The 99,198-nt window shown below is 39.9% G+C and carries 96 protein-coding genes; 65 read left to right on the plus strand and 31 right to left on the minus strand.

From position 1 onward, the window contains the following. Window positions 1-130 precede the first annotated feature (130 nt). Genes JWG40_RS00750 through JWG40_RS19860 form a run of 3 tightly spaced genes read right to left on the minus strand, consistent with a single transcriptional unit; the run spans window position 131 to window position 1,865 of the window. On the minus strand, window positions 131-1,213 hold the full coding sequence (locus JWG40_RS00750; RefSeq protein WP_232369081.1) for a hypothetical protein: 1,083 nt from the start codon (window positions 1,211-1,213) through the stop codon (window positions 131-133). Then, window positions 1,195-1,536, minus strand: coding sequence for a hypothetical protein (locus JWG40_RS00755; RefSeq protein ID WP_205283986.1), 342 nt, complete (start codon window positions 1,534-1,536; stop codon window positions 1,195-1,197). The genes JWG40_RS00750 and JWG40_RS00755 overlap by 19 nt, the downstream gene beginning before the upstream one ends. Window positions 1,537-1,574: 38 nt before the next feature. Then, window positions 1,575-1,865, minus strand: coding sequence for a BrnA antitoxin family protein (locus tag JWG40_RS19860; RefSeq protein ID WP_232369082.1), 291 nt, complete (start codon window positions 1,863-1,865; stop codon window positions 1,575-1,577). A gap of 542 nt (window positions 1,866-2,407) precedes the next feature. Between JWG40_RS19860 and JWG40_RS00770 the strand changes: the two genes are divergently transcribed. From JWG40_RS00770 to JWG40_RS00840, 15 genes are all read left to right on the plus strand, one after another. Further along, window positions 2,408-2,641 (plus strand): hypothetical protein, encoded by a 234-nt coding sequence (locus JWG40_RS00770; protein WP_002978348.1) that lies wholly within the window; start codon window positions 2,408-2,410, stop codon window positions 2,639-2,641. A gap of 2 nt (window positions 2,642-2,643) precedes the next feature. Then, window positions 2,644-3,585 (plus strand): 30S ribosomal protein S2, encoded by a 942-nt coding sequence (gene rpsB, locus JWG40_RS00775; protein WP_205283987.1) that lies wholly within the window; start codon window positions 2,644-2,646, stop codon window positions 3,583-3,585. Then, on the plus strand, window positions 3,585-4,181 hold the full coding sequence (gene tsf / locus JWG40_RS00780; RefSeq protein WP_205283988.1) for a translation elongation factor Ts: 597 nt from the start codon (window positions 3,585-3,587) through the stop codon (window positions 4,179-4,181). The genes rpsB and tsf overlap by 1 nt, the downstream gene beginning before the upstream one ends. Next, window positions 4,171-4,917 (plus strand): UMP kinase, encoded by a 747-nt coding sequence (gene pyrH / locus JWG40_RS00785; RefSeq protein ID WP_205283989.1) that lies wholly within the window; start codon window positions 4,171-4,173, stop codon window positions 4,915-4,917. The genes tsf and pyrH overlap by 11 nt, the downstream gene beginning before the upstream one ends. Then, on the plus strand, window positions 4,907-5,458 hold the full coding sequence (frr, locus tag JWG40_RS00790) for a ribosome recycling factor (protein WP_205283990.1): 552 nt from the start codon (window positions 4,907-4,909) through the stop codon (window positions 5,456-5,458). Before pyrH ends, frr begins: the two co-directional genes overlap by 11 nt. A 6-nt stretch (window positions 5,459-5,464) precedes the next feature. Further along, a complete protein-coding gene (locus JWG40_RS00795; RefSeq protein ID WP_205283991.1) occupies window positions 5,465-6,178 on the plus strand; it encodes an isoprenyl transferase in 714 nt (237 codons plus the stop codon). Beyond that, window positions 6,175-7,086 carry a phosphatidate cytidylyltransferase gene (locus JWG40_RS00800; protein WP_205283992.1) on the plus strand — a complete coding sequence of 304 codons (912 nt, stop codon included), beginning with the start codon at window positions 6,175-6,177 and terminating at the stop codon, window positions 7,084-7,086. The genes JWG40_RS00795 and JWG40_RS00800 overlap by 4 nt, the downstream gene beginning before the upstream one ends. A 31-nt stretch (window positions 7,087-7,117) precedes the next feature. Beyond that, a complete protein-coding gene (dxr, locus tag JWG40_RS00805; RefSeq protein WP_205283993.1) occupies window positions 7,118-8,278 on the plus strand; it encodes a 1-deoxy-D-xylulose-5-phosphate reductoisomerase in 1,161 nt (386 codons plus the stop codon). After that, window positions 8,275-9,981, plus strand: coding sequence for a site-2 protease family protein (locus JWG40_RS00810; protein ID WP_205283994.1), 1,707 nt, complete (start codon window positions 8,275-8,277; stop codon window positions 9,979-9,981). Before dxr ends, JWG40_RS00810 begins: the two co-directional genes overlap by 4 nt. Before the next feature lie 43 nt (window positions 9,982-10,024). Then, window positions 10,025-11,785 carry a proline--tRNA ligase gene (locus JWG40_RS00815; RefSeq protein WP_205283995.1) on the plus strand — a complete coding sequence of 587 codons (1,761 nt, stop codon included), beginning with the start codon at window positions 10,025-10,027 and terminating at the stop codon, window positions 11,783-11,785. 193 nt (window positions 11,786-11,978) lie between these two features. Next, window positions 11,979-13,169 (plus strand): tryptophan synthase subunit beta, encoded by a 1,191-nt coding sequence (trpB, locus tag JWG40_RS00820; RefSeq protein WP_205283996.1) that lies wholly within the window; start codon window positions 11,979-11,981, stop codon window positions 13,167-13,169. Next, window positions 13,166-13,966, plus strand: a complete 801-nt coding sequence (trpA, locus tag JWG40_RS00825) for a tryptophan synthase subunit alpha (RefSeq protein WP_205283997.1) — start codon at window positions 13,166-13,168, stop codon at window positions 13,964-13,966. The genes trpB and trpA overlap by 4 nt, the downstream gene beginning before the upstream one ends. Window positions 13,967-14,056: 90 nt before the next feature. Next, entirely contained in the window at window positions 14,057-16,384 is a 2,328-nt protein-coding gene (locus tag JWG40_RS00830) for an adenylate/guanylate cyclase domain-containing protein (RefSeq protein ID WP_205283998.1), read from the plus strand. 7 nt (window positions 16,385-16,391) lie between these two features. Then, complete coding sequence (dxs, locus tag JWG40_RS00835) at window positions 16,392-18,281, plus strand: 1-deoxy-D-xylulose-5-phosphate synthase (protein WP_205283999.1); 1,890 nt, start codon at window positions 16,392-16,394, stop codon at window positions 18,279-18,281. Between the two features lie 62 nt (window positions 18,282-18,343). Continuing rightward, window positions 18,344-18,829 carry a tetratricopeptide repeat protein gene (locus JWG40_RS00840; RefSeq protein WP_205284000.1) on the plus strand — a complete coding sequence of 162 codons (486 nt, stop codon included), beginning with the start codon at window positions 18,344-18,346 and terminating at the stop codon, window positions 18,827-18,829. On the opposite strand, the gene JWG40_RS00845 is transcribed toward JWG40_RS00840, so the two are convergent. Both JWG40_RS00845 and JWG40_RS00850 read right to left on the minus strand, forming a co-directional pair. Next, on the minus strand, window positions 18,826-19,317 hold the full coding sequence (locus tag JWG40_RS00845) for a hypothetical protein (protein ID WP_232369083.1): 492 nt from the start codon (window positions 19,315-19,317) through the stop codon (window positions 18,826-18,828). The genes JWG40_RS00840 and JWG40_RS00845 overlap by 4 nt on opposite strands. A gap of 7 nt (window positions 19,318-19,324) precedes the next feature. Further along, a complete protein-coding gene (locus JWG40_RS00850; protein WP_205284002.1) occupies window positions 19,325-19,729 on the minus strand; it encodes a hypothetical protein in 405 nt (134 codons plus the stop codon). An 83-nt stretch (window positions 19,730-19,812) separates the two neighbouring features. Between JWG40_RS00850 and JWG40_RS00855 the strand changes: the two genes are divergently transcribed. Then, the gene (locus JWG40_RS00855; protein ID WP_002974889.1) at window positions 19,813-20,499 is read left to right on the plus strand and encodes a hypothetical protein; all 687 of its coding nucleotides are present in this window, start codon (window positions 19,813-19,815) and stop codon (window positions 20,497-20,499) included. Here the strand turns inward: JWG40_RS00855 and JWG40_RS00860 are convergent, their stop codons facing one another. Together JWG40_RS00860 and JWG40_RS00865 are read right to left on the minus strand one after the other, a co-directional pair. Next, on the minus strand, window positions 20,500-21,402 hold the full coding sequence (locus tag JWG40_RS00860; protein ID WP_205284003.1) for an NAD(P)/FAD-dependent oxidoreductase: 903 nt from the start codon (window positions 21,400-21,402) through the stop codon (window positions 20,500-20,502). 38 nt (window positions 21,403-21,440) lie between these two features. Next, window positions 21,441-23,978, minus strand: a complete 2,538-nt coding sequence (locus JWG40_RS00865; protein WP_205284004.1) for a cyclic nucleotide-binding domain-containing protein — start codon at window positions 23,976-23,978, stop codon at window positions 21,441-21,443. Between the two features lie 87 nt (window positions 23,979-24,065). Here JWG40_RS00865 and aroA point away from each other — a divergent pair, with 87 nt between their 5' ends. The 4 genes from aroA to JWG40_RS00885 all read left to right on the plus strand — a co-directional run bounded on the left by aroA (window position 24,066) and on the right by JWG40_RS00885 (window position 28,995). Next, entirely contained in the window at window positions 24,066-25,352 is a 1,287-nt protein-coding gene (gene aroA, locus JWG40_RS00870; RefSeq protein ID WP_205284005.1) for a 3-phosphoshikimate 1-carboxyvinyltransferase, read from the plus strand. 242 nt (window positions 25,353-25,594) lie between these two features. Beyond that, window positions 25,595-26,716 (plus strand): AraC family transcriptional regulator, encoded by a 1,122-nt coding sequence (locus JWG40_RS00875; protein ID WP_205284006.1) that lies wholly within the window; start codon window positions 25,595-25,597, stop codon window positions 26,714-26,716. Between the two features lie 138 nt (window positions 26,717-26,854). Further along, window positions 26,855-27,280 (plus strand): hypothetical protein, encoded by a 426-nt coding sequence (locus JWG40_RS00880; RefSeq protein WP_205284007.1) that lies wholly within the window; start codon window positions 26,855-26,857, stop codon window positions 27,278-27,280. Window positions 27,281-27,393: 113 nt separating this feature from the next. Beyond that, the gene (locus JWG40_RS00885; RefSeq protein WP_205284008.1) at window positions 27,394-28,995 is read left to right on the plus strand and encodes a hypothetical protein; all 1,602 of its coding nucleotides are present in this window, start codon (window positions 27,394-27,396) and stop codon (window positions 28,993-28,995) included. On the opposite strand, the gene JWG40_RS00890 is transcribed toward JWG40_RS00885, so the two are convergent. After that, the gene (locus JWG40_RS00890; RefSeq protein WP_205284009.1) at window positions 28,973-30,505 is read right to left on the minus strand and encodes a histidine kinase dimerization/phosphoacceptor domain -containing protein; all 1,533 of its coding nucleotides are present in this window, start codon (window positions 30,503-30,505) and stop codon (window positions 28,973-28,975) included. The genes JWG40_RS00885 and JWG40_RS00890 overlap by 23 nt on opposite strands. 144 nt (window positions 30,506-30,649) lie before the next feature. Between JWG40_RS00890 and cmk the strand changes: the two genes are divergently transcribed. The 7 genes from cmk (at window position 30,650) to fabG (ending at window position 36,628) form a co-directional block, all read left to right on the plus strand. After that, window positions 30,650-31,402 carry a (d)CMP kinase gene (gene cmk / locus JWG40_RS00895; protein ID WP_408611478.1) on the plus strand — a complete coding sequence of 251 codons (753 nt, stop codon included), beginning with the start codon at window positions 30,650-30,652 and terminating at the stop codon, window positions 31,400-31,402. Window positions 31,403-31,422: 20 nt separating this feature from the next. After that, window positions 31,423-33,126, plus strand: coding sequence for a 30S ribosomal protein S1 (locus JWG40_RS00900; protein WP_205284010.1), 1,704 nt, complete (start codon window positions 31,423-31,425; stop codon window positions 33,124-33,126). A 4-nt stretch (window positions 33,127-33,130) separates the two neighbouring features. Further along, complete coding sequence (locus JWG40_RS00905; protein WP_205284011.1) at window positions 33,131-33,877, plus strand: tetratricopeptide repeat protein; 747 nt, start codon at window positions 33,131-33,133, stop codon at window positions 33,875-33,877. Window positions 33,878-33,880: 3 nt separating this feature from the next. Continuing rightward, entirely contained in the window at window positions 33,881-34,495 is a 615-nt protein-coding gene (hisG, locus tag JWG40_RS00910; protein ID WP_205284012.1) for an ATP phosphoribosyltransferase, read from the plus strand. Between the two features lie 67 nt (window positions 34,496-34,562). Beyond that, the gene (rpmF, locus tag JWG40_RS00915; RefSeq protein WP_015679024.1) at window positions 34,563-34,763 is read left to right on the plus strand and encodes a 50S ribosomal protein L32; all 201 of its coding nucleotides are present in this window, start codon (window positions 34,563-34,565) and stop codon (window positions 34,761-34,763) included. A 5-nt stretch (window positions 34,764-34,768) separates the two neighbouring features. Then, window positions 34,769-35,791: a phosphate acyltransferase PlsX gene (gene plsX, locus JWG40_RS00920; protein WP_205284013.1), complete on the plus strand. Its 1,023-nt coding sequence runs from the start codon at window positions 34,769-34,771 to the stop codon at window positions 35,789-35,791. Window positions 35,792-35,866: 75 nt separating this feature from the next. Further along, window positions 35,867-36,628 carry a 3-oxoacyl-ACP reductase FabG gene (gene fabG, locus JWG40_RS00925; RefSeq protein ID WP_205284014.1) on the plus strand — a complete coding sequence of 254 codons (762 nt, stop codon included), beginning with the start codon at window positions 35,867-35,869 and terminating at the stop codon, window positions 36,626-36,628. Between the two features lie 119 nt (window positions 36,629-36,747). Here fabG and JWG40_RS00930 read toward each other — a convergent pair whose 3' ends face one another. From JWG40_RS00930 to JWG40_RS00940, 3 genes are all read right to left on the minus strand, one after another. Then, window positions 36,748-37,872 carry a hypothetical protein gene (locus JWG40_RS00930; protein WP_205284015.1) on the minus strand — a complete coding sequence of 375 codons (1,125 nt, stop codon included), beginning with the start codon at window positions 37,870-37,872 and terminating at the stop codon, window positions 36,748-36,750. Continuing rightward, entirely contained in the window at window positions 37,873-39,777 is a 1,905-nt protein-coding gene (locus JWG40_RS00935; protein ID WP_205284016.1) for a DUF1538 domain-containing protein, read from the minus strand. A gap of 99 nt (window positions 39,778-39,876) precedes the next feature. Continuing rightward, window positions 39,877-41,370, minus strand: a complete 1,494-nt coding sequence (locus tag JWG40_RS00940; RefSeq protein WP_205284017.1) for a sulfurtransferase — start codon at window positions 41,368-41,370, stop codon at window positions 39,877-39,879. A 377-nt stretch (window positions 41,371-41,747) separates the two neighbouring features. Between JWG40_RS00940 and acpP the strand changes: the two genes are divergently transcribed. From acpP to JWG40_RS00970, 6 genes are read left to right on the plus strand one after another with little or no spacing between them, the layout of a single operon-like run. Continuing rightward, window positions 41,748-41,981 carry an acyl carrier protein gene (acpP, locus tag JWG40_RS00945; RefSeq protein WP_002974954.1) on the plus strand — a complete coding sequence of 78 codons (234 nt, stop codon included), beginning with the start codon at window positions 41,748-41,750 and terminating at the stop codon, window positions 41,979-41,981. Window positions 41,982-42,033: 52 nt separating this feature from the next. Then, window positions 42,034-42,762 (plus strand): ribonuclease III, encoded by a 729-nt coding sequence (rnc, locus tag JWG40_RS00950; protein ID WP_205284018.1) that lies wholly within the window; start codon window positions 42,034-42,036, stop codon window positions 42,760-42,762. Then, window positions 42,759-43,223 carry an NUDIX domain-containing protein gene (locus tag JWG40_RS00955; RefSeq protein ID WP_205284019.1) on the plus strand — a complete coding sequence of 155 codons (465 nt, stop codon included), beginning with the start codon at window positions 42,759-42,761 and terminating at the stop codon, window positions 43,221-43,223. Before rnc ends, JWG40_RS00955 begins: the two co-directional genes overlap by 4 nt. After that, window positions 43,220-44,311, plus strand: coding sequence for a 3-dehydroquinate synthase (aroB, locus tag JWG40_RS00960; protein ID WP_205284020.1), 1,092 nt, complete (start codon window positions 43,220-43,222; stop codon window positions 44,309-44,311). Before JWG40_RS00955 ends, aroB begins: the two co-directional genes overlap by 4 nt. Before the next feature lies 1 nt (window position 44,312). After that, window positions 44,313-45,209 carry a mechanosensitive ion channel family protein gene (locus JWG40_RS00965; RefSeq protein WP_205284021.1) on the plus strand — a complete coding sequence of 299 codons (897 nt, stop codon included), beginning with the start codon at window positions 44,313-44,315 and terminating at the stop codon, window positions 45,207-45,209. Then, a complete protein-coding gene (locus tag JWG40_RS00970; protein ID WP_205284022.1) occupies window positions 45,184-45,924 on the plus strand; it encodes a toxin-antitoxin system YwqK family antitoxin in 741 nt (246 codons plus the stop codon). Before JWG40_RS00965 ends, JWG40_RS00970 begins: the two co-directional genes overlap by 26 nt. Window positions 45,925-45,947: 23 nt before the next feature. Here the strand turns inward: JWG40_RS00970 and JWG40_RS00975 are convergent, their stop codons facing one another. Together JWG40_RS00975 and JWG40_RS00980 are read right to left on the minus strand one after the other, a co-directional pair. Then, the gene (locus tag JWG40_RS00975; RefSeq protein WP_205284070.1) at window positions 45,948-46,967 is read right to left on the minus strand and encodes an LIC_10230 family protein; all 1,020 of its coding nucleotides are present in this window, start codon (window positions 46,965-46,967) and stop codon (window positions 45,948-45,950) included. Between the two features lie 5 nt (window positions 46,968-46,972). Beyond that, window positions 46,973-47,959 carry a hypothetical protein gene (locus tag JWG40_RS00980; protein ID WP_205284023.1) on the minus strand — a complete coding sequence of 329 codons (987 nt, stop codon included), beginning with the start codon at window positions 47,957-47,959 and terminating at the stop codon, window positions 46,973-46,975. 60 nt (window positions 47,960-48,019) lie between these two features. On the opposite strand from JWG40_RS00980, the gene JWG40_RS00985 reads away from it, so the two are divergent. From JWG40_RS00985 to JWG40_RS01035, 11 genes are all read left to right on the plus strand, one after another. After that, on the plus strand, window positions 48,020-49,372 hold the full coding sequence (locus JWG40_RS00985) for an ABC transporter permease (protein ID WP_205284024.1): 1,353 nt from the start codon (window positions 48,020-48,022) through the stop codon (window positions 49,370-49,372). After that, a complete protein-coding gene (locus JWG40_RS00990; RefSeq protein WP_205284025.1) occupies window positions 49,365-50,060 on the plus strand; it encodes an ABC transporter ATP-binding protein in 696 nt (231 codons plus the stop codon). Before JWG40_RS00985 ends, JWG40_RS00990 begins: the two co-directional genes overlap by 8 nt. 1 nt (window position 50,061) lies before the next feature. Continuing rightward, complete coding sequence (locus JWG40_RS00995; protein ID WP_205284026.1) at window positions 50,062-50,841, plus strand: ATP--guanido phosphotransferase; 780 nt, start codon at window positions 50,062-50,064, stop codon at window positions 50,839-50,841. A gap of 60 nt (window positions 50,842-50,901) precedes the next feature. Then, on the plus strand, window positions 50,902-53,454 hold the full coding sequence (locus JWG40_RS01000; protein ID WP_205284027.1) for an ATP-dependent Clp protease ATP-binding subunit: 2,553 nt from the start codon (window positions 50,902-50,904) through the stop codon (window positions 53,452-53,454). A 26-nt stretch (window positions 53,455-53,480) separates the two neighbouring features. Further along, window positions 53,481-53,915, plus strand: coding sequence for a hypothetical protein (locus JWG40_RS01005; RefSeq protein ID WP_205284028.1), 435 nt, complete (start codon window positions 53,481-53,483; stop codon window positions 53,913-53,915). After that, on the plus strand, window positions 53,912-54,691 hold the full coding sequence (locus JWG40_RS01010) for a tetratricopeptide repeat protein (protein WP_205284029.1): 780 nt from the start codon (window positions 53,912-53,914) through the stop codon (window positions 54,689-54,691). The genes JWG40_RS01005 and JWG40_RS01010 overlap by 4 nt, the downstream gene beginning before the upstream one ends. Then, entirely contained in the window at window positions 54,688-55,977 is a 1,290-nt protein-coding gene (gene mtaB / locus JWG40_RS01015) for a tRNA (N(6)-L-threonylcarbamoyladenosine(37)-C(2))-methylthiotransferase MtaB (RefSeq protein ID WP_205284030.1), read from the plus strand. Before JWG40_RS01010 ends, mtaB begins: the two co-directional genes overlap by 4 nt. 55 nt (window positions 55,978-56,032) lie before the next feature. After that, window positions 56,033-56,803, plus strand: coding sequence for an efflux RND transporter periplasmic adaptor subunit (locus JWG40_RS01020; protein ID WP_205284031.1), 771 nt, complete (start codon window positions 56,033-56,035; stop codon window positions 56,801-56,803). A 1-nt stretch (window position 56,804) separates the two neighbouring features. Next, a complete protein-coding gene (locus JWG40_RS01025; RefSeq protein ID WP_205284032.1) occupies window positions 56,805-58,058 on the plus strand; it encodes an ABC transporter permease in 1,254 nt (417 codons plus the stop codon). Then, complete coding sequence (locus JWG40_RS01030) at window positions 58,059-58,727, plus strand: ABC transporter ATP-binding protein (RefSeq protein ID WP_205284033.1); 669 nt, start codon at window positions 58,059-58,061, stop codon at window positions 58,725-58,727. A gap of 96 nt (window positions 58,728-58,823) precedes the next feature. Beyond that, on the plus strand, window positions 58,824-59,996 hold the full coding sequence (locus JWG40_RS01035) for a trans-sulfuration enzyme family protein (protein ID WP_205284034.1): 1,173 nt from the start codon (window positions 58,824-58,826) through the stop codon (window positions 59,994-59,996). Here the strand turns inward: JWG40_RS01035 and JWG40_RS01040 are convergent. The 8 genes from JWG40_RS01040 to JWG40_RS01075 form a co-directional block, all read right to left on the minus strand. Next, window positions 59,956-61,233, minus strand: a complete 1,278-nt coding sequence (locus JWG40_RS01040; RefSeq protein ID WP_332470255.1) for an ammonia-forming cytochrome c nitrite reductase subunit c552 — start codon at window positions 61,231-61,233, stop codon at window positions 59,956-59,958. The two genes, JWG40_RS01035 and JWG40_RS01040, sit on opposite strands and share 41 nt — an antisense overlap. After that, window positions 61,190-62,635, minus strand: a complete 1,446-nt coding sequence (locus tag JWG40_RS01045; protein ID WP_205284035.1) for a rhodanese-like domain-containing protein — start codon at window positions 62,633-62,635, stop codon at window positions 61,190-61,192. The genes JWG40_RS01040 and JWG40_RS01045 overlap by 44 nt, the downstream gene beginning before the upstream one ends. 9 nt (window positions 62,636-62,644) lie before the next feature. After that, window positions 62,645-63,601 carry a hypothetical protein gene (locus JWG40_RS01050; protein WP_205284036.1) on the minus strand — a complete coding sequence of 319 codons (957 nt, stop codon included), beginning with the start codon at window positions 63,599-63,601 and terminating at the stop codon, window positions 62,645-62,647. Window positions 63,602-63,604: 3 nt separating this feature from the next. After that, window positions 63,605-63,964, minus strand: coding sequence for a hypothetical protein (locus tag JWG40_RS01055; RefSeq protein ID WP_205284037.1), 360 nt, complete (start codon window positions 63,962-63,964; stop codon window positions 63,605-63,607). A gap of 79 nt (window positions 63,965-64,043) precedes the next feature. Beyond that, entirely contained in the window at window positions 64,044-65,399 is a 1,356-nt protein-coding gene (locus JWG40_RS01060) for a rhodanese (protein WP_205284038.1), read from the minus strand. A gap of 223 nt (window positions 65,400-65,622) precedes the next feature. Further along, a complete protein-coding gene (locus JWG40_RS01065; protein WP_205284039.1) occupies window positions 65,623-66,234 on the minus strand; it encodes a helix-turn-helix domain-containing protein in 612 nt (203 codons plus the stop codon). Continuing rightward, window positions 66,197-67,534, minus strand: a complete 1,338-nt coding sequence (locus JWG40_RS01070) for a hypothetical protein (protein WP_205284040.1) — start codon at window positions 67,532-67,534, stop codon at window positions 66,197-66,199. The genes JWG40_RS01065 and JWG40_RS01070 overlap by 38 nt, the downstream gene beginning before the upstream one ends. A 14-nt stretch (window positions 67,535-67,548) precedes the next feature. Continuing rightward, a complete protein-coding gene (locus tag JWG40_RS01075) occupies window positions 67,549-68,025 on the minus strand; it encodes a DUF4395 domain-containing protein (RefSeq protein ID WP_205284041.1) in 477 nt (158 codons plus the stop codon). Between the two features lie 139 nt (window positions 68,026-68,164). Here JWG40_RS01075 and JWG40_RS01080 point away from each other — a divergent pair, with 139 nt between their 5' ends. The 5 genes from JWG40_RS01080 to JWG40_RS01100 are packed head-to-tail and all read left to right on the plus strand — an operon-like array spanning window position 68,165 to window position 72,939. Continuing rightward, window positions 68,165-69,085, plus strand: coding sequence for a sulfurtransferase (locus JWG40_RS01080; protein ID WP_205284042.1), 921 nt, complete (start codon window positions 68,165-68,167; stop codon window positions 69,083-69,085). Then, entirely contained in the window at window positions 69,043-70,404 is a 1,362-nt protein-coding gene (locus tag JWG40_RS01085; protein ID WP_205284043.1) for a multiheme c-type cytochrome, read from the plus strand. Before JWG40_RS01080 ends, JWG40_RS01085 begins: the two co-directional genes overlap by 43 nt. Continuing rightward, a complete protein-coding gene (locus JWG40_RS01090; RefSeq protein ID WP_232369087.1) occupies window positions 70,382-71,113 on the plus strand; it encodes a glycosyltransferase family 2 protein in 732 nt (243 codons plus the stop codon). Before JWG40_RS01085 ends, JWG40_RS01090 begins: the two co-directional genes overlap by 23 nt. Next, entirely contained in the window at window positions 71,100-72,383 is a 1,284-nt protein-coding gene (locus tag JWG40_RS01095; RefSeq protein WP_205284044.1) for an MptA/MptB family glycosyltransferase, read from the plus strand. Before JWG40_RS01090 ends, JWG40_RS01095 begins: the two co-directional genes overlap by 14 nt. Beyond that, a complete protein-coding gene (locus JWG40_RS01100; protein ID WP_205284045.1) occupies window positions 72,343-72,939 on the plus strand; it encodes a TIGR04282 family arsenosugar biosynthesis glycosyltransferase in 597 nt (198 codons plus the stop codon). The genes JWG40_RS01095 and JWG40_RS01100 overlap by 41 nt, the downstream gene beginning before the upstream one ends. Here JWG40_RS01100 and JWG40_RS01105 read toward each other — a convergent pair. After that, on the minus strand, window positions 72,936-73,412 hold the full coding sequence (locus JWG40_RS01105) for an OmpA family protein (RefSeq protein ID WP_205284046.1): 477 nt from the start codon (window positions 73,410-73,412) through the stop codon (window positions 72,936-72,938). The genes JWG40_RS01100 and JWG40_RS01105 overlap by 4 nt on opposite strands. 102 nt (window positions 73,413-73,514) lie before the next feature. On the opposite strand from JWG40_RS01105, the gene lpxD reads away from it, so the two are divergent. After that, entirely contained in the window at window positions 73,515-74,534 is a 1,020-nt protein-coding gene (lpxD, locus tag JWG40_RS01110; protein ID WP_205284047.1) for a UDP-3-O-(3-hydroxymyristoyl)glucosamine N-acyltransferase, read from the plus strand. Window positions 74,535-74,538: 4 nt separating this feature from the next. Here the strand turns inward: lpxD and JWG40_RS01115 are convergent, their stop codons facing one another. The 4 genes from JWG40_RS01115 to JWG40_RS01130 are packed head-to-tail and all read right to left on the minus strand — an operon-like array spanning window position 74,539 to window position 76,406. After that, the gene (locus tag JWG40_RS01115) at window positions 74,539-74,958 is read right to left on the minus strand and encodes an SRPBCC family protein (RefSeq protein WP_205284048.1); all 420 of its coding nucleotides are present in this window, start codon (window positions 74,956-74,958) and stop codon (window positions 74,539-74,541) included. Continuing rightward, a complete protein-coding gene (locus JWG40_RS01120; protein ID WP_205284049.1) occupies window positions 74,959-75,306 on the minus strand; it encodes an arsenate reductase family protein in 348 nt (115 codons plus the stop codon). It abuts the gene before it with no gap. Beyond that, window positions 75,303-75,542: a hypothetical protein gene (locus tag JWG40_RS01125; protein ID WP_002974937.1), complete on the minus strand. Its 240-nt coding sequence runs from the start codon at window positions 75,540-75,542 to the stop codon at window positions 75,303-75,305. Before JWG40_RS01125 ends, JWG40_RS01120 begins: the two co-directional genes overlap by 4 nt. A gap of 39 nt (window positions 75,543-75,581) precedes the next feature. Then, a complete protein-coding gene (locus tag JWG40_RS01130) occupies window positions 75,582-76,406 on the minus strand; it encodes an LIC_11366 family protein (protein ID WP_205284050.1) in 825 nt (274 codons plus the stop codon). Between the two features lie 35 nt (window positions 76,407-76,441). Between JWG40_RS01130 and asd the strand changes: the two genes are divergently transcribed. The 14 genes from asd (at window position 76,442) to JWG40_RS01200 (ending at window position 92,384) form a co-directional block, all read left to right on the plus strand. Beyond that, the gene (asd, locus tag JWG40_RS01135; protein WP_205284051.1) at window positions 76,442-78,688 is read left to right on the plus strand and encodes an archaetidylserine decarboxylase; all 2,247 of its coding nucleotides are present in this window, start codon (window positions 76,442-76,444) and stop codon (window positions 78,686-78,688) included. Window position 78,689: 1 nt separating this feature from the next. Further along, window positions 78,690-79,013, plus strand: coding sequence for a DUF971 domain-containing protein (locus JWG40_RS01140; RefSeq protein WP_205284052.1), 324 nt, complete (start codon window positions 78,690-78,692; stop codon window positions 79,011-79,013). A gap of 94 nt (window positions 79,014-79,107) precedes the next feature. Next, entirely contained in the window at window positions 79,108-80,175 is a 1,068-nt protein-coding gene (fliN, locus tag JWG40_RS01145; RefSeq protein WP_205284053.1) for a flagellar motor switch protein FliN, read from the plus strand. A 41-nt stretch (window positions 80,176-80,216) separates the two neighbouring features. Then, window positions 80,217-80,960: a FliO/MopB family protein gene (locus tag JWG40_RS01150; protein ID WP_205284054.1), complete on the plus strand. Its 744-nt coding sequence runs from the start codon at window positions 80,217-80,219 to the stop codon at window positions 80,958-80,960. Then, complete coding sequence (fliP, locus tag JWG40_RS01155) at window positions 80,957-81,766, plus strand: flagellar type III secretion system pore protein FliP (RefSeq protein ID WP_205284055.1); 810 nt, start codon at window positions 80,957-80,959, stop codon at window positions 81,764-81,766. Before JWG40_RS01150 ends, fliP begins: the two co-directional genes overlap by 4 nt. Beyond that, entirely contained in the window at window positions 81,763-82,026 is a 264-nt protein-coding gene (gene fliQ / locus JWG40_RS01160; protein WP_002974890.1) for a flagellar biosynthesis protein FliQ, read from the plus strand. The genes fliP and fliQ overlap by 4 nt, the downstream gene beginning before the upstream one ends. Window position 82,027: 1 nt before the next feature. Continuing rightward, a complete protein-coding gene (gene fliR / locus JWG40_RS01165; protein WP_205284056.1) occupies window positions 82,028-82,810 on the plus strand; it encodes a flagellar biosynthetic protein FliR in 783 nt (260 codons plus the stop codon). A gap of 140 nt (window positions 82,811-82,950) precedes the next feature. Then, complete coding sequence (locus JWG40_RS01170; protein WP_232369094.1) at window positions 82,951-84,081, plus strand: EscU/YscU/HrcU family type III secretion system export apparatus switch protein; 1,131 nt, start codon at window positions 82,951-82,953, stop codon at window positions 84,079-84,081. A 4-nt stretch (window positions 84,082-84,085) separates the two neighbouring features. Next, window positions 84,086-86,200 (plus strand): flagellar biosynthesis protein FlhA, encoded by a 2,115-nt coding sequence (locus tag JWG40_RS01175; protein WP_205284058.1) that lies wholly within the window; start codon window positions 84,086-84,088, stop codon window positions 86,198-86,200. A gap of 10 nt (window positions 86,201-86,210) precedes the next feature. After that, complete coding sequence (gene dusA / locus JWG40_RS01180) at window positions 86,211-87,182, plus strand: tRNA dihydrouridine(20/20a) synthase DusA (RefSeq protein ID WP_205284059.1); 972 nt, start codon at window positions 86,211-86,213, stop codon at window positions 87,180-87,182. A 331-nt stretch (window positions 87,183-87,513) separates the two neighbouring features. Further along, a complete protein-coding gene (locus tag JWG40_RS01185; protein WP_205267936.1) occupies window positions 87,514-89,211 on the plus strand; it encodes a DNA repair helicase XPB in 1,698 nt (565 codons plus the stop codon). A gap of 8 nt (window positions 89,212-89,219) precedes the next feature. Further along, window positions 89,220-90,437 carry a pyridoxal phosphate-dependent aminotransferase gene (locus JWG40_RS01190; protein ID WP_205284060.1) on the plus strand — a complete coding sequence of 406 codons (1,218 nt, stop codon included), beginning with the start codon at window positions 89,220-89,222 and terminating at the stop codon, window positions 90,435-90,437. A 1-nt stretch (window position 90,438) separates the two neighbouring features. Next, entirely contained in the window at window positions 90,439-91,563 is a 1,125-nt protein-coding gene (locus tag JWG40_RS01195) for an SH3 domain-containing protein (RefSeq protein WP_205284061.1), read from the plus strand. A gap of 26 nt (window positions 91,564-91,589) precedes the next feature. Continuing rightward, on the plus strand, window positions 91,590-92,384 hold the full coding sequence (locus JWG40_RS01200) for an alpha/beta fold hydrolase (protein ID WP_205284062.1): 795 nt from the start codon (window positions 91,590-91,592) through the stop codon (window positions 92,382-92,384). Between the two features lie 110 nt (window positions 92,385-92,494). Here the strand turns inward: JWG40_RS01200 and JWG40_RS01205 are convergent, their stop codons facing one another. Both JWG40_RS01205 and JWG40_RS01210 read right to left on the minus strand, forming a co-directional pair. Further along, window positions 92,495-92,968: a Dps family protein gene (locus JWG40_RS01205; protein ID WP_269571000.1), complete on the minus strand. Its 474-nt coding sequence runs from the start codon at window positions 92,966-92,968 to the stop codon at window positions 92,495-92,497. 23 nt (window positions 92,969-92,991) lie between these two features. Then, window positions 92,992-93,609, minus strand: a complete 618-nt coding sequence (locus JWG40_RS01210) for a CsgG/HfaB family protein (protein ID WP_232369089.1) — start codon at window positions 93,607-93,609, stop codon at window positions 92,992-92,994. Between the two features lie 127 nt (window positions 93,610-93,736). Between JWG40_RS01210 and JWG40_RS01215 the strand changes: the two genes are divergently transcribed. Beyond that, window positions 93,737-94,651, plus strand: a complete 915-nt coding sequence (locus tag JWG40_RS01215) for an alpha/beta hydrolase (RefSeq protein ID WP_205284063.1) — start codon at window positions 93,737-93,739, stop codon at window positions 94,649-94,651. Here JWG40_RS01215 and JWG40_RS01220 read toward each other — a convergent pair whose 3' ends face one another. The 3 genes from JWG40_RS01220 to JWG40_RS01230 all read right to left on the minus strand — a co-directional run bounded on the left by JWG40_RS01220 (window position 94,652) and on the right by JWG40_RS01230 (window position 98,604). After that, window positions 94,652-96,367, minus strand: coding sequence for a hypothetical protein (locus tag JWG40_RS01220; RefSeq protein WP_205284064.1), 1,716 nt, complete (start codon window positions 96,365-96,367; stop codon window positions 94,652-94,654). An 11-nt stretch (window positions 96,368-96,378) separates the two neighbouring features. Beyond that, entirely contained in the window at window positions 96,379-97,407 is a 1,029-nt protein-coding gene (locus JWG40_RS01225) for an LA_0442/LA_0875 N-terminal domain-containing protein (RefSeq protein ID WP_205284065.1), read from the minus strand. 213 nt (window positions 97,408-97,620) lie between these two features. Beyond that, the gene (locus JWG40_RS01230) at window positions 97,621-98,604 is read right to left on the minus strand and encodes an ankyrin repeat domain-containing protein (RefSeq protein WP_205284066.1); all 984 of its coding nucleotides are present in this window, start codon (window positions 98,602-98,604) and stop codon (window positions 97,621-97,623) included. Between the last annotated feature and the right edge of the window lie 594 nt (window positions 98,605-99,198).

The raw sequence follows: 99,198 nt of genomic DNA on the forward strand, positions 1-99,198 counted from the left end.
AAATGTAGGTATGGGCCCAGGAGAATATAGAAATCGTTTTTATGGTTCTGAATAAGACTTTTCCATTATTTGCAAACTTTTTATAAATATAAATTTTCATGACGAATTAAGGCCTCGTTTTTTTCATTCGTTAGTCTAATTCCTTCAAATTTTCCAGCGCCCAAATTTTCTTAGCATAAAAAATCATTCTTTCAAAGTTCTCATTCCCCTCATGTATTTTATCTTTTGGTTCTTTGGTTTTTATTAGAACGGATAAATCGTTTTTAAATTTTTTTTGGCATTGGTTTTGACCAATGTTTTGTGTAGTTTCGAATCCACTTGTTCTTTGGAAACAATCGAACTTCTGTTTGCAAATGGAATCCAACCCATAGGAATCGATGGGGCAAGATTCATAGATGGAGAAGTCTGGATTCTTTCGGCAATAACATCCAAAATAGATTTTGTCATATGTGGTTTGGATTTTTTCTAGGAGCCGGTTGGAAAAAAGTATCGGGTTTGGATTCTTTTTTAGGTTTGGAGTGGTTCTCGATCTAATTTCTTTAATGTAAATTGGATCATTTACGCATTCATAAGGGAATTCTAAACAATAATCAATCAAATTGTCATTGGATAAATAGACAAGTTCGGATTTTGTTTTTGTATTCCAAACTTTGGGTTTATAATTATGATAAATGGTCTCGTTGTAACCTAGATTCTTTTTTTTCTCTCTGGATTCTTTAATTTTTTGGGATAGAATTGTATCATCGATTAAGTTGTATTCTCGAAATGCCATGATGGGAAGATCTGGCCCAGAAGTTTTTAACTGATCATTTGCCAGTTTGGAATATAATTTTTCTTTTGACTGGGGATCTAAATAGAGTAGATATCCAGTTAGGTGGTATTGGTCGCAAGTATAACCAGAAAATAATGGAATCAAAGATAAATACCATATATAATCATGGGATTGGTAAATCCGTAAATCTTCAATAAGATCAAATGGTTCATTTGATAAGGAAGCAATTCGAAACTCTCCATTCTCCCAAATACGGGCGATGAGATATCTTTCTAGTAAATTATTGGAAAGTACTGCCTTTCTGTCGCAAGTGTTTATGAGGAAGGGGAGACGTTTTGTGATTTGGTATTCTTTCTTGGGAATGACCACCTGTTGGAAGGTTTGGTGGCTAAGGCAACGAAAGAAGGTACAAAAAAGAAATACTAGTAATACTCGATACATAAATAACTGGAAGTTTCGTAAATAGAGACGATGGTTCTTTCATCTAAAAAATCAATTTTTTTGATTAATTCCGTTTCGTTTCTTTCGCAGATCCGTTTTTTCTTTCGATTTGAATCTATGGTTTTTGTCTCACCTAGCACTACATCTCCAAGTTTGATTACGTTCCCGCGAAAATTAGGTATGGTTACAAATTTTCCTGTTGTTTCATCATAGTAGACTCGATTGTGATCCCTTGCTGATTCCAAATTTTCCAATCCATGAAAACTGGGTCCAATCAGGCAATTTTGGAAGCAAAACAGAAATAAGGTGGCGGTCCATTTCATTCGGTGCTTACCGTATGTGAAATGCTTCCAAAATCATTTTACTTATGTGCAAATTTATCGGCATATAAATCTAAAACTTTCTTGATCATCGATTGATAGGGAACGCCCGACTTTTTTGATTGAGCTTTGAAAAAACTAATACTTTTTTTACTCAGCAATATGGTGACTTTTGAATTATCTTCTTTGGTGATTAATTGATCTGGTGGAGGTAAAAAATCATGAATCACTATAGAAGAATTGATAGCTTTCGCAACATCATTAGGAGTTTTAGTGTAAGTTGTTTTCTTTTTCATACTTCTTTTTTCCTTCTCTCCAGAATCCGGCTCCATAGATTCTGATATGTTTTCCTCTAATTGTAAATCTGACGGTAATGATTCCCTGAGAGACTAAGCCGAAACAAAAGAACCTTTCTTCTGAATCTGTAGAATGCAAAATGTCTTTCGAAATTATTCTATTCTGATCAAGGAAGGCAAGTTGTGCAGTTTAAAAATTTACGCCATGTTTCTCTAAGTTATCTTGATTTTTATTAGAATCCCATTCAAATTTCACACATAAATTTTATGTTTTTTGGTATGTATGTCAATACATATATTTGACTGTATTAGTAAGTTCTTTGCGATTTTTTTGGCATTTAAGAAAGTTTGATTTCCATCCCATCTCCCGCGCCAGGGCTCCGGAGGGCGTAAGGTCCGAAGGACGGGAGCGAACGCGCACCCCGAAGGAGCCCGGTCCTTTTTCGATTCGATTTAGGGTTTTAGTGGGATGGGAGGCGCCCCAACCCTGCCTTTTCAAATCTTAAGAATTCCTTTCCCCTTGACAATCTGCCTAAATTCCAAATTCTGACAGGGAAGCTTGACAAAGGTGCTTTTGGATGAACAAAACCCAAATCGGGAACCTACTTTTGGTGCTTTTTTTGGGACTGATGGCGGGAGCTGTGGCGGGAGTGGTCATTGACCGACTTCTTGGCACAAACTATCTCTCTCGGTATTTGTTTGAATCCCCAGTATCTCTTGAGCTTTACATAATTAAAGTCGAGTTCCAGCTAACCCCTGCAAGTATCGTTGGTCTTGTAGCGTCTGGATATCTCGCACTAAAAAAGGGGTAACTATGTCAGTAATTTCCATGAAAAGTCTGCTAGAAGCAGGCGTACATTTCGGTCACCAAACACGTCGTTGGAATCCAAAAATGAGTCCGTATGTTTATACAGCTCGTAACGGGATCCACATCATTGACCTTCAAAAAACAGTTCAAAAAACTAAAGAAGCTTACGATGCATTAAAAAAACTTACCGGTCAAGGTAAGAAAGTTCTTTTTGTAGGAACTAAAAAACAAGCTCGTGGTGCCATTGAAAGAGCAGCACAAGCGTGCAGTATGTACTATGTATCTAACCGTTGGTTAGGTGGACTTCTTACTAACTGGAATACAGTGAAGAAGTCGATTGCTCGTTTGAAAAGACTCGAACAAATGGAAGAGAACAACTCTTTCGAACAAGAAGCTCGTACTAAAAAAGAAGCACTATCACTCAAACGTGAATTAGAAAAACTCCGCCAAACATTGGGTGGAATTAAAGATATGGCTGTAGTGCCTGAAATTCTTTTTGTCATCGATCCTAAAAAAGAAGAAATTGCTGTGAGTGAAGCAAAAAAACTTGGTTTGAAAGTGTTTGCAGTGATTGATACTAACTGTGATCCAGAACCAATCGATTACCCAATTCCAGGTAACGATGATGCCATTCGTGCGATTTCTTTATTCCTTGATACTATGGCAAATGCTGTACTCGAAGGAACAGGTGGAGAAGTCATTCAAACTAATTTTGCTGAAGATATGGACGCAGAACAACTGGCACTTGAATACCAAGGTGAGTATGATGAGTCCGGAAAATTCATTATGGACGATGAACTTCCTCCAGTAGCAAAAGACATTCCATTGGATCCAGAAGCAGCTAAAAAAGCAGCAGAAGAGGCAGCGGCCGCAGGGATTATTACTCCAGTAGCAGATGCTCCCGCAGCTGCAGAAGAAGTAAAACCAGCAACAGAGGTGAAAGAGTAATGGCAGTTAGCTCCGAACAAATTAAAGATCTCCGCGAACGTACAGGCGCGGGGATGATGGATTGCAAAAAAGCCCTCGAAGAAAACGGTGGCGATATTGATAAATCAGTCACTTATTTGAGAGAGAAAGGTTTGGCAAAAGCGGCGAAACGTGCTGGTCGTGAGACTGGGGAAGGAAAAGTAATCGCTTACATCCACGGAACAGGAAAAACAGGAGTTCTTGTGGAACTGAACTGTGAAACTGACTTCGTTGCCAACAATGAAGCGTTCGAAGCTCTGGGAAAAGAGATTGCTCTTCAAATCACTGCGATGAACCCAATTTACGTAAATGAAGATTCGATCCCTAAGTCAGAAATTGACAGTGAGATGAGTGTTCAAAAAGCTCTTCTTGAACAAGAAGGCAAAAAACCAGAACAAATCGAAAAAATCCTTCCTGGTAAAATGAAAAAATACTTTGAAGAGATTTGTCTCATCCACCAAAAATCGATTCGTGACAACTCCAAAACCATCAATGACCTTCTCCAAGAAGCCATTGCGAAATTTGGAGAGAACATTACTGTTGGTAGGTTCTCGAGGTTCCAAGTAGGTGGGAACTAGTCCGCGTTTCAAAAGAATTTTAATCAAACTCTCCGGCGAGGCTCTTGCCGGTGAGGGTGAACTTGGTATTGATACCAACAAAACATTTTCCGTTGCCGGTCAAATTAAGGAAGTTCATGACTTAGGTCTTGAAGTTGCCGTAGTGGTTGGTGGTGGAAATATGATCCGTGGCGAAACTTTAGCCAAGTCCGGAATGGACCGAGCGACAGCAGACTACATGGGAATGCTCGGCACCATTATGAATGGTCTCGCCTTACAAGATGCATGCGAAAAACAGGGAATGTTTACCCGAGTTCTTTCTGCCATCGAAATGAAATCTGTTGCTGAACCTTATATTCGTAGACGTGCGGTTCGCCATTTAGAAAAAAATCGTGTTATTATATTTGCCGGCGGGACAGGAAACCCGTATTTTACAACGGATACAACTGCCTCGCTACGTGCTGTGGAAGTAGGGTGTGAAGTCATCCTCAAAGCCACAAAAGTGGACGGTGTGTACACTGCGGATCCAAAAAAAGATCCAAGTGCAAAACGTTACTTAGAAGTTTCTTTTATGGAGTCCATTAAACACCGTCTAAAGGTGATGGATTCCACTGCCTTAAGTCTCTGTATGGACAATAATATGCCCATCATCGTTTTTGATATTTTTAAGGCAGGAAATTTAAGGAAACTGATCGATGGGGAACCTATCGGTACATTAATCTCCAATTCAGAGGAAGTGATTCTAGATGGTAGATGAAATTATAAAATCCATGCAGTCCAAAATGGACAAAACCGTTGAAGCTTTAAAAAAAGACTTCGGTACGATTCGTACGGGAAAAGCAAATCCTATGATGGTGGAAGATGTAAGAGTGGACTATTACGGATCACTCACTCCCTTAAACCAACTTGGAAAAATTGCCTGCCCAGAACCTCGAGTCATTCTCATCACTCCTTTTGAAAAAGGAATGTTGAAAGATATTGAAAAAGCAATTTTTGCGGCAAGCCTTGGCCTCACACCCAATAACGACGGTTCTAGCATTCGTATTAATATCCCTGAACTAACAGGGGAAAGACGAAAAGAACTCGCAAAAGTTGTCAAACAAAAAGGCGAAGAAAAAAAAGTTGCCATTCGTAATATTCGCCGTGATGCCAACGATGAACTAAAAAAACACCAGGCAGAAATGTCCCAAGATGAAGTGAAAGGCCATCAAGATAAGATTCAAAAAATTACGGATTCTTATATTGCCAAATTGGGAGAATTGGAAAAGGAAAAAGAAAAAGAGATCACTACTCTTTAATTTCCTATGAAGTTCAAAACCATCCCCGCGCACATTGCTGTCATCATGGACGGAAATGGAAGGTGGGCCGAAAGCCAAGGGAAAAAAAGAACCGAAGGCCATAGAGAAGGGGCGAATGCAATCGATCGCCTTTTGGATGTGGCTTTGGAATATAAAATCCCAAACATTTCTCTTTATGCATTTTCCACAGAAAATTGGAAACGGCCCATCACAGAAATCCAAGCCATCTTTGGTTTGTTAGTTGAGTTTATTGATACAAGGCTAAGTACCATCCACGAGAAAGGGATTCGCATCCACCACAGTGGTGCGAGAAACAAACTTTCCAAAACAGTCTTAACTAAGATTGACCATGCGATGGCGGTCACAAAAAAGAACAAAAAACTCACTGCCAACTTTTGTTTGAACTACGGGGGGCACGAAGAAATCTTGAGTAACTTTTCTCGGATTATGGCTGCTCGAAAATTCAAAAAAGAATCTTTAGACAAAGCGATTAGCCTTAAAGAATTTGAAAAATATTTGTATACATTCCCTTTACCACCCGTAGATTTATTGATCAGAACTGCGGGAGAACAAAGGATTTCCAATTTCCTTTTATGGCAGAGTGCGTATGCTGAAATGTATTTTACAAATACACTTTGGCCGGACTTTGGAAGAACCTCTTTAGAGGAAGCCCTTCTATTTTTTGATTCCCGAAAACGTAAATTTGGTGGTTTGTTATGAGTGAGACAACACTCCGTATCCTTTCTGCAATTGTATTAACATTTGTATATGTGTTTATGATCTTCCATAGTTCTTGGTATTACCTTGAATTCTTTTTGTTCGGTTGTACTCTGATTTATTTGGGTTTGAAAGAACTCTACGGATTTTGTAAAAGAGAAGATTCCAAACCATTTTTTGGAACCGGCCTTCTTTTTTCCCTTTTGATTTTTACTGTATACTACATCCAGTTTTTAGGAATGCAGTTTGCAGTCACACCTCCTGCTTTTGTTTTGGAGTTGTCGAAAATTCTAAGAGAAGGATTCCATCCGGTTCCTTTTTTACTCATCGCATTGTCTTTGACTGTATGGATTTTCCAGATCCTCAGACGACCGTTAGACGGGGCTCTCTTCTCTGCTGGTGCAACGATGTTAGGCCCCATTTATTTGGCCATTCCCATTGGGCATTTTTTACTCCTCCTTGCCTTTCCTTTTGGAGCCTATTATATCTTTTTAGTTTCTGTTATTACTTTTATGAGTGATGCCGGAGCCTACTTTGGTGGTCGTTGGTTTGGAAAACACCCAGCCGGTTTAAAGATCTCTCCTAAAAAAACTTGGGAAGGGTATGTGACGGGAAATATCACGGCGGTTCTCGGAGTTCAAATCCTCAATGCCACTTGGGAACACTTTAGTGGTCTGAAATTACCGATTGGTGTTTGGGAATCTGTGATCCTTGCCTTTGTCATTTCTGTGATCTCGGTGATGGGTGACTTGGCGGAGTCTGCGATGAAACGAGATGCCAAAATCAAAGACTCTGGAAATTTAATTCCTGGCCATGGTGGGGTGCTTGATTTAGCGGATGCCCTTCTTTTTACGGTTCCTGTGATCTACTATTACTTTCTCTTTAAGGGAATCCTCGGATACTCGGTCTGATTCTCTTTCCCGAGATCGGTCTAACAGTTACATGGTAGGAGTCTCCGTATTAGGAATTTCTGGTTCTGTTGGCTCTTCCACAGTGAAGGTTCTACGCCAATTTAGAGATCCCTTTTCTTTACGGAGTTTTTCAGTCCATTCCAACCTGGAACTTGCCAAAACCCTGATTGAGGAATTTTCCCCAGAAGTAGTGTCAATCACCGATCCCCAGTTAGAGGGGAAGTTCGGATCCAAATATAAATCCACAACCATTCTTTATGGGGAAGAAACTCTCTCTGATTTAGTGAGGCTTGGCACTGTGGATGTGGTTGTCACAGCTGTTGTGGGGGCACGCGGGGTAAAACCTACGATTGCGGCCATCGAAGCGGGCAAAAAAATTGCCATTGCCAATAAAGAGACTCTTGTGACCTTTGGGCCACTGATCAACCGTTTGGTGGCAAAACATAAGACTCTTATGGTTCCTGTGGATTCCGAACACAATGCACTTTTTCAATTGATTGAAAGAGAAAAAAGATCCAATATCCGTGCCATCACGCTCACTGCTTCCGGTGGTAGTTTTCGCACACTTCCCATCGAAGAATTAGAACATGTATCCGTAAAACAGGCATTAAACCATCCAACATGGTCTATGGGTCCGAAGATCACAGTCGATTCGGCAGGTCTTATCAACAAAGGTCTCGAAGTCATCGAAGCTCATTTTTTATTTGGATTTTCTTATGATGAAATTGAAGTGGTGATCCACCCGCAGTCTCTGACTCATGGGATCATTGAAATAATGGACGGGGCTTGTTTGCAATACACAAGCCATCCTGATATGATTTATCCCATTGCTCATTCTTTATTTTATCCGACTCCCACACCCAAGATGCTTATCGAACGAAAACCATCCACTTGGAAAACCTTGGAATTTTTTCCACCAGATCTAAGTCGGTATCCAGGTCTCAAACTTGCTTACCAAGCAGGAAGAGCAGGTGGTGTGGCACCTTCCGTATTCAATGCGGCCAATGAAGAAGCTGTGGCATTATTTTTAGAGGAACGGATTTCGTTTACCGCCATACCTAAGTTCATCGAATCCGCATTAAACAAAATTTCCAATTCCTTCCCTGAGGATTTGGAAGGGTATTTAGAAAAAGATAGGGAAACTCGTAGTTATATTCAAAAAGATTTTGTGAAGGGGGGAGTGACTCTATGATCGTAATGATACTCGGCGCCGTATTTATGTTAGCGGTTTCTATTTTTATCCATGAATTGGGGCACCTCTTATGTGGGAAATTGGTCGGAGTGGAAGCTCGGATTTTTTCGTTAGGTTATGGAAAAGGGATTTGGAAAAAAAGGATTGGGAAAACCATCTACCAAATCACCGCTATCCCCATCGGGGGCTATGTTCTTTTCCGTGGAGATGACTATAGCAAAAACAAAAAACCAAGGCAAGGGGATTTACTTTCCACTCCACCACTTCGCAGAATGATTCCTGTCCTTGGAGGTCCGTTCGCCAATTTAGTGTTAGGTTTTGTTTTATTGTTTATTTTGGAACTATCGGGAGACAGTCCTTCTTCCAATCGTATTTTTATCGAAGATGCCAGTAAAGTATCCAGTCCAGCTTATTCTGCGGGCCTTCGGACAGGGGACCAAATAATCTCTGTTAATGGCAAAAATACAGAAAGTTTCGAGGATATATTCACCAACGTGAGTTTGACTTCTGGGGATCCTTTGGAAGTCACTTTCAAAAGAAAAGAAGAAACAAAAACCGTACAAATTGTACCCAATCTGTATTCTGCTGGCGGTCATCCCACAATTGGTGTGATGCCTTACGGCGAAAGGCGAGTGGTGGCAACCTTTACCTACGGGGAACAGATTAGCCATTTTATGGCGAACTTACTCGATCGTGATGATAAATCTTCTCTTTACTTCCAAGAAAAAATCGAAGAAAGAAAGGATGAAATTCCAGAAGAAATCTTAAAACATAGAGAGATCCAAGAAAGAGAAAAATCTCTTCGTAGGCGTGCCCTCTCTTTTTTGAAAGATGGGGATATGATTTTACAAGTGGCTGGTGTGGATGTTCATACCGTCCCTGAATTACAAACGGAACTAGGCAAACACCAAGGAAAAACAATTCCAGTCATTGTGGAAAGAAAAACCTATCCACTCCTCACACCTTGGGCCACAGAAACTGTGACCATCCAAATACCTGTGTTAGGTGCGAACGTATTTGAGTTTTGGGATATCAAACATCCAAAATTTTCAGAATTAGGAATTTCTTACTTTCGATTGGATAGTTACGATGCCGAAATTGAGAATCGACTTTCGAATCTAAAAATCCAAGACAAAATTTTTGATAAGGCGGACTCTTTTTCTGAATATTTGAAAAACAATTCAGGAAGAAAAGATATCTGGATTGGAAATATGAAGTATTCGGCAGATGTCAATCTGAAACCTATTGGACTTTTGGGTTTCAGAGCTTCGATGAAATTTGAAGCCGAGAAGTTACAGAAAGAATCAACCATATACTCTTCGTTTATTGGTGCTTCCAATAAAGTGTATGAAAATGTATCCACTACCTTAAAAGGAATAGGGATGTTGTTTTCTGGACTTCTTTCTCCCAAAGAAAATTTATCTGGCCCGATTGGGATTGTACAAATAGCGGGAATCAGTTTGGAATATGGTTGGGTGACCTACCTTGACTTTGTTGCCAAAATTTCCCTAGCGCTTATGGTAATGAATTTGTTACCCATCCCTATGGCTGACGGCGGACATATTGTACTTTATGCTTATGAAGCCATTACGGGAAGACCACTCCCGAGAAAGGCAATTGAAGCCATCTTCCGAGTGGGATTTTTCTTTCTCATTGGTCTTGGACTTTATGTTTCCTTCAATGATGTGATGCGTATTTTTTAATTTTTGTTTTTACAATTGATCTATAAATTTAAGAGAAATATCGATGAAAGCTAGTTCCTATTTAATTCCAACTGCAAAAGAAGATCCGCAAGATGCCGTGGTGGCATCGCATAAGTTGATGATGAGGGCGGGTCTCGTTCGTAAATCTGCTGCAGGTCTCTATTCCTATTTGCCATTAGGGCTTCGTATCTTAAAAAAAATTGAAGGGATCGTTCGTTCTGAAATGGACAAAGCAGGGGCCTTGGAATTCCAACTTCCGATTTTAACGCCGAGCGAAATTTGGAAAGAGTCGGGCCGATGGGATAAAATGGGAAAAGAGATGTTTCGTTTGAAAGATCGTCATGACAATGAAAGTTGCCTTGGTCCCACTCATGAAGAATCCTTTTGTGTTCTCGTGAAACCCATGGTTCGCTCTTATAAAGACCTTCCCATTAATGTCTATCAAATCCATACAAAGTTTCGAGATGAAATTCGTCCGCGTTTTGGAGTGATTCGTTCCCGTGAATTTACGATGAAGGATGCTTACTCCTTCCATTTGGATGATGAATCCTTGGATAAAACCTACCAGACTATGCGGAGAACTTATAGAAGAATTTTTGCTGGGATGGGACTTACTACAATTCCTGTGCAAGCGGATTCTGGAAATATGGGTGGATCTGCTTCTGAAGAATTTATGGTCGTCTCACCTATTGGAGAAGAGACACTCACCATTTGTCCTTCTTGTCAGTATTCTGGAAATATTGAAAAAACTCCTGTGATTTTAAGCCCAAAGACCAGCAAACAACCGTTTGCCGGTTCGGAAAAAATCCATACACCTTCCAAAAAAACTATCACAGAAGTGGCGGAGTTTCTAAAGACAAAAGAAGAAAATTTACTGAAAGCTGTTGCTCTATGGGCTGACGGAACTTATGTTCTTGTCTTTTTGGAAGGGGACCGGGAACTCAACGAAAACAAACTAAAGAATCATTTGGGTTGTAATGAACTAAGACCAATGGGTCCAAAAGAGATGGAGACTTTAGGTCTTGTTCCCGGATTCATTGGCCCAGGATTTCCTAAATCAGAAAAACTAAAAGTGGTCATTGATTCACTGATCGATTGGAATTTTGGTTATATATCGGGAGCCAATGAAATAGACCACCATACTTCTGGAACCCAAATTTCTAAGTTTTTTAAAGAAGAAGAAGTCACAAAAATCGATGTGTCGCAAGCCCAAGTGGGAGATCCTTGCCCGAGTTGCGGAACTGGCCTCACTGCGGAAAAAGGAATTGAAGTTGGTCATATCTTTAAGTTAGGTCAAAAGTACTCTAAAGCTTTTGATATTACTGTTTTGAATGATAAGGGTAAGGCCACCACAACGACTATGGGTTGTTATGGGATCGGTGTGAACCGTTGTATGGCCACTGTCATCGAACAATGTAATGACGAGAAAGGAATTTATTGGCCTGTCTCTATAGCTCCATTTACTGTCTGTTTGGTGAGTATTGCTAAAAACCCAGAGGACATTGCAAAAATTGAATCTATCTACAAAGCTTTAGTGGCTTCCGGGATCGAAGTCCTTTGGGATGATCGTGACCTGGGCCCAGGTTTTAAGTTCAAAGATTCGGAGCTTATTGGTTTTCCCATCCGTCTCACACTGGGAAAAGGATTTTTAGAGAAGGGTGAGATCACTATCCTTGATCGTAAATCCATGGCAGAAGAAACAGTAACCTTCACTACCAATGAAGATTTGGTGGGGAAACTCACGAAACAAATCCACGGACTTCGAGAAACATTACAAAAGGCAGTGGAACAAGCGGGAACATGAACTTCTTTGGATTTTTTCTTTAGAACCAGGAGAAAGGATGGTCGGAATGGTGGCTTTGTGATAGAAGGAAGCCATTGGGTGGCGGGTCTAGTTCCCCACCCTCTGATCAGGGCGGGGAGAGTATACCCAAAAACCCCCACCCCCCACCCAAGAAGCAGTTTTCATATTCGCCTATTCCCGTATCTTGGGATATATGGGCAAAAACCTACCTGGATATTTTGGTGAATTCGGCGGCCGTTACTCTCCTGAAATTTTAACGGAAGCACTAGAAGAACTTGAATCCACCTATCAAAAGTTAAAGAAAAGTAAGAAGTTCAAAAAAGAACTTGAATACTATTTGCGGAACTATGTCGGAAGACCTAGTCCACTTACCTATGCAGAACGTCTCACCAAACATTGGGGAGGTGCTCGTATCTGGCTCAAACGCGAAGATCTAAATCATACAGGTGCTCATAAAATTAATAATGCCATAGGACAGGCGCTCATTGCTCGTTTTATGGGTAAAAAAAGAATCATTGCCGAAACTGGCGCGGGCCAACATGGCCTTGCTACCGCCACTGTAGGTGCTATGTTTGGAATGGAAACAGTTGTCTATATGGGGGCAGTGGATGTCCAAAGACAAAACCTCAATGCCAAAAAAATTGAGATGTTAGGTGCCAAAATCCTTCCGGTCACAGCAGGTGAGGCTACACTCAAAGAAGCCACTAGCGAAGCGATGCGAGACTGGGCACTCAATGTTTCAACCACACATTATATCGTTGGTTCGGCCATTGGCCCACATCCATTCCCTACGATCGTTCGTGATTTACAAGCGGTCATTGGAAAGGAAGCAAAGGCGCAATTTAAAAAGGAAAATAAAAAACTTCCAAGTGCGATTGTTGCCTGTGTCGGGGGAGGATCAAATGCGATCGGAATGTTTCATGCTTTTCTAAAAGATAAACATGTTGCCATTTACGGAGCGGAAGCGGGCGGCCTTGGTCCAAAACCGGGAGAACACTCCGCTACTTTGACCTATGGCAAAATAGGATTTTTACACGGTACAAAAACCTTAATCATCCAAGATGAATTCGGTCAAATTGTACCAGCACATTCTGTTTCTGCTGGCCTTGATTATCCGGGAGTGGGACCAGAACATGCCTTTCTTTCCCAAACAGGAAGAGTCGACTACCGAATGGTGACAGACGAACAAGCATTAGACTGCTTTTTGGAAGTCACTCGGATCGAAGGAATTATCCCTGCGTTAGAAACAGCTCATGCCTTTCATGTGGCTCGGGATGTGGCAAAGGACCTGGGAAAGAAAAAGGATTTAATCATTTGTCTTTCTGGTCGAGGTGATAAGGACGTTACAGAAGTGTTGCGATTGTTAGGTGAAAGAAGTAAATGAGTAAAATTAAATCACTATTCGAGAGTGGGAAATTTAAATCCGCTTTTATTCCTTACTTTACTCTAGGGGATCCAAACTATAATGACTCTATCGAATTTGGAAAAACCATTTTAGATAACGGGGCCGATATTTTGGAACTCGGAATTCCTTTTTCTGATCCGGTTGCCGATGGCCCAGTCATCCAAAGGGCTGTGGCGCGCTCCTTAAAGAATTCCTTTTCCTTTGAGGAACTCTTTCGAGTGACAAAAGCCATTCATGACCACAAACCCGAAACTCCTCTTGTCTATCTAACTTATTTCAATCCTATCTATCATTGTGGGATTACCAGGTTTTTAGATCGTGCAAAAGAGTCTGGGATCATTGGACTTGTGATTCCCGATTTGCCATTTGACACTGCGGAAAGCGAAACTTTATTTCGAGAGCTAAAGGTTCGAGATATGGATTTGATCCATTTGGTGACTCCTGCTTCCGAAAAAAAGAGAATCCAGGCTCTAACCAAAACATCCTCAGGTTTCATTTATTATGTTACCTCTTTTGGTGTTACGGGGGAGAGGCGTGAGTTCTCCGTGGATTTGCAGGAAAGAATCCGGTTTTTGAAAGAAACCATCCAATTGCCCATTTGTGCTGGGTTTGGAATCTCTACCCCAGACCAAGCCAACCAAATTTCGCAGTATGCAGATGGGATTATCATAGGTTCTGCCATCCAAAGGATCATTGAAGAAAACGGATCGGATCGTTCGAAGGCTATTTCTGCATTGGCAGATTACATTTCGAAGATCAGAACATCGATTTCCTAAATTTTTTTCCTCTATCTATCAAAAACATTTGAGTCTCTTTAAAAAATTCGGGAAAATGGTCGGAAATTCCCAAACGAATAAAGAGGCTCTATGTCCGACAAAGAATCAAAATCGCTTTCGATTTTGGACTATCTCAGTGTTACCGTTGCCGCACTAGGAACACTTGGTGTGATCATTTCTGTCGTAATGACAGGGTGGGAATACGAATTTTCCTTCCTTATTGGCGGTTTACTCACCCTTCTTACTTCTTCTTACTTTGTATATAAAACCATTGAAAAGGTTTCTAAAGACAAACAGAAGTCAGGTGCTATTTGGTTATCTTATGTGATCGCCATTTTTATGTATACATTGGTCAATACCTTCCAACCTCTAAAAGATTTGGAAGAAAATTCTGTATCCACTAGGTTCCAGTTTTTACGTGGATCTAATACCAAAACCGAAAGTGAAGGGGACACGGGAAGAATTGAGTACATCCAATTCCAACCTCCAGCAAAAGCACGTAAGGATATCAATATCATTGGTATCACAACTGAATCTCTAGAAAAACTACAAGGAACTTGGCCCTTACCTTGGAGTTATTATGCCGACATCATTGATACTTTCAAAGAATCGAATAACATTCTGATGTTCGATATTTTCTTCGTAGATTACAAACCCGGTCAATCGGAAGAGATGGCCTCTGCTCTTCAAAAGAACCGGAATGTCCTCTTTGACTACCCTATGGAAGTCAGCGCGGAGTCCAAAGAAGCCGTTCTTAATTTAGAGAAACGAATCGACATCCTTCGAAAATTCCAACTCAAGAACGTGATCGATGAAAATGACGGAGGAATTTCCTGGGTTAAGTTCCCACAACCACCAATTGAGCCAATTGCTGAATTGTCAGCTGGTCTTGGTTTTGCGAACGTAAAAAAAGACGAGTCTGGTTTGAATCGTAAGATGCCTCTTGTTGTGAAGGTTTATAACTCGGGTAGAGACAGAGAAACAGAATATTTTCCATCCATCGACTTACTCATTGTTTGTAAATACTACGGGATTGATGTACAAAGGGATGTAGAAGTCAATATGGGACATTATATCAAATTGTCCAATATCCCCAAAAAAATCATTCGAGAGTTTAACATTAAAGAACGTAAGTTTGAAGAAAGAGATGTGATGCAAATTCCTAATGAGAAGAGGGAAGTTGTGATTCCTATTGACTGGGAAGGACAAATGGAAATCAATTTTGTAGGAGGAAGGTATTCTTTCAAACAAAATGAAATTTTCGAAGTCACCAATGATTGGGATGCAGAATTACTAGAAGCAAATCAAATTAACAATAAAATCTTCCTTGTTGCCATGTATTATGCAACAGGTCGCGGGGCATCAAAAGACTCCCATTTATCTCCGTTTGGTGATATGTCGGGAATTGAACACCACGCACATGCAGTAAACACAATCTTAAACCAAGACTTTTTGGCCACAGTACCAAATTGGGGAATTTTTCTCATTTATGTGGGACTTGGTGTGATGATTGGATTTTTGCAACCACGGATGAAAACACATATTGGATTTGCGATTATGTTGACCCAATTGTTTCTCTATGTTGTCGCTACACTTTATATTTTTCAAACCTTCAACCTTATCACCGTTCTTCCATCGGTTATGATAGAGCAAATCGTGGTCTTTGTTGCCATCATTGGGTTTAGAATTTTAACGGAAGAGGAAAACGTTAAGTACATTCGCCAAACTTTTTCTAAATTCGTATCTAAAGACGTTGTGGATGAACTTCTCAAACACCCTGACAATTTGGCTCTGGGTGGATCCAAACGAGAAATTACCATTTTCTTTTCCGACGTTCGAGGTTTTACGACGATCTCCGAACAGTTGGGTCCAGAAGATTTGGTGAAGTTACTAAACGAATACCTTTCTGCAATGACGGACATCATCATTGAATACAAAGGAACCATCGATAAGTATATGGGAGATGCGATCATGGCTTTTTGGGGAGCACCAGTTCCCTTGGAAGACCATGCCTACTATGCTTGCGTAGCGGCACTTGCACAACTAGACTATTTGAAAGTTCTCCAACAGAAATGGGCGGAACGAAATGTTCCCGTGATCGATATTGGGTGTGGACTCAACTCAGGTCCAGCCGTTGTTGGAAACATGGGATCCTCTCACAGGATGGAATATACCTGTATGGGTGACACAATCAACTTAGGATCCCGATTAGAAGGGTCCAATAAAATGTACACCACAAATGTGATTATCTCGGAGTATACTTACGAAAAAGTGAAAGACCGAGTAGTCACTCGGGAACTTGATTTAGTGCGAGTAAAAGGAAAAACCCAGCCTGTTCGGATTTACGAATTGCTTGGAATCACAAACCCAGAAGATATGGAGAAAATGAAGCGGCCTCTCCAAAAGGCGGCAACATGAAGTTTACATGCCATCGTATCCTTATCTCGACAAAATCCAATTTCCGGAAGACCTTAGAAAGATAACAGAAGCAGAGCTCCCCGAGGTCTGCCATGACCTTCGGGAATATATCATAGATACCCTCTCCGATGTGGGAGGGCATTTCGCCAGTAACCTTGGTGTTGTGGAACTGACGGTTGCCCTTCACTATGTGTTCCAAACACCTACTGACAAAATCATTTGGGATGTGGGCCACCAAACTTATCCTCATAAAATTCTCACAGGCCGTAAAAAAGAACTCCCGACTGTTCGTAAGTGGCAGGGCCTTTCCGGTTTTCCCAAACGCGAAGAATCCGAATACGATTTGTACAACACAGGCCATGCAGGGACTTCCATTTCCCAAGCTTTGGGTGAGGCTTGTGCCCGTGACCTCCTCGGCAAAGACTATAAAGTCGCAGCTGTGATTGGAGATGCTTCCATCGCCACAGGAATGGCACTCGAAGCCATGAACCATGGAGGCCATATCAAACCGAATATGTTAGTCATTTTGAATGATAATTATATGTCGATTTCCAAAAATGTTGGTTCCATTTCCAATTATCTCAATCGAATCATCTCCTCTCAAATCTATAACAAAGGTAAGACGGCATTTTATAGTTTTTTGAAATGGATTCCCCTGATTGGTCCCGCTTTACAGGCACTTGCTCATAATATGGAAACTTCCTTTAAACATTTTATGATGCGCCCAGGTGGGCTTTTTGAAGATTTAGGATTCACTTATTTTGGACCCATTGATGGCCACGATGTAAACCGTGTGGTTCAAATGCTTCAAAATCTTTCAAAAATCCAAGGTCCTATCTTATTACATGTTTTGACCCAAAAAGGGAAAGGATACAAACCAGCAGAAGCCGATCCTATCAAATACCATGGTGTGACACCGTTTAACAAAGAATCAGGGAAAATGGCTTCTTCCGATTCCAATAAAATCGGCCTTTCTAAAATTGTTGGAAAAACTCTGACTGATTTAACAGACAAAGACAAACGAATTGCTGTCATTACTCCTGCGATGATTGAAGGTTCGGGACTTCGCGAATACCAAGAGATCTATCCCTCACATACCTTTGATGTGGGGATTGCCGAACAACATTCCGTAGCCTTTGCCGGTGCGATGACCAGTGGCGGTGCCATTCCTTATATGTGTATTTATTCCACATTTCTAACAAGAGCTATGGACCAACTTGTGGAAGATGTTTCGCTTATGAATTTACCGGTTCGATTTGTGATTGATAGAGCCGGGATTGTGGGACCAGACGGCGAAACCCACCAAGGCCTTTCTGATCTAGGGTATTTGGCTGGCCTTCCGAATATGGACATTCTTGTTCCGAGTTCTGCCCAAGATATCATCGATAGCCTTCATTTTATGAAGGATTATACAGACCATCCCATCGCCATTCGGTTCCCAAAAGATAGTGGCGACTTACGCGAGTTAAAGTTTGAATCACCATTTTCTGTAACCAAAGGAAAGGGACGACTTGTGAGTGAAGGAGAAGACCTACTGATTCTTTCTCTTGGATTTATGTTACCAATTGCCAATTCGGTTGCGGAGATTCTAAAGACTAAAGGTGTTACAGTTTCTGTTGTGGATCTATTTTGGTTACGTCCTTATGATACAGACCTGGTTCATGGGCAAATTCAAAAGAACAAACGATTTGTGATTTTGGATGAAAGTTACATCCATGCAGGTGCTTCTGGCTTTCTTCTGAATGAAATTCCGTCGCCTCTTTTGGGTAAGTTCTTAAAAACCTTTGCCTTACCACCAGAACCCATCCACCATGGGGAAAGGAATCAAATTTTGGACCATTACAAACTGACCGCTTCGCAAATCGCAGAAGAATTGATTTTGTCTTTGAAAAAATAAAAATAGTTTTACGGAGATTTTTTAAGTCATCCGAAAATGAAAGAAAACAGGCGAGGATCTCATTGTCTTCTAGTTCTTTCCAACTTTCCTTAGATTTAGCAAAAGACCATTTTAAAATTGGTGATTTAGACCGAGCAGAATTCCATCTCCGTTCCAGTTTAGAATTGGAAGAATCCGAAGAAGCCTATTTTTATTTAGGTTTGGTGCAAAACGCACTTGGTCAATGGGGTGACGCCCTGACTTCATATTATAAAGCAGTCAGTTTAAATCATGAATATGGCAACCCATGTAATGAAATTGGTGTGTTATTGTTGCGTATGGGGAATGATAAGGAAGCCGTCTATTGGCTAAAAAAATCTATTCGTTGCGAAAGAAATGATGCCCCACATATTTCTTATTTTAACTTAGCAACACTTTACAAGTTGTGGAATCGTCCAGAAAGATCGTTACAATACCTTCATAAAGCCTTAACTCTAAAAAAAGATTTTTTAGAGGCCAATGACCTTTGGAGAGAATTGAAGTCGGATGAAGAGGCTCCTTCGAATTAATTATAGTCTTTGGGGAGAGGAACCAAAATCTCTCCCGTATACTTCGGAACTTCCATTTTCACTCCACTCCATTCCAAATAGGTGACACCACCTTCTTCCTCTAAATGATCTGAAAGTTCTCTTGCCGCATTCCACGTGAATCGGTATTTGATTTTTTCTTCTGTAGATCTAAGTCCAAGTAGACCACCATCTTCAGTTTCATAAATTTCAAATTCACCAAAAGGATAATTCCTTCCATCATCGGTAAAAAACACCATAGTGTTGTCTGTTAGTTCCACATGGAGGACATGGCATGGGAATCCATCAATACGAATGTATCCATGTTCACTTAAATCACCAAATTTATTTTCGATATAAACACCTTTATCGTTACCGTGCAGATTGTTACGAAAATACTGCAGGATTTCTTCTTTATCGATTTTGTTTTCTCGGAAGATCCACTCGTCCGTTGGGGAAATATAAATTTCAGAGTCAAAGATTCTTGGCATACAATTTTTATTTGTACCTATAAGCATAACCCTTCCAATAAGGAAGGTTTGATTTTTGTAAATAAGAGTTTGTGGAACGACCTTTTTGGTCCATTGTTTCCACTGTAACTGAATCGACTGTATTTTGGTTTTTTTCTGTCATCCAAACTCCGTCAATCTTTCGTCGAAACATATCCCTTTTGACACGAGGTTCATAGTCATCCCAAGTAAGATCTTCTGTATTGCGTACAATCACTTCACCTACGATTTTGAAGAGCCGTTTAGGACGTTCACGAAGGATTTCGACTTCTTCCCAGGTTTTCACCTTATAACGGGAATCATTTGGCCTGTAGTCAGGTTCTGGGATAAAATCTACCGTAGAACAACCAATTACGAGTAAGAGTAGGGGAAATAGGGAAAAATTAAACCTCATTCTATTCCTTAGACAAAAATATGCTATACATTGGTAGAATTGCCATAGGATAAGCAATACAAAGATTTAGGCACCAAGCTTTCATGGAAGAAACAGACATAGGGAAACGCAAACGGGAAAATGTACTTAAGATTGGTTACTCAACCTTGGATGAAATCGAGGAAAAAGTAAAGGCCTTTCGAGTCATGAACCAAAATGCCGTAAAAAAACGGTACCTCATCACGCGAGACCCCATCCTAGACCCTCAAGGGAAGGTTCTCCTCGCCAAAGCCCAAGAAATCGATGTATCGGCCGCAAAACTCCTCCGTCGTCACTTTAAGGGTGTCGATATGTTTAAGGTCTTTCAACCGGACGAGGGGCTTGTGATCATTTCTGATATGTCAACCATGGAAGGAGTTTCCTTTTCCATGGATATCGTCACCCAAATCATGAACTTGGGGGGTGGTGCTTACGAAGGGTTTATTGACCGTGTCGATAGTTTTGAAGACTTTATCGGACTCTTGAAAAAAAACCTATTTCCCCGAATGATCATTGTGGGTTATTTACCAAAAGAAAAGATCCAAAACGAAATCATCAATTTTGTAAAAGTAAAACGATTGGATAACTACCTTAGGGCTTTGGAGCTTACTCATACTGTTTTCAAACCCACTGCTTATTTCCCAAAAATCAAACAAGTAAACATCTCCCAAGAAGACCCCAAATCCTGGGGCCGTTTTGTGGTTGAAATTGTCAGAGAATACACAAGACCATACTTCGTAGAAGAAGTTTAGTTAAGACAGAATCATTGACCGGTTGAGCATCGCTCCGGCAATGTTTCCGGAGTGGACTGCATGCGCCACAGACCGAAACATTGATGCCATGTCCCCAACAGCACAAACTCCCGGTACACTCGTTTCATAAAAGTTAGTTACTTCGATATGTCCGCTGGGAAGAAGTTTACAACCCAGTTGTTCTGGTAGGTTTGAGCTTTGGACGATTGGCAATCTTGTATATAGTGCTTGGATCGGGATTTCTTTTCCAGAAACCAATTGGATAGCAGAGATTTGTCCTTCCTTGTGAATCAGCGCTTTTACAACTTCTGAAACAATTGTGATTCCTTCTTTTTCAAGTTTGGATTTTTCTTCTTTGGAAAATTGGATAGGTCCGTTTGTATAAACTGTTAATTCTTTCGACCAGTATTTTAGAAACTTAGAATGTTCGAATACGCCATCTTCATTCATCCAAAGTCCCGTTGTATTCCCTATGTTTTCATAACCATGGCAGTAGGGGCAATGAATGACAGACTTTCCCCATGAGGGAAGAAATCCTGGAATATCGGGTAAAATATCTTTAAGGCCAGTGGCAAAAATAATTTTATCAGATTGAACTTCTTTGAATCCATTTCCTCGGAGTAAAAATCCATTCTCTATTTTTTCTATAGATAAAACTTCGCCAATCTTTAGTTGAAAATTAGAATAATGATATAGATCATTGAGTGCCAAGGTCCGAATTTCGCCTGGCGCCTTTCCATCATGAGTGATGAAGTTATGCGAGGCGGGAGTGTTGGCATTGCAGGGTTTTTCGAAATCGATGACTAGGACGTTTCGTAAGGAACGAACGAGAGAAAGTGCTGCGGAGAGTCCGGAAAAACTTCCCCCAACGATGGCAATATCGACTTTTTGAATGGATTCCATAGATGCAATTATGTTGCATCTATGGAAGTTGGCAAGGATTAAACTTCGTAAAAAGTCAAATTCTCATAAAGTTCTTTGGGTAGGTTCCCACTTGCATCCATATACTTTTTGTATTTGTTTTCGAATTCCTTGTGTTGGCGTGTGCGAACATTTTTGAATCGGTTGTGAAGTTCTGCATAGGCTGGTTGTGAACTTACCTTTTCTCGGATGTTTTTATGGAATGGAATGTGGCGGTAGAAGATGGAACGAACCACACGGTTGACCCTTTGTACCCCTTCTGCTTCATATCGAATCCACATGGAATAATCATAGGCAAACTTGTCGCGGTCTGTACGGAACCGTTTGAATTCTGAGGAAATCTTCTCTTTGAGTTCAGGAGAAAGGTCTTTACTCTTTTTGAAGAACTGCACATAATCCGTGTAATCTGCTGTGATGGATGGGATTCCGACGTTATTCCAATCGGGACCAAGGATATTTTTACAAAGTTCCCAACGGAAAGCGGCAATCGCTTCCAACATAAAGGTTTTTAAATCACCCGTCACAAAGTGTGGAATACAAATCCTACCTCTAGATTCTTTGGATCCCGCACCACGGAAAATGGAAAGGTCTTGCCACATCATGATTTTTGGTCCGATGGATGGCACAAGAATGAAGTCTGGAATAATGGATCTTTGGACAAATTCGTTTTTGATCCCAATATCTTCATTACGGTAAATCACTTCTCGGTTGAAAGCAGTGTAGTCTACACTTAAGATATATTGCAGGGCTTTCTCCACATCATCTTTCGATACAAAACATTTTTCCAATGGGATGGTGATATGGTATTTTGTTAAAATAGGGAAATGGCTTGCAATGTTACCAGATGTCAAACGAACGTTTGGTTCATACATAGAAGAAATTTCTGATCCAAGTCTCGCATCGCCGGTATCATAATCTGGTGGGATGTCTTTTTCTGACTTAATGCCTGAATCTTTAAGATCCATTTTGAGTTTTTCAAAAAAGGTTTGCCCCAATTCGTCTACGGATGTGGGAACTTCGCGAGAGTAGATTTTTTCAAGCCAATCTGTTCCGTAATGGATGGGTGCAGTTGGGTTTCCTCCCCCTTGGTACAATCGGCTAACGAGTTCTACAATATGGCCTTCATCAAGAAGGCTTTCGTCGAAGTAACCATAACGTAACATAAGTTCAACGGCCTTGGGGGCCTGTTTACCTGACTGTAACCACTTTGAGAAAGATTTTTTATACACTTCCCAATACGTTTTTGAAATGGTTCGTCTGATTTTACGGTTATCTGGCTCTGGATCCAATGGGTTTTTAAAGGATTTGAGTTTAACCATAAGAGTAGAAAACTCTTTAACGGATTCTGGATCGGCTTGCGAATAGTTTAGAATTTGACTTGCCGAGTTTAATAGTTCCACTTTGAGAGCTTGGGTATCAATCCCTGCGCGGATGGCTTCACTTCCTTGTGAGGCCATATCATCTTTATTCTTTTGTGCCGAAAGTTCATGACCATATTTGGCAGTGAGTTCTGTTTGTTTTGTTTCTAGTTTGTCTAAACTATTGCCAACAGCTCCATAAGGAGAACCAAATATCTGTTTGTATTCATCTAACAAAGATTTAGATTTTTTTAATGCCCATTCCGTTACCGGTAACAAAACAGTAGATGGAATTGTTGAATAACCTGTATTGAATAAATCTAACGTTAGGTTAAATTTTTCAATCAGAGCGTTTTCACCAACAAACATCGTATTCATCATTTCTGAAAGGTCAGATGTTTCTTTACTTAATAATTCGAATAACTCGCGATAGGTTTTTACATAACTTTCTGCAGCACTTTGCAAAAGAGTGGGATCTGCTTCAAACAGGGCCTGTGAAATTTTTGGATTCACCGAAAGAATTTTTCTGATAAAATGAAATTCTGCATCGCTCCATTCTACTGCTTCGTTATAGTTACTTTCAAAAAACTCACCATGGTCTTCTTCTAGAAAATTCACAGTGGGTTTGTCGGGTAACATCCCTCCATGTTCTTGGAACCCGGCCAAATTGTTTCGGATGAGTTTCATCACTGGATCAATGATATTTTCATCACGAGTGATGAGTCCACCAGGAGTGACATCAGAAAATATGGAGGGGTTTAAGATATAATACACAGCACCCAGGTTGTCCATGGTCTGTTCGAATTTGGAAGCAAGACCTTTGATGGAAAGAACTCGTTTGTAGAGTTCTCCAATTTCTTTTAGGAGAGTTCGCACGGCCATGACACCCACAGAAACTTTGGATGTGAGTGTTTTTTTTGCATTGGCTTGGTTCATCACATAAGTAGAAACAACACAAGATGTTTTGGCACGGATGGTGTAAGGGTAAGGGGTTCCTTCCAGAAGAGCAAAGATACCTGGCGTTAGGTTTGCTCCTTCTAAACTATAGAGAACAATGCTTGTGTCTCCGAGAGTGGTTTCTACTCGAACCGATCCTTCGTGTAGGATGTTCATAGAAGTCGAGGCTTTGCCCCCGATGAAAAGGACTTCACCTGGATTGACTGGGATCTTTTGGTTATTTTTACTGGTATCTAGAGGCATTTGGTTGTTCGTTTGCGAAACCGTGGTTTCCGTCAAAACCTACTAAAGAAGCACCAAATTGCAAAATACTTTTTAGAAAAATACAACATGTTGAAGCCCCAAATCAAATTAAGTGCCAAAAAAGAAATTTATGTCCCTGGAGATAAGTCTATCTCGCACCGGTCGGTTCTCTTTAGCGCACTCTCCCAAGGAAAATCAGAAATTCATGGATTTTTGGAAGGAGAAGATCCTCTTCATACCTTACATTGTTTTGCAAGTTTAGGGCTTTCGGTCGAACCCATCGGAAAAGGAAGTTATTCCGTACAAAGCCCAGGAAAAAATAACTTAAAATCTCCAGCGGCTGTTTTGGATTTTGGAAACGCAGGGACTGGAATCCGTCTTTCTGCAGGGCTTATCGCAGGCCTTCCTCAAATTTCGGCCACTCTTACAGGAGATGCCTCCCTTTGCAAACGGCCGATGGCAAGGATCATGAACCCACTTCGGGAAATGGGTGCTGATATAATTTCTGTAGAAGGAAATGATAGAGCTCCCCTTCGAGTTACTGGAAAACAACTAAAGGATTATTTTTATTCCAGTCCTATCGCTTCGGCCCAAATCAAAAGTGCACTTGTCCTTGCGGCATTGGCTTCCGAGATTTCCATCGAATACAAAGAATCGGAAGTTTCTCGTGACCATACGGAAAATATGATTCGGTTTTTGGGTGGGAATATTGAGCATCAGTCCCCAGTCCATTTTTCTGTTAAACCGCCGTATCATTTTACAGGTGCTAAGTTTGTCATCCCTGGTGATATTTCTAGCGCTGCTTTTTATATTGTCTTTGGTCTTTGTGCGGGGGGAAGTGAACCTCTTCTCATTCATAATGTTGGTCTCAACCCTTCTCGTGTGGGAATTTTAACTGTATTAAAAAATATGGGTGGAAGAATTGAAGTTACCGCCAAACGCCAGGAATGTGGTGAAGAAATTGGGGACTTACTAGTTTATCCTTCGAAACTAAAGAGGTCTGTCATTACAGAAGATCTCATTCCCTCGATCATCGATGAAATTCCAATCCTTACGATTGCTGGTCTTTTTTCAGAAGGTGGGTTCGAGATTAAACACGCAGAAGAACTGCGAGCAAAAGAATCGGATCGAATCCAGTCCATGGTTTCCAACTTGGAAAGACTTGGTGTGGTTGTAAATGAATCGAAAGATGGATATGAGTTTGGAGAAGTAGGGGAAATCAAAACCTGTGCCATAGAAACTTTTATGGACCATCGGATCGCTATGAGTTTTGCCATTCTTTCTAAACTCTCAAACGTAGAACTAACGTTTGACGATACAAGCTGGGTGGATACAAGTTTCCCTGGATTTTTTGAAATCCTTAAATCGTTTTAAAAAAACGAATCGTAATTGGTAGCCATAATCATAAAAAACTTTTAATTTTTTGAAAAGATTCCTAGTTCGTTTCGATCGAATCGGACAAATTGTGTTTAAATGATTTCGACCTATGTTTATTTGTTTTGTTATTTTATTTCCTTTCCTAAGGAAAATGAATGTAGCCATCCTAGAATCGAAATCAACTTTGAGTCTAAAGGTAACAAATAAAGCCATCTTCTTTGATGGAAACTGGTGTAACGATGTCTTTCTTCTTGCAACATTACAATGAATCCTTAAACTTCTTCCTTTTGTTTTCATTTCTGCTCGGATTTTTATATGCGATCGGAGAATTTTTTAGTTACCATAAAAATAGAAAACAAATCTTACTTGGGATTATTTTTCTCGGAACTAGTTACTTATTGTTTAACTTTTACTTAATTTCTTCAGAGAACATCAGACATTTGTATTATTTGTATCTGACTGATTTACCAGTAGTTGCTTGTTTGGGAGTGTTACTAGATGAATACTTTCTTACTGTTTTAGAAGGAAAATTTCGTTCTTTTCGTAGGCTTTCTTACCGGCTTGTTCCTTTGGTTGTTTTACTTGTGTTGATTCTAATTTGGAATTTAGGAAACAAAAGTTATTATCTAGAAAATCAAAATACTGATTTGCATCCCTTTCACAATCGACCATTGTTTTTAGTTTTGCCTACCATTCTGATTTATATATGGTGTATGCTTCGCATTTTTAGAAGAATATCCAAACAAATTCGTTGGAGTACATTTCGTAAAAATTATACATTAAAAATAGGGCTTACTATTGTCATTTTTTGTTTGGCTTTATCACTAAACGGATTAAAAACCTTGGCCTTTGGTGGTCAAATCGCCCATCAGTTGTCCGGAATTGCCATTGGACTTTTTTTATGTTTTTTATATGTACTTAGGCAGACTTATCCCGATTTCTTTTTGGAAGTTCGTAAAATTGTAGAGGATGAAAAAAAAGAAAGGATCTCGCAAATTTCCAAACTTGATCATAGTTTGGTTCGGAAAAAATTGCAAGACCTGTTCGAAACAGAAAAAATATACCGAGAGGAAAAACTAAGTCTCCGCGAACTTTCCGAAAGAATGAGTTTGAGTTCCCACCAACTCTCTGAATTTCTAAATATGGAAATCAAACTCAGCTTCTATCAATATACAAATTTCTACCGAGTGAAAGAGGCGAAGGAAAAAATTGAAAAAGAGCCGGAACGGTCTCTACTTGCTATTGCTTATGATGTGGGTTTTGGTTCTAAATCTACCTTCAATGAAGCCTTTAAAAAGGAAACCGGAACCACACCTAGAGAATATAGAGAAAAAATCCTGAAAAAACATCCAACTCGATAAATCCGGACGTAGTTTTATTTCCAATCCGATCGAATCAGACGATTCGGATTCTTTTTCGTAGTAGGATGGATTCAAAGTTTCTAGCGCAATGTTTTGAAACATTTCACTTCAAACAAATTTGATTCAAAGGATAATCTTATGAAAAAGAAAATCAGTTTAGTATTGGCTATCGTGTTTGCAGCTCAGGCAACATTTGCAACTCCCACAAACCAAATGAGTGTTAGAGAAGCAGCAAACGTTTTAGTAAAAAACGGAATGACAACTAAGGATGCAAACGAATATCTCAAAGCACACATCAGTCCGCAAGAATTTGTTAGAATCAGTAGAGAAATTAAAAATGCAGAATTTGCAGGTACTCTTGAAGAAGATTTGGAAAAGATCGTTTCTTCGATTCAGTTAAAAAAATCTACAGGAAACTACCTTCATGGAACCAACTTCAAAGTTTTTGAGAACGTACTCGCTTCAGTGACTGTAGTTGCCGTTGTTGGCATCCTCATTCATACAGGTGGATTCGGAAACGTGGTCTCTGGTGGAATGTATGATTCTGTAGGACTTGGATTCTAGGTCTTATTGGATCTCCAACAAAAAAACTTAAAGAATCTTGTTTCTAGCCATTCCTAATGAAAACTAGAAACAGGATTTCTCTATCAAAAATAGATTCAATCGAGTGATAAATAATGAAGAATATACCATTTCGTAAAGATAGTTGGAAACCTAGGTCTTATCTCTTATTTTCTATTTGCGCATTCTTCTTTGGGTTTCATCTCAATGCTGAAGTAAAAAAAGAAAATCAAATTTTAGATTGGGATGGAGAACGTAAGCAGTTCGTACATAAAAACATAACTTTAGAAGAGCTAGGTCTTAAATCCCAAACACATTATATTTTAGAAAATTTTGTCATCCATTCCGGTGTAAACCAAACCCCAATCCCACTAGAACTAGTGGAAGGGAATTTGAAGTATTTGACTTTAGGTTACCAACTGCATAAAATCGAATCCAAATTTAAGGTCATTGCCCTTAGGTCTGGGTCCAAAGAAAAAATCACTGAATTTAACCCCAAGGTGAAAATTCGAGTAGATGCACCTTACGCCTATTCGCCGACAGAATATTTTGATTCCAAAGTGTCGCTGAAAAATACTGCCCTAACCATTCCCCCTTCGGAAATCAAAGGAAGTTGGAATAGTGAGTTGTGGTTTGCTCCTAAATGGGACTTCCCCATTTTTGGAAGATTTGCTTTTGACCGAATCATAGACACGGCCTCTTGTCCGGATGCCATCTATCATGAGTATACCCATTTGATTACCGGAAAATATTTGGGAAACAATTCCATCGGTCGTTCGCTTGCAGAAGGAATTTCGGATTATTATGCAGCTTCGTTGTTAGACCACCCAGAATTGTATACCCACAAAACATGTGAAGCGGTGAAACGCCAACTCTTAGTTTCTTCTTTTCGTTTGGATAAGGAAATCGGGTTTTATGACGTATCCATTGAATCGGATTTCAAAAAAGATTTTGCCTACATACCATCTTTGTTATGGCAATATAGAAAACTGGTGGGCACTGAGTTAGCGGATCTTACTATCTTTCAAGCCATAACAAAAACTAATGCGGGAGACCGTTTTTTCCCAGAGTTTATCGACACACTCTCTACCTCTCTTCACAAAGAGATGAAAAAAAGAAACGGAGAACAAGCGGCGACTGAGTTAGTTTTAAAATTAGAGAATACGATCTGGATTCCTCATGGAGTGTATTCCCACTACAGTCATATACAAACTGTATTTTCTATTTTTCCAAAAGCCATAATTCGCATTCCGAACTCCGATGAGAAGACAGCTGAGTTTTGTGGTGATAAGAATGAACTGGAATTTTTTTGGAAAGAAGTAAACTTAGAAGAACCTACGCTGAGATTTTATTGGAATTGTAATCAAGTAAAACTTCCCCTTGTGATCCAGATGGACCAAACAAATCCTGCTAATTTTTTGATACAGTCTAATTTACATTTTCTAAATGGAAAACTCAGGTTTGCAAGCCAAAGTGCAGAAAAACCAAATCAAAAACTATCGGAAGAAAACAAAGTTTTATATCTTAGTATGTACAATTACATCAAGGATAATTATTTCTATAGGAAAACTATGGAGAAAGAGGTGCGGTTGTATTTAGATAGTAGTAATGATTTTGGTCATATAGAAAACATTCGTATGGAATTTGCCTATTTTGGGAATTCCAAAAAAAGGTTTAGATATACTTTTCCTGTTTCTAAGGATGGGTGGTTCGAATAGGAAAAACAATATGAAATTCGGCTCCGGCATCTCCATTAAATGTGAATTTGCCGGCAAGTTGTTTTGCTAACATCATTACCAAAGTCAATCCAAACCCTAGTTTTTCTGGATGGGAATCGAGTGATTCAAAGCCCTTCCCATTGTCCTTAACCATTAGATGAATTTCGCCGTTTTCTTCCCAAGCTTTGATTTGTATTTCTAAATCTTTGGAAACACCTCCGGCATATTTTAAGCTGTTGGTGAGTAACTCGTTCGTGATAATTCCTATCGCTTGCAGTTGTTCGGCAGTTAGGTGAAAATTTCCAATATCTGTAGTTGCCTTGACTGTGTAGGGGAAGAGGGAAATAATCTCGTTCGTTAGAGGGATTAAATATGCATCTAACGGAAGTTCATGGAATGCCATTTGTAAGTAAAGTTTGTCATACAAAAGAGCCATAGTTTTGATCCGACTTGTGGCATCTTTTAATGAATTTCGTATCGCTTGGTTTTCCTGCAAGCCCGCTTGAAGATCCAAAAGATTATAAAGAATCGTCATGTTGTTTTTGATTCTGTGGTGAACTTCTTTTAGAATCATTTCCTTTTCGGAGAGAAGGGTTTTTACTTTTTCCTCCGCCGTTTTTCTTTCGGTTACATCGTGGACAATGGAAAATAGTAGGTGGCGGTTACTCGTTTCAATGGGTGTAGAATATACTTCTACTTGTTTGATGATTCCATTTGCCAGTTTGTGTGGAAAAGAAAAATAACTTCTTTCTTCAGAGAGTGCACGCATCCTTTCTTGCTTTACTTGTTCTGGTGGAAGTATATTGATTTCATCGATTTTCATTTTTGTAAGAATTTCATGAGGGTAACCATAAAACTGAACGGCTGTTTGGTTAGCGTTGATGATATCTCCAGTATTGGGTTCGATGATTAACATCACAGAAGAATTCTTTTCAAAAAAATCTCGGAATCTTCTTTCGCTTTCAGTGAGTTTTGTAGATACAATGGATTTTTCGATTGCGATGCTGACAAGATCTGCAGTCTCTGCAATGATAAAAATATCAAATTCATTGGGGCTTGCGATCTCATTGTGATAAATGGCAAAGGTGCCAATGGTTTCGTTTGTATGGGAACGTATTGGTTCCGACCAACAAGAAAGTAATCCTGCGTCTAGAGCTATCTTTTTGTAGTTTTTCCAGAGGGGGCTTGTGCTTATGTCTTCGACAATGACTCGTCTGCCAGTGTAAGCTGCGGTTCCGCAAGAACCAGCTTCGGGTCCAATGGTCACACCTTCAATGGCATCGTTATAAATTTTGGGGAGAGAAGGGGCAGCCCCCATTTTGATTTTGGAATTTTCGATGAGCACTACAGTGCAAATCATGGTTGGGTTTAGAGTTTCTATTCCTCGAACAATTTCGTTTAGTATGTCTGTCAGTAGTGCATTTTTGACAATGAGCTCTAGGATACCACTTCGGAAACATTCGAAGTCGGCAATTCGTTCTGGATCCAGATTGCGATTTCTTAGTTTCACTAACATCCTACCGAGTGGCACTGATCCTATGCGGAAAAAAAAACATGTCAAGGTAAAATCGTTTACCACGAGTTAGTCTTCCCTTAAACATAAGAATTCCTCTGGACGAAATTAAATCCCGTTCTAGTCTTAGGATATAATCTCATGAGTATCTTGAATATAGAAAATGTAATCGCCATTGATGGGCCCGCCGGTTCTGGAAAAAGTACGCTCGCACGAATGATTGCCCATAAAATCGGGTATCTTTATTTAGATTCAGGAGCCTTTTACCGAGCACTAACGCTTGCTATATGGGAGAAGTTTTTGGAAACCAAAGAGGATGAGTCTAAGTTTCCTTTTTATACAGAAAAATTGGCCGATGCCACTCTTTTGGATAGAGACGAAAAAGAATTTGGATTTTCCGTCGCCAAAATCCCTGTACATTGTGAACTTTCCTCTACGGGAGAAAATTTGATGTTCCTAGGGGAAAGAGACATAAGTCACGAAATCCGCGATCCTGAGATCACAAAAAAAATCCGTTACATTGCACCGAGGCGAGCCTTTCGAGAAATTCTAAATCACCATATCCGCGAATTCGCAAAAACCCATAAATTGGTCATGGACGGTCGCGATATCGGCACGGAAGTCTTTCCCAAATCAAAATTTAAATTTTTTCTGACCGCCTCTGTGGAAGTGCGGGCCAAACGCCGATACGATGAATTAGTTGCAAAAGGCTTTAAAGCCGACCTAAAACACATCCAGGACGAGATTGTGGCCCGGGATGAAAGTGACACCAGCCGTACTGTGGCTCCCCTGAAACAGGCTTCGGACGCAATCCTGATTGACACGAGCACCCTCGACACGGAAACTGTCCTAAATACTATCCTGTCCAAGGTTTCATCCTCTGGGCAAATCTAAGTTTTGTATCCCGGTAACCATTGAATTCAACCAACCCATCCTCCCCCAAAAATGAGACCACTTCTTCCTTCGGCGAATTATTAGAGAAGTGGGAATCGCAGTCACAAGCACAAGAACAAGAAAACTCCGCAGGAAAAGGTACCCTCATTGAAGGGACTGTAGTCGATGTCATTGGTGACACTGTTTTCCTCGATATCGGAGAGAAATTGGAAGCTCGTGTTTCTCGTGAAGACTTCTCAGAAACGCCAAAACGCGGTGAGAAAGTCAGTGCGATCATTAAAAAGCGGGTCGACGGATACTGTGTCCTCTCCAAAAAAGAAGCGGACCAAAGAGTTGGTTGGGAAACCATCAAAGACGCAAGTCAAAATGGATACCCACTTTCTGGTAAAATTGTCGGTGAAGTCAAAAACAAAGGATACCTCGTGGAAAGCGAAGGAATCCAACTTTTCCTTCCTGCCTCCCACGTAGGGGTAAGATTCAAAGAATCTACAGAAGGTGGAAAAGAATTTTCCTTCAAAATCATTGAATTAAATGAAAAAACGAGGACCGGTGTGGTCTCTCGCAAAACTCTCCTCGACGAAATCAACGGCGAGAAGTGGGAAGAACTCCTTGGGAAAGTCAAAGTCGGAGATAAAGTAAACGGAAAAGTGGTAAAGATTGCTAACTTTGGCGTTTTCCTCTCTGTTTACGATGTAGTCGGTCTTCTTCGTCAAAACGATATTTCTTATAAAAAATTCGCTCCGTTCAAACAATACTTCAACATCGGTGCCGAAGTCGAAGTGATTGTTTTGGAAGTAGATAAAGAGAATAACAAACTATCCCTCGGGATCAAACAACTCTATGAAGATCCATGGATTTGGGCGAAAAAAGAACTCGAAAAAGGTATGGTGGTGCGAGGAATCGTGACTTCCCTTACTAACTTCGGTGCTTTCGTAGAACTCAAAGAAGGATTGGAAGGACTCATCCATACGACAGAACTTTCTTGGGCCAAAAAACCACCACATCCAAAAGATGTTTTGAAAAAAGGCCAAGAAGTAGATTCTGAAATTTTGGATATTGATTTCGAAGCAAGACGTTTGTCTCTCGGACTCAAACAACTTCTTCCTAACCCATGGGAAGCTCTTTCTGCTAACGTTCGTGCCGGAAACGTACTCGAAGGTAAAATTACTGGAATCACTAAATACGGTGCTTTCGTAGAAGTAGAAAGTGGAATCGAAGGACTCATTCACATCTCCGACATCACTTGGGATGAAAAAGAAAAAAACCCTTTAAACCTTTTGAAAAAAGGCCAATCAGTTCAGTACAAAATCCTTGATGTGAACTTGGATGCACAACGCATTAGCTGTGGTTTAAAACAACTTTCAGAACATCCTTACGAAGCTCTTCGCAAAAAATACCCGCCGGGTACTCTTGTAGAAGGTCGCGTAAAATCCATTGTTAGCTTTGGAGTGTTTGTGGAAGTAGAACCAGGTTACGAAGGTCTTGTTCACATATCTGAAATTCCAGATGGTCGCAACATCAAGTTAGAAGATCTTTACAAAGTAGGCGAGTCTGTTCGCACAGTCGTTGTCAAAATCGAACCTAACAATAAGAAGATTTCTCTCTCTATCAAAGACTTTGATAAAGCAGTAGAACGTGAAGAGATGGCAAAATACATGAAAGAAGACAACCAACCTTCTCGTGAATCCATCGGTTCTTTTATGAATTTAAACCAAAACCGATAGGTCCATGGATAAGTTTCATAAAAAAAACCCACTCGAACAAAAAAAACAAGCAGAACTCATCCAAAAGGATGAGTTCGCTGATTTTGAAGGTTCTAAAGCAGAACTCGTTTTTTTAAAGTTTACACATTTTTTATCGCGGAATCGTAAGTCTGTATTTATCAGCCTTGCCTCCGCCATTGTTGTGTTAGCTGTCATCATCGGATTTTTCGAATACCGTGCTTACCTTTTTGAAAAAGAAACGGTAACGCTGGAGGATTTGAAACTCACCCATCAAAAATCAAAAGTGGGACTTGATGTTCAAATCCAAAGTTTAGAATCTTTTTTACAAAACCAAAGTACCGGTAAAATGGAGCTTCGTGTTTGGAAAGATCTTTCTAAACTTTATGCAGAAAAAGGGGAATTCGGAAAAGCTGCCGGATACCTGGAAGATGCGGCCAAAAAAATTGATACTCCCAAAGAAATCAAAGCACTATATTTTTACATTGCTGGCAATTACCGAGAACGTGAAAAAAATAACGCGAAGTCTTTAGAAAACTACAAGATTGCCGCAACCGTGATCGAACCTGCACGAGAACTGAATGGATTTAAGGCTTGGTCTTACTACCAGGCGGGACGATTGTCTTACCTTAACGGGGATAAGGCGGGTGCCAAGCAGTATCTAGAAAAAGCAGTCAAACTAGACGTTGCTGAATCTGGAGAAGATGTGAAACTTCTTTCTAGTTATTTGCTCCTCAAACTCGGGAAAAACTAACCTATGTTGACTTTGGCTCTTCCGAAAGGTAGGCTTGCCGAAGAAACTGCAGTTCTTTTGTTATCCAAAGGATGGTTAAGTTCTTTGCCATCCGAGGGTTCGAAAGAACTCACCTTTGTCTCCGAAGACAAACGCCTCCGTCTTTTATTTGTCCGTTCTCAAGATGTTTGCACCTATGTGGAAGAAGCTTCCGCTGACGCCGGAATTGTAGGTTGGGACATCCTCCGGGAAGGGGGATTTGATCTCATTGCTCCCGTAGATTTGAAACTGGGGGAGTGTCGCCTCTCCCTTGCCTCCTTTCCTGACTTTGATCTTTTTGCCAAACGTTCCAAAGTGCGTGTGGCCACTAAATACCCAAACCTCACCCGGGAATATTTTTTCCAGAAAGGGATTTCTTGCGAGATTATCAAACTCTATGGTTCGATTGAGCTTGCTCCCATCGTGGGTCTTTCGGACTGCATCGTGGACTTAGTTTCCACTGGTGGGACCTTAAAAGCCAATGGACTGAAGGAATTTGAGTCCATTTTGTTCAGTACAGCCCGTTTGGTATGCAATCGCTCCGCTTTTTATCACAAACACAGCGAATTACGGTCTCTTATCGAGAGCCTAGAAAATTAAAATATTGTTTTCACATTCGTTTTCCAAAACATAGTAAAAACCAGTTATAATTCCATAGAGGATAGCCATGGCAGTCCCAAAGAGACGTAAATCAAAATCGAAAGTTAGAACGAAAAGAGCCCATCACGCGATAGGCAAACCTAACTTAAACCCGTGTTCCAATTGTGGTTCATTTGTTCTGTCCCACCGTGTTTGCCCTTATTGCGGTTTTTATAAGGGAAAACTCGTAGTCGCTCAAAAAGTTAAAAAAACGACCGAAGATAACTAACCATTATGTGGGTCGCCGTGGACGCGATGAGCGGAGATTACGGCCCTGAAGGTATAGTCGAGGGCGCAGTGATGGCAGTACGAGAATTCGGACTGTCGGTTTCGCTCGTCGGCGACGAACAAGAGTTACTTGATATCCTGTTAAAATTTGATTATGACACTGAGAAAATCCGTGTCATTCATTCTACTGAGATCATCGGTATGAATGATTCTCCTTCGATAGCAGTCCGCGCTATGGAGGATTCTTCCATAGTCAAAGCAGTTCGTTTAGTGGCAGATAAAGAATGTATCGGTGTGTTTTCTCCGGGAAACACAGGTGCTACTATGGCCGCTGCATTACTACATCTAGGTCGCCTACCGGGCGTTCTGCGACCTCCTATTGCTGCTCATATTCCCAGGGAAGAAGGACCACCCGTGCTTCTGTTAGATGCAGGTGCCAATGTCGATTGTAAACCTGAATATCTTGCACAATTTGCGGTAATGGGTGAAATTTATGCCCGTGAACTTTTTGGAATCCAAAATCCAAAAGTAGGAATTCTCTCGAATGGGGAAGAAGACAAAAAGGGAAATACCGTTTCTGTCAAAACCTTTGATCTTTTAAAAAAAATACCTTTTAACTTTGTGGGAAATGTAGAAGGCCGTGATCTTTATGGTGGTGGCCGTGAAGTAGACGTTGTGGTCTGCGATGGTTTTATTGGGAACATTGTTCTTAAAGCAACAGAAGGACTTGCCAAATCCATTTTCAACGTATTGAAAAATTCCATTAGACAATCAAGCCTTGCCCAAACAGGCGCACTGCTTTTAAAATCAACTTTTACAGCTGTAAAAAAACGTTTAGACTATGCGGAATATGGTGGTGCTCTTCTTTTAGGTGTAGAAGGGATTTGTATGATAGGTCATGGTTCTTCTAACGCACTAGCCGTAAAAAATGCAGTCCGTGTCATCTCAGAGTGCGCCAAACACGGAATCAACGACAGGATTCGAGAAAGGCTTGGTGAATACAAAACTCTTTTAAACGATTCGGTTTAAACATTAAAAGGATTCATTTAGATTCATTTCATTTAGAAAATATTTTAGGAATTAGAAAGGAAGAGGAAAAACCAAATGATTAGTTTAACAGGAAAAACAGCCATCGTAACGGGTGGGGCAAGAGGAATTGGAAAAGCAACTTGTTTGAAACTTGCTTCTCTTGGAGCCAACATCGTTGTAGCGGATATGAACCCAGAAGCAACGAATGCCACTGCGGAAGAATTAAAATCCAAAGGATACAAAGCAATCGCTGTTGTTGCTAACGTATCAATAGAAGAAGATGCTCAAAAACTAATTGATGCGGCAAAAAAAGAATTTGGAACTGTAGACATCCTCGTAAACAATGCAGGGATCACTCGTGACACTCTCCTTATGAGAATGAAAAAAGAGCAGTGGGATTCTGTGATCGCAGTAAACCTGACTGGAACTTATCTCTGCACACAAGCAGCCATCAAAGTCATGATGAAACAAGAAAATGGTGGATCGATCATCAATCTTTCTTCTATCTCTGGTGAAAACGGAAACATTGGACAAACAAACTATTCTGCATCCAAAGCAGGTGTGATTGGTTTTACAAAGGCAGTGGCTCTCGAAATGGCTTCTAGAAAGGTTCGTTGTAACGCGATTGCCCCAGGTTTTATTGCAACAGAAATGACAGAAGCAATTCCTGAAAACATCAGACATGGTATGGTGCAAGCAATCCCACTCAAACGTGCGGGCCTTCCAGAAGACATCGCTAACGGCATTGCCTTCCTTGCTTCTGATGCATCTTCCTTTATCACAGGACATATTTTAGATATCAATGGTGGTGGATTTTTACCGGGTGGCGGTCACTAAGATTTAAGTAATCCTTACTTACTAAAAAAAGTAAAGATTCTCCTCTATTAATGTTGGTAACGCTTTCATCGTTATTGGCTTAGTCCCCTCTGATCGGATAGCCGCTCTTGAGGGGATTTTTATTTTTTCTTGGTCAGCTTCGACTGGTAAGAGAAGGCTTTGGGTATTTCCATCGTGTAAACAATTCCTTCTGATTCTTCACCAAAAAAACCAATTTCATCTAATACAGAGAGAACTTCGGGAAGATTTTTTTTAGGAATGAGAAGGTTTGCTACCTCTCTTGCGGGAGTGAATGCATTCTTATCCATTTGAGAATGGATGAGTTTGTTCAGGGAAATAGTGGAACTAGAAACCCCCACTTTTCGTAGACTAACCAGTGCCGATTCGATAGATTCCTCCTTACAATTGAGAACAACATTTACTCCTTCGAAATAATTTCTATGACGAGTGGATTGACGGAATTGGTTGGATTTTTTCCTCCAATCCATGTTTCCATATAACTGATCTAATGCGGAAATGATTTGGTCCATACTGGCAGCTTGTTTTGGGCCTTCCAAACTAACTTTAGTATTGAGTAAACCCCGCCCCACTGGGAATTCGAAAATAAATCCTCTCCCTGGAAGATCAAGTCTACCCACTTCAATGATAAAATCCATCGCATGTTCTGCGTCAGACGAGTGGACTATTAGTTTTAAAATTTCTTTTTCTTTTGGAATGGTGATTCTTAGTAGTCCCAATTTATCACGCAAACCAGTTCCCGTTCCATAACTAATGGTAGGAACAGCCACTCCATTTTGCAAAACCAAACGGGCTATGGGTTCTGCCGATCCGCGAGGAAGGATACAAAAAAGTCCAGTAAGCCCAGAAAAACCAAGAGCTTTGTTTTTTTCTTCCGTAGTGAATATATAATCAGCAGGAACAGGACTGTGTAAGTCAATCGTTTCCGAGTATACAGTTCCATGTCCTGGAATATTTAATTCCGCTGCATCCCGAAAGAGTGTCAGTAAAAAGTTTTCAGCGATTGGTTCGCATAGGACTTCAAAAATAGTCACTGGTGTATCGATGATGGAATGGTTTTGGTAAAAGTCGAATAACAACCAACCTCGTTTGGCAAGGACGGGATACCTTCCCGCCTCCATGTGGAAATAGTGGATTCTATTTCTTTTAAGAGCGGAGACAACGAGGTCGGTTAAGTCCCTATGAACAATAGCAGTGATTCTTATGGCTTTTAGTTTCGAATTCATTTATTTCTCTTTTCGTTCAGAATCACTTAACGAGAGTTTGCGGGATTTTTCGACAACCATTCCCATAAGTAAAACTGATAAAATGGGGAAGGCGGAGGCAGCTGCAAGGATTCCAAATCCATCTACAGTTCCCATTTGGTTTCCGATCCCTAGTCCCATGGCAATGATCAAAGGAACCGTAATCGGACCCGTCGTAACACCGGCACTATCCCAAGCAATATCGATAAACTCTGATTTGCTGAAGGTGTTCAACACAAGAAGGGATAGATAAACCGGAACAAGGATCCAAACAAGTGGTATTTCGAGTAGAATCTTTAGCATTCCAAGTAAGGTTCCTAGCCCAACACCTACTGCGACTGATTGGATAAGAAGAGATTTTCTAAATGTTCCTACAGTGGTTTCTTCGACTGTATTTCCTAGGGCAGATAATGCTGGTTCTGCGAGGGTGGCGCTATATCCTAAAAAGAAAGCAAATACTAAAACAACTAAGTATCCAAGTAAATTGTCTTCCTTTCCAAATATGGGGCCGTGGATGGGAACATATTCGTAAACTTTATTGATTCGGTTCCAGTTTTCTTCATGGTAAGGAATTCCTGTATAGGACTTTCTTTCTTTGAGATAAAAGAATTTTTCTTCTTTCCCTTCTTCATTGACTGCTTTTAATACCGACTTGGGGTTGAAGTTGGGGATGAATTTTGTGGAGTCTACAAGTTCAATAGAACGAAATGTGGAGGGAAGTTTTCCTCCTACTTGGTCTCCTAATTTGTTCAGTCCAAAGATGATCCCAAAATTAAAGATCGTAAGACCGATGATAGAAAAACCTATTCCTAAAAAAACTTCTTCGGGGTAGGGGATTTTTTCTCTCAGGATCAATGCTAAAAATAAAAACAGAAAAATCGATAAGGGAAGAATCGCTCGTATAGCCAATTGGAAGGCACCGAAGATATTTTCTTTGGCCTTTTGATATAATTCAGGTGGAGTAATCGAATTTGGTTTGGATAGTTTTTTCACAGGTGCTGTCCAGTGAGTGTCGCCAAGTAGGAGTTTTGCTTGCTCTAATGTAATCCCTTGTTTGAAAAAAGTTTCTTCTGGCATGGGTTTAGGTAATTTTTCCGAGAAATACATCCCAACAAGAAATACAGAAAGAACGGGAAAAAGAGAGGCAAGAGTCACAACTCCATAAGCACTACTCTGTTCATTTTTTTCTGCTACTTTGGAAATCCCAATTCCTAAAGCTACAACAAGGGGAACGGTTACAGGACCTGTTGTCACTGCTCCTGAATCCCAAGCAAGGCCGGAAATGAGTTGTAAGTTTTCATCGAAGTAGGCATACACACTTACACCTAACAGTATAAATATTGTTGGTACAAGAATCCGCATCAAAGAAAATCCAAATAAAAATCGTAACATTCCGAACACCACAGAGATCCCAACACCGATGGCTACGGATAAATAGAGATAGAGAGAACCCTCGTTGAGTAAAAAATAAAGTAGAGGTGCATCCCAAGGAGCCACTTTACTGCCACAGGCTCGTAAGATGGAGATGGCAGGTTCTGCGAGGGTTGCCCCAACTCCCATAAGAACAGAAAAGACCATGATGCTAAAGATGCCTAATTTTTGTGGCAATCGAAGTCCCAAGGCCTCGCCTAAGGGCATTAGGCCAAGAAACAATCCTTCTAAAAAAAAGGTGAGACCAAGGACAACGGCTGAGATTCCTAAGGCAATGAGACCTGCTTCTTTTATGGGAATTCGTAAAATAAATAACTGAAAGAGAGCAAGGTATAAGACAATCCAGATCACTGCTTTGATCTGGCCCCAAAGTTTTTTCTGAAAATAAGGTACTATTAGCGTAATGGTTTCTCTAAATCCAATTTGAATGGATTCTTCTTTTTCGTTCCTTGCCATAAAGACAAACTGATTGGGAAAAACATTCTTGCAAAGGGAATTTCAAAAAGAATGTCTCCTGGCAGATGCCAGGAGACTAAGTGTAAACTGGGAAAGAGATTAAAACTTGTAAGCCTTATCTTCTTGGATGAATTTTTTTGTGGTTGTTGCCGTGAGATTGACTGTGGGGCGAATTACGTGAGTTGGTTCATTGTACCAAAGGAATGTTGATACATCCCCAATATCGGTTCTCCATTTAAAGTCAGCTGGTACTTGATTGATAGCACCTGTTCCATGTCCTGCGACAAGAGCAGTCCATTCCACAAGGGATCCATCATAATAAACCGTTGGGTATCCCAGGATATTCAAAGAGGCAAATCCATTCACCTGCGCTTCAAAGTTAGTGCGGCATTGACTGACAATTGTGGTTCCTGGTGTGTAAACAGCACGAGTTGTATCGAAAAGAGTTTTGATTGCTGCTTTGTCTAAGAACTCATATCCATCAGCATTGTCTCTGAGTAAGTCGGCCCAAGGGAATGTTTTGGAGGATTTGATACTTCCTTCAAAAGGAACAAAGGTTTGGTTACCCGCTGAGGCGGACGGTGCACCAGAAGACTGAAAGGAAGTTGTGATATAAGCCTGCCCAGCAGGATTTGTAACAAGTGCGTTTCGTGCCACATTCAAACCTTGTGCTGTCCCATCATACTGCGCCGCTGGTCTTGCATCAATGATCTGTTGTTTGGCGGTAAGCCCTGCGATATTTGCTGCCCCACCTGTTTTTGCGATCTCATAAATATCTTCTAAACCTAAAGTAAGGACAGTGTTATCAACACGGAGCTGTTTTACTGAAAATCCCGCATTTCGTTCTAAGTTAATTCCTGATCGACTTGTCGATAAAGTGATTCCTGCACCCGTTGCTTTTTTGTTCAGGTTTCCATTGAGAATTGCCAGGTTTTTGATATCAGCTCCCCAATAACGTAACCAATACACTCCGCGTGTTACATCTTGTACGGCACCGGCACCCACTGCTTTAGCTGGATAAGCACCAGCAGTGATTCCGTTGCCTGTCCCCACGGCAAAGACCACTAAGTCTTTGGATAGGTTGATTCCAAAAGTTTTTAGCCAATCATCTACAAAAGCTCCATTGGCTTGGTAACGAACGGAGTTGGAGAATAGACCCGTATCTCTTGTTTGGTTGAAACGAAATCCACCACTTGGCAAATCTACTGGTCTGTAATCATCCAAAAGGTAAACATAAACTCCTTGGCTTGGATTTTCTGCTACATAAGGAGATGCGGCACCACCTGCCACGCGGTCTGCCGCATCGGTTTGTAGGATGATGAGATTTCCTGTAATGTGGCTTGGTTTGTTTGTTTGCCAGTTACTTTGAAATCGTGCCAAAGTTTGCGGAGTGATAAGCCCCCAGTTGTTTTGGTTGTAATCAGCTGCCGATTCGTTCACCAAATCAGTAGCGGTGCTCACCTTGATTTGGTTTGCGGCAAAAAGAAGAAGGCCAGCCAGTAAGGTATTGTTGTTTTCTTTCTTTTCCGCACAGGATACCGAGAAGGAAAGCAGGAGGAAAGTTGTGAATGTTCGGGTCCATTTTTGAATCATGGAGTTCTCCTTAAAAAATATTCTTGGAATGGTTTTCCATGGAGAGCGACCGACGGGAAGCCATTTCCGTTATAGCGGAAGTTAAATCTGTTAAAATAGAGCAAAGGATTGGAAATCAGACTAGGATTTTGGAAATTGCTCGGATGCAGGAGGCTTCTGTTCTCTTTTCTGAACAAATCGGACGATTTCAAACCAGATTAATTTATGTTAGGTGATGTTAGAATGATGTCAAAGGTTTCAAGAGGAAAATAATCTATTTAGACTTGCCAAAAATTCCGACAATTTCATTTTAAAAAAACGCTAGGCGTACATATATACCTAGCGGAAAACGATTTAACACTTGCCCCACTGATTAACAGTGGCCTGGAGGATATAAAATGGCAGATTTCGAAAAAATTAAGTCAATCATCGTAGAACAACTTGGTGTTGATGAATCAGAAGTTACACCTGAAGCTCACTTCATCAATGATCTTGGTGCTGACTCTCTTGATACAGTTGAACTAGTTATGGCTCTTGAAGAAGAGTTTGGTGTGGAGATTTCTGATGAAGACGCAGAAAAAATCCAAACCGTAGGCGATGTAATTAAATTCATCGATAAACTTAAGGGGTAATTCCCAATCCAAAAACCGGGTTCCTTTTATAGAGGAACCCGGATCTTTTACCTTGTCCGACTTCATTCGTATTAAACTTCCTCCCGAAAGAATTTCCTCTCTCAAAGAACTTCAATCCCTTACCAAAACTCAGTTTAAGGATATTTCCCTTCTTCACCTAGCGTTTGTTCATAGGTCATTCGCAAACGAAGACTCCGATCGTTATCTTTCTGATAATGAACGATTGGAATTTTTAGGAGACTCGGTTTTAGGAATCTTAGCTGCCGAATTTTTATACCAGTCACTCCCCAAAGGGAAAGAAGGAAAACTGGCTAAACTAAAAAGTAAAATGGTTTCCGCTCCTGCCATTGCGAAACTTGCCCGGGCCTACAGATTCCCTGAATTTTTGCTTCTAGGCAGAGGAGAGAGAGAAAAGGGGGAATCCAATACCAATCTCCAGGCAGACTGCTTTGAGGCCTTCCTAGGGGCCTTGTATCTCGACCAGGGCCTTGAGAGTTGTCGTAAATTTCTCAATCCCCACTTTCAAGTAATGGAAAAGGGTGCGGATGAAGCCGAAGAGACAAAAGATTATAAAACCATTTTGCAGGAATTTTGCCAAAAGAAATGGAAAAAATTACCAGAGTATTCCGTTATGAAAGAAGAGGGTCCTGACCACGAAAAAGAGTTTCTTGTTTCTGTTCTTTGCGAAAAACACTTCCAAACCACTGGGGAAGGAAAGAACAAACGTCGGGCAGAACAGATGGCAGCCAAGGCAGCACTCCGTTTTTTAAAAATACTATGATCGACTTTTTATTAAAATCCAAATCAATGCGGGTTCGCGTGGCCGCACTCATCCAAGATCCTAAGGGTAAAATTTTGCTTGTACAACAGCAAAAAAAACAATCGGGGTATTGGTTACTTCCTGGCGGTGGAATCGAATTTGGTGAGTCGGGAGAAGAAGCACTCAAACGAGAACTGAGCGAAGAGTTGTCTCTAGAAGTAAGCCAAATGGAATTTTTATTTTTAAATGAATCAATTGATCCCAATAAAAAACGCCATCTCATCCAAATTGTTTTTTTGACCAAGGTAAAGGATTTGTTACCTACCCTAAATCCAAAAGAAAAAGCGATTTCAGGATTTGGATACTTTACTACCAAAGAAATTTTAGCAATGGACATTCGTCCGGACATAAAACATTACTTCCGGGCCAAAAGCACAAATAAACCTAGATATATTTCCAGCCCATGGGTGAATGAACCATGAAGTTATCGGAACGTGAAATTGTCGGAGTTGGTTTTCGTTACCCGATCGAATTACATGAAGACTTCCTGGGTTTAGCTGAGAAACTAAATTCTCTTCCCAAAGTTTCGAAAGTTTATGTCCTGACGAGTCGCGAAATTGCAGGTATATACGAAAAATACATTACAAAAGAACTAAGATCGCTGAACGTTCCTTTTTCTTTTATTTACCTAAAACCTGGTGAAAAGAACAAACATATCGATCGGGTAAAGAAAGTTTATAACCAACTCATTGAAACCGATGCAGACCGAAGGGCTGTGGTCATTGCTTTTGGTGGGGGAGTTGTTGGCGACTTCGCTGGATTCATTGCTGCCACTTACCAAAGGGGGGTGCGGTTTGTCCAGGTTCCTACAACACTTCTTGCTTGTGTGGATTCTTCTGTGGGAGGAAAGGTCGCAGTCAATGTAGATTCGGGAAAAAACATGGTAGGTGCTTTTTACCAACCAGAGTTTGTATTTGCACCTCTGTTTACCCTTTCCACTTTACCAGAAAAAGAATGGAGTTGTGGTCTTGCTGAAATTGCAAAACATGCATTTCTTGATGGTGGAGATTTTTTAGATAAAATATCCAAATCAAAACGTTCCGATTATTCCGCAAATTCACCAACTCTTCGTTATGCGATCGAGGAATCTGTCCGAGTTAAATCAGGGATTGTTTCACAAGATGAAAAAGAATCTGGTCTTCGAGCAGTTTTGAATTTAGGGCATACTACGGGACATGCAATCGAATCTTTAACCCAATATAAAAAATACTCTCATGGAGAAGCAGTTGCCGTTGGTCTTGTGACTGCCTTACTTTTGTCTCGTGAACTTGTCGGTTTTTCAGAATCAAATTTTCAAAAAGCAATTTCACTTATGAAACAACTAGACTTACCAACACGATTAGAGGAAAAACCAGAAGAGATTCTAAAACATATGGAACATGATAAAAAAAAGGAAGGGACTTCCTTAAAATTTGTTCTGTTAGAAGATTTTGGAAAACCAAAATTTGGTGTTTCTGTCGAACGAAAGAACATCCTTGAAATTTTAAAACGCCAGAAAGGAAAGTTATAAAATGGGCGGAGGAAGCCTTAAAGAATTCTATTTGGATTTGAATCCATTAACTTTGTTACGAACCCCGGGACGTGACTTTGCAGAAACTATGATTCTATTTGGATATATGGTGGTTTTTGCCGTTTTTTCTTATAAAATCACCATGATTCTTGTGGAAAGAATCAAACCCGCTCCCGATGCCACCCATGAATATAACCGCCGCAAGGTGGCTCGTATGGGATTTCTTTTGGTATTTGGAATTGCCTACCTTCCTGTAATTTTTTCTAGTTTGTCACTCCTACCTACTGTCCTTGGTCTCGCCGGTGCGGGGATTGTCATTTCACTCAAAGAAGTGTGGCTGAATATGGTGGGATGGTTTATGATCATGGGTGGGAATGGATTTAAGGTCGGAGACCGCATTGAGATCGACAATGTCAAAGGGGATGTTGTCAATATTGGTTTTTTTAAATTCACTCTATTGGAAATTGCAGCCGATCCAAGATTTGAACAATCCACAAACAGACTCATTCATTTTCCTAATTATAACGTTGTATTACATCGATTTTTTATCGTTTCTGAAACTATGGATTTTGTTTGGGATGAGTTTCGTGTGTATTTGGAGTTGAATTCCAATTGGGAAAAAGCAGAAAAAATTTGTGCACAAATTCTCCAGGAAGAATTGGTCTTAGCACCCGAATTAGTAGAATCCAAGATTAGAGAGATGTCAAAAAACTATTTAGTAAGGCTTGGCAAAACTACGCCAATTGTATATACTTCTTTAGAACCAGAAGGAACTGTTTTAATGTGTTTGCGTTATTTAACTCCCATCAGGTCAAAACGTCTCAATCGAATCCTAATCTCGAAAGAAATTCTTACAAAGTTCAAAAATGAAAATGACATCCACATCCACACCCATTAAAGACAATTCGATTTGGATATTTTTATCCTTAATACTATTTATCGTTGTTTCTGGTTTTTTGTTTGGGCCTTGTAAAGGAACTGACACACGACCAGGCTCTGTTCCTAAAGAAGCAAACTTTGACAAAAAAACAAACAATTACCTATGGATTGGCGATGGTTTCTATCGGGAATGGTATGATAACGGAAACTTGATCGCAGAGATTCCTGTGAATGTTGTGGGTCAACCTAACGGGTATGGAAGAAAATTAAATTACCTAACAGGAATTACGATCATGGAAGGGAGCATGGTCAATGGGGAACGGGATGGACTTTGGAAGTTCTACTTCTCTGATGGAAAACTTTATATCGAGCAGAATTATAAAGCTGGGAATCGGAAAAAACAGTTATGGATTCAAACAGCAGAAATGGGAAATGAAACCGGCTACTATCATAGGTACTTTCGTAGCGGTCGATTGAATGAAAAGGGTTTCTTTGACGGTGGGCTTCGTACAGGAGATTGGGTTCGTTACTACCCGGATACAAAAGTAGAAGAAAAGGGAAGTTATGAAAATGATAAGAAGGTGGGTGAGTGGTTCTATTACTATCCAACGGGAACCAAAGAAGCTTCAGAACTTTATTCCAACGACGGCGAGATGATTGCCAGGTCTACTTACTATCCCAATGGAAACCTATGGTGTTTGGTGCGTAAAGGAAAGGAACCGGAGTGTCATTAGGCACTCCTTTTTTAATCTAGGGTTTAGAATTCAGTCGCTTTACCAAAAAGGCCCAGGTGGTTTTGGATTAAATCAATATTAAAGAGTAAAAGGCTAAACAGAAACGTTACAAACAAAACAATCAAAATGGTGCTAAACACCGCAAAGAAACCATTTCTTAAAAATCGGAATTGTAAATAAGCAAAACTAACGGCTAAATTCTTCCAATTACTATTGTTCTCTTCTCCACCTACTTTTTTGTAATTGAATATATAAAATAGAGATAAGAGTCCTAGTAAAAAGAATATAAAGTAACTAAATTCAGTTACATAGTGTTTTTGTAAGAGAAAAAGCGGAATGTATATAAAGTTCCCGATTAAAATTCCAATGAGAATAATAAATACTACATGGAATACCGGACCTAGGATAGATCCAGTTTTTGTATTACTGGGAGATCTGCCTTCTTCTTCAAGAGAAGAAGAAAACTGTAGAGACTGAAATCCTTCCGCTAATTCTTTGTTTTTTAAAATCAAACGATAAGCAATCACGCTCATTCCATAAGTGATCACCAAAAAAACAAAATAGAAGTAAGCTGAAATTTCTTTTTGCGAGATTAGATTGAGTTGGTAAAAAACTTTGGGTGCTAAAACGACAAAAGATACAGGGTAAAAAACATTCGCTAAAGACTTATGAAACCAGGCTCTAAAAGCATAAGAAACAGCAGTAGAAAAGGCTAAAAGTAAATAAAATAAGGAAAGGCCCAGAAGTAACTTTTGGCCTACTAATACTCGTTTGATATTGTCTTTTGTTTCTTCCTGCTCTGTATCAACGGGGAGTTCTCTTGATTCTAACTGTACCAAAAAAGATTCCAAATAGGAGATTCGGTTCAAAACCCCATTTTCTAAGATTATCTTTGGTTTCATGGATTCCGCTGTCTGTTCTGAAGATTCTGCGGTTATATAATCTGGGAACTGGACTGTGTAATCAACGAAGAGCGAGTGGAGGATTACAAAAGCAATGAATAGGGAAGCAATGATAGGGAGTTGTTTTTTCAATTTATACATAAAGATTATAAGATCACAAAAATAGTCATCATTCCAATGGCGAGAACAACTAACATAATAATGTAGGGCCATAAATGGAAACTTTCATCTGCAGATAGTGTCGGTTTTTGTTTGGCTTTTGAGACCGCAACAGTCGGTGAGGCAACTGAATTCATGATGTTGGCAGCACCTTGTTGGCTGTCGGTTGTTTTGATTTTTACAGAGTTTTCTTCTTCAATGATTTTGCCGTATACTTGTTCATTGATTTTGATGACAACTTCCGAAAAATTCTTGTTATTCGAGATGTTTACAATTTTAGCCGGGATTTGTTTGATTGCACCAGATTCTTCTTTCAACTCTAAGGTATTGATGATGGAATCTGTCACTCCATCTCCTGGAACCAAGCGGATGTACACATTGTCACCTGCTTTGAGTTCTACGAGAGGAACTCCATTCACAGGAGAGAGTTGGAATTTGAATTGAACAATTTGTTTGTCTGCTGGAATTAAAAATCCAGAGGCTTGGGGAACCGGAGTTACTGGAGGAGCTTCTTTTTTTGCAATTTCCTCCTCATCCACGGTGGTTTTGGAAATTTCATTTGGATCGATCAGTTCAAAATGGATTTCTACCTTAGGTTCGGAGTTTCCAGAGGTTCTTTTGTGAATTTCGCTAAAAACAAAATCCAAACGGTCCGTTAGGTTGTGGTCCATATAATGGAGGATTTCTTCTAAAAAACTTTCCGAACCAAATTTAGTTTTGATAAGCTCCTGGAGAGACTTGGTAATGTTTTTTTGTTGTTCCCCTTTGTAGATGACCCTTTGCATCCGGTTGTAAAAGTCCTGAAATGTGGACCGAACGGGCAAAAGGGAAAGTGGGCTTGTACACGAAACTCCCTCAAACTTCACCGATTTGGTTTCAACCGGGTCTATGACGGCGGCAATCATGGTATAGACCATGTTGGCTTCGTCTCGAAGGTTTACTTTGACAGAATAATAGTTTGGTGTCTCAGGCATAAGGTTCTTTTTTGACAGTATCCATCTTTAGAAGAAAGCTGTCAAAAAGATTAGGTCATCATGGGAATCGTCTCTTTAATCACAATCCGTTACATCCGAGGGTCCAGAGTACTGGGATTCCTCTCTATCAAATCCAGGCTGTCGTTCATTGTTATGGCGGTCGGAGTCGGACTCCTAGTAGTAGTCCTCTCCATTTTCAACGGATTCCAAAAACAAGTAAAAGAATCACTTTGGCAAGGGGGGCCTCATATCACGATAGAGAACTCCTATGGCTCTGGTGCCATATATGAATACGAAAAGGTCATTGAATACCTCAAGTCTGACCCGAAGTTAGCAGAGTCCTTTGTTTCCGTGGAAGGAAACATCACAAGCCACGGTCTCATCCAAAGCAATAATAACTTTAACCCGATAATGATACGCGCAGTCCCCGTTGACTCCGTAGAAAAATTGGTGGAAAATGGTCTACCCAACTTCCCTCGGATCTTACAATATGATCGAAATGAAATCCAAGCCATCAATACGAAGAAACTCGTAGTCGTGGGAAAAGAGATGAGTGCCATTTATGGATACGGTCTCGGCCGAGAAATTACCATGGCAGTTCCTGGAGGAAGGTTTACTGTCGAACGAGGGGTGCAGGTGAATGTACAAACCTTTCGTCTGACAGGACTTTTCAAAACGGGATATTATAACTATGATTCCAAGTTTGTGTTTTTGTCTCTCCCACAAGCCCAAGAGTTTTTTAAAATGAAAGGTGCTGTAAACCAAGTAGCAATTAAGGTTCGTTCCCTAGATGATTTAAAACTCACTAAACATAGAATCTTATCTCGGTTAAACGAAGACAATTGGAATCCAAAAATCCAAGAGGAAACTTCCTTTTCAGTGCGAACCATCGCGGAAGAACAAGAAAACTTTTTGGCCGCTCTTAGGCTTGAAAAAACAATCATCTCCATTATTGTTTTTCTTTTCATCGTTCTTGCTGCCCTCGGGATGGTGGCTACTGTCCACTCTCTCATCCGTGCAAAACGTCGCTCAATTGGAACTTTGAAAGCACTGGGTCTTGCTTCAAACGATATTCTACTCATCTTTACATTGAATGCAATGATTGTGGGAATTTTATCATCTCTCGTTGGTGGGATGACGGGAATCTTCATTGCGACAAAATTAGAAGTCATCATCAATGTAATCTCCGAGATTATTAATGGTGTTGGTGGTTTACTCAATCCTGGGGATTGGGATCCAGTAGAACTTGTTCCAAAAGATATTTATTATTTTGATCATATCCCTGTGGATATTGATATATCCTTTATCTTTATGGTGACAACAGCAGCAACCATTCTCTCTGGCCTTGCTGGATATTTCCCGGCACGTATGGCCGCTAATCTAAACCCTGTGGATACAATAAGAAATGACTGATATCAATGTAAAACCAACTGTCTCTGTTCGCAAATTAGAAAAATATTACCAGGTTGTAGACAAAAAGTATCATATCATTTCTGGTCTTGATTTTGAAGTGATGCCTGGAGAGATTGTTTCTGTGGAAGGGGCATCGGGAGTGGGAAAATCCACACTTCTCAATATCCTTGGTGCCATGGATTCGTTTGACGACGGTGAGGTGGAAGTTTGCGGAGTGAGTCTTAAAAACCTAAATGAAAAACAAAGAGAAAGTTTTCGTGCAGAAAAAATTTCTTTTATTTTCCAACAACATCTTTTGTTGCCAGACTTTACTGCTTTGGAAAATGTGATGATGCCACTTCTTATTGCTAGGATGAATCCTTCCTTAGCGAAACAGCAAGCCACAGAGATTTTAAAAAAAGTAGGACTTGGGGAAAGAACAGAAAGTTTTCCTTCCCAACTTTCGGGAGGAGAGAGTGCTCGCGTTGGAGTAGCGCGTGCCCTTGTGGGTAGACGGCAACTCATATTGGCAGATGAGCCGACTGGAAACTTGGACAGAGACAACTCAAGGCATTTGATGGATCTCATCAAGGAACTCCAAAACGAATTTAAGTTTTCTTTGATTCTCGTGACTCATGACTTGGAATTAGCTTCCATGGCTCATAAACGGAATCGAATTGTGTCAGGGCAACTAACTCCAGTTATCTGACATGCTGTTTTGTCGTTTTTGCGGAACCAAAGAAATTCAGTTTCGTAAAAGCGGCAAGTTCGGTTGTGTCCATTGTGCTCAAATTTTTAACTACCCCAAGCCAAATCCCAAAACAAAAATCCCTGAAAGCCTGATCCAAACTTTAGAATCATTTGTAAAAATCAACGCAAAGTCTTTAAGGCTTTTGTCATTACGAACCCGGATCACAAGAAATCTAAGATCGAATTTGTTCCCTTTTTATGATCCACTCATTGAAAAATCCAAACAATTGTTAGTTGAAAATGGGCTCGGCTCCTTATTGTATGGGGAGGAGAATTTTCTTCCCGTTGATTCTACCGAAAACCACCAACGCCGGACAGGTTTTTATTTAGGTTCGGAAGACCATATCCGTTGGGAAACCTGCTCTCCCAAGTGGGAGCGAGACCATCGGAAAACGCTGGGAATTCCAAAGGAGAAAGTTTCCCTTTTTCGGTTTTTGTTCCAAAAGGATCACTGGGCCGTCCTACCTGAGCTTGGTTTCGTTTCCTCCTGTCCTACCAATTTGGTTCGGGGAAGGCGAGATTCGATCCTAGTCGGACTTGATCCCGAGCTCGTTTCTGAGTTTTTTTCAATTTTACAAACATTACCTGAATTTGGTATAGAATTTGCTCCATCCACCGATCATAGAATGAGGAACTTCGGAAAAGACCGTGTTCTTGTCGTAAAAATCTCGTGGAAGAACGTTTTGGCAGTTCAAAAACGTCAGTTTTACAAAATTCTTGGTTTACTCGGCTCCTATTAAACCGGTACGGTCATGATGGGAACAAGGACGTTCGTCTAATTAATAAAGGCAGGGTGCGGCATGTTGGAATTCACAAAAAGAGCAAAAAGAGTCATCAACGAAATCGCCCAAGATGAGGCGAAACGTTTGGGTTCCGATTTTATCGGTCCTGAACACATTCTACTTGGGCTTCTCCGGGAGGAGGACTCTGTCGCGATTAAGATTCTTACGAATCTAAACATCAATTTGAACGAACTCCGTAAAGAAGTCGAAAAGAGAACTCGTGAGGGTTCGGGTGCCTTGTTACTTGATGTAAGTCAAGGACAAGACAAATACCAAAAAATGATCGAAGTTTCTAAAGAGGAAGCAAAACGCCTCAAACATAACTATGTGGGAACCGAACACATTCTTTTGGCACTACTTCGCGATAATAATAATATCGCCGGTGGATCGTTATCCTCTTTCAGCGTAAATTATAACGTCATTAAATCAGAGATTTTACGACTTTTAGGAGCACCACCATCAGGTGCAGTGGGTGGCGGAACTACGGGAACACAATCGGGTCCACAAGGCCAAACGCAAACGGCAGCTCCAAGACAAGAAAAGAGTAAAACTCCTATTTTGGATGAGTTTGCAAGGGATTTAACGCAACTGGCTCGTGAGAAAAAATTGGATCCAGTGATTGGTCGTTCGAAAGAAATCGAAAGAGTGATTCAAATCCTTTCTCGTAAAACAAAAAATAACCCAGTGCTCGTGGGAGAATCAGGTGTGGGTAAAACTGCCATTGTGGAAGGCCTTGCCCAAGCTGTGATTGAAAAGTTGGTTCCTGACCTTCTTTTCGATAAACGAGTGTTATCTCTTGATTTAGCAAGCCTAATTGCTGGTACTAAATATCGTGGTGAGTTTGAAGAACGATTGAAAAAAATCATGAAAGAAATCGTCACCTCCCAAAACATCATCATCTTTATTGATGAGTTGCACACTCTCATTGGAGCGGGTGCGGCAGAGGGAGCGGTGGATGCAGCAAACATTCTCAAACCAGCTCTCGCACGAGGTGAGTTGCAATGTATTGGTGCGACAACCAATAACGAATACCGCAAGTACATCGAAAAAGATTCTGCTTTGGAGAGAAGATTCCAAATGGTGAAGGTTCTTGAACCTTCTGTGGATGATGCAGTTCTGATCTTAGATGGTTTGAAAAAAGCGTATGAAGCTCACCATAAGGTGCGTTATACGGAAAAAGCGATCGAACAAGCGGTAAAATTATCTCACCGTTATATCAACGATCGTTTTTTACCGGACAAAGCCATTGATATCATTGATGAGGCCGGAGCGAAAGCACGTCTTGCCAATTGCCAACGTCCGAACGAAATCAAAGAGATCGAAGAAGAAATCAAAGGTCTTTCTGTTAAAAAAGAAGATTTGGTTCGTAGCCAAGAGTATGAAAAAGCGGCTGCCGTTCGTGATGAAGTGAATCGTAAAAAAGGCCTTTTGGATGAAAAAACCAAACAGTGGCAAGAACGAATGGAAGGGTATGCTGTTTCGATTGAAGAAGAAGACATCCTATCCGTTGTTAGCCTCTGGACTGGAATTCCTTTGAAAAAAATGGAAGAGTCCGAAAATACAAAACTTCTCAATTTGGAAGAAGACATCAAAACTCGCATTGTGGGTCAAACTGACGCTATCGAAAAAGTGGCTCGTGCTGTTCGCCGTTCACGCACTGGACTTAAAAGTGAAAAACGACCTACGGGATCGTTTATTTTTCTTGGCCCAACAGGTGTCGGAAAAACGGAACTTGCAAAAGCACTCGCAGAACAACTCTTTGGTTCTGAAGACAATATGTTACGTATTGATATGTCAGAATACATGGAACCTCATGCGGTTTCAAGGCTCATCGGAGCTCCTCCAGGTTACGTCGGATATGATGATGGTGGCCAACTCACAGAATTCGTAAGAAGAAAACCATACAGTTTGGTTCTTCTTGATGAAATCGAAAAGGCTCACCATGATCTTTTTAATATCCTACTCCAAATCATGGAAGAAGGGAATTTAACCGATACGAAAGGGCGTAAGGTAAACTTTCGCGATACCATCATCATCATGACATCGAACATTGCTGCGAAAGAAATTTCGAAAGGTGGTCGATTGGGTTTTGAAGATTTTGCAGACGAAAGAGAAACTTACAAAGCGGAACAGGCTAGGGAACAATTGAAAAAACATTTCAATCCTGAGTTCCTAAACCGTGTCGATGAAGTGGTTTACTTTGCTCCTCTCAAAAAAGAAGAGATCGTAAACATTGTGGATATTATGTTAAAAGACTTTAACAAACGCCTGACTGAAAAGAAAGTGCTTGTGGATCTTTCATTTGCCGCAAAGGAACATTTCGCTACCATTGGATACGACCAAAACTATGGAGCTCGTCCACTGCGACGTGTGTTCCAAAGAGAATTGGAAGACTATATGGCTGTGCAGTCTTTGAAAGGTGTCTATGACAATCCAACTAAGATCCTTGTGGATTTAGTAGAAGGAAAACTTGTGTATTCAGAAACACCTTGGACTGAATATACAGAGCCTCCTAAAAAAGATGACGGCCCTTCCCCAAGTGCCGAGGAAAAAGATTTGGCTCTCGTTTAGAGAGCCTTTCGGAAAGGCGAACGGAAATGGCTATCCTCATTCCCCTCGTCTTTCTGTTTTCCTATTTTTTCATTCGCAAAGTTTGGTTCCAACTCCGGAAAATCCGCACGGTGGGAACCATTGAACGAATTGAATTGGGTTACATTCGGCCCAATCTCATTCTCCCCGAAGTCAAAGTTTATTATAAATATTACTTCCAATCGGGACTCTATTTTGGTTCTGGTTATCTCAATTTATCAGATTTTCTCCTGAATCAGGAATTTCATGTCCATATGGGCCTAGGTGAAAATCCGATTCTTTATACGGCCGACACCGAAATCATCACCGAGGAACATATCGAACATTACTTGCTTTCCAAAGGGGGCAGCGTTTTCCTATACCTGGACCCTATCGAACCCTATCATTCTAGGATTGATTCGGTCAATTTGAACTCCATTACAGTTCCATCGGACCTTTTATGAAACATTTTATCCACATTGCCGCTGTTACTTGTCTTCTCGTAACATCTCTTTATGCTCAAGAAAAAGAACAGGTAGGTTCTGCTTACTTTCAAGCTGTTGATGAATATAAGGTGAAAAACTACAGCAAGTCGATTGAACTTGTAAAAAGCCTTATGACTGATGGTAAATCCTCTTATGAATTCTTTGCATTACTTGCATTTAACTATGATAAACTGAATGATTTCGAAAATTCTTATAAAAACATTTTAGAAGCAAGAAAACGTAAACCCGATGATGAGGATCTTTTGCAAACAAGCCTTGCCATTTTAACCCGCCATAAAAAATGGAAACCAGCCATTGAACTGGCCGAAAAAACCATTCCGCTATACCCACAAAATCCAGAAGTGAGGTATTTTTATGCTTTGGCACTTTCAGAAAAAGGGGCGTCCAAAACAGCTCTTTCTCAAATTGAAAAAGCAAAAGCAGGTAGCCCCAGTGACTTTCGGATGTTGGAGTTAGAAGGTAAAATTTATTATAACTTAAAAAATTATGACAAAGCAGATGTTAGTTTACGCTGGGCATCTTCCTTGAATCAAAACTCTGCAGAAATTTGGAACAACTTAGCTCTTGTCCAAGAGTCTTTGTACAAATCGAACAAAAAATTGGGTAAAAAATCCCAAGCAAATACTTATTTATCAGAAGCGAAAGAATGTATCCAAAAAGCGTCTGATTTAAATGGGGAAAGTAATACGATTAAAGAAAATTCGAAACGGATTGCTGCCTTCACATCCCTGTGAAAATTAAGTTCCATACACTTGGTTGCCGGTTGAATTTTTTTGAGACCGATGGTATGTACTCAGTACTAAAAGAAAAAGGTTTTTCTCTTGCACAGGCAGAAGAAGAAGCTCAATACATAGTTGTCAATACTTGTACTGTTACCAATAAAGCTGACGTAAAGAATCGTAATATCATTCGAAATGCCATTCGAACGAACCCCGGTGCCAAAGTTTATGTAACAGGTTGTTATGCGGAAACGGATAAGGAAATTTTACAAAATATCCCGGGAGTTTTTGGTGTATTTGGCAATACAGATAAAAGTGCTCTTCCCTATAAAATTTTAGAAGATTGGGAAGGAAAAGAATCCTATCCCCATAAGGCACTCGATCGTTTTTCTTATTCCGATGTACTTCCCGAAGGCCATACACGTGCCTATTTAAAAATCCAAGATGGATGTAATCGGAAATGTTCCTATTGTAAAATTCCGGCGGCAAGGGGACTTGGGGTCAGCAGAAATTATAATGATGTTTTAGACCAAGTCAAATACCTCCAGGACAATGGCGTTGGTGAAATTCAATTAACGGGCGTTAACCTCGGTTGGTACAGGCTAGAAAATGGGGAAAAGGGTTTTTTGAATCTTTTGGAAGACATTCTAAAGGTTTTAGAATATACTCGCATTCGCCTTTCCTCCATTGAACCACCTGACGTGGGTTCCGGTTTACTGGACCTTATGAAACATCCAAGGTTTTGCAAATTTTTGCACATTCCGATTCAAAGCGGAAGCCGTAAGGTTTTAAAAGACATGCGAAGGACTTATCATCCAGATGCATTCCGCACAAGGATCGAACTAGCAAAAGAAAAACTTCCCAACTTATTTCTCGGAACCGATGTGATTGTTGGATTTCCTTCCGAAACAGAAGTAGAATTTCAAGAAACCAAGGATTTGTTAGTGGAACTAGGTTTTGCTAAGTTACATGTTTTCCCATATTCGGTTCGTAAGGGAACAACGGCCGAAAGTTTTGGGGATCCGATTCCTGGTGATGAAAAAAAACGCAGAGTGCTTGATTTGATGTCACTGAGTTCTACGCTTCATACTAAATATGCAGAATCTGTGATGGGAAAAACTTATGAAGCCATTCTCGAAAGTGATGGAAGACTTGTGACGGACAATTACCTAAAAGGTCGTTTGGCGGATTCTTTCCGATTTGATACCTTACAAACTGGTCAGTTTGTTGATGTTAGGTGTCTTGAATACAGACCCGCCAAAGATAGAGAAGGTGAGTTTGTTTTTGGATTGTCTCTTTAGTTTTCCTTAGAAAAAGAATTCCCAAAAACTCTCGATCCGATATGATAAGGTCAACATGGATCGTAAAAAGTTATATATCGTTGGTTCCGTTCTTGTAATCGTTCTAATTGTTACGTCTTACTTTTTCATTCGAAATTCTCAATCAAATCGCCTCGGTATCGAAAGAGGTTCCTTAGTAGAGGCAGTCTATGCTTTAGGAACTGTGAAACCAGTCGATAGTTTTAGTCTAAAGTTTGGGATTGCGGCCTCGGTTCGAGAGATTTTTGTAGAAGAGGGGCAAACCGTAACCAAAGGCCAAGCTCTCCTTGTTAATGATTCAGGAATTACCTTTCGGTCCCCATTTAATGGCACCTTGACAAAGTTAAACGTGGCAAAAAATGAAATAGCAATGCCTGGAATTCCTATTTTGGAAATCCAAAATTTAAAAGAAGTTTATATATCCGTTTCTCTAGACCAAGAATCCGCCTTACGTGTAAAACCAGAACAAGTAGTCCAACTTAGTTTTGAGTCCATTCGAGGGAATGTGTATAAGGGAAAGGTGGAAAGGATATATCCATCGGATGGACAGTTTTTGGTAAGAATTGAGCCACAGGAACTGCCACAAGGGATTTTGCCAGACATGACAACCGATGTTGCCATCGAAGTTTCTTCTAAGGAAAATGTCATCTTAGTCCCGTTAGTTGCTGTTGATAGAGGAAAACTCACTCGATTTCGCAATGGAAAACGTGATAAAATTGAAATTCGGATTGGAGCGATCAACTCTGAATATGGGGAACTTATCCAAGGAGATTTGAAAGAAGGCGACGAAGTATTGGTCAAAAACTAATATGTTGTTTCTTGCCATCAGACAAATCCTTTCTAGACCCCAACAGTCGATCCTCACACTCATCGGAATTATTCTAGGAACGGCTGGATACATTGTATTTTCAGGAATTATGCTTGGGTTTCAAGCTGTGATCACAGATCAACTTGTGAATTCGGACGGACAAATTAAGATTTCTCCTAAAGACGAATTGGTTACGGAACGAACCTTTGAAGATGTTTTTTTTCAAGGCAAAACAGTTCGTTGGTTGTCTCCTCCATCCGGAAGGACTGATAATTCTCGATTAACAAATGTTCTTGGATGGATGGATAAACTTTCGAATGACCATAGAGTTGTTTCCTTTGCACCTCAACTAACAAAAGAAGTTATTTTTGTAAATGGTAAGTCAACGGCACCTGCAAGGTTTGTCGGTGTTGATCCTAATATCCAACCTAAAGTTACAAACTTAAGTGATTATATTGTGGAAGGAAAACTTTCAGATTTGTCTCGCGGAACCTCCCTTGCCATTATGGGAGAAGGTGTACTTAATAAATTAGGGGCAAAAATTGGCGATACCATTTCTGTATACATTCCTGGAACCGATTTAATTCCGGTGAAAGTGGTAGGTATTTTGAGTACGGGAAATCGTTTGGTTGATGAAGTTACCGTTTACTCTTCCTTATCTACTGTTCAAAGTATCACAAAATCCAGTGGGGAAATTTCACAAATCATTGTGAAAATTAAAGACATTCGAGCCGCTGCGCAAATTGCGGAGGATTGGCGGTACTTTAGCAAAGACAAGGTGGAGAGTTGGGACGAAGTAAATGCAAGTATTCTTCAGGTTTTTAGAACACAGGATATTGTTCGTAACTCAACAACGTTTACAATTATTCTCGTCGTTGCTTTCGGTATTTATAATATTCTGAATATGGTTGTAAACCAAAAGAAAAAGGAAGTGGCCATCCTTCGGTCGATTGGTTTTGATGAAAAGGATACCATCCAATTATTTATATTCCAAGGATTGTTTTTGGGAACCTTAGGTGCTGTGATTGGAATTTTTGTAGGGCTTCTTGGTTGTTATTATATAGATGGTATTCCCATTGGAGATCCAAAACACAATTCAAAAGCGCTAATGAAAACTATGATGATTTCCTGGGACTTAATGATATATATAAAAGGTTTTTTCATTGCCGTTCTTAGTGCATCTATCGCAAGTTATATTCCTGCGCGTATGGCAAGTCGTCTTTCTCCTGTGGATATCATTCGAGGAGCTACATAAATGTTTGGAATTGAGGCAAAAAATATTTTTAAATCCTTTGGAGAACCTCCCCAAGAAGTATTAAAGAATGTTTCTTTGGAGATAGCGGTTGGAGATTTCGTTGCTCTCACAGGAAAATCTGGATCTGGTAAATCAACCTTATTATACATTGTGAGTGGACTTGACAATCCGACTAGTGGTGACGTTCAATTGAATGGAAGTTCACTTGTTGGAATGGGAAGTGCAGAGATCCATAGATTGAGAAATTTATCCATTGGCTTTGTTTTCCAGTTTCATTATTTACTTCCTGAACTTACAGGGCTTGAAAATATCACCATGCCTGCCAGAAAAACCGGCCAACATAAGGCGATTGAGGAGTATGCCCTCCATCTTATGGAAAGTTTTTCAGTTTTACATTGTAAGGATAAGTTTCCAAGTCAAATGTCAGGTGGGGAAGGCCAAAGGGTTGCGATTGCTAGAGCCCTAGTACAGAAACCAAAGTTCCTCTTTGCTGATGAACCGACTGGTAACCTAGATACAGCAAACGGCGATAAGGTGATGGAGATATTTAAACGAATCAATCAAGTAGATGGCACTACCATTCTCTTTGTTACGCATGATCCTGATTATGCGGGACTTGCGAGTCGCCGTGTCCATATGATTGATGGTAAAATCGCAGAAATTTCTTAAAAAATCTGTTATATTGGTTTAAATTCGATTCTATAGCAGATATTTTCCAAAAAAAATGATGAATTCGAACGTTCCTCACCGACCTTGGTAGAAGATATGTTTGAACACTTTGAAACTGACGCCATCCGCATCCAAACCAAACGAACCGGGGAAAAAGAACATTCCACCCCGCTATTTTTAACTTCTAGTTTTGTTTTTGATGATGCGGAACATGCAAGGGCACTCTTTGCGGAGGAAGTTACCGGAAATCAATACACAAGGTTTTCCAATCCCAATACGACAGAACTCATAGATAAACTTTGTTCTTTGGAACATACTGAAGATGGAATCGCTACAGCATCAGGGATGTCCGCTGTGTTTACATCTGTGTTTGGACTTATCAAATCAGGTGATCATATCGTATCAGCAAGGGCCATTTTTGGGTCAACTCATCAGATTTTTGCAAACATTCTCCCTCGTTTTGGTGTAACTACCACTTATGTTGATATCAACAAACCTGAGTTATGGGAAGCTGCTTTCCAAGAAAATACAAAAATCGTTTATATTGAAACTCCTTCCAATCCCGGTCTTGATATTGTAGACTTAGCATGGGTATCAGCGCTCTGTAAAAAGAAAAATGCCATCCTCATTGTAGACAATTGTTTTTGTTCCCCTTATATCCAAAGGCCCGCTGACTTCGGGGCAGATGTTGTAATTCATTCGGCTACCAAATATCTAGATGGCCAAGGGCGGGTCATTGCTGGGGTCATTTTAGGAAAAAAAGAATTCATCCAACCAATTCGATATATGGCTCGTAATACAGGACCATCTCTTTCTCCAATGAATGCATGGATTATATCCAAAAGTTTGGAAACACTTGCTGTAAGGATGGATAGACATTCTGAGAATGCAATGAAGTTAGCTGAGTTTTTGGAGCAATCGCCAGATGTGGAATTGGTTCGGTATCCTTTTTTACCGAAGGATCCAGGTTATGCGATCGCTAAAAAACAAATGAAAGCTGGTGGTGGTATTGTTTCCTTTGTGATCAAAGGGGGCATCGATCGAGCAAGGAAATTTTTAGACTCATTAAAGTGGTTTTCACTTACTGCGAATTTAGGGGATACAAGAACCACTGTAACTCATCCTACTTCGACAACACATTCCAAATTATCGGAAGCTGAAAGACTTGTAGTAGGAATCCTTCCTGGACTCATCCGTGTTTCTGTAGGTCTAGAACATATCGATGATATCATTGAGGAAGTGAAACAGGCACTTTCAAACTCAAAGTAAATAACATATAACGAGAGTTCTTTTTTTCAGAAAGGGACTCTTGTAATAACTCTTTAGATTGTTTAGAGAGTTGATTTTCTTTTTCACGTAACTCTTCTTCAAAACTCCGGACATACTGTTCGTCTGGATCTACCTCAATTTCCCATAAAAATTCTTGAATCGTTTTTTGTTTTGGTTCGTATTCAAAACGCACCACATGGGATCCTAGTGGTTTGATTCTGGTATCAAAGTATTCTTCGGTTAATCTCGTATTGACAAATCTACCAATGACAGATTCTTCAAGGAGGATTCGTGAAGCTTTTTTTTGGATAGCATAAAAACGTAAGTAGATTTTGGGAACGATGTAAGTGGGGAAATCATGACCAACACTCAAGGATTTCAGTTCCGCTTGGATTTGGAAAATTCCATTTTTTTCTGTCACACTCCAGGTAGGCCGAACTGAATTTTGGACAAAGGTTTTATCATGGATTCCCTTCCAGGAGTGCTCCCGATCTGGCATATGGCAATTCTGACACTGGATTCCCTCTTTTGCAAAAGGACTATTTTCCCATTCAGAATAAACTTCCATCAACTTTTTCCCGCCCAGTTTGATCCCTGTTTCTTTGCTCGTATGACATGACTTACAAAATTCAGAAGATTCAAATTCCTTTTTCGCAATGTATCCGTTATGTGGTAAATTTTTTACAGGATATTCTTTTGTCTGGTTAATTCTTTTTGGCGGGCCGAACCGAACTTGATTTCGAATATGGCAAGAGGCACAGAGAATTGATGGATTAGAAATTCCATCTGGAAAGTTATGAGATTTAGAATTTAGAATTCCAGGAGTTTGGTATTCAATCGAAAGTTCTGATTTTGTTTCTGCCAATGGTGAATGGCATTGAAAACAAGATTGGTATTCCTTAGAAGATAAAACTTCCTTCTGCCATAAAAAACCTTTGCTGATCGATTTAGCATGATGGCTTTTTTCCCAATTTTGAAACTGATCTTTATGACATGACCCACATGCATTTGGATCCAAGTTTTTTTCAAGCGCAGAGAAGTGTAATGGGGGTTGCCCCTGTTCCGAAATCGAATGATTCCAATGAGACTCAATAAAGTTTTCGTCCAAACAACTTACAAACATTGTCATTAAGAGAAAAATGTTTGTAAGTTGGAATCTTTCGAATGGCATGTCGTAGATTTTATCTAAGGGATTATCCGCCGCAAGCATTTCCTCCACCGCCACTAGGCGAGCCACCGCCACCCGAAGATCCTGAAGAGGAGGTCCCTCTTAAGAAACCTTTGTCTTCGGTTCTCAGTTTATTCGCTGTTTTAGAATACTGTCTGGATACATCTAACTGGTAATTGGGAACATTCGCATCCGCATTGGAGGAATTACTTTCCGAGAGGGTGGCGATATCAGTTCTCCAATAAGAAGCAGGTTGTGTGATTGCGCTCGGACTTGATCCAGAAGAAGGAGAGCGAAGACCAAGAGCACCGTATTGTTTCCAACCACCTTCATACAACCGCGTGGGTTTTCCTAGAATTTGGTGTAATACAAACCAAACAAGAGATCCTTTTGTTGCATCTTCGCCGTAAACATAAATTTGTTTGTTTGTCGGGTATCCAGTATTATTCAAATAGGTTTGTAACTGACTAAGGGATTTAAACTGAAAAGTGGTTCCATCATAAAGATCAGTTGGTACTAAATTTGTAGAAGACTTGATTCTTCCTTCATAAGTGGTAAGACAAGTATTCGATACAAATGTCGAATTTGTTTTGCTTGTACAATTGGCATATTTTGAACCAGATGCAGTTGAGTTGACTGTTCCCGTATACGATGCATTAGGTCTGCCATCGATAAGAAAAAAACCTTCTGAAGGGATTGGATCCACTTCTTCCAGGTTAGTATTTCCATTTTTAATGGCATGTATCAAATCTCCAATTGTGAGCTGCAAAATAGTTTGATCGCGGTAAAGATTTTTTATATTCCCTGCTCGATTACTATTGGTATAAGTGTAGGACGGAGTTGTAAAAAGACTATTCGCTGCTGTTAAATCTGCAATCGAGCCATTTAAAAGCGCTAATCTTTCTTTTGGAAATCCCCAATACAATAAGGAGTAATAAGCAAATGTTGCAGAGGATAGGTTTGCAAGGGAAGAGGTATCTTGGGCAAATACGATATAATCGATTACCGGATCGATTCCATAGATAGCAAAAAAATCTGAGATTTTTTTACCTTTGGGCACTACTCCATCAATTGATAATACACCATCATCTCTCGTATCGGCTAACAAATCTGATAAATTTGGAATTGGGTACGCAAATGTTTGTTTTCCATCAAAAAATACATAACGTCCGCTAGATCCAGAAGTCTGAATTTGAAAAACAACTAAATTCCCAACAACGCCAGAAGGACGATTGTTTGTCCAATTTGATAGGTAACGAGAAAGTTTTGATGAAGTAATCAATCCGCTTTCGTTCGCGTTAAAATCTGAATTGGATAGGGTGGCCAATTCCGCAGGAGAATAAATTCGGAATAAAAATGGAGTTAGATCTAGTTTCAAACTTTGTGGAAGAAACAGATATTCCGGTTGGCCTTTGCAACTTATTATCTGGATAAATAGTAGACTGAGTATTGTTAAGTAATTAAATTTCATGGTTAGACCTCAAAGATTGTATGGGAGAGTTACGGCAAATCCCACGGTTTTTAACCTTGCGGTGTTGTATCCTGCGATTGTTTCTGAATAGAAAAGCGTATAAAAGTTTCCGAAACTATCTGAATAACTTAAACCCACTTCAGCATTATGGAAACTTTCTTTTCTACCCCATGCTGGTCGTTCATTTTGTACATAATAATCATAAGGATTGATTCCATACACTGAAGGTTGTGGGTAACGAACCATATTGAGCGGTGGTTGTTGCCTTGGGTCAGCGTAGGCATAACCACCTTGTCCCACTTGTCCGCGAAGACCTACCGTTAAGAACACTGACTCAAAGAACCGTTTGTAAATTGCAGAATAATAGAAAATGTCATCAGGAACAGGATTTTCTCTTTTCCTATAAGAGAATTCTCCTAAGGAACCGAGACCCCAAATTCCAAAATCTTTCGCCAAGTAAAGATTCACCTCACCTCCGTTAGCACCGTCACCGAGGGATTGAGGGTTGCGATCATAATCTCCACGTTTGATTCCTCCCACACGAAGGGATATGGTTGGCATCCATCGGTATTTAGAGTCAAACTCATCTAAAATTTTATAACGAAGTCCAAACCGAGTGTCCATAAATCCATATTTATCGGGAACATCAGGTGTTTGTTGTAAACCCAAATAACGATTGAATATTCTATGGCGGCCTAACTTACCAAATCCAATAGTTAAATCAGCCGTAAGTCTATCTGTGATACCATATTCTAATGCTAAGTTTGCGACCGATAAACGAACGTTATCGTCATACTTTGCTTTTTGGCCAGCTAAAAATGCGCTATCATATTCAGAGTGAATGAAAACTGGGCGCACCCAAAGTTGTCTTTCATAGGGAGCCCATGCTTGTTGGGCATAAACACTTGGCGCAAAAAAAATGGATAAAAATGATATTTTTTTTATAAAGTTATAGAAAGATTTCATCGTTTATTCCTTCTTTTTTTCTGGAAGTTTTACGTTGAATCTAACTTGAACAAAATACTCGAGTGCTTGTAGTTGTTCTTCGGTAAGTTTTCCTGCAAAATCAGGGAGATTGACTCTTCTTTTTTCTGTATTTGGTAAACTTCCTTGTAAGTATTCCAATCGTTCTTCTTGTTCAACTAACTTTACATTGGTTTGTTTTTCCAGGCTTAAGTCTTGGTTGTAGACTGCCTTTCCTAAGTGGTATTTCTCTCTATCTTGGCCTTGAGGAATGTTGGCAATGCCACCGCCTCCAATTCCGCCCGATGCCTGTAATCCTGTGAAGAAAAGTAGGCCAGTGATTAAAAATTTGATTAAGTTCTTCATATAACTTTCCCTGTTCATTCGATTTATTTATTTTGAAGAGAGGGATGTTGGATCATTCCTCTCTTGTTTTCAATTGGTTTTATCGTTTGTAAGCTTTGTCTTCTTCCACAATCTTTCTTGAAGTTGTTGCGAAAGTGTTTAGATTTGTAGGCAAAGTTGCATCCACATCGCCAGCTACGTTATAAGTAATGACTTCCGATAGTTCCGGTAGATCTGTGCGAAATGGAGAATCAGACGGTAATTTTGGAGCTGGTCCACCTCCTGTTAGGCTACCCCATTCAATCCAACTTCCGTCGTAATAAGTAGAAGGGTATCCAAGGATTGCGATATAGGAAAATCCAGTCACCTGTGATCTGTTATTGGTTCGGCAAAGTTGGATCGCAGTTTGACCAATTTGGTAACCTTTTCCATCATAATATGTTTTTAGATCTGCTTTGGATTTGAATCTAAATTCTGTGTCCAATAGGTCTGTCCATCGAACTTCTTTCGCACCTTTAATACGACCTTCGAATCCAACATATTTTCCTGAAACTTCAGATGTTGTACTTCGAACTACGCCATTGTATTCATTGCTGCTTCCTGAAGATGACCTCGCATCTGAAATAAATACACTAGAGGTAAGACCGGCAATTGATACGTTATTAGGATCCTTTACTGCTTTAATAACATCTTCAACTGGCAACATTAGGATAGTATTGTCGACTCGAAGAGATTTCACCGAATAACGGTTCGTATAACTTGGAGGGGCGTTAGTGGTTGAACTGAAAGGAACAAAGTTTCCATCACTCACTGTGAGTCTAGGTAACGTTCCGTTTAAAAACGCAAGATTTTTGTGATCAAAACCCCAGTATCGAAAAGTATAAAATCCACGTAAAGTTCCCTGTACATGACTGCTTGCATTGGCAGATGAAACAAATACAACGAGGTCATTGTTTGGATCAATTCCGTAGCGATTGAGGATGGCATCAACTTTTGTTCCATTTGCGATGATGGAAACAGTGTCACTAAGTCCGCTGCTTCGTTTTTGACTGAATCCATCACCTCCATCAAGAGCACTTGCTCCATCAGCAAAGGTAAAGGAATACACAAAAACATCAATGCCATTACCACCAATGTATTCTTTTCCAACTGTAGCACTGGCACCGTTTTGTAAGATAACAAGTTTACCATTGATGCCTGCAGGTTTAGTGCCCGCCCAATTGTTTACCCACTTACCCAAAGTGGAAGGAGTGATGAGGCCGTATTCGTTAAGATTATAATCATCATTCGATTCTTTAGCTAATTCAGCAGCAGTGTTGACCTTAATTCCTGAAGAGAGGGCAAGGGCTGCTAAGAGTAAACTCTCGGTATCATTGTTTCTGTTGGCTCCCCCGCAGGCTCCGATGAACCCCGCGGTAATAAGAGCAATCAGCTTGTAAAGTAGATTGGTTTTCATTTGTTAATCCTTAGATTTTATTCCTGTTTCCCTTCTGTAGGGGTTGCACCAGAAGAGAGAAACAAGGTAAGGTCAGTCTTTTGATGGAATAGGAAATGAAAAACAGAATATCTTATATATTGGATATAAAATCTCATATAACGTGCAATATATTATCACGATGTACAGTCTCTTGCCCGGTTTCTCTTCTTGGCTCCTCCTAATCCTGGATTGATTTTGTTTTTTAACGGGCTTTTTTGGAAGCAATCCAAAGGAATTTGGATTCTTCGATGAAATCATTTTCTATAGATTCTAATTCTGCTATGGGAAAAAAAGCACTGTCGGAAGGTTCCAAAACTAATTCTTTGGTTTTGAGTTTAATCCGAGATCGCCCTTGGACTTGATAAATTTTGATATCGAATGCGGTTGGCAAATGGCTAAATTGTGAAACTTTACCAACTGTTAGTTTCCACTCCACGATACTCAAACGGTCTCTTTCTTCTTGGTAAAAAACGCGCGATTCTGCTATATTTTTCGCAGAAATCCAACGTTTCCCTTCATTTGCACCGATGAAACGCGGGGATTGAGCAAACAAATCAGGAATCATTTCACCGATGGGAATACGAAGTGATTTGGATAGTTTCCATAAAATTCCGATACTCGGAGTTGTTTTTCCAGATTCAATGAGTCCTAACATTCCTCGACTAACGGTTGAAAGTTGTGATAGTTTTTCCATTGATAAACCCAGCTCCAACCTTCGCCTTTTTAAGGTTTCTCCAAGAACAACCGTCAGGACTTCATCGACATTTCTTTCGTTCTCAGTTGCGGCCGAAAAACTTTCCGTTTCTGTTTCCATACCCAATACTTCCCTTAGAGGCAATGTTTGATATATTGGATATGTTGTAAAGTAAAATGAATATTTGCTTGAAATGCCATAGGAGACAGATGAAGGAAAGGAAGGCTTCTAGAAGTAGAATGAAGTCTGGAATTTCATAAAAATAGGTAAATTCCATCCCTAACCTTGCGCGAGTTAGGTAGGATAACTGGGGAATAGCGATTAAAATCCAAGGAGTTATGCTATTTGATTTTCCGGTAACCAAAAGAGGAAGCAGGATGAGAAAATACCAAGGATTATAAACTGGGAGGAGGGTAAGTAAAAGATAACTAAATAAAAAGTAGAAATCAAACCTTTCCAAAATTGATTGAAACTTACTCAGGCGGTTCTTTGTCTTTAGGGAGATAAATACGTAAATGGTAATCGTTATGAAATGTAGCAAAAAAGGAAAAGTTTTTAGATCTACGGTTCCTAGTATTCTCCAAAATGGTTCGTAAAATTGGTTAAATTTAAAACTAACGCCAAATCTAAATAAGTTGGTAACCCCAAAATCGATTGTATCGGGGAAAAAGACATAGTAAATCAGGTAGAAAATAAAAAATCCAAAGGAAAAAGATATAATGGCTTTGGTCCATTGAATCCAATCAATTTTCCATTGTTCGTATTTCACCCTCCTCATGGTGTAGAGGGAATATATCATAGAAAAAACTTTAATATGAACTAAAAGACCTAAAACAAAACTAGAAAGGATGATCCTTTTATTTTTTAGAAAACTTAAGTAGATCCAAGCAAGTGATAGAATCAAAATTTCAAAGTGAAAATTAATATAAATTTCTTTAATAAGGACCGGAAATAACCAATACAATAGATGAGCTTTACTAAACTTTCCTTTCGAAAAAAATAAAATACTCGAAGTTTCTAAGAATAGATAAGATAGTTTTAAAAAAATTCCCGAAAAACCTACAGAAAATAAGGCAAAAAAGAATAAAACAAAAGGGCTGTAGATCGTTGTCCAATCGGGATGATTGATTTGGGATAGAACTTGTGTTTCTGTTTCGCTCAGATCAGTTCTTTGAAAGTATTGTAAGGGAGGCATTTCGTAAGGAGATTCTCCATTTCGAATTAAATTTCCTTCCCATAAATATCTCGACCAATCATCTTCCCATAAGGGAGGAAGAAAAATACATAAGACTCGGATTCCAAATCCTATGATCAGAATTTGACTTCTGTATTTTTTAAAAAAGTTTTTGGAGAAGGTTACCATCCAAAGAAAGAGAATGGTAACCAAAAAGAAAAGTGAGAATAAAACCCATTGTAACAATGTCGTATAACAAATTATTTATTGAAGTTTAGGTTATTACATCGTTCACAAATTTCCTCTGGAATGATTCCCAATTTCATAAGCAAACCAAAAGCAAAACAACCGGCACACCAACCCAAAAAAGATTCTAAAGAGGCAAAGAAAACTAAGGTCGCAAGGGTAATTTTGTACGCCAACGAATAACCAATGTTAAAGAATACAATCGCACTAAGGCTAAATAAAAAACCAATGAGTTGTGCAAATCGTTTGGGAGGTCCCGCAGTTCCTACAAAGGAAATTCCAAGCCAGGGAACAAGGTAACGGGAAGTAAAAAAGGCAAAGGGCTCAAACTTGGGGCCGTAACTAAGCCTTGCGGTGAATCCAAAAAGAAGTAATCCTAACACATAAGGATTGGGGAATAAGATAGCAATGACACCAAGGAATACGACTGTGGATGCAACAATCCTTGTGACATTTTCATTGACCACATCCGGATAATAACCAATTTTCATATTGCCCTCCATTTGCTTCCAAAATACGGAGAGGGTCATTCTAGGCAAGAAAAATTCGTTTTCTTGGATGAAATGTTTATTTTATTGACGGAAATTCGTCTTAGAAGATAAAGATTTTAGGAATCGGGAGGGTATCGCCATGAAAGTACTACGTGGATATGGGATTTATTTATTTTTTCTCTCTCTACTTTGGGCATTTTGGCTCCAACTCAGCGCAGGCCCAACAAAGGCTGTCTCCAAACCAAAAAAAGAGACAGCATGGTTTTTATCTGCTAGTGCCGCTCTCCAATTTTCCAAGTACACGATTCTTGACACTCGCACTACGGTGCAACGTTGGAAAAACAAAATTCCTGGTTCCAAAGTTCTCTCCTGGGAGGATCTGTCTCGTACGGATGCTCCTTATAAAGGAGAACTATTGGATTTGAAACTTGTTCGTAAAAAAATAAATGAACTAGGAATCAAACAAAATGAAATTATACTCGTGTTAGGTGATTCTTCTGCTGGTTGGGGAGAAGAGGGACGCCTTGTTTGGAGTCTGCGAGAATCGGGATTTCCTCAGTCTTATTGGTTGGATGGTGGATACACCGCCTATGAAAGAGAAATCCAAAAGAAACAAAAAGGAACGGATAACGTCTCGATTAGTCCAACCATTTTTGAAAACCAAACCAGCCAATCCTCCTCCATTTCAAAAGACGAAATTTTAAAAGGATTACCATCAAAACAGTACCAACTTTTAGATACAAGAGAGCCCAGAGAATTTTCTGGTGATACACCTTACGGCGAAACCAGGGGAGGTCATATCCCCGGTGCTAAATCAGCGTTTTATCAAAATTTATTTGATGCTAATGGATATATTAAATCCAAAGCTGAAGTGGACTTATATTTAAAACAATTGGGCATCCAGAAAGAGAAACCAATTGTTGCCTATTGTACAGGCGGTGTTCGATCCGCTTTTGTCGTTGGAATTCTCCGCACCTATGGATATAATGCTTATAACTATGCCGGATCCATGTGGGAATGGTCTCACGATCCGAAACTTCCGTTGGAAACTGGAAATTGAAACGAAACATTTACATTTCATTTTTTATATTCCTAGTTTTCGGAATTAGTATTTATCTCTACCGGAATCAGAGAGAAATTGCCATCGAACAGGTGTTCCTTGGCAAAATTTGGGCCAAACCAATCGAAAACCTCCCAAACTTAAAAGGTGTTGGGGCTCCCACTGCAAAAAACTGTGGAAGTTGTCATACAGAAATTTATGAAGAATGGAGTCGTTCCACTCATGCCAATGCACTCTCTGATATCCAATTCCAATCAGAGTTAGCAAAGCCGAGTTCTCCTAAATGGATTTGTTTGAACTGTCATATTCCTATACAAAATCAAAGAGAAACAATCATAACAGGACTTAAAAATGGAGATTATTTTCGACCAGTCGAAATTCCTAATCCAAATTTTAATCCAGAAATGAAAGCCGAAGGAGTCACTTGCGCTACCTGTCATGTTCGTGTTGATTCTGAATCTAAGGAAAGTTATGTAATTGGGGCTTTAGGTGGGACATCTCCCCCCCATCCAATCAAAATTGATCGTAAACAATTGCTGAATCGTTGTAACGATTGCCACAATGAAACATATACATTAAATGAATCGCTGGTTTGTTCCTTTCAAACAGGAACTGAATTAAGTGCAACAAATTCAAATCAATCTTGTTCTTCCTGTCACCAAAAGGAAGTTCGGCGATCCTTAGTGAAAGCATCCTTGCACAAACCAATACGACGATCTCATAAGCATGGATTTATTGGTGGAGGTGTTCCTAAAACTTTTGATTTATATCCAGATCAAATTCGATTGGGTTATCAACCGGGGATTGTTCTTTCCGAAATAAAAATAGAAAACAATAGAATTGAAGTTCATCTCACCAATTCCAATGCAGATCATCATGTGACTACGGGGGATCCTGAACGTTTTTATCGATTGATTCTTGTCGGGTTAGACAAAAAAGGAAAAGAGATTTTCAAAGCAGAGACTAAAATCGGACAAGAATGGTCCTGGTCTCCTGTGGCAAAAAAAGTGAGCGATCAACGAATTCCGTCTGGAAAAAGTTTTATTTGGAAACTAGATCAAGAACCATCTGATTTACCTATCGTATCCTATCGATTCCAAGCGGTTCATGTTCGTTTAAAAGACAGCACATCAGACTATATGATCCAATCGTCGGGATATCTTTCTTCTCCTAATAAAGAAAAGGTGGAAAAAATGAAGGATTTGTATCCACATAGTTCCTTGGTTTTAGAGTCATTGTATCAGAAAAAAACAAAATCTAGAATAGACACTTCTCTTGAAGAATTATTTAAAAGGAATGCTCTCAGAAAAGGTGAATGATGTTTTTTGCATCATTCCGGCACGAGACGAGGAAGCGGGTATAAAACGTGCGTTAACTGGACTTCTTTCGGGTTCTGGATTATCTCAATCTCAATTCATTGTGGTAAACAATGCATCTAAAGACCAAACTGCAAAGATTGTAAAACAAATGGGATTTTTATCGTTGGATTGCCCAGCAATTGGGTATGGAAATGCTTGTTTGGTGGCATTGGATTGGATCAAACAAGAAAAGTTAAAGCCTAAATTTATTTTGTTTTGTGATGCCGATGGTTCTGACGATCCTTCGGACATCCAAAAATTGGTCCAGGTGATTGAGGATACAGGTGCAGATTTAGTGATTGGGTCAAGAACCATTGGAGTTGTAGAAAAAGGTGCTCTTTCTCCTATTCAAATATTTGGGAATGCACTGACTTGTTTTTTAATACTCATTTTTTTTCGACGTAGGTTTACTGATATGGGACCACTTCGGATTATCAAGTATTCCTCAATTTTGCAATTGCAGATGGAGGACCCAACTTGGGGTTGGAATATTGAGATGCATGTAAAGGCTTTACAACTTGGATTTAATATTCGAGAAATTTCAGTCAACTATCGGAAGCGGTTTGCCGGTGTCTCGAAAATATCAGGAACCATTTCTATGTCGATACGCGTTGGGATCAAAATTTTATATACTTTTTTTCGGTTGTTAGTTTTTCGTGTCTACCATTAATCCACTTCCAAAATTTCTACTCTTTTTTCTTTATCCAATCTTATTATTGGTTTCAGCTCATTTTGGTAATAGAAATGACATTAGCATCATCCTAGTTGTTTCGATTGTTTTACCGTTATATTTTTATTTTTTATCTGATTTAGTTTTTTTGTTTGGTAAAAGATTTTATCTCTTCTTCCTTTATTGCTTTTTTTTACGAGTGGTTGTCGTTGGTTCTCAAGCGGTATGGAGCGATGATATCTATCGATATTTATTCGATGCAAAGTTATTTTTAAATGGGATTTCTCCCTACCATTTAACTCCAGCAGAGTTAGTGGGACTTGTGAAATCCCAAATCATTGGTTTGGAATTTTTAGTTTCGAAGATGAATAGTCCAGGTTACTATTCCGTCTATCCTTTGTTACTGCAGTGTTTTTTTTCTTTAGGAACTTTGTTTGGTTTAGTTTTGGGAAATATTTTTCTTGGTGTTCAAGTTTTACTCCTAATATTAGAGGTTTTAAATTTGTTTTTAATTCGAAAACTATACCCTAATAGTAAAAATTCCTCCTATTGGTTGTATTTTGGTAATCCCATTGTCATTCTGGAAGGAGTTTCTCAAATGCATCCAGAGGTTTTGTTAGTTACAGGATTTTTGTGTTTATTTCTTGCTCGGTCAACTAACTCTCGTTTTTTTTCTTTTTTTCTTCTAACCCAACTAAAATTCAATACATTTCTTTTTGCGCTTGGATTGCGATGGAATCAAGGTAGATGGCGCCTGTTGTTTCCAATCATAATCGTTTCCTTGATAATATGGAAACTCACGGTCTTTTCCGATTTTCTTTCACAAAGCAGTGCAGGCATCGGGCTCTTTTTTCATTCGTTCCGTTTTGCAGGTATTTTAGAGCCTATTTTTTATTCTATTTTGTATGCATTTGAAGGAGAGTATTTATCGGGGTTCGTATCATTTTTATCATTAGGCCTTCTCCTTTTACTAAATAAAAGATTTCATTTCTTTTTTTCATTAACACTCTCGAATCAATTTTTTATCCTTTATTCTTTGTTTCTTTTGTTTTCTCCTGTGGTTCATCCCTGGTATTGGATCCCTTGGTTTCTATTTATGATTGAAAAAAGAAATGAGGAAGTTCTTGTTTCATTTGTCTCTTTCATAGCTTTTTTATCTTATAGTTTGTATGTGGATCTTAATTTTATGTACATCCATTGGATGATTTCGATTTTAGTTTTAGGTTATTATGGAAACAAACAAATTAATTATCTTCGCAAAACAACCTGAATTAGGAAAAGTCAAAACACGACTTTCTGTTAGTATTGGCGAATATGAAACTTTAAAGATATACCGAGAATTATTGGAGATCACAAAGTCTGTGACTTCTAATATCGATGTGGACAAAGTTGTTTATTGGAACCATCTAACAAATATTTTGTTTAATGGGTTTGTGACTGGGTACCGGGCCGAAGTTCAGGAAGAGGGAGATCTTGGCTGGAAAATGGAAAGGGCCTTTCAAAAAGAATTCCAATCCAAACCAAATAAAATCCTGATCATTGGAACGGATTGCCCATTTTTAACAAAAGAGATCATCCTTAATGCATACCAAAGTTTAGAGCAATCGGATTTTGTAATTGGACCGGCCCGTGATGGAGGTTATTATTTACTAGGGATGAAAGAGTTTTCTCCTTATCTCTTCCATTCGATTCCTTGGAGCACAAAAGATGTCTTATCGCTTACAATGAATGTGATTCAAAACCATAACAAAACGGTTACTCTTCTGGAAGAATTGTATGATATTGATGCTATCGATGATTTGAAGTATTGGAAAGGTCAAAATTAGGGGATTTGTTGAATTTTAATTTCTACTCTTCTATTGAGTGTTTGGTGCTCTTTTGTTTTGTTTGCTAATTTGGAGTTCCCATAGAAAAGTCTCCTAATTTGGTTCTCTTCAACAAAATGAATTAAAAAAAAACGTTCCACTTCTAAAGACCTTTTTTCGCTGATAACCAGATCTTCTTTTGATGTTTTTCCTTCATTCGCATGTGCATGAATGTAAACTTCATAATTTCTGTTCTGGTTTAAAAAATCTGCTGCGGTTTGTAAACGAGCTAAATCCGATTTAGAGATTTTAAAAGATAACTTTGTAAAGTATACAGAAAAGTTCTTATCATCATTAGCTATTTCTGTCTTTTTATAGGGATTTTCGAAGACATAACCTTCCTGTGCTACCAACCTTTCCTGGAATATACAGTATTGAACGGTGTAAGTTAACAAAAGCAAACGAAGGCCCTTGTTCAGGAGTGGTTGGAGCATACTCTAATCATCGGAATGTTTTAAAAAATTCCATATGATAGATTTTAAAAATATGATTGAAATATGTCCCTTCCAATTATTTTTCAAAAGTAAGGTATGTAAATGAAACTAAAAGATTTGGCTGAACAATTAGGTGCAAGTTTCACTGGCTCAGGTGATTTAGAGATCAATGGAATCAAAGACTTGGAGCACCATACTCCCGTAGATCCAAATAGCATATATTATGTGGCTTCGAAAAAATACTTAGCTAAACACAAAAAAGCTTCTGATGTAAAAATTGCCCTCACTATTGACTCGTTAGCTTCACAGTTCCCAAACGCAATTATTATTCCCGAAGAGGGCTCTAAAGTAAAATTTATTCAAGTAGTATCCCTTTTTGAAAGAAAGCCAAAATATACAGCTTCCATCTCTGCAAAGGCAAGTATCCATCCCTCAGCCAAACTTGGTAAAGATGTAACTATTATGGATTTTGCAGTGATTCAGGAAAATGTAATCATTGGGGACAGGGCCGTGGTCTATCCAAATGTTGTTTTGGAATCAGGTGTGGAAATTGGAGAAGAAACGGTTTTAAAATCGGGAGTGATAGTCTATTATAATTGCAAATTAGGGAAACGAAATTTGATCCATTCTAATACCGTTATTGGGGCCGATGGTTTTGGCTTTTATGATTATGCTGGAGTTCGTTATAAAGTTCCTCAGATTGGAAACGTAATCATCGGTGACGAAGTAGAAATGGGAGCGCATTGTACGGTGGATCGTGCTGCCCTTGAGTCGACTACCATTGGAAGTTTTACAAAATTTGATGATCATGTGCATGTGGGTCATAACTGCCGTGTTGGCAATTATGTTTATATAGCTGGAGCTACCGTGCTTGCAGGTTCCGTGACCATTGAAGATGGATGTTTTCTTGCAGGCCAATCCGCTGTCGCAGAACACCTAACAATGAAAAAAGGATCTATTCTTATGGGTCTTTCTGGTCTTACCGAAGATTCAAAAGAAAAGACAGCTTACTTTGGGATTCCGGCTAGGCCTGCTTTGGAAATGCATAGAATCCACAGTTCCCTTCCGATGTTACCTGAAATATCTAAAGATTATTCGAAACGAAAGAAAGCGGAGTCTTAAAGTTTTAAGATTCCAAAATTTTCTTTAGAGAGTTTAAATTTGCAGTCATTTGTGATTTTAAATTCATTTTTACAAGGCCTTCGCTTAATTTAAAAAGGCCTTGTAATTCCATTTTGTCTGTTATTGTTAAATGACAATTCCCGTCGGAATTTTTGAATTCATAACGATCGGTGAATTTCATAGAATTCGAATGACAACTGGCAAGAATCAATTGGTTTTCGACAATTTCTTCTAGTTTATAGATTTCGGTCAGATTAAAAATCCCTAAATCAATTTGTATTTTATATTCATTTGATTTACCTGCCACTGCTTCGGAAGAAGATATACTCGAGTTATAAGCAGTTTGGTTTTGCATATTACAGACATAGGCAAATACTTCAGAGACTGGTTTTTTAATAACCGTTGATACGGTAGTTTCAATCATTTATTTTTTGGATTCTGAAATCCATTGTTTCCAAACATCGGGAACAAATCCGATGGTGGCACGTTTGCCGTCTCGAACAATCGGTGTTTTGAATAGAAGTGGATTTGTGAGTAGGGCCTCTTCTTTGTCGTATAACATGTATTTTAGATTTTTATCTTCGTAAACTTTGGATTCGGTATCTATCAAGTCATCCAAACGGACACTTCCTAAAATGGACCTAAGTTCCCCTTTGCTCATTTCTTTTTCTTGGAGATTGATAAACTGGAAAGCCACACGACGTTCTTGGAAGAACAACTGGGCCTTCTTAGAGTCTTTGCATTTTTTTGTTCCGAAAATTTGGAGGTTCATCCAAAAATAGACTTTTTGAAATCCTCTAAAAGAGGTTCTGTTCCAGACAACATCAATTCAATTTGATCTTTGTCTAAATCATACATCACATGGGCTTGCAGGTATAAAGTAAATTCTTCTGCAGAAACTTTTTTTGCATCGAAGTTTTCTTTTAGAAAGTTGTACCAAGCAGCAAGGATGACTTTTTGGTGAGCCAGTTCTTTGATACCAATGGTAATGATTTTAGAAGGTTTCATGTAATTTTCTTAAAGAATGATACTCTACCCAAGAGATCGTCAATCCAAAAACCGTTGAAACACTGAAAAATAAAGAACCCATGATCCGGAATTCATATCTAATCTTCGAAATGATTGTGCAGTGCTCACTGTGGCATCAATAATTCTTGTGTCATCAATAACTCCCACCTTTCCATCGGCGCGAATATAGAAACTTGAAGTTTCCCCATTATAGTTACCGCTAAATTTGTCTATGGCTACATGGTGGTATCCAAGTCCAATTTGAAGAAAGGTGTCTTCGTATAACCGACGATTGATGGCTGTTTCTAGTCGGTATGCGAGTCCACTCCCTCTGAGTCGCCCTCTTTGGTTAAAATACTGTGTATCTGGAGGTAGTTCTCCAATAGAATACCCACGGATATTCCAGTCTGCAGATGTAAAACCTAACCCGAGCCCATTTTCCCATTCCCAGTTCCTATAGATTGGCATGGTAAAGTAATACATTCCTAATACATGATAGGAATAAATTTCTGAACGCAGTTTTGTGTAGTATAAGTCACTTGTAACTTCTGTTAGATGTAGCATTTGCCAGTCATTTCGACCCACAATAAAACCTACTCGAGATCTGGAGTCCAAAAGGAACCGAACAAATCCTTCGTATAAATTCGAAGATTTCCCACCGCTTAAATTAACATCAGAAAAAACAAGTGGGTTAAAGGTAGATGAAAACTGTTTTAAATCTCCATCAAACCGGCCGGGAACTCTTTGTCCGGCACCGTAGCGCATTCCCACTTCGATTCCCGAGGGCTCCGCGCTTAAAGTACCGAAGGTTAGAGAAGAAATCATAAAAACCAGAAACGAAAGGATCACAATACATCTTGACATAACAATTTCATCCAATTTCGTGAGGAAGAACCAATATGGAAACACTCTTTCAAAACGGATCTAAGTTTAATCTGATTTTAGGATCGGACATCCTGAGCCCTTATTTCTATCTCATCCTCGTCGCCTCAGTTTATTTGAGCATTCGATTGGGATTCCCACAAATTCGTTTTCTCTTTCTTTCTCTTAAGATCCTTACAGGCAATATGGACTTCAAAGGTTCTAAGGGCCAGTTGGTTCATTCGCAAGCCTTCTTTGCAGGGATTGGGTCCTCCCTTCTTGCGGGTTCTGTCATTGGAACAGCCCTGGCCATCGCTTATGGTGGAATAGGCGTTCTTTTTTGGATTTGGGTGATGAGTTTGTTCGTGATGCCCATCCGTTTTGTTTCTTCGACTTTGGCTGTGAAGTTTCGGAACCAATTGCCGAGTGGACGTTACCTTTCCGGTCCTATGTACTTTATCGAAAAAGCCTTAAGGGCCAAGTGGCTTGCTGTGGCATTTTCCCTTGCGAGTATGGTGACCGTCCTCTTGTTTGGTGGGATTTTCCCTTTTGTCGGACTCACATACATCACAAAAGAAGGTTTGAATTTATCTGGACTTTCGGGCCCTATTTCCATTTCTGTCATTTTACTTTTTATCGTTATTGGCGGTGTTAGGCGAGTGGGGCGTGCTGCCTCTATCCTTGCTCCCATAGGAATCATCCTTTTTATCTTTGGTTACGTATCTCTTTTTTCTAATGGAATGATTTCCTTTTTTGGGTTTTTGTCTGATGTCACAAAAGAAGCTTTCTCCATCAAAGCATTGCAAGGTGGCGGGGCTTTTGGAATTTTACGTGCCCTTTCTGTTTCTTTGAGTACTTTCTTTTTGTCTACGGAAACTGCCGTCGGTAAGTCTTCTGGAATTGCAGGTGTAGTTCGGACTGATTATGCCGCAAAACAAGGGTTGGTGAGCATGCTTGCTTCCTTTTTTGAAGGTTTTGTTATGGCCACTCTTGTGGGTTTTGTTTTGTATTCTTACGGTGCGGTGAATTTAGATACCATCCTCTCTTTTCCAGATCGAATTTTGGAACAAAAAGAATCCTTATCTGCCATTTTATTTTTTGTATCCTTTCTTTGTTTTGGAATCTTAAGCCTTGCTGGTTGGTTCTATAGCGGGGAACAAAATGCATTCTATGTATTTGGAGAGAAGTTTTCCAATTTTTTCAGAATGTTGTTTATTGGTTCTACACTTGGGTTTTCCTACCTCTATGTAAAATACGGAATTGATGTACTTGTTGTTGTGATGCATTGGGGTTATATTGCTGCTGTCATTACAAGTGTACCACTCCTCGTTTCTTTGATGTTACTTGGAAAGTCTGCCAATTTGGAACTTAAAAAATACCTTTCCGAGTCGGGAGCACGGTATGAAATTTTCAAAGACATTTACCTTCTCTTTTTGACCTTACTTCCCAAAAACCTAATCTCAAAAATTTTCGGATACTTCTCCACTTTAAAGTTACCACGTTTTATGATGATTCCCATCTTAAAAGCCTTTGCTAAGGCTTATAAAATCAACTTAAGTGAAGCCGAATTGGAGATCAAAGAATACGCATCTTTAAATCAATTCTTTACTCGTGCACTTCGCGCGGAAGCAAGGATCATTGATTCGGCTGCCAATGCAGTTGTTTCTCCTACAGATTCCAAAATCACAAGTTTCGGTAATATTAACCAGTCCACCATCATCCAGGCCAAAGGGATTGATTACTCCGTAAAAGAGCTGTTAGGTTCTGAGAAATATTACCCGCACTTCACAAACGGAAAATACATTACCTTCTATTTATCACCACAGGATTACCATCGCATCCATAGCCCTTTTGCTGGCCAAATTTTAGGTTATTATTATGAACCAGGGAAATTATTTCCTGTGAATGATTTGGCGGTTCTCAATATTCGCGGACTTTTTCCAAAAAATGAAAGGCTTATCACCTTCTTGCAGACAGAATACGGAAAAATCGCTGTGATCAAAGTAGGGGCCTCCAACGTAGGAAAGATTCGTGTGACTTATGACAATAAAATTGTCACAAACAATTGGATTCGTTTTGCGAAGGAACACCATTATAAAGATGTTTCGATTATGATTGACAAAGGCTCAGAGCTCGGTCGTTTCGAAATGGGTTCAACGGTCATTCTTGTTTTCGAAAACGATACCATTGATTTGACAAACATAGCCCTCGGTGACAAAATTCAGTATGGAACCACCGTTGGAAATTTTCGCTCCAAAACGACAAAATTACCGGTGAAAGCATAAAATGCCAAATTCCCAACTTGCCACCTTTCCGAAAGAAATCTCTTTTGATGATGATTCCCTCTATATCGAGTGGAAGGATGGCCACGGTTCCAAGTATTCTCTCCTCGACCTTCGTAAAAAATGCCCTTGTGCCACTTGTCGTGGGGGACATGGGGGGAGTGTGGGGCAGGCAACGGGTCACATCGAGTCTATCAAACTCCTTTCTTGGACCAAAGTGGGTCGTTATGCGATTTCGATCGTTTGGAGTGACTACCACAATACGGGAATTTACTCTTATGACAATCTTCGCGCCTATTCGGATGGACTTTCTAGTGCTTTTGACTAGTCCGCTTACTTTTTGTCAATTGAGAAAAAAACTGAGTGACAAAAAGATTCATATTATGTCTCATTATCCTAAGTTTTTCCGGAGATAAAAGGGTATGGGTGAAGGTTCACTCTCACAAGACGAGATAGACGCATTACTACAAGGTGCGGATGATACATTCGACCTCTCTTCCTTAAGTGGCGCCGCAAGTTCGTCATCGGACAACCTATCCCCTATTGACCGCGATATTATATCCGATGTGATCGGCTCTGCATTCCAGGTGGCGGGGAACACACTTGGCACGATCTTAGCAAAAAACACTCGTTTTATGAACCCTGCCACCGAATCGAGCTCCTCTACCGATGTCCAAAAGGAACTCGGAACCAAATCCGTTAGTTTGTTTTCAACGATTAGCGGTAGTTTGGCGGGTCGAGCTTGCCTTATTATGGCTCAAGAGAACGCCGCAAAAATTGCTGGTGTGATGATGGGAGGGATGACTCCTCCTGGACAATTAGATAACGCTCAGCTCCAAACTCTAAAAGATTCCTTGGCTCCGATCCTCGGAACGGTTACCGCTCAAATTGGAATGAAACTTGGTGGCACCATGTCAGGTAGCCCACCTGAGATTGCTCTAGTTAATTCTGGTCGTGATTTACAACTGCCAGATGATAGTAGTTTGGTGAAGACAGCTCTCAGTTTGAATATTGATGGGGTCGGTTCTTTTAAAGTATACTATGTAATTTCTCTCTCTATGGCGAATTCCATATTGGATATTCAAAAGGGGGGAGGCCAAAAACAACAACAACAGTCCGGCGGAATGAACGTCAACATGCAACCCAATATGGGAATGGGCGGTCAAGGTTCTGTTGGGATCAAAGGCGTTAATTTTCCTTCTCTTGCGACTGCCGGCGGTGGGCCTGGACAAACCAATCTCAACTTGCTGATGGACGTACAAATGGCACTGACGGTGGAACTTGGTCGAACCAAAATGTACATTAAGGATATTTTGGGACTTGGAGAAGGTTCCATCATCGAGTTAGACAAGTTAGCTGGGGAACCAGTAGATTTACTGGTCAACGGCAAACTCATTGCCAAAGGTGAGGTTGTGGTCATCGATGAAAACTTCGGTGTTCGTGTTACCGATATCGTAAGTCCTACAGACCGACTCAAAGGCGAAAAATGATCCATTTAGGTAAGAGAGTTCAAAAACAAAAGGGGCAAGTTATGTACTTTTGCTTAGCCCTAGTATTTTTTGTATCCCCTCTTTTTTCCCAAAATGTGGAAACGAAAGAACTCGATCAAATCCTTCGCCAAGAGTTAGGGGAATCCAAAACCAAGCCGGCAGATGCCAATAATTCCAGTACAGTACCGAAATTTGAAGGATCCTCTAATACTAACAAAACGAATGCGGACGAAGCTGACAAAGTTTCCCAAGAGCCAAATCTCATCCAGGAAAGATATGCAGAAAATCCGGATGATTCTCCTTCTGCCACTTGGATTTTACTAAAGATTTTATTTATTTTGGCCATCCTTGTGGGTGCCGGTTATTACCTCATCTTACAAATGCAAAAATCAAAATCGGCAAAGTATCCTGTGAAAGGATTTATGAAGGTTTTGTCTAGCCTCTCCCTTTCGGCAACCCAATCGGTACAAATTGTAGAAGTGGGTGGGCGTACTCTTGTGTTAGGTGTTGCTGATGGATCTGTGAGTTTACTGACAGAAGTGACTGCGCCTGATGAAAAATCGCAGATCCAAAAGATGAAAGAGGAAGCAGACCCTTATGTTCCGAACTTCTTAGAAACAGTGCTTGAAAGTTTACAATCCAAAGCACAAAGAAAAATTCGAATCAACCCATCCAAAATGGAAAGTTTGGAATTTGATGGTGCTGCGGAAATCCAAAGAAAGGCCAAAGAAGGCCTTGCTCGACTTCGCAAACACAGAGAATTGTTAGAGGGAGGGGAATCGTGAAATTGCGTTTTTTTTCCTTCCTTAAGAGACATAAATCTATTATTTTTCTCATAAGTATTTTATTTCTCATCACGGCTGGTGGGTTTACGGGTCTTATGGCTCAGGATAAAGGAACAAGAATCCCTATTCCCAACTTGTCGTTTAACGTAAATGAGGCGAAGGGACCAAAAGACACAAGTCTTTCTCTGATGATCCTTTTTCTTGTGACCATTCTTTCTTTGGCTCCGGCCATTGTCATGAGTGTCACATCCTTCACAAAAGTTGTGATTGTATTTGATTTTGTGAGAAGGGCACTCTCACTCCAAAACTTACCACCAAACCAGGTGATGATGGGTCTTGCTCTTTTTGTCACTTTTTTCATTATGGCACCTACTATTGGTAAGGTGAATGATGAAGCATTACAACCCTACTTAAATGGGAAAATTGACCAAACTTCTTTTATGGAAGGGTCAATGAAACACTTACGTCAGTTTATGATTCGTCAACTCGGTCGGGATGGAACCAAAGACGTAGCATTGTTTTTAAAAATTGGCAAGGTGCAGAATGTGAAGTCCTTTGAGGACGTTCCTTCTTATGTTTTGGTTCCTGCTTTTATGTTAAGCGAAATCAAAAAAGCCTTTATCATCGGGATTTATATCTTCATTCCTTTTATTGTCATTGATTTGATCGTGGCTTCCGCACTCCTTGCTATGGGTTTTATGATGTTACCTCCGGTAATGATCTCCCTTCCTCTTAAACTCATTCTATTTATCTTAATTGATGGATGGAACTTACTCGTCCTTGAGCTTGTAAGGAGTTATAAATGACAGAAGTCGATGTAGTTAATTTACTTAGAGAAGCATTTATCGTGACTCTCAAAATTTCGAGTCCCATTTTAATTACGGCCCTAGTAGTAGGACTGATTGTTGGTATTTTACAAACCACCACTTCCATCCAAGAACCAACCATTGCTTTTGTTCCGAAACTGGTTTCTATTTTTGCCGTGATTGTTTTCTTTTCGGCTTGGATGGTGCGAGTGATGACAGACTACACTCGCGAAATTTTTTTTATGATAGAAAAGATATGATATGGAATCATTTGTTTTACACTTTCAATCTTTTCTTTTGGTTTTAGTTCGCTTACTCGGACTCTTCCTTGTGGCGCCTTTTTATTCTTCGGAATCGATCAATTTTTCACTTCGGATGATTTTTTCCTTTATGGTTTCTCTGATTGTTTACCCGGTAGTAGCGACTTATATGCCAAAAGTTCCTGGCCATATGATTAATTATGGAATACTCATTATTTCTGAGATGTTGATTGGAGTGTTTATTGGATTTCTCGTCTCACTGGTGTTTGCTGCCTTCCAGATGGCTGGGGAATTTTTTAACAACCAAATTGGTTTTGGGTATACGGAAATTTTAGATCCTGTCACTCAAAACTCACTTCCGGCCATTGGTACGATGAAAAACTTAATGGCAACAGCACTCTTTCTCGTGATTGGGGCACATAGGTTTCTCATTGAAACCATCGCTTATTCTTTTGAAAAGATTCGGATCATTTCTTTTACAGGGCAAGTGAATGCAGGATTGTACCGACTTATGGAAGAAGCGATCGGTGCCATGTTTGTTGTCGCTTTCAAAATTGCGCTTCCTGTGATGGGGATTTTGTTTTTGGTTTCTCTGGCAGAGGGCCTTATGGGAAAGGCCGCGCAACAAATGAATGTGATGTCTATGTCTTTTCCACTCAAAGTATTTATTGGAACACTCACTCTCATCGCAACCCTCACTTTTATTGCCACTCAAATGGTACAAGGAATCCAAATTTCTATGGATAAGGCAAGTTTACTCATCCGGGAGTGGCCAAGCCTATGAAAAAAAATGGATTCATTCAATTAAACTTGATTAAAATATTCCTACTCAGGTGGTTTGAACACCTGTTTGGTGGTAAAGCGGAATCGAATTTCAACTGGTTTAAATATTATTTTTTTGGTTTGGATTCTTTAGAGCCGAGGATGGTTTCCGAAACTTTTTTTGAGTTTTCTTCTGGTTACTATGAAATAGAACTCCAACTCTTTGCGGCAGCAGATGAAGGGAGAACTGAACCTCCGAGTGAACGTCGCAGGCGAGAAGAAAAAGAGAAGGGAAATGTTCCGAAATCCAATGAGGTGGCATCTACATTGGTTTTGTTAGGTGGCACGGGTGTCCTCTTTGTATTGGGTGATACTTTCATTCAGAACACTGCAATTTTTATTAAAAAATACCTTCCCATGGGGATGAAGATGGATCGGTTCGGAGCCGAAGAGTTCCGCGTGATTCTATCGGGTGTATCCCGTGATTTTTTTAATCTCCTTTGGCCTGTCCTTGCGATCACACTTGTTTTTGCTGTTGTGGGGAATGTGGTTCAGGTGGGATTTATGTTTTCCCCAAGGGCCTTATCGTTTCGGTTTGATCGAATTTCCCCCAATTTCAAACGAGTATTGCCCAACCGCCAAACATTGTTTAACTTAGTGAAGTCATTGGCAAAAGTGGTTTTAATCGGAGTAATTAGTTATATCTTAATCTCCGGAGATTTTTTGAAAGTGCTTCTTACAGGAAATATGGGAATGATGCAAGCCATCAAACTCATCACCTATTCTGGATTTAAAATTATGATGGCCGCTGGGCTTTTGTTACTTGGAATTGCTGTGGCTGACTTTTTTTTCCAAAAGTCAGAATTTGAAGAATCATTAAAACAAACTCCTTCCGAAGCCAAACGAGAGATGAGGGAAGATTCTGGGGACCCGGTGATGAAAAACCGCAGGATGCAACTCGCACGGGACATGATGCAAGGAAATATGCTTCGTGAAGTTCCGAAAGCAGATGTGGTCATTACAAACCCCACACATTATTCTGTGGCCTTGTCTTATGAAATGGGAAGGGATTCCGCACCTCGAGTGATTGCTAAGGGAGAAAACCGTCTAGCGCTCGAAATACGAAGGATCGCTCGGGAAAATGATGTTCCGATCGTCGAAAGTCCAAAACAAGCACGCCTTTTATATGCACAAGTGGAAGTGGGTAAAGAAATCCCGCAAGAGTTCTTCCATGCAGTGGTTCAAATCCTAATCACTCTTGAGAAGTTTAAAAAAAAAGTAGGAATGGCATAAATATATGAACTTTAGAGACATACTTAAACAATCCGATGTGATTTTAGGGGTAGGGACACTACTCATTTTGGGAATGCTCATTGTCCCTTTACCTGGTTTTCTTTTAGACATTCTTATTGTGATCAGTATTGGACTTGGCCTCTTGATCCTTATGACAGCGCTCTCTGTGACCGAACCCAGTGAGTTTTCGATTTTCCCGAGTTTATTACTAATTACCACCTTGTTTCGGTTAGCTTTGAACGTTTCCACTACACGACAAATTTTGTCTAAGGGTCCGGCTATGAATTCGAGTGTGATCGAAGCGTTTGGAACCTTTGTGGTGGGTGGAGAGTCGGGTCTCGGGAAGTATGTGGTTGGCCTCATTATCTTTATCATCTTAACGATTGTTCAGGTTCTTGTTATTACTAAAGGTGCAACTCGGATCTCGGAAGTGGCAGCAAGATTTACTTTGGATGGATTGCCACAGAAACAAATGTCCATCGATATGGAGCTCAACAGTGGTGCGATTACTGAGGCCGAAGCCAAGGTAAAACGTAAAAAAGTCCAACGCGAAGTGGATTTTTACGGGGCCATGGATGGAGCATCCAAATTTGTCCAAGGGGATGTGAGAGCGGGCCTTATCATTACCGCCATCAACTTGTTAGGTGGAATTTTGATTGGATCGACCATACGCGGTGAATCTTTCCTTGCATCTATTGAAACTTACGGAAAGTTTACGATTGGGGATGGACTCGTTTCCCAAATTCCAGGACTACTTTCTACAACAGCAACTGGTATCATTGTCACTCGTTCTAGTTCCGAAAAGAAACTGACCGTGGAGATCAAAGACCAACTTTTTGGGAATGCCAAAACTTTGTATGTCGTATCAGGTGCTCTCGGTCTTTCTAGTTTGATTCCAGGCCTTCCTTTCTTTTCCCTTTTGTTTTTGGCAGGGGCTATTGGGTATCTGGGTTATTCCATTGAAAAAGTAGCCAAAGAAGAAATTAAAAAAATCGAAACTGTGGCACAGGAAAAAGTCCAAGAGAAAAAACCAGAAAACTATATCAAAGAAATTTCTGTCGAAGCCATTCAGGTGGAACTGGGTCGCGACTTACTTCCGTTAGTGGATTCATCTTCTGGTGGGCATTTACTCGAACAAATTGCCAACACTCGTAAAAAGTTCGCGATCGATTTTGGTCTTGTGATTCCTGCAATCCGAATCATAGACAATTTAGAAATTCCGCATGATAACTATAGTATCCGTATCAATGGAGTGGTTGTGGGTCAGTCGGCAGTGAGAGCCGATCGTTTGATGGCCATGAATAACACTGCTAGAAATTTAGATGCCATCATCGGCGAACCATTCACTGAACCTGCCTTTGGTTTGAAAGCCACCTGGATTGATCCGAATGATAAAATTGAAGTAGAGAACAAAGGTTATTCGGTGGTCGATCCTTCCACTGTCATCATCACACACTTAAAAGAACTGATTTCCAATTATGCATCACAACTTCTCGGACGAGAAGAAGTGAAAGCCCTTCTAGAACATTTAAGACAAACGCACCCAACCCTTGTGGGAGAATTGGATTACGACAAACAAGGAAGGCTTGGGATCATCCAACAAACCTTACAAAATCTTTTGGCAGAAGGTCTTTCGATTAAAAACCTTCCGAAAATTATGGATGCGATTGCAAACCATCTTCCCAGAACAAACAATCCGTTTGATTTGGCTGAACATGTAAGACAGTCTCTTTCTCGCCAAATCATCAATGATTTTCTTTCTCCCGATGGGAAGTTACATGTGGTTACGATTGATCCAAGGATCATAGATCGGATGAATAAAAGTATCACACTCGATGAAACCGATGGAAGTAAAATCATCATCCTTCCTCATGATGTGCGTGTGAGAATTTTGGAATCGGTGTACAATGAACTCCAGAAAGCTCTCGATGAGAACCGTTTCCTGATCTTTGTGGTTTCTCGTTACCTCAGACAAGCGTTTGCATTCTTTTTGACAAAGGAACTCCCCCCAAGGAACTTTGCAGTAATTGCTTCGGAAGAGATCCATCGAGGGGTTCCGACAGAAATCGCTTCTGTTCTGAGTCTTCCTTCTCGTGAGGAGCACCCACAAGAAGCATAGGAGAAAGTTTTTGCAGCCACAGGTCCCCATCAGTCGAATTTCCGTCGCTCCGATGATGGACTGGACTGACAGGCACTTTCGTTTCTTTATGCGGCTGATTACAAGGCACGCACTTTTATATACGGAGATGGTGACCACAGGTGCCATCCTCCGAGGGAAAGACAACCATCGGTATCTAGATTTTTCCAAAGAAGAACATCCCATAGCACTCCAGTTAGGTGGAGATTCGCCGGCAGCTCTTGCCGAGTGCGCTAAAATTGGGGAAGATTATGGGTATGATGAAATCAATCTCAATGTAGGTTGTCCTTCCGACAGAGTCCAAAGTGGAAGTTTTGGGGCTTGCCTAATGAAAGAACCCGACCTTGTGGCAGAGATGGTTGCTTTTTGTAAATCCCGAGTCAAAATACCTGTGACCGTAAAACACCGGATTGGTGTGAACGGAAAAGAAAGTTACGAAGACCTATATCATTTTGTTTCCAAAATTAAGGAAGCGGGTGTGGACCAAATCATCGTTCATGCCAGGATCGCCATTTTAGAAGGGCTTTCGCCCAAAGAAAATCGAACCATCCCACCACTTCGGTATGAAGATGTCTATCGGCTCAAAAAAGAGTTTCCCGATTTGTCCATTGTCATCAACGGGGGAATTAAATCCCATGAAGAAATCGAAAACCACCTAACGAAAGTAGATGGAGTGATGATTGGGCGAGCCGCTTATGACAATCCTTTTCTCTTTAGTGAGGTTGATTCACTTTATTATCAGTCAACAGACCCGACTAGGACTCGATCAGAGGTTCTTTCGGAACTGGTTCCCTATGTTCATTCTGTATTGAAAAAAGAAGGAAAGATACATTATATCCTCCGTCATATTTTGGGGCTTTATCATGGGGAAAAAGGGGCAAGAGAATACAGAAAATTTCTGACCGACAGAATGCATGCAAATGATGCCAGTGAATCCATTTTAAAAGACTATATTTTGCGTTAAGGATACGAAGGGCGAAGGTCGCCTGCCATCGTTAGATGGCGGGGGACGGAAGCGTTAGCGCACCCCGAAGTAGCCTGACCCTTGGAAACAAAAAGTTTGGTTTTAGGAAAGATTGGGGAACGCCCATAAAAAAAGGGAAAAGTCAATTCAAATATTTGAATCTTTTTGGTATAGGATAACTTATATTAGACGGTATGGCATAGCAATTCGTTCGAAAAATTCTCCATTTGCCTGAAAAAGGGGGCGAAATGGCATCCAAAATCTATTAAAATCAAATGGGTTGACAGGGCGGTTTCTCTTCTCAGCCTGGTTAAATTGAGAGGGAACTACCATGACCAAGCCACTTACCGTACAAAGTGACAAAACGATGCTTCTAGAGGTGGATAACCCAGAATTTGAAGCCTGTCGGGACCTCATTGCCAAGTTTGCCGAGCTCGAAAAAAGCCCGGAATATATGCATACCTATCGCATTTCTCCACTATCCTTGTGGAACGCAGCATCCATCAAAATGAGTGCCGAAGAGATCATTGAAGGTTTAACTAAGTTTGCTCGTTACTCTGTTCCTAAGAACGTAATGAATGAAGTGAGAGAACAAATCTCTCGTTATGGAAAAGTAAAATTGGTGAAGGAAGAATCTGGGGAATTGTACATCATTTCCAATGAAAAAGGTTTCATCACTGAGATTGCCAACAACCGTGCCGTTCAACCCTTTGTGGATGGAATGGAAGGTGATAAAATTCGTATTAAAAAAGAATACCGTGGTCACATCAAACAAGCGTTAATCAAAATTGGTTTTCCTGTGGAAGACCTTGCGGGTTACGATGAAGGAAACAAATATCCATTTAACTTACGTCCTACGACAAAAGGTGGAATTAAGTTTGGAATGCGTGATTACCAAAGAGCTTCGGTGGAAGCGTTTCATGCTGGTGGTCGTAACGAAGGTGGTTCTGGAGTTGTCGTTCTTCCTTGCGGTGCGGGGAAAACCATCGTGGGTATGGGGGTGATGCAAATTGTTGGGGCAGAAACTCTCATCCTTGTAACGAACACTTTGTCCATTCGTCAGTGGAGGAATGAAATTTTAGACAAAACGGATATTCCGGAATCGGACATTGGTGAGTATTCGGGTGAGATGAAAGAAATTAAACCGATCACCATTGCGACATACAATATATTAACTCATAGAAAGAAAAAAGGTGGGGACTTTACCCACTTCCATATCTTCAGTGCCAACAATTGGGGACTCATTGTTTATGATGAGGTTCACTTATTACCAGCACCAGTATTTCGTATGACATCGGAACTCCAAGCCAAACGTAGGTTAGGTCTTACGGCAACTCTCGTTCGGGAAGATGGACTCGAAGAAGATGTGTTCTCACTTATCGGACCTAAAAAATATGATGTACCTTGGAAAGAACTCGAAGCCAAATCTTGGATTGCGGAAGCCAATTGTGTGGAAATTCGTGTTCCTATGGAAGATGACCTTCGTATGAAGTATTCTGTGGCGGATGACCGTGAAAAATTTCGTTTGGCATCAGAAAACCCAGAGAAACTTCGTGCGATCAGTTACATATTGAAGAAACATTCGACTAACAACATTTTGATCATTGGACAATACATCAATCAGTTGGAAGAAATTTCCCAAACTTTCAAAATCCCTTTGATTACAGGAAAAACTCCTCTTCCGGAAAGACAGGAACTTTACCAAGCGTTTCGTTCTGGCCAAATCAAACAACTTGTGGTATCGAAGGTGGCAAACTTTTCTATCGATTTACCCGATGCGAACATTGCCATCCAGGTTTCGGGAACTTTTGGTTCCAGACAAGAAGAGGCGCAAAGGCTTGGACGGATCCTTCGTCCGAAGTCCCAAGACAATACGGCCATTTTTTACTCACTGATTTCGCGTGATACCAACGAAGAAAGGTTTGGACAAAACAGACAGCTCTTCCTCACCGAACAAGGGTATGAATATGAAATTTATACTTTGGATCAGTTTAAAGAAACTGTATCGGAAGAATTACTCACTAAATAGAGGATAGAATGAAACTTGTAGCTAGACGACTGGATGTCGTAGAACCTTCTCCCACACTCGCGATCACTGCGAAAGCAAACCAATTGAAAGCGAGTGGACTTGACGTTGTTGGATTTGGTGCAGGGGAACCTGACTTTGATACGCCAGTGCATATCAAAGATGCTGCCAAAAAAGCAATGGACCAGGGGAAAACCAAATACACTCCCGTGAGTGGAACTGTTTCTTTGAAAGAGGCAATCCTTCGTAAATTCGAAACCGAAAACGGTCTTAAATACGAAAAGAACCAAATCATTGTGGGAACAGGGGGAAAGCAGGTTCTCTACAATTTTTTTATGGCAACTTTAAATCCAGGCGACGAGGTCATCATTCCTGCACCGTATTGGGTGAGTTATGCGGACATCGTTCGGCTTGCCGAAGGAACTCCCGTGATTGTTGCCACAGACATTTCTAGCGGATTCAAAATCACTGCCGAACAATTGGAAAAGGCCATCACGCCTAAAACAAAAGTATTTATTTTTAACTCACCTTCGAACCCAACTGGCGCCGCATACACTCGTTCCGATGTAGAAGCACTGGTAAAGGTTTTGGAACCCAAAGACATCATCACTGTTTCCGATGACATTTATGAAAAAATCATTTATGATGGATTGGAGTTTGTAAATCCAGCCATGATCTCTCCAAAAATGAAGGAAAAAACCTTTGTGGTGAATGGAGTGTCCAAAGCCTATTCTATGACTGGATGGAGGATTGGATACGGAGCAGGGAATGCTGAGATTGTGAAAAACATGGATACCATGCAAGGCCAATCCACAAGCAATGCTTCGTCCATTTCGCAAGCCGCAGCGGAAGCGGCTCTCACTGGGGACCAAACACCTGTGGCAGAAATGCTAAAGGCCTTTGACAAACGTAGAAAGCTCATCGTAGGGCTGTTACGCGAGATTCCAGGGTTTGAATGCCGAATGCCAGAAGGTGCTTTTTATGCTTTCCCGTATATTTCTGGTGTTTATGAAATGCCTGGGTTTAAAAAATTAGTGGCAGAGAAAAAAGAAAGTTCTTATTCCAAACTTTTTTGTGATATCCTACTTGATAAATACAATGTGGCTGCAGTTCCAGGAATTGCTTTCGGGGATGACAAAGCCATTCGGTTGTCTTATGCGTTAGGTGAGAAGGACATTGAAAAAGGTGTCTCTCGCATCAAACAAATGGTTCTGGATTTACAAAAGTAAAATGAATTTCCGCCCTTTACTAAAAATTTTTTGTAGAGGGCAGGCTTTTTCTCGATTTGGATATCCTAACGGATTGATTTTTGGAATTTCTTTTTTTTCTCTATCTCGATTGTTTTTTACATATCTACCAGTTCTCTTCATTTCTTTGTTTGTGGGTTCGCTTATCGCGGCCCCAACCATTCAAGAAAAACCCAAACAAACAAAACCCTCGGATCTTCGCAAACGTGATTCCAATTCATTGATTGTAATCCCGGTGATTGGCCTTAACTTACACTTGTTTGCTGACCAGAAAAGTGATGTTTTGCGTAAACTTAAATTTGGCGAACCCGTTTCTTTTGATAAGGACTCCCTAGAAAGTCCCAAAGAAGATTGGATTCCTGTTAAGTTGGAAGACGGACTTTCCGGGTTTATCAAAAGGTCTGTAGTTCGTTCTGTCCCCCCGAAACAATATTTATCTACTTTGTTATTCGAAGCAGAAAGAATGATTCTTTCGAAAAACATTGATTTTGCGGCCAAACAAGAAATCACCGATACGATCTTTCAGATTTCAGGAACTGGCAAATTTACGGGTGATGATTTTATTTTTCTACGGGCCAAGGCCGGATTTTTTTTAAAAAAAACTGTGGATATGATGAACGAAAAAGAGATCAAACCAGATAATGATCCCTCCACTCTCGAATTTTTAAAACGCCAGCAAACCAAGTTATTATATGATTATACTTCCGGGAAATACTATGTAGATTCCAATTACTTTTGGAAGTTACTTGAGTCCTATCCAAAAACAAAACACTCAGATTACGCAGGTTATCTGGCAACGGAGAGTATGCCGACAGTAGACTGCGGTGTTGATTTAAAATGCCGATTAGAAGAGATGCGGAAAGGAAAACTTCGTTATATTTATCTTTTTCCTAGAGGAAATTATGTAAATTTGTACACAAAAGATTTAGTATCTAATTTACAGTCCATGACTAAAGATCCTGATTCCATTCCTTGTTTTTCGCCGGTAGGGGAAGGAATTAAGTCCGAAATTAGCCAAATGATTCGGTATGCATCAGAAGTGGGTCCGAGAGAAAAAAAACAAATCCTTCCTCATTTACAAATTTTAAAGAAAGAATGTTTTCGATGATGAGTTTTTGAAAAGAAGGTTTTTCTTTGAAATTAAGTTTTAAATATTACCCATTTTTGAAAGGCTCAGAAAATCAAAAATCGGTAGGCGATATCATCATCTTACATGGGTTATTTGGTTCCTCAAAAAACTGGGTTACGGTTGCCAAGTTTCTATCTGCCTATGGATCTGTTTATACCCTAGACCAAAGAAATCATGGAGACTCTCCTCATTCCGAGGATCATTCCATAAAACTAATGTCTGAGGATTTAGAAGAATTCCTTTTGGACCATCAAATTCAAAATCCAATTCTACTCGGACATTCGATGGGTGGACTTGTGGCGATGTATTTTGATTTTACTCATCCCGGTGTTCTGAAAGAACTCATCATCCAAGATATCGCACCCAGATCTTATCCATTTGTGTATGAGAATGAAATTGCATCTATGTCTTTTCCCCTAGTTGGATTTTCCTCCCGAACGGACATAGATTTAGAAATGGCAAAATATTTACCTGATACTTTTATCCGTCAATTTTTGCAAATGAGTTTGGAGAGGTTGGATACTGGTGAGTATCGTTGGAAGCTGAATGTTGCAGGCCTCAATGCGGCTAGGCGAGTGTTTGATCATCCATATCCAAATCAGATTTCCTCAGATACAAAGACATTATTTATCATCGGTGGCTCTTCCGAATACATTACAGATGCGGATCAATCATTGATTCGGGAAACATTTTCTCATCTAACGATGGTAAACATTCCTGGAGGTGGGCATTATATTCATTTTACGCACCAGAAAGAGTATTTGGAAATTTTGAGTAAAGAACTCTCGTTAATTTCCTGAAGTGTTTTTTTCGCATAACGCATGAGTGATGATAGGATTTCTGGTTGAATGGTTTTATTGGGTTAACAGACAGTAGTCTGGATTTTACTACTGTCTAATATTCAAAAAAATCAATCTTCGAGTAGGGATCGTAACATCCAGGCTGTTTTTTCATGAATGTCGAGTCGTTGTGTGAGCAGGTCCAAGGTGGCTTGGTCATTCCCTTTTTCAGCAGGTTCGTAAGCAGCACGTGCTGTGCGGATGACAGCTTCATTTCCTTCGACCAAATGTTTAATCATTTCTTTGGCTTTCGGAACTTCTTTGTCTTCTGCGATGCTTGAATATTTTGCAAATTCCCACCCACCCATAGGAGCATAGTATCCTAGGGACCTGATTCTTTCTGCAATGGGGTCGATCGCATTCCAAAGTTCTGTATACTGAGTCATAAATAAAATATGTAAAGTTTGGAACATCGGGCCTGTGACGTTCCAATGGTAGCTATGTGTTTTTTGATACAGAGTGTACGTATCAGCTAAGAGTTTTTTTAAAGACTCTGAAATGGCACTTCTTTCTTCTTCTGGAATTCCAATATTAATTTTCATGATCTATCCTTGTTGTTTTAGATTGTTTATTTACTGAGTGTTGAAACGATTTTTTCGACTAAACTCTCTGCTACGAAATCGTATTGACTTGTCGCTATGAGAATATCATCCCGGCTCCAAATGAGTCCTAACCCGAGGGTATATTGGAGTAATTTCCCCATTGTCCAATCGGCACCTGGTTTTTTCCGAGCATTGATAATGACATGTCCTGATTCGATGTGAACAACTTTCAAAGACACTGTATCCACTAAATTAGGGATAAGTTTTCCTTTTTCATCATATTTTTTTAGTGCAGAACCTCTTCCAAAAACTAAGGCATCAACACCCAGAACTTTTCCTAGGCGAACGGCTGTTTGTGTGTCAATGATTCCCGTTTTAGAGAAACTTTGTTCATTAACCACTTTGGAGAGTTGTTCTCTCTCGATAACTTTTATAGGTAGAAGTTTGGCAATTTGTAAAGAAACTGCATCAGTGAATTCGTCTCCCCATTTTGCCTCTTCAATGTCAAAAAGTAATACCGCCACTTTGGAAATTCCCAAATCCGTTTTCCCTGATTCCGGATACTGGACGGCGACATCCATGGTGCGACAATTTGTTAAAGGAAGGGCCAGGAGGAGGGATAGACACGATAAATATATTTTCATAGATTTCCTTAAGAAATGATGGAAGGATCGCAAACCGGCAATTCTTTTTCGGTTCAAAAACTGGCATTTTGGAAAATTCGCTTTTCCTATTGTGGTCTTTCCTAGATTTTTCCAACTAGGTCCTTTAATGAAAAAGATTCTCAGTACATTTATAATCATTCTCACCTTTTTTCTGCTAGGTGCAGGTTATTTTTTTTCATCTTCCATAGTCTCCTTTCCCATCACTACCTTAGAAGAAGATAGGACGAAATTAAGCATCAATTCCGTTGCCGATTTTGGACTGCCCGAGCCGGAATCCATCCGTTTTCAAAATGGAAGTTTACGGCTTCGCGGTTGGTATTTTAAAAATCTGAAGAAAAAAAAATGCGGTGTTGTTTTGCTACACGGGCATAAAAGGACCCGTTATGGAGTTTTAAAATATGCGCCTTTGTTTTGGAAACGAGGATGCAGTTTGTTTATGTATGACGCTCGCCATCATGGGGAAAGTGCAGGGGAATACGGAACGTACGGATTTTATGAGAAAAGTGATTTGGAGAGAGCCATAGAATTTTTTTCTGAAATTAGCACAGTTCCAGAGGAGCAGATTGGTATTTTCGGAGCTTCTTTTGGAGCGGCTACCGCTTTGCAATACGCGGAAAGTCGTAATGACTTTGCTTTTGTGATTGCTGACTCCCCCTTTATGGACATGCGTTCCATTGTTGAAAAGCGGGCTGTGGATTTGTATTCTCCTCTGGTATTATTTCTTTCTCCCATAGCACTTTCCATTGCGGAAGTTCGAGCTGACTTTCTGGTTGATGAAGTATCTCCCCAAAAAGCAGCGAAGTACATTTCCCAACCAGTTCTTCTTATTCATTCAAAGTCTGATGAAATCACACCTGTTTCTCATTCGGAAGAGATTTTTCAGAATTTAAAATCAAACCGCAAACAGTTGTTTGTTACAGATTGGGGAGCTAGCCACTGTAAGTCGATCGATGTTCGTTACGGCGAATATGAATCCATTGTAAATTCTTTTTTGAAAGAGAATACAACCTTTCCGAAGTGACTAGCGGATTTTAATTAATCTAGGTAGAGCTTCCCAGGTTCCATCGTCTTGTGTGAAACGGGTAAGATAGACGGGAAAGAATCCAACACCAGTGCCTGCTGATATAGAGTAGCTATAGTTTATTTTTCCATTGGCAGATTGAAGTTGTTCACCTTTATTAATGGGGGAGTGGTAGTTGCCTGGAAAGGCAGGGACAAGTGTTGCCGTTGCAAAAGAATCAGTACTTCGATAAATTTCTACTGTTGGCGAAGCAAAAGTTGGGTCTGTCGAAATGATTAAATAGTCCGAGTTTCCCGAGCTTTTAATATCTCGTAGGAGCGAATAAGTAGGTGTTTGTGAAGTTGATAGTCCTGAGATTGCAGTCCCATTTCTTGTGATAGTCGGAAAAGGCGATCCGTAGTTCGCTGTCGGGAAAGTGTAACCTAAGTAAGGATTTGATCCAAGTAAAGAAACAAATTTACCGTGAGCAAAGAATACTGGAGATTGGAAGTTGATCCCACTTCCATCAAAGTTAACTGGATTATTGTTTAAAACATAAGTATCTAAACTACGCACTGGAGCCGTTGTTGAAAGTGTTGCACTTGGGCATTGTAAATAATCAATCCCTGCGATCGTTGCTACCTGATAGGCAATTGAATCATTAGCAAAATTTGACATTTGGCAACTAAAACCGCTGATTAAATCTGCAGTAGGCTCAAAATTTGCATTTAGAAGAGTTGGTCTTATTTCAATAGCTGGAAAATATGTTGGACTAACCACATACCTGCCATTACCAAAATAGATTGTTGGATACATCCAAGACGGGTTGATTGAATCTGTGAAAAGAAAAGCATTGGTCGCGATCGGTAGAATTGTTGCGAGACTGGAGTTTGGTGGAAATAAATTCGGAATTTTAATCACTAAATTTCTTGTCGAAAGGTAAGTGAGTGCAGGATAATTCCTCCTTTCTTCAGAAAGGAAAAATACATATTCGCCACCATTGAAAACTGGTTTTGAAATTTTTAAAATCAATTCATAAGAGACATTTTTCTCTATCGTAACTCCATCAATTTTTGTGACTTGGTCATAATATTCACCGTCTGCGCTAGAGGCAATGTAACCTATCGCAGTATTCTTATCAATCGCCATAAAAGATGTTTGAACTTCTAAATAGATAAACTGTCTTCCGTTTGCCGACCCGAGAGGAGTAAATGAAAGATTCGAGGCCAATTGATTCCGATAATTGGCAATGTCTTCTAAAAGGAACTGAACAATTCCTCCTTGTGTAAGTAAAGAGAACATTTGTTTGGTGATCCCATTGTAAATACGAAAACTTGCCGCGCCCACAAGGGTTCCTCCCGAATTCTTAACGGTAAGTGAGGCGATTCCCCTTTCGTTAAAGGTCAAAAATCCTCTTCCGTTGGCGTCAAGAGTTACTGTATAGTCTTGTACGTTTCCGCTTTCTCCATAGGGCGAGACGGGAATACCGCTTTCATCCGCTTCATTAAAGACTGAATAGGTTACCGTTCCGTTTATATATGGATTCCCACCAGGATCGGTAAACTTCATAAATAAGACAGTTTGACTATAAGTATTAAATGCATCGGCTAAACTTAATAACCGAAGTAAGGATTGCAAAGAACCTAGGTCTTCTCCGGGATCAAGACTCGAGGGTTTAAAAATTCGGCATTGAAAGCTAAATAAAAGAAGTATAAGTATTGTGAGTAAGTGATTCATTTGAGGTCTCCCTAGAATAGAATGGAATAACGAACTTCAGCATAAACTGAATTGTTATGAGGTCGGAGGCCTGTGATGGAATAAGGTCTATCCCAACCTGTTTCCCAGTCCAAACCATCTTTGAATTGTTTTCCACTCGTACTGACAGTGGGGCGGTCTGGATAACGATCTCGTCCGATCATGTAGGCATGAACTACATTGGTTATGTAGATGATGCCCGCAGTTCCAAGCCCTGCTAAGTATTTGGTGTTGGCTTCTTTGGCGTCATTTTTGTTTTTTGCGATTAGATCTTCCACAATTGAGGTCTCAACAAATCCGCCAATAAATTCAGAAGCTAAACTAATGTTTTGGGCATTGAACCTGGTTCCTGGCCCACCGATTTGGTTCAGTAAAACCATGGTATCGTAATGGGACTTTGCATTTTGTTCTTCAGCGCGAAGAGGGCCAAGGGAATATAATAGAGTCCCAAAAAATAATGTGCCAAAGGTTCCTGCTGATACCGTGTATCCACCACAATATTGGCCCCAACCGGGAAGGATTGCGGATCGCCAAATAATTGCTAATCGACCACCGCATTGAGTTGCTGCGGGTGATGGGCCAAGTTTTCTTGTTGCCAACCATTCTGCCTCAGCTCTCGCCTCTCTTTCCGCTTTCGTTTCTTTGTTTTTTTCTTCCAAGAGTCTTGTTTGTTCAGCAAGTTTTACTTCTTCTTCCAAACGTTTTTGTTCTTTTGCTTCAGCGAGCAATCGTTCTTTTTCCAGTTTTGCTTTTTCTTTCTCTTCTTTCTCTCTTAATTTTTTTTCTTCCGCGATCCGGATTTTTTCGGCTTCTTGGTCGCTTACATCTTTATAAATCACTTTTAAAATTTGGGATTTGGAAATGGTTTGTGATCCTTCTGCTGTTTGTACTGTCAGGCCACGTTCATTTTGGTCTGTAACCTTCCCTTTCAGAGTCTTTCCATTTTTAAGAATGACTGTGTTGATTGCAAATAATGGGAAGTTGAGGAAAATAATGAGAGATAAAAATAGTAATTTTTTCATAGATAGGAATCCATTCCAGGTTCCTGAAATTTTTGCATTCATTCAAGAAATTGCAAGAGAATTTTGGGAGGATTATTTGGGTGGATTGTTTGTTAAATTTAGGATTTTTATTGAATACGATTGAATTTTTTGCTCATCGCAAGGTCCAGATTCTGTGCTTCTCGTTTGAACACAAAATCTGGGCGAATTTAAAAGGAAGAGTATTTGTTATTCCTACTCAAGAAGAGTTCTGATTTCTTGATCATTTTCTTTTGAAGCCAAATCGATTGCCTTTTGGCCAAACCGATTCGTTATATCTTTATTAGCACCGTTTTTAAGTAGGAATTTGATCATTGGAATATTTTTTTTGGCAACAGCCCAATGCAAACAAGTTTCGTTCTGGTCAGTTACGTCATTTATATTCCATTTTTTTGATGAGTAAATATATTGAAATAATTCGAAGTCGTTTCTCATGCTTGCAAATAATAATGCTGTCCAACCCGCATTGTCCTTCCAATCTAAGCTTACTTTTTTTGAAATTAAATACTTCAACATTTCATTATTAGAATTTAGGTAAAAAGCCTGCATGAGTAAATTGGAATTAGTCGTAATAGCGCCGTTTTGATTCGTTACTTGAAAATCTTTGTTTATTGCGCCTGAGTCGAATATTTCCTTCGCTTTTGCTAAATCATTTTTTGTTAGTGAACTTAAAATCAGTATTTCGGGAGCCGAATCTCCTTTGAACGTAATATCTCTAATTTCGAAATGAGGTTGTCGGTTGTTTATTGTATATGCTATGGAATAGATATAATAATTATCTCTAATGAAATCTTTTGAAAATGTTTGAACAAGCGTTTTTGAATTGATTTTAACTGATGTGGCACTATTTGATTTATCAACAATCGCAACCGAGTTTGAGTTTGAACTTGCTGATCCATCCGTACCTATTTTTACATTGATACTCCCTTTAATCCTGGAGAACACAAAGGAGAGAACAGACTCATTAGAATCAAGCTTCTCAAAACATCCCTGGAAATATACTCCGAATCTCTCCACAGAAAAATCAGGGTTAATGACATTGCCATCTTTTACTTTGCAGTTTTGGTTTACTTTGGCTTGGTCGATGACCAACGTTTTGCTCGTGTTTGCGCAGTTAAGGATAAAAATTAGAATGAGTGTGAATCTAAACATAAGTAAAAGATCGGGGAGTGCAGTCATATCTACAATGTTTTTTTTGGAGTGGAATGGGGATTAAATATGATTTTGTTTAACGGTGATTATTTTATTCTGCTCACTGTTGGTTATATGCAGTTTAACGTGCGTTATTGACAGTATAGTCTCCCCGCCCTGATCAGAGGGTGGGGAACTAGACCCGCCACCCAATGGCTACCTTCTATCATAGATCTGTCAATCCATCAAATACAAACCGATTCCTTGAAAATTTTCTCTGCACAAGTTCATCTTTTCGTCCGAGACCTTGGTTTTTAGTTTAACAATGGGTAATCCTGGTGCAGGTTACCTTTGTACACCGGCGATCGCTTGTTATTCGCCACACCTGGCTTCTTTGCGGGTCGACTAATTCTTGTTATTTATTCGCCAGACTTAGGTTATGCGGCAACTCCTCACTACCCATCCCGTCACTGAATTATGTCTCATTGCCGCTACTAACCAACACCAAATCATATAAAAAAAATCTTATCTTTCTTCATGAACTGCGAACTTTTTTATAAAACCGTGTTGACTGCTTAGGTTTTGAAATTACTTTGGTTTTTACCGCATGGATCTTTTCGATTCATGAAACCGGTAGCTTGC

The organism is Leptospira abararensis, assembly GCF_016918735.1.
GTDB classification, from domain to species: Bacteria; Spirochaetota; Leptospiria; order Leptospirales; family Leptospiraceae; genus Leptospira_A; species Leptospira_A abararensis.

Bases quoted from the DNA above. Each gene is read 5' to 3' on its own strand.
- cmk (WP_408611478.1), top strand. From the start codon at position 30,650: ATGAGTATCTTGAATATAGAAAATGTAATCGCCATTGATGGGCCCGCC.
- frr (WP_205283990.1), top strand. From the start codon at position 4,907: ATGGTAGATGAAATTATAAAATCCATGCAGTCCAAAATGGACAAAACC.
- JWG40_RS00865 (WP_205284004.1), bottom strand. From the start codon at position 23,978: ATGCCTCTAGATACCAGTAAAAATAACCAAAAGATCCCAGTCAATCCA.
- JWG40_RS00990 (WP_205284025.1), top strand. From the start codon at position 49,365: ATGACTGATATCAATGTAAAACCAACTGTCTCTGTTCGCAAATTAGAA.
- JWG40_RS01085 (WP_205284043.1), top strand. From the start codon at position 69,043: ATGGTCTCACGATCCGAAACTTCCGTTGGAAACTGGAAATTGAAACGA.
- JWG40_RS00855 (WP_002974889.1), top strand. From the start codon at position 19,813: ATGGAAGAAACAGACATAGGGAAACGCAAACGGGAAAATGTACTTAAG.
- JWG40_RS01005 (WP_205284028.1), top strand. From the start codon at position 53,481: ATGGCTATCCTCATTCCCCTCGTCTTTCTGTTTTCCTATTTTTTCATT.
- JWG40_RS01060 (WP_205284038.1), bottom strand. From the start codon at position 65,399: ATGAAAACCAATCTACTTTACAAGCTGATTGCTCTTATTACCGCGGGG.
- JWG40_RS01105 (WP_205284046.1), bottom strand. From the start codon at position 73,412: ATGCTCCAACCACTCCTGAACAAGGGCCTTCGTTTGCTTTTGTTAACT.
- JWG40_RS01100 (WP_205284045.1), top strand. From the start codon at position 72,343: ATGGAAACAAACAAATTAATTATCTTCGCAAAACAACCTGAATTAGGA.
- JWG40_RS01230 (WP_205284066.1), bottom strand. From the start codon at position 98,604: ATGACTGCACTCCCCGATCTTTTACTTATGTTTAGATTCACACTCATT.
- JWG40_RS01000 (WP_205284027.1), top strand. From the start codon at position 50,902: ATGTTGGAATTCACAAAAAGAGCAAAAAGAGTCATCAACGAAATCGCC.
- fabG (WP_205284014.1), top strand. From the start codon at position 35,867: ATGATTAGTTTAACAGGAAAAACAGCCATCGTAACGGGTGGGGCAAGA.
- JWG40_RS00800 (WP_205283992.1), top strand. From the start codon at position 6,175: ATGAGTGAGACAACACTCCGTATCCTTTCTGCAATTGTATTAACATTT.
- JWG40_RS00795 (WP_205283991.1), top strand. From the start codon at position 5,465: ATGAAGTTCAAAACCATCCCCGCGCACATTGCTGTCATCATGGACGGA.
- fliR (WP_205284056.1), top strand. From the start codon at position 82,028: ATGGAATCATTTGTTTTACACTTTCAATCTTTTCTTTTGGTTTTAGTT.
- JWG40_RS01055 (WP_205284037.1), bottom strand. From the start codon at position 63,964: ATGAAGAACTTAATCAAATTTTTAATCACTGGCCTACTTTTCTTCACA.
- JWG40_RS00955 (WP_205284019.1), top strand. From the start codon at position 42,759: ATGATCGACTTTTTATTAAAATCCAAATCAATGCGGGTTCGCGTGGCC.
- JWG40_RS00905 (WP_205284011.1), top strand. From the start codon at position 33,131: ATGGATAAGTTTCATAAAAAAAACCCACTCGAACAAAAAAAACAAGCA.
- JWG40_RS19860 (WP_232369082.1), bottom strand. From the start codon at position 1,865: ATGGAGCCGGATTCTGGAGAGAAGGAAAAAAGAAGTATGAAAAAGAAA.
- aroA (WP_205284005.1), top strand. From the start codon at position 24,066: ATGTTGAAGCCCCAAATCAAATTAAGTGCCAAAAAAGAAATTTATGTC.
- acpP (WP_002974954.1), top strand. From the start codon at position 41,748: ATGGCAGATTTCGAAAAAATTAAGTCAATCATCGTAGAACAACTTGGT.
- lpxD (WP_205284047.1), top strand. From the start codon at position 73,515: ATGAAACTAAAAGATTTGGCTGAACAATTAGGTGCAAGTTTCACTGGC.
- JWG40_RS01065 (WP_205284039.1), bottom strand. From the start codon at position 66,234: ATGGAAACAGAAACGGAAAGTTTTTCGGCCGCAACTGAGAACGAAAGA.
- dxr (WP_205283993.1), top strand. From the start codon at position 7,118: ATGGTAGGAGTCTCCGTATTAGGAATTTCTGGTTCTGTTGGCTCTTCC.
- JWG40_RS00755 (WP_205283986.1), bottom strand. From the start codon at position 1,536: ATGAAATGGACCGCCACCTTATTTCTGTTTTGCTTCCAAAATTGCCTG.
- fliN (WP_205284053.1), top strand. From the start codon at position 79,108: ATGGGTGAAGGTTCACTCTCACAAGACGAGATAGACGCATTACTACAA.
- JWG40_RS00965 (WP_205284021.1), top strand. From the start codon at position 44,313: ATGGGCGGAGGAAGCCTTAAAGAATTCTATTTGGATTTGAATCCATTA.
- JWG40_RS00970 (WP_205284022.1), top strand. From the start codon at position 45,184: ATGACATCCACATCCACACCCATTAAAGACAATTCGATTTGGATATTT.
- JWG40_RS01170 (WP_232369094.1), top strand. From the start codon at position 82,951: ATGGTTTCCGAAACTTTTTTTGAGTTTTCTTCTGGTTACTATGAAATA.
- JWG40_RS01115 (WP_205284048.1), bottom strand. From the start codon at position 74,958: ATGATTGAAACTACCGTATCAACGGTTATTAAAAAACCAGTCTCTGAA.
- JWG40_RS01075 (WP_205284041.1), bottom strand. From the start codon at position 68,025: ATGAAAATTGGTTATTATCCGGATGTGGTCAATGAAAATGTCACAAGG.
- JWG40_RS01030 (WP_205284033.1), top strand. From the start codon at position 58,059: ATGTTTGGAATTGAGGCAAAAAATATTTTTAAATCCTTTGGAGAACCT.
- asd (WP_205284051.1), top strand. From the start codon at position 76,442: ATGGAAACACTCTTTCAAAACGGATCTAAGTTTAATCTGATTTTAGGA.
- aroB (WP_205284020.1), top strand. From the start codon at position 43,220: ATGAAGTTATCGGAACGTGAAATTGTCGGAGTTGGTTTTCGTTACCCG.
- JWG40_RS00850 (WP_205284002.1), bottom strand. From the start codon at position 19,729: ATGAGGTTTAATTTTTCCCTATTTCCCCTACTCTTACTCGTAATTGGT.
- JWG40_RS01025 (WP_205284032.1), top strand. From the start codon at position 56,805: ATGTTGTTTCTTGCCATCAGACAAATCCTTTCTAGACCCCAACAGTCG.
- JWG40_RS01225 (WP_205284065.1), bottom strand. From the start codon at position 97,407: ATGAAAAAATTACTATTTTTATCTCTCATTATTTTCCTCAACTTCCCA.
- JWG40_RS00830 (WP_205283998.1), top strand. From the start codon at position 14,057: ATGTCCGACAAAGAATCAAAATCGCTTTCGATTTTGGACTATCTCAGT.
- JWG40_RS01010 (WP_205284029.1), top strand. From the start codon at position 53,912: ATGAAACATTTTATCCACATTGCCGCTGTTACTTGTCTTCTCGTAACA.
- JWG40_RS00880 (WP_205284007.1), top strand. From the start codon at position 26,855: ATGAAAAAGAAAATCAGTTTAGTATTGGCTATCGTGTTTGCAGCTCAG.
- JWG40_RS01130 (WP_205284050.1), bottom strand. From the start codon at position 76,406: ATGTCAAGATGTATTGTGATCCTTTCGTTTCTGGTTTTTATGATTTCT.
- rpsB (WP_205283987.1), top strand. From the start codon at position 2,644: ATGTCAGTAATTTCCATGAAAAGTCTGCTAGAAGCAGGCGTACATTTC.
- JWG40_RS01125 (WP_002974937.1), bottom strand. From the start codon at position 75,542: ATGAAACCTTCTAAAATCATTACCATTGGTATCAAAGAACTGGCTCAC.
- JWG40_RS00885 (WP_205284008.1), top strand. From the start codon at position 27,394: ATGAAGAATATACCATTTCGTAAAGATAGTTGGAAACCTAGGTCTTAT.
- JWG40_RS00815 (WP_205283995.1), top strand. From the start codon at position 10,025: ATGAAAGCTAGTTCCTATTTAATTCCAACTGCAAAAGAAGATCCGCAA.
- JWG40_RS01195 (WP_205284061.1), top strand. From the start codon at position 90,439: ATGAATTTCCGCCCTTTACTAAAAATTTTTTGTAGAGGGCAGGCTTTT.
- JWG40_RS01050 (WP_205284036.1), bottom strand. From the start codon at position 63,601: ATGAAATCTTTCTATAACTTTATAAAAAAAATATCATTTTTATCCATT.
- trpB (WP_205283996.1), top strand. From the start codon at position 11,979: ATGGGCAAAAACCTACCTGGATATTTTGGTGAATTCGGCGGCCGTTAC.
- JWG40_RS01210 (WP_232369089.1), bottom strand. From the start codon at position 93,609: ATGAAAATATATTTATCGTGTCTATCCCTCCTCCTGGCCCTTCCTTTA.
- JWG40_RS01215 (WP_205284063.1), top strand. From the start codon at position 93,737: ATGAAAAAGATTCTCAGTACATTTATAATCATTCTCACCTTTTTTCTG.
- JWG40_RS00875 (WP_205284006.1), top strand. From the start codon at position 25,595: ATGTCTTTCTTCTTGCAACATTACAATGAATCCTTAAACTTCTTCCTT.
- JWG40_RS01080 (WP_205284042.1), top strand. From the start codon at position 68,165: ATGAAAGTACTACGTGGATATGGGATTTATTTATTTTTTCTCTCTCTA.
- JWG40_RS01090 (WP_232369087.1), top strand. From the start codon at position 70,382: ATGCTCTCAGAAAAGGTGAATGATGTTTTTTGCATCATTCCGGCACGA.
- dxs (WP_205283999.1), top strand. From the start codon at position 16,392: ATGCCATCGTATCCTTATCTCGACAAAATCCAATTTCCGGAAGACCTT.
- JWG40_RS01190 (WP_205284060.1), top strand. From the start codon at position 89,220: ATGAAACTTGTAGCTAGACGACTGGATGTCGTAGAACCTTCTCCCACA.
- JWG40_RS01120 (WP_205284049.1), bottom strand. From the start codon at position 75,306: ATGAACCTCCAAATTTTCGGAACAAAAAAATGCAAAGACTCTAAGAAG.
- JWG40_RS00980 (WP_205284023.1), bottom strand. From the start codon at position 47,959: ATGCCTGAGACACCAAACTATTATTCTGTCAAAGTAAACCTTCGAGAC.
- JWG40_RS00750 (WP_232369081.1), bottom strand. From the start codon at position 1,213: ATGTATCGAGTATTACTAGTATTTCTTTTTTGTACCTTCTTTCGTTGC.
- JWG40_RS00995 (WP_205284026.1), top strand. From the start codon at position 50,062: ATGCTGTTTTGTCGTTTTTGCGGAACCAAAGAAATTCAGTTTCGTAAA.
- JWG40_RS01045 (WP_205284035.1), bottom strand. From the start codon at position 62,635: ATGAAATTTAATTACTTAACAATACTCAGTCTACTATTTATCCAGATA.
- JWG40_RS00770 (WP_002978348.1), top strand. From the start codon at position 2,408: ATGAACAAAACCCAAATCGGGAACCTACTTTTGGTGCTTTTTTTGGGA.
- JWG40_RS00860 (WP_205284003.1), bottom strand. From the start codon at position 21,402: ATGGAATCCATTCAAAAAGTCGATATTGCCATCGTTGGGGGAAGTTTT.
- trpA (WP_205283997.1), top strand. From the start codon at position 13,166: ATGAGTAAAATTAAATCACTATTCGAGAGTGGGAAATTTAAATCCGCT.
- JWG40_RS01185 (WP_205267936.1), top strand. From the start codon at position 87,514: ATGACCAAGCCACTTACCGTACAAAGTGACAAAACGATGCTTCTAGAG.
- JWG40_RS01140 (WP_205284052.1), top strand. From the start codon at position 78,690: ATGCCAAATTCCCAACTTGCCACCTTTCCGAAAGAAATCTCTTTTGAT.
- JWG40_RS00845 (WP_232369083.1), bottom strand. From the start codon at position 19,317: ATGCCAAGAATCTTTGACTCTGAAATTTATATTTCCCCAACGGACGAG.
- rpmF (WP_015679024.1), top strand. From the start codon at position 34,563: ATGGCAGTCCCAAAGAGACGTAAATCAAAATCGAAAGTTAGAACGAAA.
- JWG40_RS01020 (WP_205284031.1), top strand. From the start codon at position 56,033: ATGGATCGTAAAAAGTTATATATCGTTGGTTCCGTTCTTGTAATCGTT.
- fliQ (WP_002974890.1), top strand. From the start codon at position 81,763: ATGACAGAAGTCGATGTAGTTAATTTACTTAGAGAAGCATTTATCGTG.
- JWG40_RS00940 (WP_205284017.1), bottom strand. From the start codon at position 41,370: ATGATTCAAAAATGGACCCGAACATTCACAACTTTCCTCCTGCTTTCC.
- plsX (WP_205284013.1), top strand. From the start codon at position 34,769: ATGTGGGTCGCCGTGGACGCGATGAGCGGAGATTACGGCCCTGAAGGT.
- JWG40_RS01035 (WP_205284034.1), top strand. From the start codon at position 58,824: ATGTTTGAACACTTTGAAACTGACGCCATCCGCATCCAAACCAAACGA.
- tsf (WP_205283988.1), top strand. From the start codon at position 3,585: ATGGCAGTTAGCTCCGAACAAATTAAAGATCTCCGCGAACGTACAGGC.
- JWG40_RS00810 (WP_205283994.1), top strand. From the start codon at position 8,275: ATGATCGTAATGATACTCGGCGCCGTATTTATGTTAGCGGTTTCTATT.
- hisG (WP_205284012.1), top strand. From the start codon at position 33,881: ATGTTGACTTTGGCTCTTCCGAAAGGTAGGCTTGCCGAAGAAACTGCA.
- JWG40_RS00975 (WP_205284070.1), bottom strand. From the start codon at position 46,967: ATGTATAAATTGAAAAAACAACTCCCTATCATTGCTTCCCTATTCATT.
- JWG40_RS01220 (WP_205284064.1), bottom strand. From the start codon at position 96,367: ATGAATCACTTACTCACAATACTTATACTTCTTTTATTTAGCTTTCAA.
- JWG40_RS00985 (WP_205284024.1), top strand. From the start codon at position 48,020: ATGGGAATCGTCTCTTTAATCACAATCCGTTACATCCGAGGGTCCAGA.
- JWG40_RS00930 (WP_205284015.1), bottom strand. From the start codon at position 37,872: ATGAATTCGAAACTAAAAGCCATAAGAATCACTGCTATTGTTCATAGG.
- JWG40_RS00935 (WP_205284016.1), bottom strand. From the start codon at position 39,777: ATGGCAAGGAACGAAAAAGAAGAATCCATTCAAATTGGATTTAGAGAA.
- JWG40_RS01175 (WP_205284058.1), top strand. From the start codon at position 84,086: ATGAACTTTAGAGACATACTTAAACAATCCGATGTGATTTTAGGGGTA.
- JWG40_RS01150 (WP_205284054.1), top strand. From the start codon at position 80,217: ATGTACTTTTGCTTAGCCCTAGTATTTTTTGTATCCCCTCTTTTTTCC.